Below are 112,040 nucleotides of genomic sequence, written 5' to 3' on the forward strand. Positions count from 1 at the left end.
AAACGCCGTCAACGCGCCCTCGGCCGGCTGACACCCATCGAGTTTGAGACAATAAAAAACGCGGCCTCAGCCGCGTAAGAAATTATCAACCCCAGCTGTCAACTAAACCTTCAGCAGTCCCTCTCTTGCGCCTTCGAGCGGAAGATTCTCGGGAAAAACACTATATCGTCGCTTCCTCCAAGTGTGACTGGAACGAAGAGACGAGAGAGTCCAATACGTCTGGCTCTACATCTTGGTGAACAGGAAAATTAATAATGTGCTGAGATAAGTCCATCATCGAGCCAAAATCACTTCGAACATGATCAATCAATGTGTGGTAAAGACTGACCATGCCGAACCCCTCTTCATTCATTTGTTTGTAGATTTGGTCGCGAGCATTGCTGAGTACGCGGACTGGAAGCGTCTGCGGAACGTCCGAAGCGTTCAGTTCGGGCCAGAGGAGCTTAAACTGTCGGCCCAATCCTGAGAGGGCCGCGAGTCGCTTAGTTATCTCCTCGAAGTTGGCTCGCCTAGTCGCACTAATCGCATCCCAGTTGTAAGACATTACATCTACGGCGAGTTCACTCTTGGTCGATTTTTGACCGCCAAGGAGTGCCGGGCTCGAATATGTTACGAGTCCACCCTCTGTAAATGGAAACATCTTGTGCAGGGAATACAGCCGGACTTGGCCGTAGGACCCCGCCTGGCTCCCCCGAGCGGAGCTAAAGAATCCGTGCGCTAGGTCCTCGACGAGTAGTACACCGAAGCGCTGTGCAAGTTCGCTGATGCTCGAGAGCGCAGGGTCGGTCCGCCCAAAATAGTGGATAACGACGAGCGCCCGATATCCGCCTGAAGCCAGCCTTCGCTCCAGGTCGTCCAAATCGACAGAAAGGTCCGGGTTGAGGTCATAAAACCCAAATTGTTTTCCCATCTGGGCGACCGGGTCAAAGACGCCGCTTCCCTCATTGGGCGACCATCCAATGAAGGCCGGCAGTAAGACTGCGTCCTGGGGATCCGGAAGGACGTTCGCCAGGAAGTCATGCATGCCCTCCCTTGCAGACCGGTAGAACAACGCCGGCTCGAAAAAATTAGAGGGGTCAACTGCAGTCTTCGCTATACGACGTGACATCTGATTCCTTTATCGTGGAGGGCGGCCCGGAAGGCTGAGTTTCATACGGTCTGATCTCTGGATGATCTCATGGTCCGAAAGCACGTTCCCCACGCCGGTGGCCGGCAGTATTGCCAAGACAGTGTCGGCGTCAGGAAAGAGCCCTCTCAGCCCACCTAGCAGCTCATCGTTATCAAAGGTCTCGACGGAAAAGCACCGCACAACCTTCTGGCCTATCAGCCCAACCTTGGTAGACGCTGTCCCATTTATTACTTCCAGTTCACAAAACCCGTAGGCCGTAAGACTAGCTACAGCTGCGTGTAGCGATACGATTCGAGCGGTCCCGACAGCACGAGGCATGGGCCGCGTAACCCATTTAACCCTATTGATAGGGCGGAAGCCGAGTTTTTGATAAAAAGACAGAGCGGGAGCATTGTCCTGAAATACATCCAGTTGCAACTCCAGCAATTGTGGACGTTCATGAATGAACGAACGAACGAGGGCGGAGGCAACCCCTCGCCCACGCGCAGACTCAGCAACACAGATATAGGACAAAAATCCGACATCATCTTTGCCGACTCGGAACTCCGCGTAGCCCACAACGCCATAAGGATTGAATTGGTCAGTGGCTACCAGCAGACGCCGCTCTGGGTCCGCCTCTGGATATTTTGTATGCACAGATAGGAACGCTCCTACGCCGTGCTGCGTGTACGTCATGTACGGTCGTAGCGCTGTATCGAATGAGAGGAGGATCAGTCGGGAAACCAATGGGACATCAGCTTCGATCATGTCTCGGACAATTACGGACATCAGAGGGCCCCCCTTGCATGTCGCTCGTCGTCCAGGTTCTGCATTAGGGATTCAGGGTCAACGACGACGCCGTTACGGCGGAAAACCTTTGCGGCTGTCAGTAAGAGAATCTTGGCATCGAGACGCAACGAGCATGACTTGACATAGTAGACATCGCGCGCAAGTCGGTCATCCCAAGATGCAGTATTTCGGCCATTGATTTGAGCCCACCCAGTGATACCCGGTCGGACTACCGACCGTAGGCCTTCTTCCTCTGTGAAATATTTCGAGTACCGGGGCAGAAGGGGGCGCGGGCCCACAAGTGACATGTCCCCCTTAAGCACGTTCCATAGTTCAGGCAGTTCATCAATGCTCGTCGATCTAAGTAACGATCCAAACCTCGTCAGCCGCTGAGCATCCGGTAAGAGCTCCCCATCAAGGTCTCTCTCGTCGGTCATCGTCCTGAACTTGTACATCTCGAACAATTCTCCGTCTCGGCCGGGACGCATCTGTCGAAAGACCACAGGTGACCCCAGTTTCTTGCGGATCAAGATACCCACGACGCTCATAGGAGCAGCCAGGGCGGCCAACGCTAGCGCAGAGATGACTACGTCGGCTGCCCGTTTCGGGCCGAATACCCTCGGCTTGGAGAGACTGGCGATAAACAATGCCCTACCGAACCGTCTAGCACCCACGTTGAGCGCCAGCTTTTCCGAGTAGTATTTCGCCGCCGCTGCTCCCATCGCCTGGCGCTGAGTAGGGCTATAGGACTGGAGTTTGATAACTGCATTAGCCAGTTGGGCCGGATTCTCGGGTTCAAATGCCAGTCCAGCCCCTGCCTCCGCGACTAACGTCGCAGCGTCACCTTTAACGCCCATCAGGATGGGCCGCCCAGCCATCAAATACGCCTGTGTCTTTGAGGGAATTGTAATCTCAAAAAGAGGATCATCCCGAAGATGCACGAGTAGTGCATCTGAGCGCGCTAAAAACTCACCTATTTCACTTATGGGCTGACGAGGGACAAAGAAGACGTTCCCTAACCCCCGTGCCTTGGCTTCTTTAGCCAGACCTGATGCCTCCACCCCCTCGCCCACGAGCAGAAACCGAATATTCTCTCTGTCCTTCAGCAGCTCAGCGGCATTCAACACAGTTTCGAGAGCTTGGGCCTTGCCGAGATTTCCCGCGAATGTGACGACGAATTTGCCTTTAAGCCCCAGAGGCCACTGCGAACTGGGCGAGTTAACGTTCGACGTCACTCGGATCTGGGCTTCATCGGCCCAGTTAGCGATAACGTCCATGCGGCCAGCGGGTATCCCTCTGCGCTCGAGCGCGGTTCGAAAACCAGGGGAAAGAACTGCTATCCGCGAAGCCATGCGGTAGACGCCCGACATGCCCTTGCCAACCAGCGCAAGGGCGGCTGAACTTTTGACCATGCCCGTGGCCGCAAGCGTGTCGGGCCACAGGTCCTGCACGTCATAGAGATAGGGGACGCCGCGTAGCAGTTTGAGTACCAACGCGGGCAACGCAACTGTAGCTGGCGGATGATAGACGTACGCCACGTCCGGCCGCTCTACTAGCAGGGCGCCAATGCTCGCTGATAGTGCGAACGAGAGGTAGTTCAGGACACGCTTGGCAGCGGATCCATCATGGCTGGGATAAAGGGCGACCCTCAGTATTGAGATGTCATCCATAGTTTCGCGCTGAAAAGCCCTGACACGGTAGCCAGGATAGACCTTTCCTCCGGGATAATTCGGGAAACCGGTTAGCACGCTCACGCGATGACCTTGGCGCTGCAGCTCCTTTGCGAAAAGCATCCCTTTGAAGGTGGGTTCTGGATCAAACCACTGACTTACGATCAATATGTGCACGACTGAATCCTATCGAGGTCGGGCAACCCTTTGCCGGGTTCAGTGCAATCCTCGCCACGCAGGTTCTCGGGTTCAACGAAAAGCTTCACGCTCTGTAGGCAGGAAAGTAGCCCTTGAGAACGTCGCTCGAGTTTTCTGAGGACTTCTCCCGAACCAACGCATCGTACACGGGTTGATTCAGGACTCTGCGCCCTATGCGGAACGGCACACAGCCATCCGGGGCAAAAGCTCGTTTATATTTGAATATTCCATCCCCAGGGGCGTATCCCCCGCCCAGCACAAAATTCTTCTTGCCCTGCTTCGCGGCCCACAGCATGGCCTCATATTTGAGTAGATCGTTCGGCCTTTTGTCGAAGGCGTCCTCTGAGGTTCCACCCAGAAAAGAATACACGCTTTGCTCTGAGACAAGTATCAATTCCGTCGAGATAATCTTTCCCTCGTGTCGAGCGTGGAAGTAAATGAACTGACCGACTAGTGACCGGTGGATCTCGTGAAAGAACCTTTCCTCAAAATAGTACCTGGAGGACGCGGAACGGCGATCCATGGTTTCTAGGTAAATTCGGTAAAAGCCCTCAAAGTCGCTGCCGTCATAATCAATATCAACGGTCACACCTGAACGTTGCGCTTTCTTTACGTTTTTACGGACTTTATGGTCAAAATCCATCCACATCTCTTCGGCGCACATGTCGAGTGCGCGCACAACATTCTGCTGCCCCTCTTCAACCTCGCCAGGAAACCTCAGAAGCGATTCCGGAAAAAGAGTGAAGCGTACGAACTCTGAAACTACATTTGACTGTGCACACCATTCGTCAAAGTTAGTCCAAAACTCCTCTTCCAGGGCGGGCTTATCTGTACCCTCGATGACGACAGCGCCGCCATAGCCATAGGGGCTCGAGAGATCACGTATGTTGGGGCATATGTCCGTATCGACCATCCGCAGGAAGAAGGGGTAAATCACCGTGCCACTGGCGGACGTGAGAAGCGCGCAGGCGGCCTTCTCACGTTCCGACTCAAACAAGCGAAGGTAATTAGGATGCGCAAAAACCTCTCTGGCCGGCCATCTCCCCCATATTTCACTCCATTGCTCGACGTCTTGAGGGCTGTCTGTCATTAGAACGGAAAACTGAGTCACGACACCCTTACTTTCAATAGAGGCTAGTACACCCGCTTCTGTTGCGCCTTATTCCCTTCTCACTAATCTGGCGGATACTCGTTTTTAGATCACATAGGAATTGTTCCGTACGTCGCTAATGACGGAAGTTGTCAGAACGTCGCGAACAATCGGCGCTTCCAATCACGCTATCACGCGGAGCGACTCCCACTATTTGGTGTGCACCCAGACGCCCAGCCCAAGTCATGCCAGGCTAGAGCTGTGAGGATTATTGCCGGCAACACCCCGGTCGCGGTCGCCGCCGGGTAAGGGCAGTCAACCGGAGTATGTGCCGGGTAGAATCAGCGTCGTGACTATGGGGACCAAGAGCATATTCGTGAGCAGTGACAAGCCATCTGTGAATGAGTTCCTTCTTGAACCGCGGCCAGCTGCGTTGAGGTTAGGGCTGCCGACGTTCATAATGGCGACGGTCGCCGCGCTGTCGGTTTATGACCCGGGGATCGCTGTGACCTATGGGCCGTACGTTTCCCTCGTAGCCGTCGCTCTGAGCCGGCCGGGGCGTTTCCGTTTCGACGCTCCATTCATGCTGGGCACACTGCTGGTGGCGTTCGCTGCGGCGTCTTCTATGTGGTCAAAGTTCCCCGACGCTTCACTAGGCGCTGCAAGGAACTATGCTGTTGTGCTGGTCATGTTCGTCGCCGCCCGCCACGTGATCCAAACCCTCCAGCAACTCCGAACCGTGGCCGTTGGCTACCTTGCCGGGTGCGCTGTGCTCGTGTATAGGGTGTGGCACGAGAACGCGAAGCAGGTAACGGCACTTGAGGGCGGACGCCTGGACTTGGCTGGCCTGAATGTCAACTATGCCGGGTACGCGTTCGTTGCCGGCTTCGCCATGATCGCTTTGTTGTGGGGCAGCAAGCGCCGGACTCAGGGGACGCGACTCTGGCTCGCTACTGCCGGGGCTTCGATTGTGCTGGGTATTATCCTATCCGATACTCGCGGCGCACTTATCGGGCTTGGCTTGATGATGGCGTGGCTACTCATGTGCTTGGCTGCCAAGACACCCCCCATGCGTCTACTTGTTGGAGCAGTCATTGTTGCCGCCGCGGCCATCACGACGGGTGCGGTGGATCAGGCGTCATTAGCGTTTGAGAACGTGTTTGGGCGAGCTACGGGCGACTGGTCCGGCCGCCTTATCATTTGGCCCATCGCCCGCGACTTTTGGGCCTCGGAAGATAACTTTTGGTTCGGATCTGGCGCGGGGGCGTTCCAGCTCAGTAACTACTACCAGATCGGCGCGCACAACTTCATCCTGGAGCTCGGGACCGGGATGGGGATCGTCGGTGTTCTGGTTTACGTTGCGGTCTTGTGGACTTCTCTCGGCAAGCGGGCTACAGGGGCGGACCCCCGCGGAAAAATACTTGTTGGATGCTTCATTGCCGCTTCGGCCCTAAGCTACCTGACTGGGTTTTGGGACCACTCCCCTGCTGCGTGGATCGGGGTTGCGGTCTTCTCCCGGATTGGGCTTCTCGACAAAGATCCCGCAGCGCATTGGAGCGCGGTGAAGCCGGGTTCAGAGAAGCCCAAGCTGTCTAATTCGGAACGTAAGTGGCTAACCGGTGTTCAAGGTAACCCTAGGCTGTTGGGGCGTTGAACGCGACGTAAGTCAGGATCAGCTGCACTTTGCCGCCGGTAAAGTTTGCGGTTCGTGGGGTGACGATGATATTCGTACTGGTCAGGTAGCAGGTCGGGTCTCTTGCCACGGCTCGAGTTCTTGGCCCGAACGTCGTGCCGACAGCCGTTCCGTCACCGTTGCATAACCCGGTTAAGGTGGCCCGTCACGCCTACTTGGACGCCAGATGCCCCCTGATCGCCGTCTACACCCTGCCTTATGCACCCACAAGCAGGGACCAGCCATGGGATCGCTGCCGCCCAGGTAACTGGGAAATCGTGGTCCAAGGACGCTATTGACAAGCGCTCGCCTGGTAGTATCCCTGAGACGTGGCACCCGCTTTCGCACTCGCGCTTAGGTTGGCGCTCCCGACCCACCGAAGGGCTGCCCGCGGGTGGTTCCGATCGTACGATCACACTGTTTCAATCACTATGGACGACTTTGCCTAAGGGGCAGATAAATCCCGGAATTGTTAATCGCCTCCGCTGTGCTCATAGATTTCATTGCCGCTAGATGGCCCCGCGTCGTTTCCCGGCGAGAAGGCAGTCCACGCACAAATTCAAATCCAGCCCTAAGACGACCAAGATCAGCGTATGGGTTCGCAAAATATTCAGAAATCACTGCCGCCGCGGAAACGGGATCTCTAGGATCGAAGTAATACGGGGCATTTCCCGAGATTTCGGTTATGAAGTTGAGATCGGAGGCGAACACGGGAAGTCCTAGAGCCATTCCCTCAAGAGGAGTAACAGAGGAGGTTTCGTTCAGACTGGGGAAGAACACTCCGTCGCTCTTGCAATATTGGTCGTAACACTCTGCGCGCGAGAGCGCGCCAACCGGAACGATACCGGGCGCATCGTGAAGCCCAAGTGATGTCAATTCATCGGATCGAAGAGTACAGACAACCTCAAGCTCCACATTGTAGGCCGAGCGGAGTACCTCCACAACGCGAGGAATTATTTGGTGATTCTTGTGTGGATAGCCTCGTGCCGGATAGAACAATCGGATAATTCTGCGACCGCTCTCGAGGGCAGGAGTACGCTCAATCCTAGGCATGACATCTTGAGCACGAAAAATATCGGCAGGAGAATTCGGGAAGACCCACACAGGCTTACCTGGGACACGAGCGGACAATTCTTCCGCCATATTCGAGGTCTGGGTCAGAAAAGCGTCGTATCGTGGCAGCAACGCACGCTTCAGGGCATTCCTAGCAGAAGCCTTGATGCGCCGGGCTGCAGGTTGATGCTGGGGCACAGGCGTCAGAATCGAGCGATCTGCAAACCCTAATATCTCCCGTTTCGCCATCCGCCCGACGTAGTCGGGTCCCCGGAGAACCAGCCGAACGTCCGCCCAAGCATTCCTTCTTCGCTGCAGGGTGCGCAAATCTGCCGCGTCAGTACGCTGAACGATGCTTACTCCGAGATCGCGCAGGTCATCCAGTCGGCTCATTTCACTGGCGATCTCATCGGAAATATAGACGTACCATTCGCGTGCCCAACACATGTGCGTTGTCTCGTAGAAGTCAGGAAGAGTATCTAGGAGGTTAGCGGCGCCGCCTATAGCACCACCGGTTCTTATATTCGACGCGTAGATGATGGCTTTCATAGCTCCCCCATTACAAACTCGGATACCGTTGCACTCCAAGCCCGTGGTGTGTAACGGACCAAAGCTTGTTTACGGACTGCTTCTCTGTCAATTTCGACAGGCAGGCGAAGGAGCGCGCTAACCAAAGCTTGCTTTGTAGGTTCACTGACAACAACCGCGTTGATGCCATCCTCGAGATGTTCGGATAGATCGCTGAATAAATTGCCAAGGATGGGAGTGCCGAGGAGAAGGCTTTCCGGCACTTTAGACGGGAATCCCAAGTTCGATCTTCTGTCTGCCGGGTTACGTAGAACAACACTGAAGTCCGCACTATGAACCGCAGACAATGTCTTCTCCCAGCTCAGTCGACCATGAAGCGTGAAGGCGCCAGCTTTCAGCCGTGCGCAGAGGTACGCTTCAGTTTGACCGCTATGCGCCCCTACCACGTCCAAGTGGAACCTGTTTCCCTCCGGGTCCACTTCGGCTAGTGCAGCGACGATCAATGAAAGACCGCCGACATCCTTGCCGTGATCTCGAAGGTCAGTGCCAGTGGCAACCAGATGAGTTCGGCGGTCTCTTCGCCTAACGAGGTCGCTAGGACTGATGTCGAAGATCGGAGGAACTACTAAAGGGGGGAGCCCCCGCTTCCCTAACTTACCCGCCATAGTGTTCGATATGGCCAAGTAACGACCCCGTCGCCAAGCCAAGGTACGCATTGTGAGCTCATGTAAAATTGCCAGCGGGCCGAACCTCCCACCAGGAAGATCTGCCAAGTTTAACCACTCGGTGATGTCGAGACTAAAGGGCAGCTTATGGCGACGTGCAAAATGATCTAGACGGAGTAGTGGAATGGGGGCAGCATTATAAAGTATTAGGGAATCAGGGGAGATAGATGAAAGTCTGCTCCTGAGATCCGAGCTTGGACCATTCAGGAGCCGAACCAAGCGAGCGAAGACATGGGAACCTTCTCCTCGCGGGGAGCCACCTTGGACCACGCTGATCTTTGAGCCGTCGAGAATTGCGTCCCATTCGTTCGACATTTCATCCCGGACATGGTCACTGCAAATGATCGTGATCTCGTGGCCGGCCAGGACAAGCGCCCTAGCCAAACCAACGTTCCTAAGCGCCCCCGCATTAACTGTCCGAAATGAGCTAGGGGTGAAGTAGGCAACTTTCATAGCCCCGTCCCGGAAGCCGAACTCGCAGAACATTTACTAACAGCACAGTCGAGGGCCTCAATAAACCGGTTACGCACGAAATTTACGTCGTATTGTTCGGGCAGGGTAGGCGCCTCGAACGAATAAACCTCGGGTCGGGCCCAGTCACTCAATCCCTGAACAGATTGCCGCAGCGAACTTCCCTCCGAGGAATGAGCCACGCGAACGCGAACGCCATGAGTCCGGAACTCTTCGACGCTTGCTTGTCCGGTGGGACCAACAATCAATAGTGGTCGGTTGGCGGCGAGATACTGCGGCACCTTCGTAGACACCGACAACCGCGTGAAATCAGAGATATTAGAATCTTCTGACTCGACGAACAATAAAGCGTCAGCCTCGGTAAGTCTTCTCGGAACGTCGTCGACGTCGATCTCCCCGCCCCACTTCAAGTTTCTCGGCAGGTCTCTATCCAGATAACGTGCCGCGTCAGTCGCCGATGTATGTGCGACCAAGGTCCAATCGCTCAGAGAAGATTCGCGCATCACCTTTGCTATCTGAATCAGGACATCCGCCCTACCAAGATGTAAGCCGCCCACGTAGACCAGTTTCTTAGACTCCGACGTTCCTACCTCACGAGGCCACCCCACCTGTGAGTAGTCAGCGGGGTCGACGCTGTTTCCTATGGCCACACATTCAATCCCCATTCGACTACTAAAATCGGAGGCCATAGCGGAGCCGATAGTCAAGCACAGGGGACTTCTATCAAGCACTCGACGTAAAAGCTGCAATGACCTCGTGTGCGCCAAGCCACAGAGCTCGCGATTGGGATAAAGCGACAGCATCCAGTTGTCCATGAAGTGCGGGACTATTGGAACGTCAAATCGTTTGGAGAGCTCGAGCGCCAAACGCATCATTCTGCAACTTCCTAACAGGGAATGAATCACGGTTGGACGGAACTCCGAGACGGCCCGAATGGTATCGATCGGCAATCTCACCGGGCTGAGGTCCGAAGCTGCTTTGGCTTCGCGCCGCAAGCGCCCGCCGACTGGGATCTGGTCACGGCGAACGGCCGCATTCAGTCCATCAGCAGCTACTCCGGGGGCCGGAAGACTGGAGGCACGCAATCGTGCCAAGGTCCAATGGATAGCGCCCGTTACCGGCGCGACCGTTTTAGGTAAGGCAACAATATTCGATTGGTCGTGCTGGCCAGGGTTGTCTACCAGTTGCAGTATCGACTCCGGAGGCAGGCCCGTGTATATGCTGCCTAGAGTCTGCCCAGTTGCATCCCTCGATCCAATCGGCTTGGCACCCAGATAAAGTACACGAACACAACTCATTGGGTCTCCACGATTTGCCGAAGGTGATCTTTTGAAGCACGCAATAGCGTCTGTCTGTAACCAATGAAGGCCGCTGGCCAGACCAGGACGCAGTAGAATATTGCCCCCGCGAAAGGGATCCACATAGTACCGATATGAGTCGCGATGAACCACTTAACGGGGACAACTATTAGGAAGAGAATATAACCAACGGTCTGGGCCATCAGCACGCCTCCCCCATTTTGAACCATGAAGAGTGGCGCCACAACGGCTTGGACGAAAACCATGAGTCCTAGGCCGCAAAGAAGTGTACTGCTCGGTATGACAGCAGAGCCCAGCCACCAACCTATCGCTTGCTTCCCTAGAAGAATCCCTATTACCGCTAGCCCTCCCACCGAAAGGGAGGTGATGATAACCATTCTTTTCGTTATAGCACGCACCCAGGCGGTATCACCATTCTGGAGAGCCGCGGCATTCAGCGGCCAAAGTGGAGTGGTAAGTATTGCCGTAATCACGCCAAACATTGCAAAGATTCTTGCGGGAATCGCAAAATTGGTAACCTCAGATAGAGAGACAGTCTGAGCGATGATCCAATTGTCAGACGAAAGTGTCATTGCCATTAGAACCGTTATGAGCAGAAACCGGCCACCAATCCCAGCCAAGTCTTTCAAATCATTTAAATTGAACTGATTTAGCCGTGGTGAAATGGATCTACCGTCGCGCCCCGCGAAAAAGAGGAGGGTGTTGACGAGGGCAACGCAAACGGGAGAGAAAGAAGCTAGTGCGATAAAGAATCCGCTGCCCGCGTCGATACGTGCCGCTACTAGAACTGCCACTATACCTACAACGCTCGCCGCTCCTTGCCAGATATTCGACCGGCCTACCTGCTGCATTGCATACTGAACCCGGATTATGAGTGAACCGACAATGTTCAGAATAAAGGCACTCAATGTCAGTAGCGTTAGTGATTCCACCTCAGGGTCACCAGCACTGGATGAGCGTCCGACTACCACAGCCCAGTCAACAGACAGCGACGATGCCCAGAGCGAGATCAAGCAAATTACTACCGCAAGCGAAAGCGCTAGATATGCGGTGGATACCAGACGCCGTGCCCTCGAAGTGTCATCCTCTGCCATGGCTTTGGCAAGTCTTGTCATAAGTCCCGCGCCAATCCCGAGATCCGCGAACACCGCGACTGCTGTCAGGGACAATGCTGCGGCCCACGCCCCATACAGGCTTGCCCCCAAATACTGCAGCGAAACGGGCACGGTCACAAAAGGAGAAAGCATTGCAACTCCTCGGCTGACTGCCGAAGTTGCAACGCCTAACCGAAGCTGACTTGTCCGAAAGTGGGCCATGATCGTCCCTCCTCTACATCGCAAAGAGGCACATGGGTTGACGGACCTAGCCAACAGGGCCCCTTCGAAGGGGCCACGCGCAAGAGCTCACATGTACCAGGGACTAAGAGGCCCGGCGAGGTTGCCCTATGTCTAACCAGACGCTCAGGAATCACTCTGATTTGTCCCTAGCTCTTGCTCACAAGGGCTTCTATAAACGTTCATTGCTTCGTCTACTCACGACCCCATGTACCAGTCATACACTTCCTTGAGCGCGTGGACGAAGTCCGGCTGCACAACGTCGGGCAACAATGAACTAAGTAGTTCGGACGAGGCTTGCGAATGCTTCACATCGCCCTGGCGGGGTTCCACGTACTCCACTTTGATTGGCCTATTGTGCAACTCCTGCAGAAGTGCGATCACTCCGTTGAGTGAGGTACGCGTGCCGAATGCGAGGTTCACTGGCGTCCCGCAGGTCACTGTCCGCAGCGCAGCCTTGGTGATGGCGTCAGTAACGGCATGGATTGAGGTAAAGTCCCGCGACTGCTCGCCATCGCCAAAGACGGTCAATGGTTCGTTGTTCTTGAGTGCTAACAGGAACTTTGGAATTACAGCAGCGTACACATGGTCCGCTCGTTGCAGCGGTCCGAAGACGTTGAAAAACCGGAAGGCAATGGTGTTGAGTCCATAACTGGTGGAGTAGGCGTTTGTGTACGCCTCAGTAGCCAATTTCGTTACGGCGTAGGGACTAAGCGGCAGGGTCGCAAGCGATTCGGTCTTGGGTAGTGCAGGGTTGGCTCCATATACCGACGATGAGGAAGCAACACTCACATGCTGGACTCCCGTGACTCGCGCCGCCTCAAGCACATGCAGTGTCCCATCGACGTTCACTGCGTTAGTAGAAAAGGGATCCTTAATTGACCGTGGAACTGACGGAAGGGCGCCAAGATGGACGACGGCGTCGACTCCTTCGGTGGCCCGCAACACGTCGTCGTAGTTTCGAAGGTCTCCCTCTATTTCCTCGACGCGCGCATGCGGAACCTCACGACGACGGCCAGTGACGTAGTCATCCAACGTTCGCACGCGCTCCACTTCGGGCTGCGTCAATAGATGATTCACCAGATTGGTGCCGATGAACCCGCACCCGCCCGTTATCAAGATGTCCATGTTTAGTCTCCTAGATCGAATACGTGACCTGGTACCTGACCGCTTCGAGGGCGCGCTTACAGCGCGTGCACCTTGCTGCCAGCCAACCTGTTCTTGGTGTCCAGTACGAGCGCACCCTCCCTATCTATGACGTCATAAGAGATGTCATCGTGATCGGTAAGGAGGACGATGATGTCTGCTTGGTCAACGGCCCCTGCTGACCACACGGTTTGAGTAATCCCGGCCGGCCACCGGTGGGGCTCAACATGACTGTCTACGGCGGATATCTCAGCACCCATCCCACGCAGGAGCTCCGCCACACGCACGGAAGGCGCCTCGCGAATGTCGCCGGTATTTTTCTTGTAGGCCAGCCCCAGCAGGAGCACAGCCGAACCCTTCACAGCCTTGCCCTTATTGTTGAGCAATTCCACCACTCGCTGCACCACATAGCTGGGCATGTTGTCATTTATGTCATTGGCAAGCTCGACGAACCGAAAGTTCTGACCCAGCTTGCGGCGAACCTGCCAGGACAAGTAGCTCGGGTCCACAGGCAGGCAATGCCCTCCAACACCAGGCCCGGGGGTAAATTTCATGAACCCAAAAGGTTTCGTGCTTGCCGCCTCAATGGACTCCCAGACGTTAACACCAAGCTGATTGGCAAAAATGGCGAGTTCATTAACTAATGCGATGTTCACGTGCCGGAACGTGTTTTCAAGGAGCTTCGTGAGTTCGGCTTCTTTCGGGGAACTAACCGGGACGGTCCGGTTCACCAAGTCATCATAAAAGCGCTGTACATGTTCCAGGGATGCCGCATTGACCCCCGAAACGACTTTGGGCGTCTCCACGAAACCCCAAGATTTGTTTCCAGGATCGATACGCTCCGGGCTGTACCCCACGTAAAAGTCTGTACCTGCCTTGAGTCCAGACCCCTCCTCCAAAATGGGCACCAACAGCTCTTCTGTGGTTCCCGGGTAGGTCGTGGATTCGAGAACGACCACAGCTCCTGGCGTAAGATGGGCGACCAGTGAGCGGGCTGACTCCTCGATGAAGGAAAGGTCAGGAAGGCTCTCTCGGAGCGGCGTGGGTACCGTGATGACGGCAACACGGAAGCCCTGGGTCTCGGCGTAGTCCGTCGTCGCGCTATACCGATGGGAGTCAAGGGCAGAGCCTAGTTGCGCGTTTGAGACGTCATCGACGTATGACTCACGCGCGTTGAGTGAGTCGATGCGGTTTTTGTCCAAATCCACACCGACAACGGTGTAGCCGACTTCGACGGCTCTCATCGCAACTGGAAGGCCTACATAGCCTTGTCCAACGATGACCACTTTCTGATCACTGATCATTTCATTTCTTCCAGTTGTATGAACGAAGTTCTGAGTTCAATTAGCTACTGGCCTTCTGATGCCGGTTCGCTGGCCATGACTATGCACCGTGGAGCGTATGAAACTCACGACGCGTCGAGAAGTATCCGATACCTGGTATTCCGCAGGTAAGGCTGCCGAACCAGCAGATCCGAACTCCTCCAAAGCTATGCGGACGCCATCCGTAATTGAGTCGGCCGAGATGCCCACGGTGATGATGCCACCCGTATCCATCGATTCAGGACGCTCGATGAAATCCCGAAGAGTCACGGCCGGGAAGCCCAGAATGGACGACTCCTCGCTGATAGTTCCACTGTCGGACAATACGAGCTTTGCCCCTTGCTGGAGCGCAATGTAGTCGTGGAATCCGAAGGGGGGGTGAAATGTGAGAGAACCTCTCGATTCTCCCGGCAATTCATCCAGTCGCTTACGAGTGCGCGGATGGGTCGATACCAGCACTGGCAGATCGTATGCCTTGGCTAGTTGATTCAGGGCGTCCAGAACTGATGTGAGTCGCGGGACGCTGTCGACATTCTCTTCACGATGGAGGCTTACGAGGAAATACCCTCCACTGGAGAGGTTCTGACGTTCCAGCACATCACTGACGGCGATTTGCGCCGCGTTCGCATCAAGTACTTCTCGCATCGGCGAACCAGTGAGCATGATCCGCGAAGGATGAATTCCTTCAGCCAGAAGGTTGCGTCGGGCATGCTCAGTGTAGACAAGGTTGTAGTCAGCCACATGATCCACGAGGCGGCGGTTGACTTCCTCGGGAACATTTTCATCGAAACAGCGGTTGCCAGCTTCCATGTGATAAACGGGGATCTTCATTCTGCGAGCCATCAGGGCAGAAATGCAGCTGTTGGTATCACCCAGAACCAGCATGGCGTCGGGTTTTTCATCAGCAAGCACTGATTCCATTTTTGTGAGGATGGTTCCCAAAACCGAACCAAGCGAACTCGTATCTGCTTCCAGAAAGTGATCGGGGCGGCGAAGGCCGAGGTTTTCGAAAAACACCTCATTTAGTTCGTAATCATAATTCTGGCCGGTATGTACCAGCACATGGTCCATGTACTTATCTAGGCGCTTTATGGTTGCTGCCAAACGAATAATCTCTGGTCGGGTGCCAACGACTGTCAGTACCTTCAATTTTTTGGTCATTGCTTACACGGGCTCCGGAATCGTGTCAGGTGCTGTTGGATCGAAAATTTCGTTAGTCCAAAAGGACGTGTAGAGTGTGTCGCTTCCGGTGTTGGTAATTTTGTGGGTCCACATCGTAGGCATGTCTACAGCGACCGGAGACTCTCCAGTTACACGAAACTCGTGGACCTCATCCGTAAACATTTTGCGAAGGGAAATAGTTGCTGTGCCCGCGAGCACGGTGAACCGCTCGATCTTCCGCCGGTGGAAATGATCCCCGCGGCTAATGCCAGGTTCCGTTGTGGAGAACGACGACTGCCCTGTCCCACCATAAGTCCTCAGAATTTCAAAAAAAGACCCACGGGCATCGGCATGGCGTTGCAGGGAAAGCGGGGCTTGCTGCGGAAACGTATAGGAACGGTAAGTATTGAAGAGGTCACGATCGAATTTGCTCTGAATATCGGGGATGTCGCCTCGGCCATATGCTTTGGCAATCGCGGTCAGGCGCTTCAACAAGCCCGATACCGTCTCACGGACGTGAAGAGACTCGGATTCACCAGGACCGACCGCTCCAACGAGAATGTCAGCGGCATCCTGCACATGGAGCAGGCAAAGCTCCTTGTCGTGTTCTACCGTCGGTTCTTCCCCCCGTGACAGGAGATGGCTGAATGTAGCGGTGACGGCGTTGTAAAACGGGCGGCCGTGTTCGCCAAACAAGTTGGGCAGAAGGACGTCCTCAAACTGCACCCCCACCTTCTCGGTTGCTCCCCGCAGGACGTCCGAGGCTTCGCGTTTGGCTTCGCCGTAGACGCTCCCATTACCGGACTGCGTTGAGTTGGCAAACACAACCGTTTGCGGCGGGTTCTCGCTCCTGGTCAATGCCTCTGCAATCTGCTTCGCAAAGAGGAGATTTCCGTCGCGGACTTCTTCATCGGTTCCGCGATTCACACCGGCAATGTGTACCAGCCGCTGAGCGCCGTCTATTGCCGAAGACGCGGTATCAACATGGAAATCAGCTCCCACTGAGAAGGACCGACTTGACCGCAGGCCATAGAGAGCAGCCCTCGTGTGCCAACCTACAAACCCGTTAGCGCCTGTCAGCGCAACTGCACTCATTCGCGAACGAAGTCTTTGTCCGCTGCAAGCCCGGCGGATGTAAGCTCTTGCCGCACTTCTGGGAGCGTAAGCAGGAGGTCTTCAACCTCAGCGACTGTCATCCGTTCGACCGTATGTGAGTCGTAATCGGAGTATCTGGCCTGGATAGGGTCCCCTTGTTCAAAGTAAATGCTGTAGTTCAAGTCCCGTTTATCCGCTTGAATACGAAAGTACTCGCCCATATCCTGAGCGCGTGAAAGTTCCTCACGGGTAGCAAGGGCCTCAGACAATTTCTCGGCGTGCCTGGTGCCGATGACATTGATGTTGGAGCGCGACCGGAAGAGGTTAACAGTTGCCTGTGCCAGGTCTCCGACTGTGCATGCTCGCGCTTTTCGAATGAAGAGGTCTCCTTGATGAGCATTGTGGAAGGCGAATTCCACCAAGTCCACCGAATCGGCGAGGGACATCATGAACCGGGTCATGTCGGGGTTTGTAACTGTGAGGTCCTTGCCTGCCTTGATTTGATTGATGAAGAGCGGTATGACGGATCCTCGTGAGTACATGACGTTGCCGTAACGCACACAGGAGACGGTGGTTTCAGCATTTGGGTTGTTCAGGCCATGTGACTGAGCAACCTTCTCCATCATCGCTTTGCTCATGCCCATAGCATTCACGGGGTAAACCGCTTTGTCAGTACTAAGGCAAACGACCGACTTCACGCCCGCCTGGTCCGAGGCGCGAACGACGTTCTCACTGCCAACGATGTTCGTCTTCATCGCTTCTACCGGAAAAAACTCGCAGGAGGGCACTTGTTTAAGGGCTGCCGCATGGAAAACGAAGTCAACGTCCCGAACTGCTCGCTCGACGCTCTGATAGTCACGGATGTCACCTACGTAGAAGCGCAGGCGGGCGTCACCCATCTCATGACGCATTAGATCCTGCTTGGCTTCGTCGCGGCTAAGAATGCGGATCTCCTCGACGCCCCTCGACAGCAGCTTTTTGGTCACGATGTGACCGAAGGACCCTGTACCGCCTGTTACGAGGATGCGCTTCCCCTCGTAACCGCTCGCCGTATCTATCATCAGATGTTCCCTTTCCCAATAAATACCGCACAGCTAGATGGAGTAACGCTCATACTGTGCTCCCCAGAAATTCCAATACGGTCGATTCCACTACTTGAAGCGAGGACAACGACATGGCAGATCCGCTGGGCAACGTTAGCCCCGTGGCAAAAAGCCGCTCTGATGTCCCATTCACAAGACGCCGAGCGTGTCGGAACACTGGCTGCAGATGCATGGGCTTCCACAGCGGCCGGTTCTCAATGTTTTCAACAGTCAATGCGGAGCCAAGTTCGGTGCGGCTAAAGCCGGCAACTTCTTCGTCGACAAGTATTGACGTTAGCCAACAGTTGTCGTCGTCGTCCGTTTCACCGCCGAAGACCGATACCCCAGGGACACCAGCGAACAGCCCCTTGTAGTACTGCCGATGGGCCCGTCGGCTCGAGATCATTTCGTCAAGCCGGAGTAGTTGAGCTCGCCCTAGGGCAGCCAACAAATTACTCAGCCTGTAGTTGTAGCCAATGTCTGCATGCTCGTAATGAACAACGGGCTGTCGGGCCTGGGTGGCCAGGTACCGGACTCGGGAAGCGAGCTGTCCGTCATCAGTCAGCAACATGCCGCCGCCTGAAGTGGTCATGATCTTGTTGCCGTTGAAGGAGAAAACCGCGGCGTCCCCCCAAGCGCCGGCAGGCTTGCCGGCGTGCACGGCGCCAAGCGACTCCGCCGCGTCGGCTATCAGCGGGACTCCGTACTGCAGAGCAATTTCACTGATAGCTGTGTAATCAACGGCTTTTCCCAGAAGGTCCACAGGGACAATCGCTCCGACCCGTTCACCGGCGGCCGTCAATGTCCGCAAGGCGCCTTCCAGTAGGCTCGGGTCCATATTGCCCGACTCCGGGAGGCAATCGATGAAGAACGGCTCTGCCCCTGTATATATGACTGCGTTGGCGGTTGCTGCAAACGTCATGGTGGACGTCAGGACGACATCCCCTGGCCCTACGCCCGAGGCTAGAAGAGCGAGGTGGAGGGCCGCGGTTCCGGAGCTCAGTGCAACGGCGTCATTTCGACCTATACGCTGAGACATTTCCTGCTCAAAGCGATCGACGTCCGGGCCCAGGGGGGCTATCCATCCCGAGTGGAGCGCGTCCAGGATGTATTTTTCCTCGAGCTCGCCCACGTCGGGAGCTGACATATAGATGCGGTCAGTCATTGCTGCTGCCTATTGAAGTAGCAAGGTAAGGCTTCGGTGGGGCTGGGACCCTATTGCAGGATTCTTCCCAACGGTGGTGGTCCAGATCCGCGGGGTCCAACGGTGGAACAGCGGTGTGCGTCACCTTGTCGTGATAGGGGCGCTCGCCGCGTTCCTCCTGGCCGAATAGCTCTTCATGCAGCTTTTCGCCAGGCCGGAGACCTGTGAATACGATGTCGATCGCCCTGCCGGACATGGAAATCATTCGTTTTGCAACATCGAGTATTTTCACGGGCTGCCCCATGTCCAGGATCAGTGCTTCCCCGGGTCGACCGATCGCACCTGCTTGGATCACCAACTGACAGGCTTCTGGGATCGTCATGAAGTATCTCGTGACCTCAGGATCCGTCACCGTTACCGGCCCGCCGGCCTCAATTTGTGCAATAAACGCGGGGAGCATAGAGCCGCGGCTTCCGATCACATTACCAAAACGGACCGACACGTAAGATCGCCCGGTTCCGTCGGCCGCCCAAGCGGTAAGTCTTTCTGCAAGCCGCTTCGAATGCCCCAGGACGCTGGTAGGATTTGCCGCCTTATCCGTCGAGATATTGATAAACGTCTCAACTCCCACCTGCTCGGAAGCCTTCAGGACGTTGAGCGTTCCGAGAACGTTGCTCTTCCAAGCTTCTCGCGGATACTGTTCCAACATTGGCAGGTGCTTAAGTGCTGCGGCGTGGAATACCACTTGGGGCTTCCTGTTGTCGAAGATCGCGCGAATTGCTTCGTTGTCTCGTATGTCCGCCAAGACCACGTCACTGCTGTTCAGCAGTCCATGCCCGGAGAGCATCATCTGAACGCCGTGGAGGCCGGTTTCATCACGATCCAACATGATGAGCTCCCGAGGGGCATACTTTGAGAGTTGGCGGCACAGCTCAGAACCAATGGAACCGCCGGCACCTGTGACGAGGACGCGCCTGCCAGCAACATATTCAGCTATGGATGCGATCTCAGTATCCACTGGCCTTCGCCCAATAATGTCCTCGATCGCCACATCCCTCAGGTCTCCAAGCCGCATGCCCTCCTCTAAGATGTCTGAGAGAAGAGGCATTACCATCAGCCGGATTCCTGCTTTGTCCGCTGCATCCGACGTCTTGCGGATGAAATCTGCGTCCGCCCGTGCCACACATAGGACGACCGCTGTTGCTGCGGTTCTTTTCGCCACTGCTTCTAGCTCTGCCCCCGTCCCCATGACCGCCACATTTGAAAGCCGCCGGTTCCGCTTTCCAGGATCATCGTCGACAAGTCCCACGGGCCTGTACGGAGAAGCCGGATCACCCAGCATTCTCCGTAAAAGATACGCCCCGGTCTGGCCTGCTCCGTATATCAGTACACGTTCCGCTGATTCCAGCGGACGGACTCTACGCTCGGTAAAAAGCCTCCGCAGATACCGGCTCCCGCCCATCAAAACGAACGCAAGGGGTAACGCCACCAGGGCCGTGCTGCGAGGCAAACCGTTAGCACTGAGGAAGAAGAAATTGACTCCAAATAACGCTGAAGCAACGATGACCACCGTGAACAGAAGCGTTTGCGCTTCATCGAATGCCCCGTGCTGATGCCGTCCCCGGTAAAGGGCAAGAGACCAACCTACTGCAGCCTGGAGAGCGACGGCTAGCAAAACCAGGATGCCCACGGAGAACCAATTTACGCGCTCCGCTTCAAAATCGAATCGGAAGAGGACAGCGAATGCAACGGCGAGGATCCAGGCCTCTGCGTCGATCGAGTACTGAACGACCCGATATGCCCACTGGGCAGACCGGTCATCGCCGGCGTGATGTCGCACCTCTGTTGATCCCACTTGACTTGTTCCCCCACAAATTTGACTGCGCGCGGGATGATAGTCACCTCATCCCTTGAGCAGACCCGACATTTGAATACCGACCGGGTCCATCGATCCTTGATATTAAAGCACCTCCGCGTGGTAGTCACTGACAAAAGCACCTAGTCAAACGACTTTGAGCGTTCCGTGACGTGTACTGACAAGATTTGGAAGATAGTGCTATGCCTTGGTGGTCCACTTGCCCGGATAACCGCCGCGGTCGGGTTTCGAGTTGTGGAACCGGGTACGATGAGGGAAATTTTCCCCGCGAACTTCACCCTGGAAGGGGCTCGGTTTTGGAGCTTAAGGATTACTTGCGCATCGTCCGGCGAAGCTGGATTTTAGTCGTTGCGTGCGCGCTCATCGGCATCTTGGGAGCGGGTGTGGTGTCCTTGCTTATGAAGCCGAGCTACAGGTCCGAGACAAAACTCTTCGTTGCGCTACAGAATTCGGGCTCGGTTTCCGAACTTCAGCAGGGCAACGTCTTCAGCCAGGCGAGGGTTCAGTCATATGTAAAGACAGTGACGACCCCGACAGTACTCCAACCAGTGATTGACAGCCTGGACCTGAAGACAACGCCGCAGGCTCTGGCGCAACAAATTGTAGCGACGTCGGATACCAACACTGTTCTCATCAGCATCTCGGTTCAAAACGAATCACCCGTTCAAGCGGCAGCGATAGCCCAATCCGTCAGCCGCAGCTTGATTGCCGCCGTTAACGATTTGGAGAAGCCCTCGAATGGGGGCAATTCACCAGTCAAGCTTTCGATAGTCGCCCCCGCCACGGCTCCGTCCTCGCCCTACTCACCAAACGTTCAAATGAACTTGGTCGTGGGGCTCCTCGCAGGGTTGGCTACCGGCATCGGCCTTGCCGTGCTGCGGGCACTACTTGATACTCGAATCCGTGGCGAGGCGGATCTCCGTCGGGTAACCAGTTCTGCCGTGCTGGGTGGCATCAGCTTCGATATGGACGCCATAAAGAAACCGCTGCTTACACAGGCGGCTCACCAAAGCCCCCGCGCCGAGTCATTCCGTCAACTGAGGACGAACCTCCAGTTCGCCCACGTAAGTCATGAATCAAAAACTCTCCTCGTTACCTCCTCTGTTCCCGGCGAAGGAAAAAGCACTACTGCTACGAACCTCGCAATTGCCATGGCTCAAGCAGGACAATCTGTTGCTTTATTGGATGCAGACCTGCGACGGCCCATGATCGCCGATTACCTCGGGCTGGAGCGCAATGCAGGGCTAACGACAGCGCTCATTGGTAAAGCGGATGTCAACGACCTGCTGCAATCCTGGGGGGATGGCCAACTTTATGTTCTGGCGTCCGGACAGATACCGCCAAACCCCAGCGAATTGCTCGGCTCCGAGAAGATGAGGCAACTTATCATCAGGCTAGAAAGTGCCTTTGACGCTGTGATTATCGATGCACCCCCGCTGCTCCCTGTCACTGACGCCGCGGTTCTGGCACAACAGGTTGGCGGAGTGGTGGTAGTTGTCGGCACTCAAAAGGTTCGAACCAGTGATCTGGAGAAATCCTTGGCAGCGCTTGAGATGGTACAGGCCGACGTCCTAGGTGTTGTGCTGAACCGGTTGCCCATCAAGGGCCCCGATGCCTATGCCTATAACTCCTATAGCTACAGCACCTCGGGCAAGGTCCCGGTAGAGCCGCCGGTGGATCTGCATCACAGGCGTGCGGAGGACTCCCATGACCTCTTCACGGATGAAATTCTCCATGGAAGCCCACGAGAAGAAACTCGCTTCATGGGCGGACGCGGACAGGGACATAGTGCCAGCTGACAGGCGACGAAACCCGCAGGGACAAGTGCGCGAGCTTCCTGTATCAACATCCTCAAGGGCTCGGCGTACTGCGCGGAGCGCCAAGGGAGGTGCGCGTCTTTTTCTGCTTCGGATCACAGCAACATTCGCCGGACTTTTAGTTCTTGCGGCGGCTGTCGGAGGCTGGCTTTTCTATCGCGCTATGGATATACGAGGGGAGCTAGCCTCTGTCAATAATGTTCTCCCTGAATTCGAAAAGAAGCTCCTCGCTCATGATGAGGCGGCAGCTCGCTCGGCATTGACCGACATTCAAGCTCATATCCAGAGAGCTCGTAGTTCTGCGACGGACCCGATATGGAAGGCAGCAGGCGCGGTTCCCGGAATCGGAAAGAACTTTTCTACGGTCTCAGAGCTGGTGCTGTCCGCCGACGACGTCGTCGTCGGCGCCGCCCAACCGCTGCTGTCCGTTTATGGTGCCCTCGATTGGAGAGCCTTGAAACCCGTGCGGGGGAAGTTTGACCTGGAGCCGCTTAGGGCGTCCTCTCCGAGTATCGTTGCGGCGGCTAATACTGTCGATCTGACGTATCAACGTCTGTCCAGTATCGAAAGTGCTGGCCTCTTACCTGAGGTGGCACAGCCCCTCGCTACTGCGAAGAGCTCTTTGAGTAGTGTCAGGCAGTCACTCAACCTTGCTGCGGATGCATCAGCGCTCCTTCCAAAGATGATGGGGACGGATGGCGCGCGACATTATCTGGTGCTGATTCAAAACAATGCGGAAGTCCGGGCGACCGGCGGCCTTCCCGGGGCTCTGGCTGTGCTGCGGATCGAAAACGGAACCATGAGCTTGGATGCGCAGTCGAGTGGGGCGGCCCTTGGAAAATTTTCCCCAGCAGTAGAGGTGGACCCTGCTCAGACCGCAATCTACAGTAAACGCCTGGGCAGCTACATCAGCGACGTCAACTTAACCCCCGACTTTCCGACAGCCGCAAAGGCGGCAAAGGCTATGTGGGAGACCCGGCATGGGACACAGATAGATGGCGTAATTGCACTCGACCCTATAGTGCTGTCACACATACTGAAGGCATCCGGTCCGATTGCAATACCCGATCTCAGTCCGGAATTGGGCAAACGACTCCCCGGCATCTTGACTGAGGGCAACGTTGTGAAGGCTCTTTTGTCGGATATCTACTCCGCCACGCAATCTAACGAGTTGCAAGATGCGTATTTCGCTTCCGTTTCGAAAGAAGTTTTCAGTCTTCTTGGGTCGGGGAAGATCTCACCGGACCAACTACTCGGTGCTCTAACAACAAGTGTTGAGGAACACAGGCTCCTCGTTTGGAGTACCAAGAAAGAAGAACAGGATGTGTTGGAAGGAACCTTAGTGGGAGGAGCCGTTTCCGGTCCCACAGTTGGCGGCGCTTCCTTCGGTGTCTACTTCAACGACGGGACCGGCGCAAAGATGGATTACTACTTGAGGAAAACTGTGCGCCTTGAGTCCGTCTGCACAGGTAGTGACTACGCGGAATACAGGGTCAAAGTCACTATGACGAATACGGCGGGCGAAGACGCAGCAAGCGCACTGCCCGTGGCCGTAACCGGAGACGGCCGCTTCGGGACACCGCGTGGCACTATTCAAACCAACGTCACAGTCTACGGCCCAGCCTTATCGCATTTGGATGCCGCTCTTCAGGACAATACGAAGGTTAGCTTTGGGTCCTATGTCCATTACGATCGTCCAGTTGGGATAGTGGCCACACGCTTGGAACCCGGTCAGACTTCGGAAATCGAGATGACATTCGTGAAAGTGGTCCAGCACGCAGAGCCGGAAGTTGTTGTCACCCCAACGCTCCAAGATGTCAAAGAAGTTCTTCTTCCCACGGTAAGAGCTTCCTGCAGCGATTAGGATCGTCAGTAAGAACTTGACAGATGTTTGCCCCAGGCTTCACTGGGTGGTAGCGTGCTTTTTGGGATATGTCCGTAAGTCTGTAAAGGTCTCTTACAGTGAGGAAGCATCCTCAAAACGGATTACATGAATATAACGTCTCCGGGGGGACTTCGATGAAAAAAACATTTGCAGCACTCGCTCTTGCTGGATCCATTGCACTGATCGGGTCAGCGCCGGCCTTGGCGGCTACCTACCCGCCCCTTCCACCTCAGGCCGCTGTCTCTGACAGCTATGTAGGCCCTGGCGAAACCTTCGTCTTCCGCGGCCAGGGCTTCTTGGCGGGCGAAACGCTCACCATCCGCGTTACGCCGGGACAGGCCCCGGCATCAAACGGTGCCAACATTGCGGGTAGCCGCGCAGTCGCTGCGCGTATCGGAGTCGTCGCGGAAGCTCAGACTCTGACCACGACAGCCGACGCGCAGGGTGCCTTCGCCCTTCCGATCGCAATCAACGAGGCAGGCACTTACACCCTCACGGCAACGGGCAACACCTCAGGCATTACTGTTGGCCCGGTCACCGTCACCGTCGCAGCTTCTCTGGCCGACACTGGAGGTAACACCGCTGGCGCCCCGCTTGCAAACACAGGCAGTGGACTGGCCAACACAGGTGCCGATGCCAGTCTGCTTCTGTGGGGAGCTGCAGGTGTAGGTGCCTTGGGTCTGGGCGCAGCCGGCGTCATTTTGGTACGTCGCAACAAGCCTGAGGCTTCTGCCTAGCAGCAGCCGGTCGAGCAAATGAGAAAGGTGGATCGTTCTCCGCAAGGAGAACGATCCACCTTCTGCTTTGACGCCTAAAGTTTTGGGGTTTCGACCAAACTAACCGGCATCAAACGCTGAATTGGCGGTGGCCATGTGGTATCTATTGCATCTATGGGGAGACATTGGCGTAGGTCACGACGAGAGTATTACTTCTCCATTCCGCTCCCCCGGCCCCAAGTGACGCGCTACGCGCTTCTCTTACTCCTCGCCGCCTCCGCCATCGCTACAGCTGCTATCGCCCTGCTACGGACCTCCTGAGGCTGGCTTGAGGAGACTCGACAACGCCCGGCTGTGGCAGCTGGTTCTCGTGGCCATGGCTGTGCCTCTGGCTTTGATCGCTTTCTGGCCTACGCCAGTGGACCAGCCTATTTCAGGGCAGCTTTCCGCTGTCCTGACTTTTTTGCGCCGCCATGGGTTTCCCGGCTGGTTTAACTACAAATTCGTGGAACGCTCCTCGAACGTTGTCATTTTCGTGCCGCTCGGTTTCGTGGCGGCACTCGCTTTTCCGTCCAAACGCTGGTGGCAAATTGGCGCCTTCGGTTTGCTGGTTTCCGGCTGTATTGAATTGGGCCAACTCCTGTTTCTTCATGGCCGCTTTGCCAGCACGTCAGACATCGTCACCAACACGTTAGGTGCTGTCACCGGTGCTTTGCTGGCTACCTGGGCCACGAAAAAAGGGAGGCCCGCCGCTTTTGGGCAAGCCTCCCACGAGCGCTAAAAGCTGATTAGCCCACGAAGCTCTTCATCCAGGTCTTCAGATCCTCACCAAACTCCACTCGCTCGGACGCGAGGGTGATGACTGCCTTGAGGTAGCTCAGTTTATCGCCGGTGTCATAGCGGCGGCCCTTGAAGACCACGCCGTATACGCCGGAGCCTTCGCCCTCCCCGGCGGCAAGGGTCTGCAGGGCGTCTGTCAGCTGGATCTCGTTGCCGCGGCCCGGCTCCGTGTTTTCCAAGACGCTGAACACGTTGTGGTGCAGCACGTAGCGGCCAATGATCGCCAGGTTGGAGGGTGCGTCCGCAGCAGAGGGCTTCTCAACCAAGCTGTTGACGCGGACGTAATCCTCGCCATCCACGGCAGTAACGTCGGCGCAGCCGTAGGCGCTGATCTGCGCCGGATCGACCTCGATCAGTGCAACCACGGAACCACCGGTCTTCTGCTGCACTTCCATCATCGTACTCAGCAGATTCTCAGCCTCGTCGATGAGGTCGTCACCCAAAAGCACGGCAAAGGGCTCATCGCCCACATGCTGCTGGGCGCAGAGCACTGCGTGCCCCAGGCCCTTGGCCTCGCCCTGGCGCACGTAGTGGATGGGGCCCAGGTTGGAGGCGTACTCCACCATCCCCAGTTTAGTCTTGTCCCCCTTGGCCTCAAGCGCAGCCTCGAGGCCCGGCTCGCGGTCGAAGTGATCCTCCAGCGCGCGCTTGTTGCGGCCAGTGATCATCAGCAGGTCCGAGAGGCCGGCATCGACTGCTTCCTCCACCACGTATTGGATGGCCGGGCGGTCAACCACTGGCAACATTTCCTTCGGCATTGCCTTGGTGGCGGGCAGGAAGCGAGTTCCCAGCCCGGCAGCAGGAATGACGGCTTTGGTGATAGCTTTCCCGGTATTCATAGCTGAACCTTAACAAACTTGGGCGACCAAGCAGCAATTGAACGCATACCATAAGCCTGCGTGGCCCACCCCTGGGTTGAAGATCGGGGAATGTAGGTCTCGAAAGTGCTAATCTCCCCGATAGGCTCGGAGCCAGGCGATGTCCCTTAAGACACGCGGGAGCGCACATAGAAATCGGCGCCATCTGACCCAGTGCTGTTGCACGCTTCGGAAGCAGCTCATGTCAGTTTGGATGTCTCCACTGAGGAAGACCTCCTCAGGTGGGAAGACAGCCGTCCACAGCAACTGCAGCTTTTCGTGCGGTGCAGCCTGAAAAATAGCTATAAGACGACCGCTTCCCGGTGCCTTGGCGATCATACGGTTTTGCCACTCTCGGGAGGGACTTGGCCAGCTCACTATCGTCTCCTGTGGAAGAAGGTCCTCCAAAAACGGGCGGATGGCTGCGAGACTTCCGGTGGCCTCAGCAGCTTCCCTGATGTTAAGGGCGTACGACCCGCGGTGCGCGAGATCGCTGAGGAACTCCAGCTCCTGCCGACAGCTAGGCAACTGAGGTGATCGCAGAGCGTGCAGTGCAAGAATCAGGATTCCCAACCCCATCGACGGGACCCGCAGCTCCTGTCCGGCCATAGACAGAGAGTCTGTATTTGACCACATGGCCTCAAAGCAGTCTTCAGCTGGGCCTTCCATCCCGGGATAGCGGAAGTGAACGTCAATGCAACAAGGCCATTCAGTGTGGTGAACAGTTACGGAGTGCCTGGGGTGTCAGCGCTGGACGAAAAGTGAGCCATTTTGCGGGCTGAAAAGTGAGCCACTTTGACGCTGGTTATTCTGCCGTATTTTCCGGTCTTGTCGAGGGCAGCGAGTCGACCTGGGTGTGTTTGAGCCGGTAGCTGGAGCCCTTGAGGGTGATGACTTCGGCGTGGTGGACGATGCGGTCGATCATGGCCGACGCGACGACCTGATCGCCGAAGACGTCGCCCCAGCGGGCGAAGGGCAGGTTTGAGGTCAGGATCAGCGATGCGTGTTCGTAGCGCGATGAGACCAGTTGGAAGAACAGGTTCGCAGCATCCTGCTCGAACGGGATGTAGCCGACTTCGTCGACGATGATCAGTCCATAGCGGCGTAGCCTGACCAGTTCTTGGGGCAGGCGGCCGTTCTGGTGGGCTGCCTGGAGCCGGGCGACCCAGTCGATGGCGGTGGCGAACAGGACGCGGTGTCCGAGCTGGGTGGCCCGCAGGCCCAGTCCGGTGGCGAGGTGTGTTTTGCCGGTGCCGGGTGGTCCGAGCAGGACGATGTTGGACGCTTCGGTGAGGAACGCGCCGGTGGCCAGGTGCGCGATGGTGTCGCGTTTGAGGCCGGGTTGGTGATCGAAGTTGAAGTCCTCGAGTGATTTCCGGGCCGGGAAACCAGCTGCCCGGGCCCTTAGTTCGGCGCCGGAGGCTTCTCTGGCTGCGACTTCGCGGGACAGGACAGCGGCGAGGTATTCCTCGTGGGTCCAGCCTCCTTCACGGGCCTGGTCCGCGAGCCGGGTTGCTGCTTCACGGATCCGGGGTGCTTTCATCGCTCGGGAGTAGTACTCGATCTGGCCAGTGGTTTCTTTGGCTTCGGGCATCAGGCGACCTGCCCGTCATCCAGGACGACCCCGAACGCCTTGTCGTAGTCGGCCAAGTCCCGCAGCCCGGTTGTTTCGCCCACGGGCGGTGGGGTTTGGAAGGCCTTCCGCAGTGCCCTTGCCGCCTCGACGTGGGCGGGGTCGGTGATGGTCAAGCCGGAGCCCCAGGACCGAGGGTGGGTGCCGACGGTTCTGCCGTCCAGGCTGATCTTGACGGTCGTCAGGTCGGCGGTGATGTCGACGAAGCGGCCGATGGCCTGCGGGTGGACGGAGTAGTCGTTGGATCCCATCCTGACGTAGTAGTCCCTCGGCAGCCGAACCCTTGCGGTGAAGCCGGTGACCGGTGGGACCGGTGGCAGCGCCAGCATGGCCGCTTTGTCCGCTGCGAGAAGCTCCGTGGGCCGGGCGCCGGTCCGCCGGACGAGCCGGGTGTTGGCCTTCGGCAGCCACTGGTCGAGCTGGGTGTTGAAGTCTTCCGGCGAGGTGAAGATCCGGCCCGGCAGGAAGGACGTCTCGAGGAACTGGTTGGCCCGTTCGACCACGCCCTTGGTTTCCGGGTCGTAGGGTTTGACCTGCACGATCCTGGTGGCCAGGACACCGGCGAATGCCGCGACTCCGGCGGCGTAGCTGTTCCGCCGGCCGATGCCGGTTTCGTTGTCCCAGATCAGCCGCCGTGGAACAGCCCCCAAACCACCGAGCAGTTCCCACATTCCGGCCAGCAGGTCCCCGGTCATCCGGGACGGGATCATCCGGGCCATGATGAACCGAGAATGCGAGGAGACCATCACCAGCACCGGCAACACCCTGGCTTTGCCAGCGCCGACGGGTATCCGCACCTCCGGGAACCACAGATCGCACTGCGCCTGATCCCCGGGATCGTAAGAGATCCGGTCCGCAGGATCAGCCGGGGCATACTCTGGCCGGATCCTGGCCACGTTCTCGCGGAACCAGGCCGGAGACCCAGACCAGCCCACCCGCTCAGCCAACACTGTCGCCGGCATCCGGGGGTTCTCAGCCAGCAGTGCACGAATTGCCGGTTCCACAGCTTTGATCCCGGAGTCCTGCGGTGCCCGAACGTATGTAGGTGGACCCTCAGCGCTGACGGCCTTCGCCACCGTGTTCCTGGAGATCCCCAACCGCGCCGCTATCGACCTCATCGATTCACCCTCGGCAAGATGCAACCGCCGAATAAGCGCCCAATCCTCCACTGTGATCACCCACCCAATCGTTTGGAACGGGTGGCTCAGTTTTCAACCGTCACAATGGCTCACTTTTCGACCGTCACCGACATGGGGAACGCCCTGTTGTCCGAAGCCACCAGACGCTCCCGCCAGCCACGGTCACGCAGGCTCTGCAGCATGAGTTCTAGGCCTAAGGGTGCCACGAGAACGTCCACATCGGTTGACGTCTTCGACTCACGGAGCCCCTGCAGTACGCTCGCTGGTCCCTTGATGAAGAGAACCCGGATCCCTAGCTTGTCCGCGATCCTCTGCACCATGGCATGGCCAAGGCAAACAGCCTCGGAAATGCCGAGTACCGTCTCGTTGGAGCTCTTCGACATAGCCGCACCTAAACCTTGGCCCGGCGCCGACCCGGGGATGCCTCCAGGAGATTTCCAGCGGTCTCTGGAGCGTCTAGCGGTTCGGTTTCTGCCGTAGTGGCCGCTCCAGACGCAGACGTGTACGTGCCGTAATAGGAGTATGCATCTGTGCCACGTGCGGGTACGTAGTTGAGGACCGCGCCCAAAACACGTCCTCGGACTTTTTCAAGGTTGCCCAGTGACTGTGACAACTGATCCTGCGTCGTCTTGCCAGTGCGCACGACCACAATGGCCCCATCGGCCGCCCGAGACAACACCGCGGCGTCAGTGACCGGCAGCAGCGGGGGTGCATCGATCAGGACGATGGCATCTTTAGCCAAAGCATGCAGCATATTGGTCATGGCTCGGGAGCCCAACAATTCGCTTGGGTTTGGCGGTATTCGCCCCGACCCCAAGACTGAGAGATTGGGCAAGGCACCCCAGGGCTGAAGGACATCAGCCAGATCCGCCACGCCGGTGAGCACATCCGTCACGCCCGCCCCCGGAACAAGGTTGAAGACATCCACCAGCGTGGGACGGCGGAGGTCGCCGTCGACCACTACGACGGGTTCACCAGCGGCCGCCATCGTGACTGCCAGGTTGGCAGTGACCGTGGATTTTCCTTCTGCCTGTACCGAACTGGTCACCACCATAATTCGCGGCGGCTGATCCACATCTAGGAAACTCAGGTTGGTGCGCAGCTCACGCAGGGCCTCAGCCATCGCCCCACCTGCGTTATGGACTTCGGCTGCCGTGCCTGCATCCAGAACTGTGCTTCTCCCATCCAGACGGTGATCCACTGGAAGCGTGCCAATCGCCGGTATTCCAAAAATCCGCTCCATTTCGCCGGCCTTGCGGATGCGTCGGTCGAGGTACCGGCGTACCACGGCGAAGGCGACACCGAGGGCCAGTCCTACAAGTACGCCCAAACCCAAGTTGAGCTTCAGATTGGGTGACGTGGGGCTGGTGGGAAGGACCGCCTTGCCTAACGGGAGTACGCGAACGGCTGTGGGGGTGGTGTTTGCTGGTTGTGCATCACGAGATCCTGCAGCCGTTGCTGACGCGGCAGCCGTTTCAGCCGGAGGTACAGTCTCAATTGCCTCCACCTGTGCTGCGAGGCCGTTGACCCAAGCGTCAGCCACACGTTGGGCTGTGGCCGGATCCGTCGACTGGGCCGTCACTCGTATCTCCGCGGTGTTCAGAGGAACCTTAACGCTGATGCTGCCAAGCAGGGCGTCGCTACTCGTGTTCAGCCCGAGGGAGTCAATGACGCGGTCTGCCACCAGTCTGGACTTTGCCACCGACTCGTAGTTCTTGACCTTGGCCTTAGCCAGGCTGTCCCCGGCGAGGGCCAAGCTCACGTTGTCCGAACCCGGCGTGACCACAATGCCGCTGGAATCGGAGGAGTAGATCTTTGGCTGGAGAACGGTCCAGCCGGCGGCGGCCATTGTGGCCAGCAGAGTGAAGGCGACGATTGCCTTCCAGTATGTCCGGAGGACGTTCAGGTAGTCTGCCAGGTCCAAGCCGGGGGGTGTCTCCGCCGGGGCTGCTGTTGTGCTCACGATGGTTCCTTAACTCAAGTTCTTGGTGCCCGCATGCGGGTAAATTCAGTTGCTGGCGCGTTCCAGAATCGACTTGGCGACGAGCTGGTCTACGGCCGCGGCGACGGCCTCCCGATAACCTTCGGGTTTGCCATGCACGCTGCCGACGTAATTTGTTATCCCGTCCAGGCTGACGGGCTTGGCGCAGGCTCCCCAGACGGCGGGGCCGATGCCGCTAAGGCGCACTATCTGGTTGTCCAACATGATCAGAAGGTCCCCGGCGATGGTGACCGCATCGCGTGGAGCCCGCCTCTGAATGTGGCCGGCCGGGATCTGCGGCTGTCGGACAGTTTTTGCGGCTGCGGGCGCCCATCCTGTCTGTGTGGTCTGCTGCAGACGAAACAGGGGTTCCAGCGCGGCTGGGAGGTCGGCTGACTCGGAATAGGTCACCTGCCACACTCCCCCGACGCTCTCGATGAGGCGGCAGAGTGACTGCAGCGGATCCACAACTTCTGCCAGAGAGGAAGACTCGGGGACCAGCGCCAACACGGCATCTGCCAGGGGTACCCTCTCCAGCACCGGAGCCGTGTGCCGAACCCCCTCGATCCGGTTCAGGAGCACGATCGACTGGATGTGGGGCAACGCCGGTGCCGGCTGCAACCCGAACTCGTCCGGGGACGCTTGGCGCTTCGGGGTGCCGGACTCCTGCTTGATAGAGAGCGGCTTGGGATACGGAACCACCGACCCGTCCCACGCAACGGCTACCGTCTCGTCCGTGACGTAGCCATAAGTCCTGGCCAGCACGGAGGCTGCAGTGGTCTTTCCGGTTCCGGATTTAGCCACGAGTGCTACGACTGCCCCGGTAGCCGGGTGGGCCACGCCGCAGGCATGAAGCATGGTCAGCTCACCGGCGTTGGCCAGGATGGCGGCAACCGTGAGCCGGGACGTGAGGTTCTCAGCCAGTTCCTCGAAGGAGGCTGCGGCGAACTGGAACGTGCCGTCGCCGTTTCTTGTGGACGTGCAGGTGACCGAGGCCGTATACGGCTGGTCGGGCAGCGGTTCCACCGGAACGGGCGGCAGCAGAGGCTCTTGGCTGCTGGCGCACCGAGCCCAGGCCGAGCTCATGCTGACCCTCTGCTGTCGCGTGACCGCACTACCCCAACGGACCACAAACTGCTGCCCTAAGATATCCAAGCACAGCAGATCGCTGCCCCTTGCCAGCTCCTCGAGGAGGCGCTGCTTCCAGGCCAGCCCTGCGCTTTCCGTGGTTTCCGCTGCCGTCATGCCGTTAGTGGGAGACGCCGCGGGCAGACTCGATCAGGCGCTGCGCTTCGAGGCTTGCCAGGAAGCCTTCCACCTGGGCCTGCATCTGTCCTGACTGATCCTCGAAGGTGGCCCTCAGCTCGGCGAAGATATCCTGCTCGCTCCGCTGGCCATCGATCAGGTCCCAGATCACGGCAGCAGTTCCCTCAAGAACCACAGGCTGGGTTGCATCGAGGTGCAGAAGTGCGACGCGAGCCCGGGGTTTGGTGCAGACTTCGGCGACCAGGCCGCCACGTTTCCAGACCATCAGAAGGTGATCGACAGTGTAGACGTCTGCGGTTGCGCTACTCCGTTGAGCGTTACGGAGGCGGTATACGAAAAAGCCCCAGTTTTGTTAGGGCTCGTATACGTGAAGCCGGTCAGCTCAACGGTCAGCGTATTGTTCCCCGGGATTGCATTCAGTTGCCCCGAGAACGTTGTAGCCTTGTCGCTCGGCTGAACGGGCGTGGCACTTCCTTGAGGCACAGAGGTAGATATCCCAAGTTTGGCGTTCTGATTTGTCTGGTTGCCTTGAATCGTAATGATGTACGAAACCTGCGTACCGGTGAACGCGGATCCGGTTTGAATTGTGAACTTCATAGGGCCTTGCACCGTACGCGTGCCAAGCGTTCCTGTCGCGGAGGCCTGGGAGGATGGAGCCCACGAAAAAGATGCAGGTACCGTCTGCCCCGGCGATGCCGCTGCCGCCGGAGCGGCGATGGCCGTGGCAATAACCGGCACGGACCAAGCGACGCCTGCGACTACACGCCGGCGGCTGAAGCCGTTCTCTTCTTTACCGTCGACTTCATCGTTAAAAACCTCAGACAATTGTGCCCCCAGAGTAGGTTTCCGGATGCGGCGGCTGCCAACTTGAGACCGGCAGGGCGCATCGGCCGGTTTGCCCGGCTTCGCCTACTCTTATGAACACAAATAAAGATTCTTGAAAAGGGCTTGCAAGGTTAACTCAAGAATTCTGCAAGGCTTGCCAAAGGGTAATTACACGAGCGGAATCCCCGTGAATTTTGGCTCGCGCTTCTCCTGGAATGCCCGGAACCCTTCCGCGTAGTCCTCGGTTTTACAGAGCCGTGCCTGCTCCTCGTTTTCCTCCTGCATGGCCTGCCACAGGCCCAGGCGCTGGTCACGGATGTGCGCCACCAGCTCCTTCGAGGCAACAAACGCACCGGTGGCGCCGGCAGCAACTCGCCCAACAATCGCGAGTGTGGAGTCCAGCAGATCAGAGGCCGGCATGGCGCGGCTGAACATCCCCTGCGCCACCGCCTCGGCGCCCGAGATCAGGTCCGCCGTGTAGATCAGGTCCAGCGTCCGGTGCATTCCCAGCCGCTCGGTGAAGTACCAGTGCCCGCCCGAATCCAGCGTGGCCCCCAGCTTGGCGAACGGCGAGCCGAACTTCGCGTTCTCCGCCACGTACACCACGTCCGTGGCCAGCAGCAGCCCCAGCCCCACGCCCAGGCAGGCGCCCTGCGCCGCCGCGAACGTCGGCGCGGGGAAAGCCGCCATCTTCTTCAGCAAAGGCTCCACCAGCCCGCCCAGGTACGCCGCGGCGTCGTCGTTCTCCGGCGTGACCCCCGCGATGTCCCGGCCCGCGCAGAAGGCCCGGCCCTCTCCCCTCAGCAGCAGCGCCCGCACCTCACCGCGTGAGGCGGCGGCAGCAGCGTCGTCGTACGCCTGCGCTAAATCCCGCAGCGCCTGCTCATCCAGCGAGTTCAGCTTCTGCGGCGCGTCCAGCACTACCTCGGCGATGCCATTGCTGATGGAAAGGGAAATCATGGAACTCCTCTGTTCAAAACGAAAAAGACTTAGACGTCGAAGTCGACCGTGACTTCCTTGCTGGTCGGGTGGCTCTGGCAGGTCAGGACGTAGCCCTTGTCCAGCTCATCCTGCTCCAGCGCGTAGTTCTCGTCCATGGTCACGCTGCCGGTGACCACCTTGGCCCGGCACGTACCGCACACTCCCCCGGCGCACGCAAACGGCACGTCCGGGCGCACCCGCAGGGCCGCGTTGAGGATCGACTCGCGGGCGTGCGTGGGGCTGGCCACCTCGCCCTGCAGGCCGTCCAGCTTGAACGTGATCTTGTACGTTTCCTGGCTCTCGTCCACGATCACGGGACGGCCGGCCTGCCCCTCCGGACGGTCCGGCTTGCCGCTCGTGAACAGCTCGAACCGGACGTTCTCCGGCTTCACCCCGCGCTCGGCCAGGGTGTCCCGGCACAGCTGCACCAGCTCGAACGGCCCGCACAGGAACCACTCGTCCACATCGTCCGCGTGCAGGGCGGTGCCCAGCAGCTGCTGCAGCTTCTCGGCATCGATTCGGCCGGACAGCAGCGGCGCAATCCGCTGCTCACGGCTCAGCACGTGGTGGATGGCCAGCCGCTGGGGGTACTTGTCCTTCAGGTCCGCCAGCTCCTCCAGGAACATCACGTCCATGGCGGCCTTGTTGGCGTAGATCAGGTCGAACCGGGTGTCCGGGTTGGCGGCCAGCAGCGTCCGGGCGATGGCAATCACCGGCGTGATGCCGGAGCCCGCCGCGATGGCCACGAAGTTCCCCGGCTCCCCCGCCAGTTCTTCGGGGTGGTTCATGGAGTTCATGACGTTCTGCTCCACGGCCTGGCCGTCCCGGCCGTGCTTGGACACGAACGCGCCCATGGGGCTCATCACGTCCAGGGTGTCCCCCGCCTTCAGCTCCGCGTTGGCCCACGTGGAGAACAGTCCGCCCAGGTCCTTCTTGATGGCCACGCGGATCTCGCTGGTGCCGTCCGCGAAGCTGCGCGGCTCGGCGCAGATGGAGTAGCTGCGACGGATTTCCTTCGGCTCGCCGGACTCATCCGGCAGCGTGGTGCGCAGGGCCACGTACTGGCCGGGCAGGTAGTCGAACTTGCCGGCGAGCTCGGCCGGCACATGGAAGCTGACCTCGATGGCATCTTCGGTGAGCCGGCGCACCTCCTTCACCTCGAGGGTGTGGAAGGACGGACGACGGCGGCCGGTCGCCTCAGCCTCTTCGGCGGCGGTCTGGCGGACAACAGTCATGGTGGTTCCTTACAGGACTTTGAAGTAGTCGAACGGTTCCTTGCAGTCCTGGCAGACGTACAGCGCCTTGCAGGACGTGGAACCAAAGCGGGTGAGTTCCCTGGTGTTGAGGCTGCTGCACTGCGGGCACTTCACGGCCAGGCTCAGCCGGATGGGGCCGGAGTGGCCGCCGGCCCGGGAGTTGCCGCTGGGCGGGGCGATGCCGTACTCCTGCAGTTTGGCCTTGCCGGCCTCGGTCATCCAGTCCGTGGTCCACGCCGGGGCCAGGACCAGGTCCACCTGGACGTCCTCGAAGCCTTCCTTTTCGAAGGCCTTGTAGAGGTCGTCGCGGATAGCGTCCATGGCCGGGCAGCCCGAGTAGGTGGGGGTGATGGTGACCTTTACTTGTCCGGTCTCCGTCACCTGCACGTCCCGCAGGATCCCCAGGTCCGCGATGGTGAGGACAGGGATCTCGGGGTCCACGACGGTGGCCGCGATGTCCCAGGCGCGCTTCTCCCCCGACTGGTGTGCCGGCGTCGTACGCTTCGCCTCAAAGTCGCTGACGTAGATGTCCACCACCGTCACCAGCTCGCCCCGGGATGCTCGCGGGCCAGCACCTGCATCTCCGCAAGGATGTAGCCCAGGTACTCCGAGTGCCGGCCCTGCCGGCCGCCGCCGGGGGCTGCGGGCACGTCCGGGACCTCCAGCTCGGCTTCCCTGAGGACGTCCGCGACCAGGCGGTCAAAGTCCTCCCTCAGGCTTGAAGGGGCGACGGCGGCACCCACCTGGGCGAGGCGCTGCGTCAGGTCATCCTCCTGGAACAGTTCGTTGACGTACGGCCACATGGTGCGCAGGCCGTGGATCATCCTGGTGCGCGACTCCTCCGTGCCGCCGGCCAGGCGCAGGACCCACTGGGTGCTGTGGTCGCGGTGGTAGTCCACTTCCTTCACGGCCTTGGCTGCGATGGCGGCCAGGGTGGCGTCCGTGGATTCGGTGAGGTGGCGGTAGAGCTCGTACTGGTAGTAGCTCACCACGAACTGGCGGGCAATGGTGGCCGCGAAGTCGCCGTTGGGCTGCTCGAACAGCTGGACGCTGCGGAACTCGTGCTCGCGGCGGAAGTACGCCAGGTCATCCTCGGACTTGGCCGTGCCGTCCTCATTGGGCATGCCGGCGCCGGCGTAGGTGAGGAAGCTGCGGGCGTGGCCCAGCTGGTCCAGGGCGATGTTGCCCAGGGCGATGTCCTCCTCCAGCTCCGGTGCGCGGGAGATCCAGTGACCCAAGCGCTGCGCGAGGATGAGGGCGTCGTCGCCGAGCCTCAGGGCGTACTCTGCGACGTCCTCGCTTGGCTTGGCCAGGCCGGTCTTGACCTCCAGGGCGATGTCCTCCGGGCGGAGGGCGTTGCCAGGGGTGATACGGGTGGCGGAGGCGTTGGAGTCGCCGCCGGCGACGCCGGTGGAGATGTCGCCGTGGCCTGTGGTTTCTGTTGCTTCGGGGGCCTGGGGGCTCACAGGTGCTTCACCCCTTCGCTCTTGGTGTAGTAGGTCGCGTGCCGGTAGTCCTTGCCCTGTGGCGACTCGAAGAAGGAGCCCTTGGAGTCGGGGTCGCTGGCGGCGATGGCGTCGGCCGGGACAACCCAGATGGAGACGCCCTCGTTGCGGCGGGTGTAGAGGTCGCGGGCGTTGCGGAGGGCCATGGCGGCGTCCGGGGCGTGCAGGGATCCGGCGTGGACGTGGCTCAGGCCGCGGCTGGAGCGGACGAAGACCTCCCAGAGGCCCCAAGTGGAGCGGTCGTGGTGGTTGACTGCCGGAGCTGCCTGAACGGTAGGGGCCTTGGCTTCGGAGGGCTCAACCACCGGGCTGGCCTTGGGGGCTTCGCGGTTGATCTCGGTGGCCGAGCTGGCCGGGGTTTCGGGGTTGCCGTGCGGGCTCATGCTGCGTGTTCCTTCTGCATCTTTGCTGACTGTTTTGCTGCGTAAGCCGCGGCTGCTTCCCTGACCCAGGCGCCGTCGTCGTGCGCTGCCCTCCGGCGCTCAAGGCGCTGGGCGTTGCAGGGGCCGCGGCCGGCCAGGACTTCCTGGAACTCGTGCCAGTCCAGGGGGCCGTGCTCCCACTTCCTGGTGTCCTCGTTGAAGCGGACCTGGTCATCGGGGAGGGTGAGGCCCAGGACCCGGACCTGCTCCACCATCATGCCGACGAAGCGGCTGCGGAGCTCGTCATTGCTGAACCGCTTGATGTTCCAGGCCATGGACTGCTTGGAGTTGGGTGAATCGTCATCCGGCGGGCCGAACATCATCAGGGCCGGGGCGTACCAGCGGTTCACGGCGTCCTGGGCCATCTGCTTCTGCTCCGGGGTGCCGTTGGAGAGTTCCAGCAGGATCTCGAAGCCCTGGCGCTGGTGGAACGACTCTTCCTTGCAGATGCGGACCATCGCGCGGCCGTAGGGACCGTACGACGCGCGGCACAGCGGGACCTGGTTGCAGATGGCTGCGCCGTCCACCAGCCAGCCGATGGCGCCCATGTCCGCCCAGGTGAGGGCCGGGTAGTTGAAGATGCTGGAGTAGCGGGCCTTGCCGGCGATGAGGTCGTCCATCATCTTGTCCCGGCTCTGGCCCAGGGTTTCGGCGGCAGAGTAGAGGTAGAGCCCGTGGCCGGCCTCATCCTGGACCTTGGCCATGAGGATGGCCTTGCGCTTCAGGCTCGGCGCGCGGGAGATCCAGTTTGCCTCCGGCTGCATGCCGATGATTTCCGAGTGTGCGTGCTGGCTCACCTGGCGCAGCAGGGTCTTGCGGTAGGCGGCGGGCATCCAGTCGCGGGGCTCGATGCGCGAGTCCTCGGCGATGATTCGGTCGAAGTGGGCCTGGCCTGCCGCATCCTCTTCCGGGGTTAGCTCAGCCGGCACTGACTGCAAGTTCTGCGCTGCCATGGTTGCTCCTATGCAAAGACCTGATGGGCGGCTCGGAATTATTTACCGACCGTTCGTTCAGGATATGCGTGCGCGCCGGAACTCGTCAAGCGTGCCGCCCCTCTTTCGACGCCCGCTCACCTTTGGCACCCTTTCCCCCAACGCCCGCTCACGTCTGACAGCCTTTCCTCCCACGCCCGCTCACTCCCGGCGCGGCTCGGCTGAATGCGGGCTCACTGCTGAGGCCGCCGGGAACAGTTCTGCGAGCGCTCACAAGGGGACTTTCAGCCCTATAGCCGGCCCCGGAACGCTTGTCATCCTTGTAGAGGTGCTGTCCGGGTCCCCAGTTTTCGGGGCCGGATCGGCGGACTTGAGGAGGAGCCGGGAGAGCTTCCAGCCTGCAGGACCGGATGCAGAGCTTGGGCGGGCAATGTATGGGTGAGGAGTTGACGCGTGGTAACCGTGGAGGAATACAGGGCAGTGCACGGCAGTGGGCCGGCCAGCCGGAAAGACCTGGCAGCCGAGCTTGGCGATGGAGGATGCAACGTCATCAGGAACAGCGGCGGAGTGGTCGGCCGGTGGGGCTCCTGGGAGGTAGCGAGCCGGGCCCTGAATGAACTGCAGAAGCTTGGGTTCGGGTTCGAGTACCGGTTGGAGGAGTCCCATCAGTGGGTGGTCGAAACCGAGTTGAGAACCAGTTGCTCGGTCTGCGGTATGTCACGGGGGATCCCTGCGTTGGCCGGCGGGATCATGGGCATTGAATGGTCATGATTCATCGGCTGGCCTTTCTCCTGTAGGCCTGCAGTTTGCCGTTCCTTGCGGAGCGGACCTTTGGCCCTGCCCGCGTGCAGGGTGTTGCGGGATGATGTGGTGAGGATTCTTCCGAAACGGGGCGGCCATTTGAAATGGGATGGCCGGGGAGGGCATGAGCCGATAAGAGCATCGTCATGGATACATCAGCAACACCACAGGATGGGGTTCGGTCTGGGGCACTGCCCGTCCGGGTGTTCATCGTCAGCGACCATGAGTTGGTCCGGCAAGGGCTGCGGGACTTGCTGGAGCATGGAGGATTCCAGGTGGTGGGTGAAGGCGCCTCGGCTGCGGAAACCTACCGCTTGATCCCGGACCTGGATCCGGACATCGCTGTCCTGGACGAGCGCCTGCCGGACTCTACGGGCATTGAGGTCTGCCGTCACCTGCGCTCTACCGCACCGTCGGTGAGATGCCTGATACTGACCGGTTGGGACGAACAGCACGGGGTCAGGGCAGCCGTGCTGGCGGGCGCGTCAGGGTACGCCATGAAGCGGGTCGGGGGCATCGGGGACTTTCTCAACGATGTCCGCGCGATAGCAGCCGGCCGTCCGCTGTTGGAGCCAGAGATCCGGGAAAGGGTTGCCGAGAGCCTCTCCGCAACTGCTGGGGTCCACTGGCTGGAGGCCATGACTTTTGAGGAGCGCAACGTCTTTGCGCTCATGACCCGCGGCATGACCAACAGGCAAATCGAACTGCATATGACGGTTTCCCAGGAGACGGTCGTCCGCTGCGTGTCTTCGGTGTTGCAGAAACTGGGCTTCAGCCGGCGGGACAAACTCGCTCCCCCGGCTGCTACGGGTCAAAGCGTCTGAGAAGTCTTGGTTGAGCCGCCCGACCTCAGCCCGGTGCAGATCCTGGCAGCACCTACTATGGGGCTGTGGGTACCGTCCAGGTGATACTGGTCCCCTCGCCGGGGGCGCTGTCGATGGTGCAGGTCCCTCCCAGGCGGGCGGCACGGTTTTGCATGTTGTCCAGCCCGCTCGTCCGATCGGGATTCTGGAAGCCGCAGCCGTGGTCCCGGACTGTGAGGACCACCTCGCCGTCCCGGGCTGCCACCAGGACCTGGATGTCCTCAGACCCTGAGTGCCGCACGGCGTTGCTGACGCTTTCGTGCAGCACCGGCAGCAGTTGTTCGGCTACCTCGTAGTCCACGGCGTCATCGACAGGCCCGGAAAGCTGAATCCTGGGGAGGAACCCGCCAGCATTGGCCGCTTCCTGAACAGCTCGCAGGACCCGGCCCCTGAGCAGCTCTTGATCGGCTTCTCCGGTTTGGAGGGCGTAGATCGTGTCGCGGAGCTGGTGGATGCAGTCGTCCAGTTCCGTGGTGATGCCGGCGACTCGCCGTTCATGCGCTGCCGGATCCGAGGTGTAGCGGCGCAGGCCCTGGATGCTCAGTCCTGCGGCGAAGAGCCGCTGGATGACCAAGTCGTGCAGGTCCCGGGCAATCCGTTCCCGGTCGATGAACAAGGCGTGTTCTTCCCGCAGCCGGTTAGCCTTCAAAAGGTCAAGGGTGAGCCCGATCCGGGAAGCGAACACACAGCTCTGCTCAAGGTCCACGTCTGTGTACCGGGCGGTGCCGGCGGATCTTGCCAGAATCAGCACACTGTCGCGCTGGCCGTCGCTGTCACTGGCCAAGGCAGCCACCAGGACAGGGCCGAGCTTTTCCGCTGACACGTCGTCGAAAACCTGCCGCGGGTCCCGCAGGACCTGGGATTGCCCCGTGGCAAGAACCTCCGAAAACACCGGGCCTGCGGGAAGTTCCTGCCCGGCCGGCATGGACTGTACGCCCAGGGCCGTCCGGCACCGCAGGCTGCCGTCACCCGCCAGCGAAGCGATGACCGCCAACGCCGAAGAGGACGCGTGCAATGCCCGTTCAGCAATCATCTCCAGATTTTCTGTTTCCGAGCGCGGCTGGCTCTTCAGCCGGTCGCTGACCTCCATACCTGCTTCCAGCCAGCGTTGGCGGCTGTTGCTGTCCTCATACAACCGCGCGTTCTGGATCGCCACGCCCGCAGCGGAGGCCAGGGCCACCGCCAGATCCTCGTCCTCGGCGGTGAATTCGTGGCCCTCGATCTTTTCCGTCAGGGCCAGGATCCCGAACACTTCATCCCGTACCCGCACCGGAACGCCCAGGAAGGTCCGCATGGGCGGGAGTCCCGGCAGGCAGTCCGCCGCGGCAGCATGCTCGCCAAGATTATTGAGGCGGAGCGGTCTGGGCTCACGGATCAGCTGCCCCAGCAACCCATGGCCGGTGGGAAGATCACCGATGAGACGGGCACCGTCTTCATCAATGCCGACGGTGATAGTGCTCAGCTGCTGGTCATCGCCGATGACGCCCAGCGCCCCGTACTGCGCCCCGACAAGCTCACACGCTGACTGCACCACCCGGTCCAGCACGGCCTCAAGGCTGAGGTTTTCGCTGAGGGACACGACCGCGCCGAGGAGCCCTTCAACATGTTCCTGGGCCCGGACAAGCTCATCAGCCCGCTCAACAAACTCCCGCAGGAGGTTCCGGGTCCGCTGCTTAATAGGTTCACGCCACATGAAAGCACCTCGGTCCAAGACCAACGTCGTTCCATGGCGGGCTGCATCGCCTCGGAAAAGAATATCTGCAGCAGCCCCAGCGTCTACCCAACAACTCTACCAACCCCAGCCACCATTGGACCCCGGAACTCGTGGGGCCTTTTGTCCCTGTTGGTACCGCAGCAGCGGAACGTCTACTGGAAGTCCACCAAACTGAAAGGCCAAGAATATGGCGCGTGGATTCGAAGTCAGCACGGATCATTTGGACTCCCCCCGTTTCCGGCTTCTAACCCCGGACGGTCACGCACTGGAAGTCTCCGGCCATTACCAGGACACATCCGCCGCGCCGGCCTCCGAGGCTGACGCTGACGGTATGGGCTTGGGCGACATGTCTGCTGCTGGTGTCCGCGACCAGGACGGGGCAGACCAGGTCCGCGTCCGGCGGCTCACTGTCGCTGATCCACCGCCCAGCGTTCAGTCAGCCATGGGGGCCGGTCAAACACGTCATGCACCGTCCGCCGCCCACCCGGCCAAAGCCTTGGAGGAAAGCCTCATGGCAAGCGAGAACATCAACGATGCACTTTCGGCCGTGGTGACACTGGTGGATTTCACTGCCTCAACCGGTGACGGCACCTCGTGCAGCATCACGCTCCTCACCCCGAAGAAAACGCCCGTCCACGCCTGCAACGGAGGATTGGCCGCCCAGGTTATCGACTTGCAGGAGCGGCTCGAGGAAGGACCTGCACTCACAGCCATCACCGGCCGCCGGACCATCATCATGCGCAGCACGTCCTTTGACAACCGCTGGCCCAAGTTCACACCGTCCGCAGCGGCATGCGGTATCGGCTCCGTACTGGCCGTACCCATTGCCGTCGACGAGGGGTCGGCAGCGGTATTGACGTTCTCCACCCAGGCGCCCGGCGGCCTCCAGTACGGTGACATCGTCGCCGCTGAAGACTTCGCCGACCGGATCAGCGGCCCCCTGCGTTCGGCCCTGCTCATCGCAGAACTGAAGGAAACCGTCGAGCAACTGTATGCAGCCCTGTCCCACCGCACCGTCATCGACATTGCCTTAGGGATCCTGATCGGCCAAAACCACTGCGACCACGAAACCGCCTTCGGGATTCTTCGCCGCGCCTCCAGCAACCGGAACATCAAAGTACGGGACCTCGCGGCAGCAATAGTGGCCTCCGCCTCAGGCGGCAGCGAACCACCGGTGCACTTCCAAACCTGACGCCGACCAGAACCCACCGCTCGTCCTCCCCGTTGATCCGCGGCCCACCCCGTCGGTCAGGCCGACCTGGCTCCCTTGGCGGCCCTTTGAGCGGGGGCATCGGGGCGCGCTGCGTAGACAGCAGCCTGGGTGCGTCGTTCGAAGCCAAGCTTGGCAAGCACGGAGGAGACGTAGTTCTTCACTGTTTTCTCAGCCAGTCGCATCTCCTGACCGATCTCCCGGTTGGTCATTCCCTGACCGATAAACTCCAGGACCTTCCGTTCCTGCACGCTCAGACCGGAAAACCTCGGATTCACCCGGGCCTCCTCACCCAACCCATGGAGGACCCGCTCCTCAACACCAGGCCCGAAAGTCTTCTCCCCGGCAGCCACCCTCCGGATGCCGTTTATCAGATCGTGGTTGCCAATCTCCTTCAGAACATAGCCTGCTGCCCCCGCCAGGACCGCGCCCCGCAGGGCCTGCTCGTCGTCAAAACTCGTCAAGATCAGGCAACGAATTTCCGGATCGATCCCCCGAACGTCCCGGCAAACCTCGATGCCCGTCCCGTCGGCGAGCCTGCCATCAAGGACAGCCACATCCGGCCGCAAAGCAGGGATGCGGCGCGAGGCCTCCACCGCCGACCCCGACTCCCCCACTACTTCCATCCCCTCGCCCTCGACCAGGTCCCTCAAACCCCGCCTGACGAGTTCATGGTCATCCAGGATAAAAACCCGAAGCGGACGCCCGTCTTTGTAATCCTTTACCTCTGGCATAGTGTCCTCATCCCCCAACTTCCCCGATGTCAACATTGGCCACCTGCGGCACAAATGCACCACCACCACAGTCGCCGCAACAAACGAAAACGAATAGGGCCGAAAGTCCGTCTACCCCCGAATGGAAATCCACTGATCACGCCCCGCTGCACTTTCGACGCGGATGTTCATTCCAGGGGCGGACATTCCCATGCGCGGCCCAAATACGGGGTGCGAAAAGGAATCTGCGCAGCGGAAATGAGTTTGCGCGTCGCCGCCACGCCGCGCGCGAAAGGCCCGGGCCGCCGTCGTACCCCTGCCCACAGCCAGGAACCAGCACTTCTTAAGCCTTTCTTAAAGCCCGCGGAGGAGAGTGGAATGACAGGCCGAACAGCGGCCCCCACGCCACGCCCCCAAGGAAGACATGCACGGATCAACCCACAACGACCGACCGCACCAGCACACCTCGCCCACGGCACCCCCGGCCGTCGGCACCCAGTTCAGGGCACTCCCCCAGCCCCGGCACTGGCTGCCGGTGGGCATCGTGCTGTGCGCCGCCGTCGTGGTGCTGGGCCTGACCGTGCAACTGGTCCCCGGCGACACAACCGCGGAACTGGGTGTCGACCAAAACCTCAGCCTGCACCACGTCGCCGTACTGACCGCCGTGGCGATGGGGATCAACCTGCTGTTCGGCCCGGTGGTCGGCCTGGCCCTCATCGCGGTTGCCGCCCTGGGCATCTGGCTGTTCCGGCGCGACCTGGTGACCGCCGTCGCCTTCGGGCTCACCGCATGCTCGGGCTGGGTGGCGAGCGAGGCCTTCAAGCTCCTGTTCGCCCGGCAGCGGCCCAACCCTGCGATGCTGTTCGACCCCCTGGCCCCGGAGACCGGATCCAACAGTTTCCCCAGCGGGCACGTCAGCTTCGCCGTGGCCCTGGCCTTCGCGCTGTACTTCCTGGCCCGCGGAACCCGCTGGGCCCGGCCGGTTGCGGTGGCAGGCGCGGCCATGGCGCTCATCGTCGCCTGGTCCCGGCTGTACGTGGGGGTCCACTACCCCACCGACGTCGCAGCCTCCTTCTTTGCCGCGAGCGCCGCAGTGGTCCTGCTCGCCGGGCTCTGGAACCGCTTCGCCCCAGCCCTGATGGAACGCCTGCCGGCCACCGTCCTCCGCCCCTTCGGCCGGGCGTAGGGAGCATTCATGCACAGCCTCCTGATACCCCTGGCAGCAACCGCCGGTTCGCCGTCGCTGCTTGATCCCGCCGGCCTGCTGGAGGGCTTCGGCCCGGCCGCACTGGGCGTCATCGCCGCGATGGTGTTCATCGAATCCGGCGTCCTGTTCCCCTTCCTGCCCGGCGACTCCCTCCTCTTTACCGCGGGCCTCCTGCACCAGCAGCTGAACCTGGCGCTGCCCCTGCTGATCGGCGTGATCACCGCGGCCGCGATCGGCGGCGACCAGGTGGGGTACCTGCTGGGGCGCAAGTTCGGCCGCCGCTGGTTCAAGGACGATGCCCGCATCCTCAAAACCGCCCACCTGACCGTCACGGAAGAGTTCTTCCGCCGCCATGGAGGCGCCGCCGTCGTACTGGCCCGTTTTGTGCCCATGGTGCGCACCTTCGCGCCGGTCACCGCAGGAATTGCCCGGTACGAATACAAGGCGTTCACGCTCTGGAACATGGCGGGGGCCCTGGCGTGGGCGACGTCGGTGACCCTCCTGGGCACGTGGCTGGGACACTACGAGATCATCGCCAACAACATCGACATCATTGCCGTGGTGATGGTCCTGGCCTCCGTGGTGCCGTGGATTGTGGAATATATGAAGCGCCGCCGGAAGAACAGGCTCGCCGCATCCGAAGAACCTGTTGATGAAGGTGTCGAGGCGGCTGCGGAAGAATAGGCGGCATGACAACAGGTGAGGGGCCGGCCCTGCTGCTGGTGGAGGACGATCCAGTCCTGGGTCCGCTGATTGCCGAACTGCTGGAGCCGGACTTCACGGTGCGGCTCGCGGCGAACGGGCAGGAGGGCCTGCATCTGGGGCTGACGCAGCCGTGGGACGTGATGGTGATCGACCGCGGCCTGCCCGTCATGGACGGCATCAGCGTCATCACCGCCCTGCGGGCCAAGGGCATCGGCACCCCCATCCTGATCCTCACCGCGCTGGGCGACACCGACGAGAAGGTCCGCGGCCTGGACGCCGGCGCCAACGACTACCTGGCAAAACCGTTCGACGGCGGCGAGCTGGCTGCGCGCCTGCGTGCACTGACGCGCACCTACGGTCCGCCCGCGAGGCAGGGTCCGCACGGTGGCCCGGTGGGCATCGGCAGCTGGGAATTCCATCCGGCGTCGCGCTCTGTCCGTTCCCTGTACGGCGGTCTGGTGACGCTGACCGCGAAGGAGGCCGAGGTGCTGGCCGCGCTGGCGGCAGAACCTGACCGGGTGTTCACCAGGGATGAACTGCTCGCCGCGCACTTCCAGGAGACGGACCAGCCCGGCGTGATCGACACCTACGTCCACCACCTGCGCCGCAAGATCGACAGGGCCGTGATCCGCACCGTCCACGGCGTGGGCTACCAGATCGGCGAACCCTCATGACTGCACCCGTTCCTTCCGGGCCGCGCACCTCTGCTGCTGCCTCCGGCGACCCGGACCGGGAGATCCTGCGCCGCGCGTCGCTGAAGGTGGCACTGCGGATCAGCGCCGGGGTTGCCGCCCTGGTGCTCATCCTCCTGGCCGCCGCCACCGCCTTCCTCATGTACAAGCTCGCCCACCCGGTCCAGCCCGCCTCTGCCTCGGGAAAGCCGTACACCTACCTGGATTCCAGGGACCTGATTGAGGGGATGATCCTGGCCGGCCTTGCGGGCGTGGTGCTGGCCGGGGTGGTGGGCTGGCTCAGTGCGCGCAGCGCCATCCGGCCGCTGGGTGAGGCGCTGGCCCGGCAGCGGCGGTTCGTCCAGGACGCCAGCCACGAACTGCGCACCCCGCTGGCCATCCTGGACACCCGCATCCAGCTGGCCCAGAGGAAGACCGAACCGGGCTCGGAACCTTCGCTGGCCCTGGCGAAGATCCGGGAGGACGCGTCCACGCTGACCGGGATCGTGAACGAGCTGCTCCTGGCCGCCACTGCGTCGGCGCCCGTGCCGGAACTTGAGCCGGTGGACGTGGCTTTGGCTGCCGAGTCCGCCGCCGGGAGCCTTCAGGACCTTGCCCGGCAACAGGGCGTCCGTTTAACGTTCGACGGCGGCGGGCCGGCTTTGGTGCGGATCGATCCCAGTTCGTTCCGGCGGGCGGTGCTGGCCCTGGCGGACAACGCGCTGGGGCATACCCCGGCTGGCGGGAGCATCAGCATTACGGTTTCGGCCGAGGGTTCGCGGGCGCTGGTGCGGGTAACCGACACGGGATCCGGCATCAGCGGGGTGGACCCGGATCGGATTTTCGACCGCTTTGTCCGCGCCGCCGGACCCCCTGGATCCGAGGGGCGGCGGAGCTTCGGGATCGGGCTGGCCCTGGTCCGCGAGATTGCCTCCGCGGCCGGGGGCACCGTGAAGGTGGCCCGCACCGGCCCGGACGGGACCACCATGGAACTGTCGTTGCCCCTGGCGCCGGCCTGACTGCGGGCTTCTTCGTTTTCGACCCGCAAATGCACTATCGACGCGGACGTTCCCTTTCGCGGCCCACATTCGGGCCGCGAAAGGGAACATGCGCGTCGGAGCCGGGGTGGTGGCCAGGCGGCATCGTCGGCGGGACTGCGGGCTTTCCTGCGGGAATCCCTATTGCTCCCCGGGTGAGGGCTCAATAGATTGGTCTCACCCCGGCATGGGCAGCCGGGCGGGCGCATCAAGCAGTGGGGCGCCGTTGGAGGGAGGACCTTATGCCGGCACGAAAGCGGGCCGCATCGATTTTTCTGGCCCTGCTGGTGTGTGCCGGGCTTGCGGGGTGCGAGTCGAAACCGCCGGCCCCCGACAATCCAAAGGAAACAGACGCACGGTCAGTGCACTTTACTGCTGCCGGCGACACCGGCATCGAGGACGGCGCCAGGGCCGTGCTCGACAAAATCAAGGAACTCTCGCCCGACTTCAACCTCCACCTCGGTGACATGTCCTACTCCGACGTTCCAGAGCAGCAGTTCTGCGACATGGTGACCGGAAAGCTGGGAACCGACTTTCCGTACCAGCTGGTTGCCGGCAACCATGAAAGCGACGGCCTGCAGGGCAATATCGAGAAGTTCGCGCAGTGCCTGCCGAACAAGCTGCCGGGCCTCCAGGGTGAATACGCCAAACAGTGGTACGTGGACCTGCCCCAGGAAAACCCCTTGATGCGGCTGATCCTGGTGTCCCCCGGAATTCCCTTTGACGGCGGGGACGAGCTGGACTATTCGGAGGGCAGCGAACGCCGGCAGTGGACAGAAAGCGCCATCGACGGTGCCCGTGACGCGAAGATCCCCTGGACGGTTGTTGGGATGCATACCCCCTGTTTCACCATCGGACGCTACAGCTGTGACGCCGGCCGGGAGCTGACCGAGATGCTGATCAAGAAAAAGGTGGACCTGGTCCTGAACGGCCACGAACACGTCTATCAGCGGACCAACCAGCTGGCCAACAGCGTCAGCTGCCGCCAGATGTCGACCAAGCGGGACTGCATGGCTGATACGGATGACTCCCTCGCCAAAGGCAAGGGCACGGTATTTGTCACGTCAGGCCTGGGCGGCAGGAACATCAGGCCCATCAACACCAAGGATGAAGAGAAACCGTACTTCACGGCATGGTCCGGCAGCAACGTGGATCCGGCGCTGGGAACCCTGGACATCCGGCTGACCGAATCCCGCATGGACGTGAAGTTCGTGCCGGCCGAGGGATACAGCTTCACGGATTCGTTCAGCATCACCAAGTGACCTGGTTCGCCCAGTACCCCGGGCAGGCCTGACGGCGGACCCCCACGGGAGCTCCGCCGTCGTGCCTTCCATGTTGGCGCTGGTGCGCCCCTACGCCGCTCTCCGCTTCGGGGTGGTCCGGGTCTCCGGAACGGAGGTCTCGGCCTCGGTGGCGGGAGGCGTTTCGCCGCCGGCGCGGCCCGGAGGCGTGGACTCTGCCAGGCGGGCCTTGGCGTCCAGGACGTCACCGATGAACCAGTCGTAGAGCAGCACGCCGATCACGCCGCCGACGATCGGGCCGACGATGGGCACCCAGAAGTACCAGCTGAACGCCCCGTCCACTGTGCCAGGCAGCGCCGTTTGGCCCCATCCGGCCATCCACGCGAAAAGCCGCGGGCCGAAATCACGGGCCGGGTTGATGGCATAGCCGGCGTTGGCGCCAAGGGAGATGCCGATGGCGGCGACCGCGAGCCCGATCATGAACGGGCCCAGGTTCGCCTGGACGGCGGTGTTGCGCATGTCGATGATGGCCACGACGAACATCACCAGGAACGCCGTGCCCACGATCTGGTCAACCAGCGGGCCGACGGCGTTTCCGTTGAAGTAGGGCGCCGGGAACGTGGCGAAAATTGAGTAGGTGGCCAGGCCCTTCGCGTCGCCGCGGCCGGTGCCCACGGCGGTGTTGTAGGCGTCAATCGCGTTGTAGTACAGCAGGTACACCAACGCCGCCCCTGCAAAAGCACCCACCACCTGGGCCACGATGTACGGGCCCACTTTGCGCCACGGGAATTTGCGGCGGACTGCAAAGGCAATCGTCACGGCCGGGTTGATGTGGGCGCCGCTGACGCCGCCGGCCACGTAGACGGCCAACGCCACGGCAAGGGCCCATCCCCAGGCTATGAGCAGCCAGTCGCCCGCCGCCATGAAGATGGTTGTTGATGTCTGGGCACGGCCCGATCCCGGCAACGCCGCGACCGCCATGGCCACGACGCCGTCGCCGAACGCGATCAGCACGAACGTGCCCAGGAACTCCGCAAGCAGCTCGCCCCAGGTCCCACCCAACCGCTTGAGTCCGCTGCCATTGCGGACCGCATTTCTCAGTGGACTTACATCACTCATCGCAGTACCTTCTTTGCGATTTTCTAGGTTTATGGCCTCACTTCAGGACCAATTGACAATGCGAGCACTTCTATGCTACGCCGAAAGTATCCCTAGGCAACAGACCGACGGTCACCCCTACCGGGCGGCACTTCTGACGCCAGCACCGCCGCCTTGTTTGAGCGGGCGCGGAGCCGGATTCCGCCAGGGAAGAGACACCCCGGACAGGTCCAGGTTGCCGTTGCAGGGACGTGGAGTTCGTTCGGAAAGGCAAGACCATGAACGACAGCAGCATCGAAAACACCCCAACTGCGGATGAGACACCGGAGGAACGGGAGCTGCGCGGACGGTACGTCAAAGGCGACTTTGGCAAAGCCGGTGCACAGCGCGGCCGCCATGCCGAAGACGAAGAGGGCCAGTACGTCGAAGGGGACTACGGCGGGGCGGGCGCCGAAGCCGGACTGCCCGAACCCCTGGGCGACAGGACCGTGGGAGCCGGCCGCTACGTGAAGGCCGACTACGGCGAGGCCGGGCCCGTCCCCGGCAGGACCGCAGCGTCCGAGACCGGCCGGTACCCGGAAGGAGACTACGGGAAGGGCGGCACTGTGGATCCCACGCGCAAGCCGGGCGGAGCCCAGGACCCGCGTGCGGAGCGGTAGCCGCCCGACCCGGCCACAGCGGCCTGCCCACCTGCACACGGCGGGCAGGCCGCTCTGGTGCGGGCCGGCGTCGTGCGTTCCTGCTGAAGCCTTGGCCCGCTCCAGTGCTCGACGTGCGGGTGCATTTTCGACGCACGTGCTCACTTGCGCGGCGCACATATGGGCCGCGGAAAGGAACGTGCGCAGCGGAAACGCGGATGCGCGTCGCCGGTGACGGAGGCTAACTGGCTGCCCCGCCCGCGCCGGCGCTTTTCCACATAGCCTCAGAAGCCCCTTCTTGGCAGCGGCCCCTGGGGGCAGCGTGGGGATATGACCAACCTCCCGCCGTTCCTGCTGTCACGGGACCGCATTTTGCACGGGCTCAACGCCCACGCTCTGGCCAAGCGCGTGCGGTCCGGCGCCCTGGTGCGGATCAGGCACGGCGTGTATGTGGACGGGCCCACGTGGCGGGCCATGAGGCCCTGGGAACAGTACCGCGTCCGGGTCCAGGCCGCCGGGGAGACCTTTGAAAAGCCCACCATTTTCGCCCGGCATTCCTCGGCCAGCGTGTGGGACATCCCGTTCATCGGGCAGAACCACCCCGTGCAGGCCCTCACGTTGAAGAACGACGGCGGGAGGTCACGTGCCGGAGTCACCCGCCACTTCGCTGCGCGTGAGGGTTTGGAAGTGGTGAAGCTGGAGGGGCTCCTGGTCACCGGACGCGTCCGGACTGTTCTGGATCTGGCCGCTTTCAGCCCCTTCACCGAAGCCATAGCGCCGCTGGACCACGTGCTGCGGCAGGACCTGGGCCGTCAATTGCATGCCCTGGCCAAGGCCGAACTGGAGGCAGGCATTGGTGGGCTTTACTCCGCGGCGGCGGCGCGCAGGATCCGGACCGCCATCGCCTTTGCCGATCCCGCATCCGCTTCAGCAGGCGAGTCCTGGAGCCGCGCGCTGATCCACGTGGCCGGCTTCGAACCCCCGATCCTCCAGCAGCGCTTCACGGACGCCGGCGGACTGGTGGGGTACTCGGACTTCTACTGGAAGGACTCAAGGGTCATTGGGGAGTTCGACGGCGAAGAGAAGTACGTCAAACCCGAGTTCCTCAAGGGCCGGACCACATCCGAGGCCGTTCTCGCTGAGAAGAACCGCGAAAACCGGCTTCGTTCGTTGGGATTCCGCGTGGAGCGGTGGGACTGGGCGGACCTCGCTGCGGCTGGAACGCTGGAACGGAAACTTGCGGCGGCAGGCGTGGCCCGGCGTCGTACGCGTTCCGCTGTTTTCGACGCGCAAAACTTCCCATGACACGATCCCTCCAAGGCGCGGCGCTTATTTGGAGTGCGCTCAGGAATTTGCGCGTCGGGCCGGAACTTGAGCAGCGGAAATGAGGATGCGCGTCGCTCGGGGGTGGATGGAACCCTCGCCCTGCCGCAAAATAGGCAGTAGGCTTACTATCTTGCAGCTGGGCGCATGCAGTGCCTGATGACCAGAACCCTATTTGGCGGTTTGAGCGCGTAAAAGGAGTCCCATCATGAAAGCTCTTGTATGGCACGGCGAAGGCGACATCCGCCTGGACAACGTGGACGATCCCACCATCCTCGATCCGAACGACGCCATTGTCCGCATCACCCGCAGCGCCATCTGCGGCACCGACTTGCACTTCATCCGCGGCACCATGTCCGGCATGAAGGAAGGCACCATCCTGGGCCATGAAGCCGTGGGAGAGGTGACGGCCGTGGGCAAGGCCGTGCGGCGGTTCGCGCCCGGGGACCGCGTGATTGTCTCCTCGACCATGTCCTGCGGCGTGTGCTGGCAGTGCCGGGCCGGACATACTGCGCAGTGCGATGTTGCCAACCCGAACGGCCCGCAGGCGGGGACGTGCTTCTTCGGCGGACCGGAGACCACCGGCCCCATCAACGGGCTGCAGGCGGAGTACGCGCGGATTCCGTGGGCCTCGAACACCCTGACCCGGCTGCCGGACAATGTCAGCGACGAACAGGCCATCCTGCTTTCGGACATCTTCCCCACGGCCTGGTTCGGCGCGCAGCTGGCCGGCATCCAGCGCGGCGACACGGTGGCCGTGTATGGCGCGGGCATTGTGGGGCAGCTGGCAATCGCGTCCGCGTTCCGGCAGGGTGCGTCGCGGGTGTTCGCCGTGGACGGGATCGAGACCCGGCTGGTCCAGGCGCTCGACCAGAACGCAGATGTCATCAATTTCAACAGCGAGGACCCCGCGGAGGCCCTGCAGGAGGCGACGCAGGGAATCGGCGTGGACGCGGTGATCGATGCCGTTGGCGTGGATGCGCAGCGGCCCTGGGCCGGGCCCGCGGCGGCCAAAGGCGAGGAGCAGGCGGAGCAGTTCGCGCAGGAAGTGGCCGAGGTTGCCCCGTCCACCAATGTGCAGGGCGACAACTGGGTGCCGGGGAACGCGCCGTCGCAGGTTTCGCAGTGGAGCATCGAGACCGTGCGGAAGTACGGCCGCATCGGGATCATTGGCGTGTACAGCCCGGCGATGATGACCTATCCCATTGGCCAGGCCATGAACAAGAATCTGACCATCCGGATGGGCAACTGCGACCACCGATCGGTCACGCCGCCGCTGGTGGACCTGGTGGCCTCCGGTGTCTTCGACCCCACCACATTCATCACCCAGCACGAACCGATCAGCGACGTGGTGGACGCCTACCTGAACTTCGACCGGCGCGAGGAAGGCTGGCTGAAGACGGTGCTGACCACCGCATAGCCTCCCCCTGCACCACCGGCGGTCCGCTCCTTTTGGCGCTGGCCGCCGCCGTGTTTCCCCTGCCGGGCATTTCTGCGGGAAATCGTTGCGCTGACGTCCGGTTGCGGGGGACGATCTTAGGCGTCAACACATTGGCGTGTCTCCCTGGCGGGGCCCGGACAAGGCAAGGGTGGGAAACCGTGACGAAACAAGTCCCTGATGCAGACGGGGCACGGCCGTCGATGCTGGCTCTCGCGGAGGTTTTCAAGGCCGCGGCCCATCCGGTGAGGGCGCAGGTCCTGGACACGCTGTCCCATGGCGGGTCTTCCATCCCGGAACTCTGCGCGGCTACCGGCGAGAAGGCCTCGCACCTGTCGCGCCACCTGGCCCAACTGCGGAGCCAGCGGCTGATCGAGTGCCAGCGCTCCGAGGGGCGGCTGATGTACCGGCTCGCTAGCCCTGAGGTGGCGAACCTGCTTGCCGCCGCACGCTCCGTGCTGCAGGCGCAGGTGGCGGCTGCCGTGGTCCGCGCGAACTACACACCGAGGCGGACGCATAACGTTGCCACACCTATGCCGGCGCCGCCTGGCGTCCCTGGTACCACCCCGGCAACCTTTTCCGACGAGCAGTTTGCGGAGCTGGAACATACCCTGGCATCGCGGGCGGTGATTGCTGACGCGTGCGAAGCAATAGCTGCGCGATGCGGCTTTACCTTGGACGAGGCGGCGAAGCACCTCATCATGACGGCGCGCAACGCCAACCTCACTCTTCGGGCAGCGGCCGCCCAGGAGCTGCAGAACGCGCAGCACGGGACCGGATCCTGATCCCCGATCTCCATGTCCTCCCCATCCATCCGATACTAAGGTCCCTTGACCTTGCAGCGGAGCGAGGGCCACACTTCTAGCAGAATTGACGAAAACGTCTATCCGTCAATTCTCTGGCCGGCCACCCGGTCCAAGGAAGCCAGCAGGAAGCCCGGGGGCACCGCTCTCCCCGTTATTGGGGGGTTCCTGGTGTGGATTGGATGGGGAGGGGACAGGCTGCCCTTTCCCCATCCACTTCCGGCCGTCAATACTGGCGATTTTGGCGGCAGGCGTCCCTATTCGCCGACGGTCTCCTGAAGGACCTCCCGTGCCACATCATGCAGTGGCGTACTCTCGCCCCGGGAGCGGGCCAGCAGGACCGCCAACGCTTCCTGCGAGGTGAGATTCAGCCGCTCAATCAGGATGCCCTGGGCCTGGGCGATCATGTCCCTGTTAGTCAAGGCCTCGGCTAGCTCGTCAGTCATCCGCTGCGCAGCCGCCCGGTCCCGCACATGGCCCAGCAGGACCGCGGCCGGGGCAGCGAGCCGCTCGATCAGGAACACCGAGTTGTCGTCGAACGCCAGCGGGACGGGTGAATAGACTTTCAGGGCACCGATCGGCCTTCCCTCAGGCGTCAGCGGCGCGCTGAGGACCGACCGCAGCGGAAAGCCGGCAACTGCCGCCGTCCACTCCGGCCAGCGGGTTTCCCTCCATGTGTCCTGGATGATGACGGCGCGCTGCCCGGCCCAGGCGCTCAGGCATGGCCCCTGGCCCAGTTCATACTGCAACTTGTCCGCCTGGAGCACCAGACTGTCTGTGGCACCTATGGTTTCGCCGCGGCCGTCGGCGCTGATCAGGGAGACCCCCGCGCCCGCAGCGTGCGGAATCACGTCCCGCAGCGCAGACGCCAGGGACTGCACGGCCCTTGAAGCATCCTCCGCGGAGAGGAGGCCGGTGACCATCCGTCCGGTGAGTCCGGCAGGCTCATAGGCCGGTGGAAGCAAATAATTCATGGCTTGGCACCTTGTCATGGCTGGGCAGCAGGGGCTGCCGAAGGTTTCGACAATATTTTGCTACCGCCTGCCCTGCCGGCGAAAGAGCGCCCACAGATACGTCCATTTGAGTTAGGTTAGCCTCACCTTATACGGTTCTTCGGTGATGACAGAGACAAAGCTCACCGGCGTTCCGTTTGCCGCCGACCTTGCCCGCTTCGGAGACCGTCCCGCCGTGAGCACGGGAAGCCTGTCCCTAAGCTACGCGGAACTGGCCCTCCGCGTGGAGGAATTTGCCAGGACGTTGGGGCACGGCCGGCGGCTCATTGCGCTGGAGGCCGGGAACACCCTGCCGTCTGTGGTGGCCTACCTGGCGGCCTTGTCCTCGGGCAATCCCCTGCTGGTCCTTCCAAGCGGCGAGTCCGCCGCAAATGCGCTGATAACTGCCTACGATCCGGACATCGTAGTCCGGACATCCCACCCCGGTGACGTGGCCATGGACGTGCGCCGGGAGCAGACCTCCCACGACCTGCACCCCGATCTGGCCCTGCTCCTCAGCACGTCCGGATCCACCGGCTCCCCCAAGTTGGTCCGCCTTTCCGCGGACAACATCCAGGCCAACGCCGCGGCAATCGCTGAATACCTGCAGCTGCAACCGGCCGACAAAGCTGCCACCACCCTTCCGCTCTCCTACTGCTACGGGATGAGTGTGGTGAACAGCCACCTTCTGGCGGGCGCGTCCCTGGCGCTGACGGACCTCTCGGTTGTGGACCCCTGTTTCTGGGACCTGGTCCGCACCGGTAACGTGACCTCATTCGCCGCCGTACCGTACACCTTCGACCTCCTGGACCGCGTGGGATTCCGGGACATGGACCTGCCGAACCTGCGCTACATCACCCAGGCCGGCGGACGGCTGGCACCGGAGCGGGTGCGCTGGTACGCCGACCTGGGCCGGCGGAAGGGGTGGGACCTGTTCGTGATGTACGGCCAGACCGAGGCCACGGCGCGGATGGCATACCTGCCGCCGGAGCAGGCCGTGGTGCATCCCGAGTCCATCGGCGTACCCATCCCGGGCGGCTCCTTCCGGCTGGAGCCGGTCGCCGGGCTGGACGCCGATGAACTGGTGTATTCCGGCCCCAACGTGATGCTGGGGTACGCCGAACGGCCGGAGGACCTCGGCCTGGGCCGGGTCCTGACCGAACTGCGCACGGGCGACCTGGCCAGGCGAGCGCCCGAGGGGCTGTACCAGATTGTTGGCAGGCGCAGCCGCTTCCTGAAAATTGCCGGGCTCCGCGTGGACCTGGGACACGTGGAGCGGATTCTGACGGACCTCGGTGTCACGGCGGCCGCCGCCGGTTCCGACGCCGCGGTGACTGCCGCCGTCGAAGGCGACCACGACCTCCCCCTGCTCGCCAAAACCCTGGCGCAGGACCTGGGCCTGCCGCGCGCCGCCGTCGGACTTCACCGCGTCGAAGCCATACCGCGCCTTGGCAACGGAAAGCCCGACTATCCGGCCGTCCTCGCCCTCGGCCGTGGTGAAGAAGCGCACGACGGCGGCACTGCAGTTCCCGGCGCGGGCTCCACTGATGTGCCGCGCATCTTCGCGGAGGTGCTTGAAGTGGACCGCGTCGCCGACACCGATACGTTCGTATCCCTGGGCGGCGACTCCCTGTCCTATGTGGCGGCGTCTGTCCGGCTGGAGCATGCACTCGGGTACCTTCCCGAAGGCTGGCACCTGATGCCTGTCTGCGAACTGACGCCTGCGCCGCACGTGGCACCGGCTGCCGCGCCCGCCGGCAAACCTGCGGGGACCCGGGTTCACCGGGTGCAGCGCCCGTTGCTTGCACCAATGGAGACGGGAATCGTGCTCCGTGCGGTGGCGATCATTGCCATCGTCTCCACGCACATCGGGTTCTTCCACTGGCAGGGCACCGCGCATGTGCTCATGGCCGTGGCGGGGTACAACTTCGCGCGGTTCCAGCTGGCCGGGGAGCGTGGTGCGCGGTTCCGGCGGCACCTGCGCAGCATCGCCCGGATCGCCGTGCCCAGCATCGCCGTCATCGGGTTCGCCTTCGCCGTCACGGACAAATACGCCTGGCACAACGTAGTCCTGCTCAATCCGCTGCTGGGCCCTGAAGGATGGAGTGACTACTCGCGGTTCTGGTTCGTGGAGATTCTGGTCCACATCCTCCTTGGCCTTTCCCTGCTGCTGGCGATACCGGCCGCTGACCGGGTGGTGCGGCGCTGGCCGTGGGCGTTCGGCGTGGTTCTGGTTGCCGTTGACCTGCCCCTGCTTTATGGCCTGGTGGACAGCCGCTACCCGGGCCAGGGTCCGGTGCTGTGGCTGTTCGGACTGGGCTGGGCGGCCGCCGCCTCCCGCACCCAGTGGGAGCGGATCGCGGTGACGGGTCTTGCCTTCCTCACGGTTCCCGCGTCCTTCGACAACCCCTACCGCAGCGCCACCATCCTCGCCGGCTGCCTGGTCCTGCTCTGGCTTCCCACGCTGCGGGTTCCCCGCGGACTGCGCCGGGTCACGGCGCTGCTGGCCAGCGCATCGCTGTACATTTACGTCACGCACTGGCTGGTGTACCCCCTGTTCGACTCCGCTGATGTCTTCGAACCCCTGGCCAAAGGCCTCGCGGTACTGGCCTCCCTGGCCTGCGGGGTCCTGTACTGGGCGGCGGCAACACGCGCCATGGGCCTGGGGGAACGGTGGCTGAAGGGGCGCCCGGGGAGTCTGCGTGGACGCCCAGCGGCGGTGCGTTCCGGCGGCAGGTGAGCCGCCGTCGTCGTACCTTTTTCGAGCCGTATTGCTGTACGCGGTGAAGGAGCAGCAAAGTAGTAGGCATGGAAGACGTCACCGGGACCATCGAGCTCTCCGGGGAGCTGCTGCACCTCAAGTGGGGGCACGGGGATGTGGTCACGGAACGCGATGCTGTGGCGCTGATGGAGCGCACCAAAGAGCTTAGCGGCGGCCGCGCCCTGCCGCTGCTGGTGGAAATAACCGGCGTGGAGTGGATTGACCAGGGGGCGCTAAAGGCCTTTGCCGGTACCTGGCCCCTGACGCGTGCCGCCGTGGTGGGCACCTCCCCCGTGGACCAGACCCTTGCCAGCTTCTACACCGGCAGGCACAAGCCGGTGCACCCCACCCGGTACTTCACGTCCATGGATGAGGCGATGGCGTGGCTGGAGGAGGGCGGATGATTTCGCCTGGCGCCGGGCATTCAGGAGCGGCAAGGAACCTGCGCATCGAAACCAATTGCTTGGCTTCGGGAGGCCTGTTCCTTGTTGACAGGAATGCGCAGGACTATGTTGGAGCTACTCCGGGCCTTACTGGGAAGGCCACAGCTGGCAGGTCTCCGCAGAGGTATCTCATGAGTTACGTGCCGGTCAGCCGACGCACCATCAGGAGGCATCGGGAATCCGAACGGTCCACCCGGCGCCTGGTTGTAGCCCTTGCCGCAGCGGCTGTGGTGGCCTGGCTGCTGTCCGTCAGCTTGTCACCCATGGTCTATGTCGATGGATACGTCCATGCCGTCGACCTCGTGGTGCACGACCTATGCCTTGTTGTGGCTTGTGGCGCCATCATCCTGGTCGACTGGCATGGTTTTCTGTGGTTGACCGGCCGGCGCGGACTTGGCGAGATCATTCGACTGGACGGGGCTGCGACGCCGCTCATCTGGGGCGGTCTTGCCGGGCTGCTCGCCACCGGTGCGTTCCTGAGCCCACATCTGGAAAACCCCATGACCGACGTCAAGCTCGCTGCGGTTCTTGTCCTCAGCCTGAACGGGATCATGCTTGTCCCCCTTATGCGGCGGCTCGCCCGGCTGCCGGCCGACACCACCTTCACGGACTTGTCCCCTGGCCAGCGGGTGCACTTGCTGGCCTGCCTGGCCGTGTCACAGCTGTGATGGTGGACAGCAATCATTATTGGGTTCATCAACGCTGAGTCCTGAAGCCGCAAGCCTGGCCCGCATAGTGACGCGCAGAAGCACCCGCGACGCGCATATTCCTTTTCGCGGCCCGCATATGGGCTGCGCAAAGGAATATGCGCCTCGAAACGGAATATGGGCCTCGCAAACGAATACGCGCAGAAGCGCGGGTCAGGTGGCCTCCCGGGCCGGTACCACAGCCGCTGTCTGCGTGGCGGCCCAGCTGGCCAGCACCTTCAGCGCATCTTCCGAGGGCGTGCCCGGCTCGGCCGTATAGATGTTGATCCGCAGCCCCGGGTCCGCGGGGAGTTCCATCGCTTCGTAGGTGAGGTCCAGGTCCCCCACGATGGAGTGGTGCAGGCGTTTGCGGCCCGTGCGGTGGTACTTCACGTCGTGCCGGGCCCAGCGGATGCGGAACTCCCCGCTGCGGGTTGAGAGCTCGCCGATCAGGTCCGAGAGGTCCTTGTCGTACGGGTTCTTCCCGGCGGTGGAGCGCAGGACCGCCACGATGTCATCCGCGCTCCGCTCCCAGTCGCGGAAGAACTCCCGCGCCTTCGGATTCAGGAAGGTGAACCGCGCGCTGTTCGGCGGAGTGACCGGCTCCGCCATCATTTCCAGGTACAGGGCCCGGCCCAGCTCATTGGAGGCCAGCACATCCCCGCGGTCGTTGCGGACCCAGGCAGGCGCCGTCGTTATGGCATCAATAACCCGCTGCACGCTGGGACGCACCGTCAAGGGACTCCGCTTGCGCCGCACCCGCGGGACGGCGGTGGCCGCGCGGGCCAGGTCGAAAAGGTGGGCCGTCTCGGCGTCGTCCAACTGCAGGGCGCGCGCCAGGGCCTCAAGGACGCTGTCCGACGCGCCGGACAGGTTTCCCCGTTCCAGCCGGATGTAATAGTCAACGCTCAGCCCGGCCAGCATCGCCACTTCTTCCCGGCGCAGCCCCGCCACGCGCCGGTTGCCGCCGTACGCGGGCAGCGCGGCCTCCTCCGGCGTGATCCGGGCACGGCGGGAGGTCAGGAATTTCCGCACGTCATCGGTGTTGGTCATGGCTCCACGGTACGCGTGCCCAAACCGGCGAAGGAGGGACTGGCAAGCCCTCCCACAATCGCGGACACCCACATAGCGTGAAGGCATGGAACTCAAACTCAACAACGGTGTCACCATGCCCGCACTCGGCCTGGGCGTTTTCCAAAGTCCCCCGGAAGAGACGACGGCGGCCGTCCAGACCGCGCTGGAGGTGGGCTACCGGCACATCGACACCGCCGCCGCGTACGGCAATGAGCGGGAGGTGGGCGAAGGGATCAGGCGTTCGGCCCTGGCGCGCGAAGACGTCTTTATCGAGACCAAGGTGTGGGTCAGCGACTACGGCTACGATCAGGCGCTGCACGCGTGGGACAAGGCCGTGGGCAAGCTGGGCGTAGAGCAGCTGGACCTGTTCATCCTGCACCAGCCCGCCCCGGACCGGTTCGACAAAACCGTCGCCGCGTACAAGGCCTTGGAAACCCTGCTCAAGGATGGACGGGTGCGGGCCATCGGCGTCAGCAACTTCATGCCCCACCACCTGCAGCAGCTGCTGGCGGAAACCGACGTGGTCCCGGCCGTCAACCAGATCGAGCTCCACCCGTATTTCCAGCAGCCGGCTGTCCAGACCATCGATGAGGACCACCGGATCCTTACCCAGGCCTGGTCACCCATCGGCGGCATCACCTTCTACCCCGGCTGGGGCGAGAACCGGAAGAACGTCATGCGCGACCCGGTGATTGCCGGCATCGCGCAGGCCCATGGCAAAACGCCCGCCCAGGTGATGCTGCGCTGGCACCTGCAGCAGGGCCGCTCCGCCATCCCCAAGTCCACCAATCCGGCACGCATTGCGGAGAACTTCGACGTGTTCGATTTCGAGCTCGCCGCCCAGGAACTCACTGCCATCGACGCCCTGGACTCCGGCGTCCGCAGCGGCCCGGACCCCGATGTGGCCCGCCCGGAGCGGTTCGCCATGGTCATCCCCGAAGCCTAGACCGCCGCAGATAGTAGGAGCACAGCATGGATTACCGCCCGCTTGGCCGCACCGGTGTGCAGGTCAGCCCCCTCTGCCTCGGCGCGATGATGTTCGGCCCGTGGGGCAACAACGACCGCGCCGACGCCACCCGCATCATCCACCGCGCCCTGGACGCCGGCATCAACTTCATCGACACCGCGGACGTGTACTCCGGCGGTGCCTCCGAAGAGATCGTGGGGGAAGCACTGGCAGGAAGGCGCGACGACGCCTTCCTCGCCACCAAGTTCTTCATGCCCATGGACGAGAAGGACCCCAACCAGCGCGGCGGCTCCCGCCGGTGGATCATGCGCGAGGTGGAGAACTCCCTGCGCCGCCTGAACACCGACTACATCGACCTCTACCAGGTGCACCGGCCCAGCCCGGACACCGACGTGGAGGAGACCCTGGGCGCCCTCACCGACCTGGTCCGCCAGGGCAAGGTGCGTTACATCGGTTCCTCGTCCTACTCCGGTTCGCAAATCGTGGAGGCGCAGTGGGCCTCCCGCGAGCGCAACCTGGAGCGGTTCGTCACCGAGCAGCCGCCCTACTCCATCCTGGTCCGCGGCATCGAGGAGGATGTCCTTCCCACGGTGCAGCGGCACGGGATGGGCACCCTCACCTACAGCCCGCTGGCCGGCGGCTGGCTTTCGGGCCGGTGGCGGAAGGACTCGGCGTCCCGGCCCACGTCGTCAGCACGGCCGAGTGCCCGGTTCGACATGACGCAGCCGGCCAACCAGCGCAAGCTCGACATCGTGGAGGAGCTGGCCCAGGTGGCCGAATGGGCAGGCGTCACGCTCATCGAGATGGCCATCGCGTTCGTCATCAACCACCCCGGCGTCACCTCCGCGATCGTGGGCCCGCGCACCATGGAGCAGCTGGAGTCCTACCTCCCGGCCGCGGACACCGTCCTGGCCCCCGAGGTGCTGGACCGCATCGACCAGCTGGTCGCCCCCGGCGTCACCGTCAACCCGGACGACAACAGTTACGGCGCCCACGAACTGACGCCCAACGCACGACGGCGGCACCGGCGCTAAGTGCCTGCCCCCGCCTAACCCCCACGAAAGGAAACACCAATGGCAACATGGCTCATCACAGGCTGCTCCACCGGACTTGGCCGGGCACTCGCGGAGGCCGTGCTCGCGTCCGGGCACAACGCCGTCGTCACCGCCCGGAACGTGGACGCGGTGCAGGACATCACTGCCGGCTTCCCGGACACCGCGCTTCCCCTGGCCCTCGACGTCACCGACAAGGCGCAGATTGCCGCAGCGGTGAAGCAGGCGGAGGAGAAGTTCGGCAGCATCGACGTGCTGGTGAACAACGCCGGCTACGGCTACCGGGCGGCGGTGGAGGAAGCGGACGACGCCGACATCCGCCGCCTGTTCGACACGAACTTTTTCGGCGCGGTGGACATGATCAAGGCAGTGTTGCCGGGCATGCGCGCCAACAAGGCCGGCTCCATCCTGAACATTTCGTCCATCGGCGCACGGATCACACCGCCCGGCTCCGGCTACTACGCGGCCACCAAGGCTGCACTGGAGGGCATGTCGGGGTCCCTCCGCAGCGAGCTGAAGCCGCTGGGCATCAATGTCACCGCGATCGAACCGGGCGGCTTCCGCACCGACTTCGCCGGCCGCTCGCTCACGCAGTCCGCTTCGGCGATCGGTGACTACGCGGACACCGCCGGCAAGCGCCGCAAGGAACACGACACCGCGCACGGCAACCAGCCCGGCGACCCGGACAAGGCAGCACGGGCGATCATCGCCGTCGTGGAATCCCCCAACCCGCCGGGCCTGCTGGTCTTGGGCACGGACGCGTTCGGCGCCTTCGGCAAGGTGGCGGAAGCCCAGCGCGCCGAGCTGGAGCAGTGGCAGGAGCTGAGCACCAGCACCGACATCACGGACTGACCCTGCTGCTGGCTTGGCCCGCCACCGTGCATTCCCGCCCAGTTGCTCTTCCGCTTTTCCCGGACCGCGCCGTGGCTGACGGCGTGTCCAGGCCCGGGTACCGGAGGGGCCGGGAGTAACTGGGCTGGAGTGCGGGGAACCGAATATGGGCAGGCGCGTCGCCGGGGATCGACGGGTCCTCGGGCCCTACCTACCGGGCCGGAACGCGCCAAGAATCGCAAGTACCAACGCGAAGAAGGGCTCCGGCGATGATGTGGGGTTACGGGCAGGGCGCAGGCTGGTGGCTCTGGGGCATCCTGATGCTCTTGGGCATAGCGCTGCTCGTCTTCGTGGCCGTGCGGGTTTTCGGCGGTGGTATCCGGAGCGGCGGGCAGGGGCGGGAAGGGCCGCCGGCATCGACGGCGCGGCAGATCCTCGATGAGCGCTTCGCGAGGGGTGAACTGACCGCGGAGCAGTACCGCGAACAGCTCAGGGTGCTCGGCGAGGGCCGGTAGTGCGCCCCATAAGCCGCCGGCAGGCGCTCCTCCTCGGCGGGCTGGGGGCTGCGGGCACTGTGGCAGGCGGAGCCGGCCTGATCTGGTCCCTGTCCTCCCCCGCCGCCCGGCCTTTTGGCGGCAGCCTGATCCAGCCGGAAGAACTCCGGAGCGGGAACGGGCAACTGCAGGTTCGGCTCGCAGCCGGCCCTGCGCAGGTCCAGCTTGGCGGGCGGCAGGCCACGGCGCTCGCGTACAACGGCAGCGTGCCCGGGCCCACCCTTCGTCTCAAGGCTGGGGACACCCTCAAGATAAGTCTCACCAACAGCCTGTCCCAGCCCACCAACCTGCACGTGCACGGCCTCCACGTGTCGCCCGAGAACAACGGGGACAACGTGTTCGTCGCGGTCGCGCCAGGCACTTCGTTCGACTACGAATACCGGCTGCCCGCGGATCACCCGCCCGGCCTGTACTGGTACCACCCCCATCATCACGGGATGGTGGCCGACCAGGTCTTCGCCGGGCTCTATGGAGCCATCATCGTGGAGGACCCTGAGCCAATCGAGTCCAGCGCCGAGCGTGTGCTGGTGGTATCGGACACCTCGGTGGACGGTTTGGGGAACATCAGCGCCACGTCAGTGATGGGGCGGATGGCGGGCCGGGAGGGCGAACTGCTCCTGGTGAACGGCCAAATCAACCCCCAGTTCACTTCCCGTCCCGGGCAGCGGGAACGGTGGCGCGTCGTCAACGCCTGTGTAGCGCGCTACCTGCAGCTGCGGCTGGACGGGCAGCAACTGCAGCTGCTGGGCATGGACTCCGGCCGGCTCGGCGAACCGCGGCAGGTGGAAGATCTGGTGATGACCCCCGGTAACCGGGCTGACCTGCTGGTCACCGCCAAGGCCGGCAACTCCTCTTTGCGCGCGTTCCGGTACAACCGCGGCAGCACCGCGGGGATGATGGGCCAGGGGCCTGGGCCGCTTGGACCCGCTGAGCCGGCCGACGGCGTGGCGCTGGCTTCTTTCCAGGTGGCCGGCGAAGCCGCCCCTCCCCAGGCAGCAGTCCCTGCACTAAGAGCGCCTTTGGACCTGAGGGGTGCAGCGCTGGCCGTCCACCGGCAAATCGTCCTGTCCGCCGGCATGGGAATGGGCGGGGCCGGCATGATGCGTTTCACCATTAACGGCAGGGAGTTCGATCCGGCCAGGACCGATATCACCGCCGGGGCCGGAACCGTCGAGGAATGGACCCTTATCAACACCAGCACGATGGACCACCCGTTCCACCTGCACGTCTGGCCCATGCAGGTCGTCGAGCAAAACGGTCAGCAAGCTTCCTCCCCCGACTGGCGCGACGTGGTGAACCTACCGGCAAACGGACGGGTCACCGTCCGGGTGGCATTCGCGGACTTCCGCGGACGCTCCGCCTACCACTGCCACATCCGGGACCATGAGGATCTTGGCATGATGGGCGCTATTGAGGTCCGGTGAGCAATCGGCACCGTGCAGGGCAACCAGCCAGGCCCCTAATGAGGCGTCAAAATTGAGTAGTTAGTACTCATGACACGGCGCGTAGCCGGTGCGAAAGTGGATTCTATAGCTCCATCACGTCACAAGAGGAACCACCATGGCAGCAAAACGGCGTCGCTCGCGCAGCAAGGGCGGCGGCACTATCGGGTGCGCCCCCTTCCTGGTCCTGATCGTCATAGCCATCATCATCAAATTCTGGTGGGTCATCCTCATCAGCCTGGGCGTGGTGGCAGTGACGGTGGCGCTGGTCCGCACTACGAAGGCTCCGCCCCGTCCGGCCCCGATACCCCCACCTAAGCCGCAACCCGTCATTGCCGCACCCCGCATCCCCGTTGGTGGCGACGACCTCACAGCCCACATGCGCAACCAGAAACGGGCCGGCCGCGAACGGGACCTGCAGGAATGGGACTACGAGTGGATCCGCCTGGCCCATCCGGGCATGAGCCTCCGCGAAGTCAATGAAATCGCGAACGCCCACTTCGCGCGCGGCCGCTCCATCGGCATCAACTGGGGTGAGCCTTCCGGCCCATGAGTCCCGGCCAACCATGCATTCCCGCCCAGTTACTCTTCCGCTCCTCCCGCGGCGCGCCGTGAGGGACGGCGTGCCCTTGGCTGTGCACCCGGGCGGCCGGGAGTAACTGGGCTGGAACGCACGCCTACCCCGAAATGGTTCCGCTGCTGCGGCCGTGCTGAAGGCCCGTGGCGAACCCGATCGTCACGGGTACCGGTGCCGGCGCCGCGCAGCAGGATCCGCCGACGGAATCACCGGCATCATGCGAGTCACTGAGGATGCTGGTGGAGCACACTCCGGTTTCCGGGAGTTCGAGTTCCACGGCGTCCGCGGCCTCGGTGTCTCCGGCCAGGGCTGCGGCGATGGAGCGGACCTGCTCGTAGCCGGTGGCCATCAGGAAGGTGGGCGCCCGGCCGTAGGACTTCATGCCGGCCAGGTAGAAGTCCTTCTCCGGCTGGGCCAGGATGCGGGCGCCGTGGGCAGGGACGGTTCCGCAGCTGTGGAAATCGGGATCGATCAGCGGGCCGAGGTCTTTGGGTGCCTCCACCGCCGGGTCCAGGTCCAGGCGCAGCTCGGAGAGCATGGCCAGGTCCGGGCGGAAACCGGTAGTGGGAATCACGCGGTCCACCTCAACAGCGCGGCCGTCCGTTGAGTGCACTGTCACCGCGCCGTCATGCACGCCGATGGAAGCGGTGTGGAAGTCCGTCAGGAGCTGGACGGCACCCGTGTCGACGGCGGTGCGGAGCCTCGCGCCGAGCTGGCCGCGGGCGGGCAGTTGGTCGGCATCCCCGCCCCCGTAGGCGCGGGCGGGTGTGGCCGCGCGGATGGCCCAGAGCACCTCGGTGCCGGGATTGGCGCGGGCCAGCCGGGCCAGGTCAAGGACCATGTTGGCCGCCGAATGGCCGGAACCTATCACCAGGGTGCGGCGGCCGGCGAAACCACCAGCTGAAACATCGGGCAGTGGCCCCGTGACCAGGCCCGCCGCCCGGGCCTCTGCCTCGCCGGGGGCGGGCAACCCTGACGATCCCAGCGGCGCCGGGGTGCTCCAGGTGCCGGAAGTATCCACCACGGCGCGGGCAAGCACCTGGGTGACCTTGCCGCCGTCGTGCTCTATCCGCAGCAGGAACGGGGCAGTGTCCCGGCCCTGGCTCCTGCCCTTGTCCATGCCCTGTCGGCTGACGGCCACCACCCGCGCCCCGGTCCTGATTCGGTCCTTCAGTTCCGGCGTTGCGGCCAGCGGTTCCAGGTACTCGGACACGATCTGGGCGCCGTACGGCAGGGCGGTGGGCCGGGGCGCTTCCCACCCGGAGCGTTCCAGCAACCGGACCGAGGCAGCGTCCAGGTTGTACTTCCACGTGGAAAAGACGCGGACGTGGCCCCACTGGCGGATGGCAGCGCCAACAGTTGGGCCTGCCTCGAGGACCAATGGCTCCAGCCCGCGTTCCAGCAGGTGCGCGGCCGCGGCCAGGCCGACGGGTCCGGCGCCGATCACGGCAACAGGCAGGGACTGCAGGGACTCAAGCGATGTAGGTTCCGGCGATGTCATGGCATGCTCCAATTCAGCTCTGGGCAGGAATGAGGGAGGCGATCAGGGCTTCCACCCGGGTCCTGATCTGGTCGCGGATGGGCCGGACGGACTCCACGCCTTTGCCGGCGGGATCCTCCAGCACCCAGTCTTCGTAGCGTTTGCCCGGGAAGTAGGGGCATTCGTCGCCGCAGCCCATGGTGATCACCACGTCAGAGTCCTGCACGGCTTCGGTGGTGAGGATCTTGGGGATCTCGGCGGACATGTCGATGCCCACCTCCGCCATGGCCTGGACCGCAGACGGGTTGACCTTCTCCGCCGGCTGCGATCCGGCGGAACGGACCTCGATGGCGCCCTGCGAGAGCGAGGTAAGGAACGCGGCGGCCATCTGGGAACGGCCGGCGTTGTGGACGCAGACGAACAGGACGGAGGGTTTGTGGCTCATGAGAGCACCTTTCGGTCAGCCGCGACGGCAGCGGCAGCGGTGAAGGAGGGGTAGAGGAAGCGGACCAGGAAGTATCCCAGGGCACCGCCCAGCAGCTGGGCCAGGATGAAGGCAGGGGCCGACGGCGGTGCGATGCCGGCAAAGGTGTCCGTGAGGGTCCGGGCGATGGTCACCGCCGGGTTGGCGAAGCTGGTGGAGCTGGTGAACCAGTAGGCGGCGGTGATATACCCGCCGACGGCGAAGGCCACCCTGTCCGCCCGGCCGGACCGGACCGTGCCGAAGATGACCAGCAGCAGCCCCACCGTGGCGATGACCTCGGCCAGCCAGAGGTCAGGCCCGGTGCGCTGGTGCGTGGACCAGGCGACCGCGTCCAGCCCGAACATCAGGTTCGCCGTGATGGTTCCGGCCAGCCCGCCCAAAACCTGGCCGGCAATCAACCCTGCCGCGGTCCTGGTGTCGATCATCCCCAGTGCACGTTCCACCAGGGTCACCACCGGATTGAACGACGCCGACACCGGCTGCAGTGCCACGATCAGCGCCACCAGCGCGGCACCCGTGGCGAGGCTGTTCTGCAAAAGCTGCAGGCCGGCGTCGTCCGGGGACAGCCTGGACGCCATGACGCCCGAGCCCACCACGGCCATCACCAGGAAGGCGGTGCCGACAAACTCGGCGGCGGCACGGCGGGAAAGTGTGCTCACGTGGCCTGCCCGCCAATCAGGGCGGCCAAATTCTGCAGCGCCTCGGTCCGGGCGCGGTAGTAGACCCACACCCCCCGCTTTTCCCGGTCCAGCAAACCCACCTCGTGGAGGATCTTCAGGTGGTGGCTGATGGTGGGCTGGGACAGCTCAAAGGCGTCATTGAGGTCGCAGACGCAGGCTTCGCTGCCGTCATGCGAGGCGACCAGGGACATCAGCCGCAGCCGGACCGGATCGGCCAGCGCCTTCAACAGCGGCGCGATTCCTTCCGCTTCCGGTTCTGACAACGGCTCCCTCGCCAGGGGCGCACAGCAGGCGACGGCCTGGACGGGGGTCAGCTCCAAAGACATAGACACGTGTAAATATTTACACTCATCTATATCTTTGGCAATCCGCGGAAATCCCCCCTGCTTCCTCCGCCCCTTGCAACGCCCACAGCCACGGCAAATAGGATGGCCCCGAGAGCTTTTGGCCGCAGACGAAGGGCGCCGCAATGATCGAGATCCTGAACCCCGCTGAAGTGGCCCGCGCACGGGAGACCGGAGCCTTGGTGGCGGACATCCTGCAGGCCATGAAGAGCCGCGCCGCCGTGGGCACCAACCTGCTGGACATCGACCAGTGGACCAAGGAGCTGATCACCGAGGCCGGGGCCGAGTCATGCTACGTGGACTATGCGCCATCGTTCGGCCGCGGCCCCTTCGGCCACTACATCTGCACGGGCGTCAACGATGCCGTGCTGCACGGACTGCCGCACAACTACGAACTGGCCGACGGCGACCTGCTCACCCTGGACCTCGCCGTCGTGAAAAACGGGGTGGCCGCCGACGCTGCCATCAGCTTCCTGGTGGGCGATTCGCGGCCGGCGGAGAGCGTGGCGATGATTGAGGCCACCGAGCGGGCCCTGGCCGCCGGGATCGCTGCGGCAGGGCCAACGGCAAAGATCGGCGACATCTCCTACGCCATCGGCCGCGTTCTCACCGACGCGGGGTACCCCATCAACACGCAGTTCGGCGGGCACGGCATCGGCTCCACCATGCACCAGGACCCGCACGTGCCCAACATGGGCCGGCCCGGCCGCGGCTTCAAGCTCCGGCCCGGGCTGCTGCTGGCGCTGGAACCGTGGATCATGGCGGACACGGCTGAACTGGTGACGGACGACGACGGGTGGACGCTCCGGAGCGCCACAGGCTGCCGGACGGCCCACACGGAACACACCATCGCCATTACCGACGACGGCGCCGAGATCCTGACGCTGCCCTCGCGGTAGGTGCCGGGCCGCTTCGCCCGCTGCCGCGGCTGAGCCGGCGCCCGGAGTACGAGCGCGCGGAGTACCGGCGCCACTTCAGTAGAGGTAGACGTCCACCAGCAGAGCGGCCAGCGCGGTGAGGGCGGCGGTCGCTGCCACGCCGCGGGCTGCGTCCCGCCTGCAGGGCCCGGACATGAGGGCGATGGCGGTGCCGGCAAGGGTGAACACTCCCGTTCCCGTATCCTGCCAGCTGATGGGGAACGGCGGGAACGGCAGGTCGTGGGAGAACAGGCCGATCGCTGCAGTCCAGTTAAGGATCGAATTCCAGGCCATGGGCATCAGGAGAGCCGCGGCTGCTGCCGTTGCCACGACCCCCACGCGCCGTTCCCTCCGCACCAGCAGGAGCAGGACCAGTGCCACGACGGCGGACAACAGGGCGCCCACGAACATCGCTTGCAGGCTCATCAAAAGCCCCCGGGGTTCATTACCCGCATACGTCCAGTCTAGGCACCGGAGGCAGGTACGGACCCGGCGCCGGGAGGTCCTTCTATTCGGTCCCGGCCACGGAACTGCGGCGTTCCAGGAGCAGCGTGTCCTGCCAGTGGCCCGCCTTGGGGCCGTGGTTGATCCGGGCAATCCGTTCCCGGGTTCCCACCACCCGGAAGCCCAGCTTCCGGTGCAGGGCAAGGCTCGCCATGTTCTCAGGGAAAATGCTGGACTGGATGGTCCAGATTCCGGCCGCTTCCGTCGACTCAATCAGGGCGTCCAGGAGCAGCCGGCCCACGCCGCGGCCCTGTGCCTGCGGGGCAACATAGATGGAGTGCTCCACGAGGCCCCGGTACACCTCCCGTGAAGAAACCCGGGAGACCGCGGCCCATCCCAGGACCCTGCCCGCATCTTCGGCGACGATCCGGTGGCCAGGCAGCCGGACGCCGTCGAACGCTTCCCAGGTGGGCGGCTCGCTCTCAAAGGTCGCCTCCCCCGTGGCAATGCCGGCGGCGTAGATCGCGTGGACCGCTGTCCAGTCGTCAGGGCACATGGGGCGGATGGTGACGGGACTGTCCATGCGTCCCATTATGGTGGCGCGCTGGCACTCCTCCGTCCCGCGAGATGGCACTTCACGGCGATGCTCCGCGGAAACATTGCCGTCAAGTGCCATCTCGCGGGGAAGGGTGTGGGCGTTACGGTGCGACGGCGGTCAGCCGACGTGGACCCACGGGCGCTGGGTGACATCCGGGACGGCCTCGCGCAGCACCTCCCGGGTCACCGGCGCGATCTCTCCCTCGCCCAGGAACAGGAACCGTACCAGGTTGTTGATCGGGTTGCCCTCGGTCCAGCGGAAGTAGATGTGCGGCATGAGCCCGGTGATGTCCCTGATGTGCAGCAGGACGGAGGCGATGGTGTTGGGGACCACGGGGCCGTGGACTTCGAGGATGTGATACCCATGCCGGTTCACTCCCTTGACGTGCAGCTCGGTTTCGAAGTCCGAGGAATCATCCACCACAACCTCGAGGAACAGGGCGTCGCCGGCCAGCGGCAGGTGGCTGACCTCGATGGCGGACTCCAGCTTGTCCCGGTACGCTTCCGCGGTCATCCGCAGCGGCTCGTGCGCGATGATCGCGATGGGCCCGTCCAGGGTGCTGGACATGAACTCCAGGGCCTGCTGGTCCAGGTGCACCCGGGTGGCATGCAGCTCGAAGGAGCGGCGGACCCGGGACAGCAGCGAGATGACGATGATCCCAAGGATGAAGATGGCGGCGATCCGGATGCCCTCGGGCCGTTCGAAGATGTTGGCCACCGTGGTGTAGGCGAACACCACGGTGATGGCGCCGAAACCCACCGTGAGGTTCCGCTGCCCGTGACGGCGCGCCGATAGCGTGACGGCCACGGCGGCGGAGGTCATCAGCACCAGGACGCCGGTGGCGTAGGCACCGCCCTGGGCATCGACGTCGGCCTTGAAGATGAAGGTGATCAGGAAGCCGACCAGGGTGAAGACGAGCACCAGCGGCCGGACGGCCTTGGCCCAGGCCGGAGCCATGCCGTACCGCGGCAGGTAGCGGGGCACTAGGTTCAGCAGGCCGGCCATCGCCGACGCACCGGCGAACCAGAGGATGGCGATGGTGCTGATGTCATAAACGCTGCCGAACCCCACACCGAGGTATTCGTGCGCCAGGAAGGCCAGGGCACGGCCGTTCGCCTGGCCACCGGGCTGGAATTCCTGTTCCGGGATCAGGACAACCGTAATGAAGCTGGTGGTCAGCAGGAAGGCGCTCATGATCACGGCGGCGGTGGTGAGCATGCGGCGGGTACCCCGGATGCGGCCGGCCGGATTTTCTTCGGTGTCGTCCGCTTTCCCCAGGACCTGCGGCATCACGGCCACGCCGGTTTCGAAGCCGGACAGTCCCAGGGCCAGTTTGGGGAACACGAGGAGCGCGATGGCCACGGCCATCACCGGATTTCCGTGCGACACCCACAGGTTGGTCCACCAATCCCCCATGGCGGCGGGGTGCGAGAGTACCTGAGCGAAAGTAACGGCAACCACGATGGCGTTCAGGCCCAGGTAGAACACCACCAGGACAACGGCGATGCCGATGGCTTCCTTGAAGCCGCGCAGGAACACAGCGGCCAGCAACGCAAGCAGGAAGAGCGTTACGGGGACGTTCTGGCCCTGCAGCCACCCCGGAGCCACCGGGTTCCCGAGCAGGTGCGCGGTGGCGTCTGCTGCCGAAAGGGTCATGGTGATCATGAAGTCGGTGGCTGCGAATCCCAGGAGGACCAGCACCAGGAGCTTGCCGCCCCAGCGCGGCAGCAGCCGCTCGAGCATGGCGATGGAGCCTTCACCGCGGGGGCTTTCGCCGGCAACCCTGCGGTAAACCGGGAGGGCGCCGAGCAGGGTCACCGCCACCAGCACCAGGGTGGCCAGCGGAGAGATGACCCCTGCAGCGAGCGCGGCGATGGCCGGTTGGTAGCCAAGGGTGGAGAAGTAGTCCACGCCCGTCAGGCACATCACCTGCCACCACGAGTGCTTCTTTTCGTGCTGCGTGGGCACGCCGCCCGGCCCGGGGTGGGCGCCTTTGCTGTCCTGGAGCCCAAACAGCAGCCAGCCCTGGAACGCTTTCCTTCCGCGCGGGTGTGGCGCGGAAGGATCCGCCGGGGGCCTGCTTAACGTGGTCATGTCTGCCTTTCCGCGCTGCCCTTTGCACCGCGACCATCTGCGAAGCTAGCACCGGCCAAAACGCCTCAAGCGGCAAAACAGGATTTCTTAATGAATCCTTGACGCCGGGTTTGGGACGCCAGGCTGTGGGACTAGGATGGGCCCACCGCGGCACCTGAACGTGGTAGGCCACGGAAAGCACAGAGGAACACCGAAAGGAACCCGGCACCATGGCAGACACTCCCAATCCCATCCAGATCCAGAAGTTCCTGGGCGGCATCGACTACCCGGCGAAGCGTGAAGACCTGCTGTCCCGCGCCAAGGAAGCCGGCGCCGACGACAACGTCATGAAGGCCCTCGAAGCACTCCCCGACCGGGAATACGACAGCCCCACCGCTGTCAGCTCCGCGATTTCGGACAGCAACTCCTAGGCGGGTTCGCAGGAGGCGGTTTCCGCCCCCAGTAAGCTGGCGGCATGCCCGCCCTTGCCGCCCTGCTGCCCACCCTGGTGGCCATTGCCATCCTGGCGGCACTCACGGTGGGCATCCTGTGGGGCGCGCGGACGCCGTCGTACCTCTCCCCTGCCCTGGCCATCCTCCGCGGCGCGGCCCAGCTGGCGGTGATCAGCCTGGTGCTGGGCGGCGTCATCACCAACCCGCTGTGGGTGGGGGCGGCCCTGTTGGTCATGTTCACCGTGGCATCCGTGACGGCGACGCGGCGGCTCACCTGGTCCTGGCGGCGCTTTGCCGTGGTGGCCGCAACGATGGCTGCGGGCATCCTGGTGACGGTGGCCATCGTGTTTGGCACAGGTGCCATCGAATTCTCCCCGCGATACGCGCTGGCGGTGGGCGGGATCGTGATCGGCAACTCCATGACCATCGCCACGCTTGCCGGCCGCCGCTTCTTCGAGGCCGTCCTGGAGCAGTGGGACCAGGTAGAGGGCTGGCTGGCGCTGGGGGCAACCCCCCGGCAGGCCACCCTGATCCAGGCCCGGCAGGCAGTGCACTCGGCGTTGATCCCGTCCACGGACCAGACCAAGACCACCGGGCTTGTCACACTGCCCGGCGCGTTCGTGGGTGCCATCTTCGGCGGCGCCTCTCCCCTGGAGGCGGGCCGGTTCCAGGTGGTGGTGCTGGCCTCGATCATGGCGGCCGGATCCATCACCGCCGTGGCGCTGATCCGTTCGCTGGGCAACGTGAAGGTGCGTCCCGAGCCGCTGTGACCGGGACGGTTTCTGCCCGGACGGTTTGGCGCTGCGGAAGTTCATTCCCGCGCCGCAAAAACGATGGCGCTACCGATATTTCGGTCGCGCCATCGTTTTTGCGCGTCGAAAGTACCGTCGCGCGTCGAATATATGTATTTGAGATCTAGCCCTGCTTTACCAGCGCTGCTTCCAGGTTGATCTTCACCTTGTCGCTGACCAGCACGCCGCCGGCTTCCAGGGCTGCGTTCCAGGTCAGCCCGAACTCCTTGCGGCTGATCTCGGTTTCAGCGGAGAACCCGGCACGGGTGGCGCCGAAGGGATCCACAGCAACACCGGTGAACTCGACCTCAAGTTCCACGGGCCGGGTGACACCCTTGATGGTGAGGTCCCCGGTCAGCGTGTACTCCTCGCCGTCGCCCTCGACATGGGTGCCGCGGAACGTCATCTCGGGGTACTGCTCCACGTCGAAGAAATCAGCCCCGCGGACATGGGCGTCCCGGTTGGCATCCCCGGAAGTGAAGCTGGCGGTGTACACCGTGGCATGCACGGACGAGTCCGCCAGGGATTCGCCCACGCGCGCTTCCGCCGACGCTTCTGTGAAGCGGCCCCGGACCTTGCTGATCCCGGCATGGCGGACGCTGAAGCCGATCTCGCTGTGGGCCATGTCCAGGGTCCATGTTCCCGGCGTGAGTTCCTTGGGAAGGGTCATCGCTGTTCTCCTTACTCGTAGGGCCGCAGGCGCTTCTGCCCGCTAAAGGCGCAATATTCCAGACACCCCTAAATATTCCCCACAAAACCCGCAGACGTAATAGGGCGACTTGAACCCGGAGCGAATTCCGGGCGTATACATAAACGTGGCTCTACGACTCCTGACCGCACTGGCGCTGTTCATCGACTCCGGCGTCCACTTCTTCCTGGCCCCGGGCTACCAGAACGCGCAGCCGGGCACCATCAGCCAAGGCACCCTGTTCCTGCTCGAGGCGGCCGCGGCGCTGGTGGCCGGCGTCTACGTCCTGGTCCGCGGCAGCAGGGCTGCCTACGCCCTGGCCCTGGTGGTGGCACTCAGCGCGTTCGCCGCCGTCGTGCTTTACCGGTACGTGGACATCCCGGCCATCGGGCCCATCCCGGCCATGTACGACCCCGTCTGGTTCTTCTCCAAAACCCTCAGTGCCGTCGCCGAGGGCGCCGGGACCATGCTGGCGATCGCCGGCCTGGTCCGGACCGGCCACAGGGCACGGTACGACGACGGCAGCAGGCTTCCGGCCGGGCGTCGCCGGCGGTGAGGATCACCGCAGCCATTGCTAGCATGCGAGGGGAGGTCCGGATGAGCGCAGCTGAACGGGCACTGCCGGACGCGCTGGCCGCCCTTGTGGCCTACGGGCTGGCGGCACTGTGGCTGCTCACGCTGACCCCGTCCGCTCCAATGACCCAGCTGGCCGGGCTGGCCGCCGGCGCCGTGGTGGCCGGTGGCGCCGTCGGCTCCATCCTGCGGCGCGTCCCGCGCTTCTCCACGCCCGCCGACCGTGTCACCCTCCTGCGCGCCGTCCTCGTGGCCCTTTGCGCCGTGTTGGCCGTGCAGCAACTGTTCACCGGGCCCCGCACGGACCTGCTCCTGCCAGTCCTGGGCGGCGCCACGTTCCTCCTGGACGGGCTCGATGGCGCGGTGGCCCGGCGCACCGGCACCTCGTCGGCGGAGGGAGCCCGCTTCGATGGAGCCACGGACGCCGCCCTGGTCCTGGTCCTGTCCGTCGCGGCCGCCGCCGTCGTTGGTCCCTGGACCCTGGCCACCGGGGCCATGTACTACGCATTCTCTGCCGCCGGCTTCCTCCGGCCGCACCTCCGTGCAACGCTGCCGCCGAGCACGTCCCGCAAGGCAATCGGGGCGTTCCAGCCGTTCGCGCTGCTGGTGGCACTGCTGCCGGTGACTCCGCCCAGTGCGGCGGTTGCGGCGCCGGCCCTGGCCCTTGGCCTGCTCACGTTTTCCTTCACGCGGGACGTGGTCCAGCTGGAGAGCCGCCACCGGGCGGTGGTTTTGGACGCGGAGGCCGGGCTTACGGCGCTTTAGCCGAGTGCTGTGCAGCCAGGTGCTCCAGCATCGCCGTAGCCACGGCGTCCGGTGAATCCTCCGTGGGGATGTGCTTACCGTCCACCTCCACCAGGTCCGCGTTGGGGACCTCCTCCACGTACCGGCGGGCAAACCCGATTTTCTGGAAGTCGTCGTCACGGCCCCATACCAGGCGGGTGGGGATTGCGGCTTCCTTGAGGGCCGGGACCAAGTCCAGGGTGTAGCGGGGATCGGCGGCCGCTGCCATGGCCATCCACGAGCGTGACCGGGCCGGAGAATGCCACGGCGACAGGTAGTCCTCCAGTTCCTCCTCGGTGAGCGTCCGGGTGGCGCTGCCCTGCGTGGACTTGCGGCGTGCAGCGAGGAGGTCCTCCTCGCTGGTGTTTGCCCGCACGTCAGGCTCCCGGAAACGCTCGACGGCGGGCACCGGCCAGGAGTCGAACATGACGGCGTTCATCAGAACCATCTTCCGGACCCTCCCGCTGTAGGCGGCGAGCTGCTGGGCCACGCCGCCGCCGATGTCGTGGGCAGCGACGTCAAACTCCCCGATGCCGAGGGCATCCGCGGCATCGAGCACGGTCTGCACCAGGGCCGGTACGCTGGCCTGCTCAACATCCAGCTCTCCCCCGCTCCGGCCGAAGCCCGGAAAGTCCAGCGCGTAGCAGCGGCTGTGTTCGCCAAGGGCCGGCAGGACGGGCTGCCACACCCGGCTCCAGAAGGTGCCGTGCAGCAGGATCAGCGGCGGGGCGCCCTCATCCCCCGCCGCGAGGTAGGACAGCGGGATGCCGTTCACGTCAACGGTATGGCGTTCGACGGGCTGGGCCATGGGTGGTCTCCGTTCGAGTTTGGGGCGGGGCGGGGGTGGCTACGCGGCGAGCACCGCGGGCAGCCCGGTGAGGGCCGGGATGGTGATGTCCGGTGACTGGAAATAGGAGGGGTAGCGGGCGCCGGTGCGGTTGATCCACACGGTCCGCAGCCCGGCTTTGGCTGCCCCATGGATGTCCCAGGGGTGCACGGCAACCAGCAGCATCTTGGCCGGGTCTGCTCCGGCCGCAGTTGCCGCGTACTCATATGCGGCCTTGGCCGGTTTCCAGGCAGGCGCGTCCTCCACGGATAGGAGCAGCTCGAATTTGTCCCTAACGCCACCGGCAACCAGCAGTTTGTCCGTGTTGGCGGTGGCGCCATTGGTTAGCGTGACCAGCCGGTGCCCGGCCGCCGCGACGGCGCGGATGCCGTCCGGGACGTCCGGGTGAAGGGACAGGTTCTGCATGGCAGCCATGACGCGTTCGACGGCGGTCTCCAGGTTTCCGGAGATCCCTTCGGCTCCCAGCAGGGTGCGGAGGGCATCGGCGCCAATGGTGGCGAAGGACGCCTTGCCCCCGCTGGCGGTGAGGGCGAACCCGTCACGCAGGAGCGTGGCGAACCAGAGTTTGGCCAGCCCGCGAGGCGCCCCGACCTGCGCGAATGCCTCGGCGAGCGGGCCCATGTCGGACAGGGTCTCATTGACGTCAAAAACGATGACCAATGGTTGGGACATGATGTTCCTTTCCTGTTCCGGCGGGCAGCCCCACCGCGGAGCCGCCCGCTACTTGGCCGGGTATTTGTTGGAGCGCAGGAGCCGGGCCAGGTGCACGGCGTTGCGGGCAAGCCCGGCATTGGTGGAAGCTACCGGGTCCGGGACCTGCTCAAGGTCCATGAAGTCCACGGTCTGCATGGCCTCGCCCACCCAGTAGGTGCCGCCCTGGGCTGGAAGGCTGAAGCCGACGTCGTTCAGTCCCTGCATCATGTCGGCGATGGTCTTGTGGGCCCCGTCCTCGTTTCCCACCACGGCAACCGTGGCAACCTTTCCGTACATGACCGGCCGGCCGTCGTCGTCCGTTTCCGACAGGTCGGCGTCCAGGCGCTCCATGACCTGCTGGGCGACGCTGCAGGGGTGGCCCATCCAGATGGGGGTGGAGAGGACCAGGATGTCCGCGGCCAGGATCTTTTCGTGGATTGCGGGCCACGCATCACCGTTGCCCATGTCCACCTGCACGCCGCGCTTCACGTCATGGTCCACGATGCGCAGTGACTCGGTGGCCACCCCGTGGCCTTCCAGTTCGTCAAGGATGTGCTGGGCCATCAGCTCGCTGCTGGACGGTTCCGGGGACGGGGTGAGGGTACAGATGAGGGCAAGAGCGGACAACGTGGACATCAGCGAAAGCTCCCTTGATTTTCTCGACCAAAATAGTCAGTCTACTTAGTAGTAGATCACACGGCAGCCGCCCGCACTATGGCCGGCTGCCGCCACCTATACCGACCTGCCTGCCACCCAAGGAGGCCTCCACGGAGTTGGAAGTAATGCCCGAAGGAACGATCCGCGTGCCTGCAGCACTGCGGATCCTTTTCGGCTGGCTTCTCCTGGCTGCGCTGCTCGTGGCCGCAGCCTCCTACTCGCAGGGCACCCGGTACGCGCTGGTGGCTGAGCCTGGCCCGGCGCCGTCCGTGGTCCAGCACGCAGCCGCCCTCCACTCCCCTGCGCCCCAGCACCATGCGTGCTGCGACCGCTACCCCGCGCCACGCAGCGAGCCGGCGCCAACGAAGGCGGCCGCGCCGGACCCGCCAAGAGCTGCCGCGCCAGCCGCCCTGCAGCATGTACTGCAGGTGGCGCAGGAGCCCGAGCCCCGGCGGCAGGCGCTGACGCTAGACCAACTCTCCATCAGCCGGACGTAAACGGGCACTTCCGCCCACCCAATCCACTGACCACAACCGGAAACGAGAGACCAAAAATGACGCACGTACAGTCCATGCTGGACACCTACCCCAAAGACCTCGGCAACCTGGACAAGGACAAGCTCGCCGCATGTATCCAGGCCTGCTTCGAATGCGCCCAAACCTGCACGGCCTGCGCCGACGCCTGCCTGAGCGAAGACATGGTCGCGGAGCTGACCAAGTGCATCCGCACCAACCTCGACTGCGCGGACATCTGCGCCGCCACCGGCAACGTCCTCTCCCGCCACACCGGGTACGACGCGAACATCACCCGGGCAGTCCTGGAAGCCTGCCGTGCGGCCTGCAAGGCGTGCGGCGACGAATGCGGTGAGCATGCCTCCATGCACGAACACTGCCGCGTCTGCGCCGAATCCTGCCGCCGTTGCGAACAAGCCTGCGCCGACCTCCTGGCTTCCTTGGGTTGAGACGCCCGGGAAGAACGGCTCCCGTGCTTTAAGCAAAACAACGCGGGGCTCCGCCGTAACGGCGGAGCCCCGCGTTGTGGTCTACAGGCTGACTGTTTACTCGGCTGCACCGTTCAGGCTGGCCAGTGCCTTGCGGAGGCGGGTGCCGGCGTCGTCCGCCACTTCCTTAACTGAAGGTGCGCTGCTCAGCTGCACCATGGTCTGCGGATCGATCGCCTCCACAGTGGTTGCATCGGCTGCACTGTTCCGGCGCACCACCACGTTGCACGGCAGCAGGGCACCCATTTCCGGCTCGGCGGCCAAGGCGCGGCTGGCAAGGGCCGGGTTGCAGGCGCCAAGGATGACGTAATCCCCGACGGCGTCCGCGGCTTCAGCGCCAAGCTTGGCTTCGAAGGTGGAGCGGACATTGATTTCGGTCAGGATTCCGAACCCTTGCGCGGCGAGGGCTTCGCGGGTGCGTTCCACGGCTTCGGCCCAGGGAAGGGAGACGGTGGTGGCCAGGGTGTAGGTCATGGTGCTCCTTTGAGGTTGCTGCCGGTCCGCTGATGGGGCGTTGGTTTATGCCAGGGAGAGGAAGAGCTTCTCCAGGTCCTTGCGGTCCATGGTTGCGTCCTTCTGGACGATGCACTGCTCCAGCCCGGTGGCGATGATGGCGAAGCCGGCCCGGTCAAGAGCCTTGGACACGGCCGCCAGCTGGGTGACAACGTCCTTGCAGTCCCGGCCTTCTTCAAGCATCCGCGTGACGGCGGCAAGCTGGCCCTGGGCCCGCTTGAGGCGGTTGATCACGGGCGTGAGTTCAGTGGGGTTCAGTTCCATAAGAGGTGTCTCCATCGATGGGGTGCTGCGCTCAACTATATACCCCCATGGGTGTTTTGACTACCCCCGGGGGTATCTGTAATACTCGGTCGGGTATCCCCCAGACCCCTTCCGAGAGGCCACACATGACATCCCCTTCCAAAGCAACCGCCGTTACGGCGCTTGCTCCCGAAACGCTGCAGTCCTGGATCACAGAGCACCAGGACCTGGTGGTGATCGACGTTCGCTCTGCAGCCGAGTTCGAGTCCATGCACATCCGCGGTTCCTACAACGTGCCGCTGCCCTTGCTCTCCGAGCACACCGATGAACTCGCCGCCCGGCTGGGCTCACGCGTGGTCCTGGTCTGCCAGTCCGGCGTCCGCGCCGAGCAGGCACGCCAGCGGATGGCCACCGTCGGCCTCGATACCGCCTACGTCCTCACCGGCGGGGTTCCGGGCTTCGCCGCTGCCGGCGGCGACGTCGTCAAGGGCAAAGACCGCTGGGACCTGGAGCGCCAGGTCCGCCTGGCCGCCGGCTCCCTGGTGATGCTGGGTCTGGTGGGCGGCAAGTTCGTCTCCCCCAAGGTCCGCATGCTCGCCGGCGCCATCGGCACCGGGCTGACCTTCTCGGCCGCGACCAACACCTGCGCCATGGGAAAGGCCCTGTCTGCCATGCCATGGAACAAGGCCGCCAACGAACCCACCCGCGAAAGCGCCATCCTGCAGCTTCCCGTGCAGACAGCTGAAGCGGGCGCGGCAGCATGATCCCGGCCCTGGGACTGGGGCTCGTCGTCGGCGTCGTACTGGGCGTAGTGGGTGGCGGCGGGTCCATCATCGCCGTTCCTGCCCTGGTGTACGGCGTGGGCATGAGCCCCGCCCAGGCCATCCCCACCTCACTTCTGGTGGTGGGCATCTCCTCACTGGCGGCCCTGCTCCCCCGCCTCCGCGAGGGCCTGAACTGGCCCGTCATCGCACTGGTAGGCGCCGCCGGCATCCCGGCGGCCTGGGCGGGAGCCGCCGTGGGGAAACTGCTGGACCCGAACATCCTGATGCTCGCATTCGCCGTGATCATGGTGGTCGCGGGCATCCGGATGCTCAAGAAGCCGCGCGAAACCGAGGGCTCCTGCAGCACCGGGCCGCGCCGGGCCTTCCGGTCCTGCGCCCCGAAAGCCGTGGCTGTGGGCGTGCTGGTCGGGTTCCTCACCGGGCTGCTGGGCGTGGGCGGCGGCTTCCTCATCACCCCCGCACTGACCATCTTCCTGGGCCTGCGGATGAAGCAGGCCGTAGGGACTTCGCTGGCGATCATCGTGGTCAACTCCGCCGCCGGGTTCAGCGCACACGCAGCCGGCTACACCATCGACTGGGCCACCACCCTGGCGTTCGCAGTCCCGGCCATCCTGGGTTCCGTCTTCGCCGCCCGGCTGGCCCGGCGCCTGCACGACAAGCACATCCGCATCTCATTCGCGGTACTCATCTTCGCCGTCGCGGCGTGGGTCACCGCCGGCACGGTCACCGCCTGACCCCGTTACAGAGGAGAACATCGTGGGATTGATCGATTCCCTCAAGAAGGCCTTCAGCAAGCCCTACAAGACGATTTCCGTGGCGCAGGCCAAGGAACTCCTGGGCTCCGGCGCCACGCTGATCGACGTCCGGTCCGCCCAGGAATGGCGCACCGGCCGCGCACCCCAAGCCAAACACGTTCCCCTGGACCGGCTGCAGACCAGCACTGCCGGAATCCAGAAGGCCCGGCCGGTGATTGCCGTCTGCGCCTCCGGCGTCCGCTCTGCCTCGGCGGCCAGGCTCCTCGCCGCCAAGGGATATGACGCGTACTCGGTGCGCGGCGGCATGGCCGCCTGGCGCCAGGCCGGCGAAACGATCCGCTGACCCAACTCCACCCCACCAGCCGCAACCCATTTCAAAGGAGAACTCCCATGGCTGAAATCACCATCACCGAAACCGACCAGCGCCGCTCTACCGCCCACATCCTGGATGTCCGCGAGGACTTTGAAGTTGCCGAGGGCATGATCCCCGGCGCGCTGCACATCCCGATGGGCCAGCTGCAGGCCCGCCTGGGCGAGCTCGATCCGGCCGTGCCCGTGATCGCCGTCTGCCGCAGCGGCAACCGCAGCGCCGCCGTCGCCGATGCCCTCAACGGCGTTGGCTACAAAGCGGACACCATGGCCGGCGGCATGACCGCCTGGACACGCGCCGGACTCCCCACCACCTAAGCCTGCCCGGACCCGCCCTTCCCTGATCGACGGCTCCCGCCGCACCGCAACTCAATTGGCGGCAGTCCCCTTGCGTTATACCCCCGGGGGTATCTAAAATAGTTGCCAGAGACAAATACTCCCCCTACCTGAAGGAGAGCACCCCATGCTTATCGAGCGCATTTACGACGAAGACCTCGCCCAGGCCAGCTACCTGATCGGCTGCCAGGCCAAGGGCGAAGCGATCGTGGTGGACGGCCGCCGCGACATCGCCGTCTACCAGGAACTGGCTGCCAAGAACGGCATGAAGATCGTTGCGGTCACCGAGACCCACATCCACGCCGACTACCTCTCCGGCACCCGCGAACTGGCCGCCGCCACCGGCGCCAAGATCTACGTCTCCGGTGAGGGCGGGCCCGACTGGCAGTATGAGTTCGAGGGCGAGCGGCTCTACGACGGCGACATCATCACCTTGGGCAACATCAGCATCAAGGCCGTCCACACCCCCGGCCACACCCCGGAGCACCTGTCCTTCCTGGTGACCGATGGCGCGTTCAGCGACAAGCCCGGCTACCTGCTCTCCGGAGACTTCGTCTTCTCCGGCGATCTGGGCCGGCCGGACCTGCTGGACGAAGCAGCCGGCGGCGTGGACACCAGGTTCGAGGGCGCGAAGCAGCTGTTCGCCAGCCTGCGCGACAAGTTCCTCACCCTGCCGGATTACGTCCAGGTCCACCCCGCCCACGGCGCCGGCAGTGCCTGCGGCAAGGCCCTGGGTGCCATCCCCTCCTCCACCGTCGGCTACGAGCGCCTCTACGCCTGGTGGGGTCCCTACCTCGCCGCCAACGACGAGCAGGGCTTCATCAACGAACTCCTCGACGGCCAGCCCGACGCCCACGCCTACTTCGGCCGCATGAAGCGCGAAAACCGCGTAGGCCCGGACGTCATGGGTGAACGCACCCCGCTGCCCGAGCTCTCCACCGGAATCGTGGCCGCAGGACTGGCGGAAGACACCCTGACCTTCATTGACACCCGCTCCAACAGCGAGGTCCACGAAGGCACCGTGGTCCGGTCCCTGAACGTTCCGGCCGGCAAGTCCGTGGCCAGCTACGGCGCCTGGGTGGTGAACCCGGAGACGGACAAGAACCCGCTGGTGCTGCTGGCCAAGGACCAGGAGCAGGCGCAGGACATGTGGGATCACCTGGTCCGCGTGGGCATCGACAACGTGGCTGGCTACTTGACCAGCATCGAGGGACTGCCCACCTTCACCCCCAAGCTGATCCAGCCGGAGGAACTCGAAGGCTTCGACGCAGCCATGGTCCTGGACGTCCGCAACAAGACCGAGCACAAGGCCGGGCACGTCCCGGGCTCGTACCAGCTCAGCGGCGGCCGCGTCATGTGGCACCTGGATGAGCTGCCGGTTGGCGGGACCATCGTGACCTACTGCCAGTCCGGCGTGCGGAACTCCGTAGCCGCCAGCGCCCTGCGCCGTGCCGGGTACGACGTCGTCGAGCTCGACGGCAGCTACGCCGCCTGGAACGCGTGGCGGAACAGCGTCCCCGCCGCCTAACCCAGGCGACCACAGACCGCCCGGGCAGGCCCCCCCTCCTGCCCGGGCTTCCGGCCCGGGCGTGCCCCCACACGCCCGGGCCACCCTTTGCCCAAACGGAACGGAACCACTCGATGAACGGCACAGCACTCCCGCGCCGCAGCACGGGACCAGCGCCTGCGGTGCTGGGCCTGCGGCAGAACCTGGCGCAGTTCATGCTGCTGGTGGCCGTCAACGCGCTGGTGGGCGGCACGCTGGGCCAGGAACGCACCGTCCTGCCCCTGCTGGCCGCGCAGGAATTCCACCTCGACCAGTACACCAGCGCACTGACCTACATCCTGGCCTTCGGCCTGTCCAAGGCCGCGATGAACTACTTCGCCGGGACGCTCTCTGACCGCTACGGCCGCAAACCCGTGCTGGTCGCCGGCTGGCTGGCAGCGGTACCCGTGCCACTCATGCTCATCTTCGGCCCCTCTTGGGGCTGGATCGTGGCAGCCAATGTGCTGCTGGGCATCAGCCAAGGCCTCACCTGGTCCACGGCAGTCATCATGAAGATGGACCTGGTGGGCCCCAAGCAGCGCGGCCTGGCCATGGGCTTCAACGAGGCCGCGGGCTACCTGGGCGTAGCCGTGACTGCGCTTGCCACCGGCTACCTCGCCACGGCCTACGGCCTGCGGCCCGCCCCCTTCCTCCTGGGCGCCGCATACATTGCCCTCGGCCTGGGACTGACGGTCCTGGCAGTGAAGGAAACCCACCACCACGCCAGGACCGAGGCCTTCCAGCACGTCGGCAGCCAGGACAGCGCGCACGCCGGGCTCAGCACCGGGCAGGTCTTCACCCTCACCAGCTTCAAGGACCGGTCACTCTCGGCGGCCAGCCAGGCCGGCCTGGTGAACAACCTCAATGACGGCCTGGCCTGGGGTCTCTTTCCCGTCCTGTTCGCCGGTGCCGGCCTGAGCCTGGGCCAGATCGGCATCCTGGCCGCCGCCTACCCCGCCGCCTGGGGTGCCGCCCAGCTGGTCACCGGTGCCGCGTCAGACCGGTGGGGCCGCAAGTGGTTCATCGCGGCGGGGATGCTGGTGCAGGCCGCCGCCCTGGGGATCATCGCCTCAGCGCACGGCTTTGGGCCATGGCTCGCCGCCGCCGTCGTCCTTGGCCTTGGTACCGCCCTGGTCTATCCAACCCTGCTGGCCGCCATCGGCGACGTGGCCCACCCGGCCTGGCGCGCCCGCTCAGTGGGCGTCTACCGGCTGTGGCGCGACGGCGGATTCGCCGTCGGCGCCCTCCTGTCCGGTGTCCTCGCCGACCTTTACGGCATCCCCGCCGCCATCGCCGCCGTCGCGGTTCTCACCGCAGCGTCCGGTGTGGTGGTTGCCGTCCGGATGCGTGGCAACGACCACGCTCTGCGACAGGGGCAGAGTCAGGACTCGAAGTAGGTGCTTGTGGCCGAGCCGTCGATGCCGGAGACGACGGAGCGGGCGCCACTCCTGCCTTTGGAATCAGCCCGCCGATTCAACGAACCGCCGGATCTCCTCCGCCATCCGTTGAGCCTGCGTCCAGTGCAGGTAGTGCCCGCCTTCGAGGGGCAGGACCTGGTGCCGGGTGACGTTCTTCAGCAGGTTCTCCGCGGCGGCGGTTTTGGTGGCAGTCCTGTCATTTTTTTCATCGGCGATGAAAGCGAGGACCGGGAGGTCATGGGGGTAGGTGACGCCCCGGAGGGCAGCCGCGTTGTTGGCGATGCGCGCGGTTTCATCAGCCACGGCAGGATTGCCCACGTTCCACACCGTCATGGTGCGCATCCGCTGCAGCTCCTCGTCGGTGTAGGCCTTGCTGTCCGGGTCCATGAGGCCGGGCGCCAGCGCGGCTACCACGCGGACCACGCCGAGGGTGGCCAACAGTTTGGCCCAGTTGATCCCCGGCTGCGGCTCCGCCACCGGCTGGTCCCCCGGTTTGGGAATGCTGACGTCGATTCCCACCACGGCGGAAACCTCGGAGCGGTACCGGTTGGCGTAATCCAGCAGGTAGAACCCGGCAATGGAGTGGCCCGCCAGGACGTAGGGCTGCCGGACCTGGAGCTTGGCCAGCACCTCGTGCAGTTCGTTGCTGATGTGTTCGTTGGTCCGGGCACTGGCCTCCATGTCGCTGTAGCCGTACCCGAACCCTTCCACCACGATGACGTCGAAGCCCTTGAGCTCGCGCATCAGGGGCGCGAAGTCCAAGCCGGGGGCCGCAGTTCCCAGCCCACTGAGTAGGATGATGGGCTGGCCTTGGCCCCCGGTGGAAGCGACGCCGTCGCTCCCGCCCTGGGCGGTGCCGTTCGGGGATGCCCCGCTCCGGACCACGTTCAGCGATCCGCCGTTCACCGCTACCCTCTCGCCATAGGGCACCAACGTTGCCCTTTCCTGCTGCTCCAGGAGCAGGTTGGCCACGGTGGAAACGAGGACCAGCCCAAGGACAACCAGCGCCGTGATCCCCAGGCGGCGCGGCCAGCGCCGTCGCCGCCGTGGCTTTACCGGGTCCTGCACCGGCGTTCCCACAGCAGCTTCACCCGTGCGCAGCGACGTAGGTGACCATCCCGTCCACGGTGGCCACGGCAGGGTAGTCGGCCTCGGGGATGTCCACGCCGGTGGTCTCCGCGATGACCTCCACCAGGCGGAGGAAGTCCAGCGAGTCCAGCTCCAGGTCCTGGCGGAGCCTGGCGGCACCGTCCAAGTCTTCGGGCTCGACGTCGGGAGCTACTTTCCCGATCGCCGCCGCCACCGCCTGGCGCGCGTCCTGTTCATTCACGGTTCCTCCTCGCTTGCAGGTTTCACAGCTTGTCCGGCTCCTGCAGCAGTTCGTCGATGCGTGCCAGGAACCGGCCGCCCCGCAGCCCGTCGCTCACCCGGTGGTCCGCGGACAGGGTGGCGATGGCGGCGTGCCGGATGCCGAGCATCCCGTTGTCCGCAAACGGCTGCTCCAGGACCTTGCCGAACCCCACCATGGCTACCTGCGGCGGGTAGATCACCCCGTACACGCTTTCGACGCCCAGATCCCCCAGGTTGGTCACCGTGATGGTGGGGTCGGCCATCTCCGCGCGCTGCAGCCTGCCCTCCCTTGCCCGGCTGACCAGGTCGCGCAGCTCATCCAGGCTGAGGGTGTCGGCGTCGTGCAGGGCCGGGGCCACCAGTCCGCCATGCCGCAGTGCGACGGCGACGCCCAGGTGCACTTCGCTGCTGGGGTGGAACGCGCCCTTGGTGAAGAAGCCGTTCAGGTCCGGCACTTCCTTGGCTGCCAGCGCGGTGGCCTTCAGCAGCAGGGCGGAAGGCACCAGCCTCGACGACACCGGCCGCTGCTGGTTCGCCGCCTGCATCCAGGCCATCGCCGCCGCCAGGTCCAGCGTGGTGGACAGGTAATAGTGCGGGATCTCCTTCTTGGACCGGGACATCAGCGCACCCACCGCCTGCCGCAGGGTCTCAGCCTTGCCGCCGGCCGCCGTCGGGCGTTTTTGCCGTGGTGCCTCTTCCGCGGCTTCGGGCGCAGGCTCCCGGGCCGGAGCTTCCGACGGCGGTGCTTCCGCAACCTGTTCGCGGGGTGGCCGCCCCCTGGGCGGGACTGCGGAGAGCACATCGTCCTCGGTCACCGCGCCGCCGGGGCCAGTTCCGCTGACGTCCTGCAGCTCAAGCCCAGTTCGGCCGCCAGCCGCCGCGCCAGCGGCGATGACCGGACCCGCCTGGCTTCCGCGGGTGCCGGCGCTGCCGGCTCTTCAGGCGCTGCTGCTTCCTCCGGCGCCGCTGCGGTGACGGACGCTGCTGCGGCGCGTTCGACGTCGGCCCGCAGCACCTCGCCGCCGGGCCCGCTCCCGGTGATGCGTCCGACGTCGACCCCCAGGGTGTGCGCAAGGTGCCGGACCGGCGGGGCGGCTTTGACTGCAGGCTCCGGGTGCCCGGCCTCGTCACCCTGGTGAGCGGGCGTTGGCTCCTGGGCTGCCAAAGGTGAGCGGGCGTCGGGGGAAGGAGCGCCGGAAGTGAGCGGGGGTTGGGCGGGAGGGAGTTCGGCGGGGGTGGCGGTGATCCGGGCGATGGGGGTGCCCACGTCCACGGTGTCGCCGATGTCCACCAGGAATTCGGCCAGCACGCCGTCCTGGAACGACTCGATGTCCATCACGGTCTTGTCCGTATCCACGGCCGCCACGAGGTCGCCCTTGTGGACGTAGTCCCCGGGTTTGACCAGCCATTCCACCACCTTGCCGTGCTCCATGTCCGCGCCCAGGGACGGCATCCGGAACTCATCCACCGGCACCCACGGCCCTTCGCGCGGCCGCCATGACCCGCTCCACGGACGGCAGGGCCGCCTGCTCCAGGTGCTTGGCGTACGGAACCGGCACCTCCTCGCTGCACACCCGCTCCACCGGTGCGTCCAGGTCGAAGAACGCCTGCTCGCTGATCCTGGCCGCGATCTCTGCGGAGATGCTGCCGCTGCGCCAGCCTTCATCCACCACCACGGCCCGGTGCGTCCTGGCCACGCTGTCCAGGAGGGTGTGCGTGTCCAGCGGGCGGAGGGTGCGCAGGTCGATCACGTCAGTCCCGATGCCCTCCCCGGCAAGCTGGTCCGCGGCCTCCTGCACCAGGGGCAGTGTGCCGCCGTATATGATGAGCGTGACCGTGTCCCCGCTTCCGTCAGCCTGCCTCAGGACCGCCGCCTTGTCGATGCCCACGGCGCCGGCCTCCTCGTCCAGCTCGCCCGCCACGTTGTACAGCGAACCGTGCTCGAAAATCAGCAACGGATCCGGGTCCTGCAGCGCGGTCCACAGCATGCCGCGGGCATCGGCCAGGGTGGCCGGGGCCAGGATCCGGAGCCCGGGGATGTGCGCGTACCAGCCTTCCAGGCTGTGCGAGTGCTGGGCGCCCAGCTGCCGGCCGGCGCCGGTGGTCATCCGGATGACGATGGGCACGTTGAACTGGCCGCCGGACATGTGCAGCAGGGTGGCGGCGTTGTTGATGATCTGGTCCAGCGCCAGCAGGCTGAAGTTGACCGTCATGATTTCGACGACGGGCCGCATGCCGCCCAGCGCCGCACCTATGCCGGCACCCACGAACCCGGATTCGGAGAGCGGGGTATCGCGGATCCGCTCCGGCCCGAATTCCTCCAGCAGGCCCAGGCTGACGGCGAAGCTTCCGCCGTACCGGCCCACGTCCTCGCCCATGAGGAACACGCGTTCGTCGCGCTGCATCGCGTCGCGGAGGGCCGCGCGCATGGCTTCCCGGTATGTGGTTTTCATCCTGCCGCCCCGCCTTTCCCTGGCTCCTTGCCGATGTCCATCCCACTGTTGATTTCTTCCAACCGGTCGCTGTACACGAACCGGGCGAGTTCGGACACCGGTTCCGGTGTCCCGTTCTCGGCGAATCCGACGGCGGTGCTGATCTCCGCGTCCACGTCCGCCTGCAGCTCGTCCCATTCCTCCTCCGGCAGCTGTCCGGCGGCCTCCATGGCACCCTGCAGCAGGCGGATGGGGTCCCGTTCCATCCACTGCGCCACCTCGGACTTCTCCCGGTAGAGCTCGGGATCGAACATGGAGTGGGCACGGAAGCGGTAGGTTCGCAGTTCCAGGAAGTGCGGGCCGCCGCCGGACCGCACTGCGTCCACGGCGCGCCGCGCGGCTTCCTCCACCGCGAGCACATCCATGCCGTCCACGGCCCATGACGGGATCTCGTACGCCGCGGCCTTGAGCGCGATGTCGGTCTGGGATTCGGACCGGACCAGCGCGGTTCCCATGGCGTAGAGGTTGTTTTCGCAGCAGAACAGCACCGGCAGCTGCCACAGGGCGGCCAGGTTCATGCTCTCGTGGAACTCGCCTTCGGCCACGGCGCCCTCGCCGAAGAAGCAGACGGTCACCTGCTGGCGCCCGGCCATCCGGTCCGCGAGCGCCAGGCCGACGGCGAGCGGCAGCCCGCCTGCCACGATCGCGTTTCCGCCGTAGAAACGGGTGGCGGCGTCGAACAGGTGCATCGACCCGCCGCGGCCCCGGCAGCAGCCCTCGGCATGGCCGTACATTTCGGCGAGGATGGCGCCGGCGGAGACCCCGCGCAGGAGGGCGTGCCCATGCTCCCGGTACGTGGCCACCACCGCGTCCTCAGGCGCCAGGGCTTCCATCACCCCGGCCGCCACGGCTTCCTCGCCGATATACACATGCAGGAAGCCGCGGATCTTGGCCGCGCTGTACAGCTCGATGCATTTTTCCTCGAGCCGGCGTACCCGCAGCATCTGCCGCAGGAGGTGCAGTGCGTGCCCCGCGTCCGGGACGCCCTGGTTCTTGAGGGCGGTCATGGCTGGTCCTTGCGGGTGCTCATTGCTGTTCCTTCAGTGTCACTGCCGGGCCCGCCGGGGATTCCAGCGTCGAGGTGTCACCTTCCGGCAGCCCCAGTTCGCGGGCTTTGAGGAGCCGGCGGAGGATCTTTCCGCTGCGGGTCTTGGGCAAGGTGGCGGTGAAGTCCAGCAGCCTGGGCGCCACGGCGGCACCCAGCCGTTTCCGCGCGAATCCGATGATGTCCAGCTGCAGCTCCTCGCTGGGCTGGTGGCCCGGCTTGAGTTCCACGAAGGCTTTCACCACTTCCCCGGCCACCGGGTCCGGCACTCCGATCACACCCGCTTCGGCCACGGCCGGGTGTTCCATGAGGCAGCTCTCCACTTCGAAGGGGCCGATCAGGTGGCCGGAGGATTTGATCACGTCGTCGCCGCGGCCAACGAACCAGTAGTAGCCGTCGCCGTCGCGCTTTGCCAGGTCTCCCGTGAGGTACCAGCCGCCGGCGAAGCAGCGCCGGTACCGCTCCTCCTCATTGAGGTAGCCGCGGAACATCGAGGGCCAGCCGGGCCGCAGCGCCAGCTCCCCCATGGTGTCCGGTCCGGTGACCAGGACAGCCTGGCCGTCCCGGATGATGGGTTTGCCGTCGGCGTCCCTGGCCACCAGGGCGGCCTCGATGCCGGGCAGTGGCCGGCCCATGGAGCCGGGCCGGATGTCCATGGCGGGGTAGTTGGCGATCATGATCCCGCCGGTCTCGGTCTGCCACCAGTTGTCGTGCACCGGCAGGCCCAGCACGTCCTGGCCCCACACCACCGCCTCCGGGTTCAGCGGCTCCCCCACGCTGGCGATGAAGCGCAGCGCGGAGAGGTCATGTCCGGCAGCCCTTTCACCGCCCGCTTTCATGAGCATCCGCAGGGCCGTAGGCGCGGTGTACCAGACCGTGACGTGCTGCTCCGCGAGGATCCGGTACCAGCGGTCCGCGTCCAGTTCCTCCTCGTCCACAACGGCGGTGACTCCATGCACCAGCGGCGCAATGATGCCGTAGGACATGCCGGTCACCCAGCCCGGATCCGCGGTACACCAGTAGATGTCGTCCGGGTGCAGGTCCAGGGCGAAGCGGCCGGTGGCGTAGTGGGCTGCGACGGCGTCGTGGACGTGGATGGCGCCCTTCGGTGTGCCCGTGGTGCCGCTGGTGAAGTGCAGCAGTGCCATGTCCCCCGGCTGGGTGTCAGCGATCTCCTCGACAGGGTCGACCTGGGCCAGGAGTGCGGCCAGGTCCAGGGTTCCCGGTTCAGACCGACTGTCCGTGTCTACCAGCAGGACGTGGCGGAGTTCGGGCAGGGCGTCCCGCACCGGAGCTATCTTCTTGCGGTACAGCGCCCTGGTTGTCACCAGCACCCTGCCGGTGCCCAGGTGCAGCCGCTGCCGCACAGGCTCGGGGCCAAAGGCGGAAAAGAGCGGGCAGAAGACGCTGCCGTTCTTGAAGGTGCCAAGGACCGCGACATACAGGTCCGGGCTGCGCCCCAGCAGCGAAAAGACCCGCTCGCCGCGTCCCACGCCCAGGCCCTGCAGTACTGCCGCGAACCTCCCGGACCGCTCCGAAAGGTGGCCATAGCTCAGGGACCGGGTGCCGCCGTCGGCCTTGACGAAACGCAGGGCCTCCCTGCCGCCGCGGCCCTCCGCGACGTGGCGGTCCACGGCCTCGTAGGCGATGTTCAGCCCCCGGCCGCCGGGCAGCCCGGCCAGCGCCCGCCGCGCCTGGTCCCAGGTGAAATCCCGCCGGGCCGCGTCGTAATCCAGCATGTTGGGCTGCACCGGGAGCGCGGCCACGTCCTTGGTGATGGCTGGCCAGCGCGTGGACCCTTCAACTCCGATGGTCATAGTGGTCCTCCCTCGTGCCTAGAACCCGGAGGGCTCGGTCTCGAACTCGGGTTCGCCGGGCTGGTACTCGTGGTGCAGCGGCCGCAGCGCCTCGGTCCGGGGATGCCAGAACAGGGCGTCGTAGTGTTCCCCCATCCGCGTGGGGACGTAGTTGCCCCGCTCCCGGTGCGGGTTGTACACCACGCCGATGGCCCGGTGGCCGCGCCAGGAGGTGAGCCAGGGCCCGGTCCTGTCGGCACCGAACACCAGGACGGACGGCTCGCCCAGTGCCTCGTTGAGGAGGTCCTCGTGGCTCCCGTGTACGGCGGCAGGCACATCCATTACCCACTCCGGCGATCCCCATGACTCCGCTGCGGTGACCGAGCCGGCGTAGGACGCGAACCCCGCCAGCACCACCTCTCCGGGGTGCCGCTGCCGGACCAGCTGCCCGATGTTGACCTTGCCGTCATGCGCCATGTCCGTTGCCCGGGCATCGCCCACGTGCGTGTTGTGCGCCCACACCAGCCCCTTGGAGTCCGGTCCGTGGTGGCGCGCGATCCGGTCGATGGTGTCGCTCATGTGGTGGTCCCGGATGTTCCAGGACTGCTGGTCGCCGCGCACCATGGTGCGGTAGTAGCGCTCAGCGTTGGTGGCCACGATGGCATTCTGGACGGCGTCGAAGGCCGCCGGATTATCCTGCATCCGGCCCAGCGTTCGCCGCCGGACCTCCGCCAGCAGTGCCACCACGTCCGCCTCGCAGGACTGTGGCACCAGCCGGCTGCTCAAGGCATACCGCTGGGGGTCCTCGCGGTACGGAACGAAGCAGTGCCAGGCCTGCATGGCGGCCGGGAGGGCGTCCTCGGCGTTGGCCTCGAGCCAGGAGAAGATCTCCCGCAGCGAATCCCACAGGGAGTAGACATCGAGGCCGTAGAAGCCGGTGCGCTGGTGCGCGGGGAGGTCCAGGTTCCGGTCGCGCAGCCAGGTGAGGAACTCCGCCACCTCCTGGTTGGCCCACATCCAGGTGGGCCAGCGTTCAAAGCCCGCCAGCAGCCGGCGGGCATCCATGTCCTGGCCGGCCTCGCCCCGGACCCAGCGGTTGATCCGCCAGCAGTCCGGCCAGTCCCCTTCCACCCCGATCCATGTGAAGCCGTACTCTTCGATGAGCCGCCGGCTGAGCAGCGCCCGCCAGTGGTAATACTCCCGGGTGCCGTGCGATGCCTCGCCAAGGCAGACGAACCGGGCGGGGGCAGCGAGGCGGACCAGGGATTCGAGGTGGTCCGCCGTGGCCAGGGGGTGGGCGAGGCGGCGGATCTGGCCCGTTTCAGCCGCCCGTTCCTCACCCCGCTCAGCCCAGCGGCCGTCAGCGTTCATCCCTGGCCTCCGGCCTGGACCGCCCCACCGGCTCGGGCAGAAGGTACTGCCGGAACCAGTCCGCGGCAAGGCTGGCTGCCATGGCCAGGGTGCCGGGCTCTTCGAAGAGATGGGTGGCGCCCGGGACAACCTCCAGCCGGGTGGGGGCCTGCATCTGGGCCATAGCCTGCCGGTTGAGGGCCAGCACCTGCGTGTCCGCGCCACCGACGATCAGGAGGGTGGGCGCTTTCACGGCCGCCAGCCGCGGGCCTGCCAGGTCCGGACGTCCGCCACGGGACACCACGGCTTCAACCTGGGCGCCGGGCTCTGCGGCGGCCCACAGGGCGGCGCCCGCGCCGGTGCTGGCCCCGAAGTAGCCGATCCGGCCGGCCGAGCCGTCGTGCCGTGCCTCCAGCCAATGGGTTGCCGAGGAAAGGCGGTGTGCCAGCAGGGCGATGTCGAACACGTTCGCCCGGTTGACCTCCTCCTCCGGGGTAAGCAGGTCAAGCAGCAGGGTGCCCAGGCCTGCCCCGTGCAGCACGGAGGCGACGAAGCGGTTGCGGGGACTGTGCCGGCTGCTGCCGCTGCCGTGGGCAAAGAGGACGGTGCCGTCGCACCTGGCGGGCAGGTAGAGGCTGCCCCTCAACACCACCCGGCCGTTGGGAATCTCCACGTCCTGCTCCAGGCTCCCGTCCCCGCCTTCCTCGGCGCGGCGGCGTGCCGGGGATGCGGCGGCGTCCAGCAACTGCACCACCTCGCCATCTTCGGTGGGCGAGAAGTCGTGGTAGTAGTAGCCCACGGCCTGGAAGTCCTGGGGCGAGAGCAGGCAGACGACGTCGTCCGGTTCCTTCAGCTCCACGATGGCACGGGCAGGGGCAACAGGAACGGCAAGGATCACTTTCGCCGCGCCGAGGTGCCGGGCCACCTGGCAAGCGGCCCTGGCGGTGGAACCGGTGGCGATGCCGTCATCCACGATGATCACCGTGCGGCCGTCGAGGTTGATGCGGGGACGCCCTTGGCGGAACCGCGCCACCCTGCTTTCCAGCAGTGCCCGTTCCTGCCGTTCCACTTGCTGCAGGTCCTCCTGCGAAACCCGGGCCAGGGACATGGTGCGCGCATCCAGGACGCGGACTCCGCCCTCCCCGATGGCCCCCATGGCCACCTCGGGCTGGAACGGAACCCCCAGTTTCCGCACCACGATCACGTCCAGCGGCGCTTCGAGGGCCTTTGCTACTTCGAACGCCACCGGGACACCGCCGCGGGGCAGGCCCAGCACCACCACGTCCCGTCCTCGCAGGCCCGCAAGCCGTTTGCCCAGCCGCCGCCCGGCGTCGGACCTGTCATGAAACGCAACCATAGCTGTCACCCGCCATGCATGATTTCTTCCCCGGGCACCGCTGCCGCGGCAGGGGCCCAGGACATGCGGAGGACAAAGTGGGCATCGGAACTGCTCTTGGCAATCACGGCCCCTGCGTCCCCCGCAAGCTTGACGCCGAATTCGATTTCGATCTTTTCCGGAGTTAGTTCCGCCATGGCCTCCAGTGCTGCGCGGGCGGCGGGGCGGACGCTGGCGAGTGCATCTTCCAGTCGCCTGCCCGTGTCCAGGATTCCCTGCTCGTTCCGTGCGGGATGGTCCACGCCGTAGCTGTCATCAGCAGCCTCGACAAGCACGGTCCCGGATCCCACTTCGTACCGCAGCACCTCGGTCATGGCGGATTCCTTTTACTAATGCGAGACGCGGTAGGTCCGGCGGACGTCGGTGCTGGGCTTGATGGCCACCGCTGTTACCACCAGTGCCACTGCCCCTGCGATCCATGACGTCCAGGCAGCCCCCGTCGCGCCCGTGTATGTTCCGAGCCATGGCGAGAGGACCAGTCCTGCTGCGAGGATGGCCTGCACGTATTCCATGGCCGGAGTTCCCGGCATGGCCAGGTTGATGATGCCGCTGACCACCAGGAGCCCGCCGAAGACGAGCATGAGGGTGGTGGACATGTTTTGCTGCCGCGTGAACAGGACCGCCACCGCGGTAAAGAGTCCGGCGGCAGCAGCTACGTAGTCCTGCCACCGATACCACTTCTTCACTGAACTTTCCTTTCTGTTTTGGGACGGCTGCGCCCTGTGCGTTTCCCGTCCCGCGGGCCTTTGTTTCCCGCGATTTAAGTCAACGCCTGGCGCTGTTCGGGGTGTAGGGCAGAAAGACCTAGGGCAGGACAGCGCCTGCATTGCGTCGCGATTCACTGCCAACTCACAGCAATCGCCCCTGCAAATAGCGGTTCCGATGTGCGAGAGTGACCGCAGCGCTGGGGCGCAGGTGAATACCCGACCGTGGAGGTTGCCCGTGAACCGAAGACCACTCCGTCCCTTCGCTGCGGTGAGGCGCCCCTTTCCCATGCTGCTGCCCGTTCTGGCACTGTTCCTGTCCGGAGTGGTGGCCTGCCAGGCGCCCGCGCCCGCGCCCGCGCCCGCGCCGGCTCCGCAAACAGCCACGCCGTCCGGTGCTGCCACGCCTTCGCCCAGCGCTTCACCGGCAACGGCAACACCCACGGCAAACCCAAGCTCCGCTGCAGACGCTGTCGACGCCGTAAAGGCCGCCGGCACACCCCAGCACATCTTCGTGATCAACCTGGAAAACAAGGGATACGCCAGCGTCTGGGGCGACAACTCCCCCGCCCCGTACCTGTCCGGAACACTGCGGAAGAAGGGCGTGCTGCTGCAGAACTACTACGGCATAGCGCACAACTCACTGCCCAACTACCTGGCCCAGATTTCCGGGCAACCCCCCAACGACAGCACCGAGAAGGACTGCCACACCTACACCGCGTTCACCGCCACTGGAACCAATTCAGACGGCACGCTGCAGGGCGACGGGTGCGTCTATCCGGAGAACGTCCAGACCTTGGCAGGGCAACTGGCGGCGCAGGGCAAAACCTGGAAGGGCTACATGGAGGACATGCAGCAGCCGTGCGAGCACCCGGTCCTGGAAGAGGCCGACAACCACATCAAGGCCACCCCGGAGGAGCAGTACTCCACCCACCACAACCCCTTTGTGTACTTCCGCTCCATCACCTCATCCCCGGAGTGCGCAAGGAACGTGGTGAACTCCTCGGCCCTCAAGGACGACCTGCGGTCGGTGGACACCACCCCGAACCTTGCCTACATCACGCCCAACCTCTGCCATGACGGGCATGACGGCACCTGCGCCGACGGCTCGGACGGCGGACTGGGTGCGGCGGACAGCTGGCTCAAGGAGCAGGTGCCGGCCATCCTGTCCTCCCCGGCGTACAAGCAGGACGGGATGCTGGTGATCACCTTCGATGAGGCCGAGGGCGACGCCGCCGGGCCGTCCGAACCGGCCAGTGCCGTACCGGCCGGCGGCACGGCGGGCGGCAAGGTGGGCGCGCTGGTCCTGTCCCCGTTCAGCGAGGCGGGGACCTCATCGGACCGGGCCTACAACCACTACAGCCTGCTGGCCAGCATCGAGGACTTCTTCCGCCTCCCCCGCCTGGGACTGGCGGCAGATCCCGGTGCGAGGGTCTTCAGCGACGACGTTTACCGGAAGGAATCCTGAGGATGTGGCCTGAGCATAACGGACGACGCCGGCTCGTACTGGGGGCTGCCGCAGTGGTCGCTTTGGTGATCCTCGCCGTCGTTCTTTTCACCGTGTTCCGTGCCGGCCCGCAACAGACGGGCTCCCCTGCAGCGGCGCCGGCGAACCCGTCACCGAACGCCGCTCCTGCGGCCGGTCCCGCTGGCATCGCCGCTGCCGGAATCTCCAAGATCAAGCACGTGGTGATCATCACCCAGGAGAACCGGTCCTTTGACAGCTACTTCGGCACCTATCCCGGGGCCGACGGGATCCCCATGAAGGACGGCCAGCCCAGCGTCTGCGTCCCCGACCCTGCGGAGGGCGGCTGCGCCAGGCCCTTCTACAACTCGGCGGACAGCAATGCAGGGGGCCCGCACAGTCATGCCGACGCCACGGCGGACATCAACGGCGGGGCGATGGACGGGTTTGTGGCGCAGGCGGAGAAAGGGCTGTCGGGCTGCAGCGCCGGCAGCACCAACTGCGTGTACAACACCAGTGCGCCCACGGACGTGATGGGTTTCCACGACGGCCGGGACCTGCCCAACTACTGGGCCTATGCGCAGAACTTCACGCTCCAGGACCACCTGTTCGCCTCCGCCGCCTCCTGGAGCCTGCCGGCCCACCTGTACCTGGTCTCGGAATGGTCGGCCAAGTGCACCGTCAGTGGAGATCCGTCATCGTGCGTCAACGCCCTGCAGAATCCGGATCCCGAACCGGAGCCCCAGATCATCAAGGACACCCTGATCGGAAAGTGCCAGGCCGGGATGGACCTGGACCCGTGCAAGGAGGCGCTGGAGGCAGCGGGCATCAACCCGGACCTGGCCGCCCAGATCGACCAGATCATCGGCACCAGCTGCAAGCCCACCGATTCCTACGCTGTCTGCCAGGCTGCGGTGGACGCCGCGCCGGTGGCCGACGACCTGAAGAAGAAGCTCACCGAGGCCGCCAAAAAACTGGAACTGCCGGACTACGCCTGGACTGACCTGACCTTCCTGCTCCACAAGCACCAGGTGGACTGGGCCTACTACGTCTTCAACGGCACTGAACCCGACTGTCGGAACGACGCCGCCACCTGCGATCCCGTCAAGCAGGACGCCAAAACCCCGGGCCTGTGGAACCCGCTGCTGTACTTCGACACGGTGAAGGAGGACGGCCAGCAGGGCAACATCAAGCCGCTGAGTGGTTTCTACGACGCCGCGAAGCAAGGCACCCTGCCCGCCGTCACCTGGGTGGCGCCCACGGACAAAGTCAGCGAGCACGCCCCGGCCAAGATCAGCACCGGGCAGGCGTACGTGGCAGGACTGATCAACGCTGTCATGAGCGGGCCGGACTGGGACAGCACGGCAATCTTCCTCAACTGGGACGACTGGGGAGGGTTCTACGACCACCTGCAGCCGCCGGTAGTGGACGACAACGGCTACGGCCTGCGCGTCCCGGGCCTGGTGATCAGCCCTTATGCGAAGAAGGGCTACATTGACCACCAGGTGCTCAGCCAGGATGCCTACTTCAAGTTCATCGAGGACGATTTCCTTGGCGGCGAGCGCATCGATCCCGCCACCGACGGACGGCCGGACCCGAGGCCCGACGTGCGCGAGAACAACCCGCAACTGGGCGACCTGGCCAAGGCCTTCGACTTCGACCAGGCACCGCTGCCGCCACTGATCCTGCCCAACGCGACGACTTACTGACCACCTTTCCGCCCCTGGCTAGGACGCTGAAACGGTGCAGTTGGCCGCGTCCTCCACCACCCGTTCCATGTCCCCGGTGCGGTGCAGCACCTCTATCTGCCGCACCGCACCGGTGCCGCGGGCGAGCAGCCGGTCCACCAGGTCCTCCACCCGCTGCAGGTCCCCCATGTCCTCCAGCGCCCCGCGGACATGGTTCAGCAGCGAATTCACGACGGCGAGGGCGGGCGCCGGGCGGTGCGTCTGCGGATCCAGCAGCTCACCGCGGAGGCCCCAGCGGCTCGCCTTCCAGGCAGCCAGGCGGAGCAACGCCGACGGGACAGCCACCGGTTCGATTCCTTCCCGCCACTCCCTTGCCGCGGTTTCCACCAGGGCCCTGGCAATCCCAGCCAGCAGGACCGTGTCCTCCGGCCGGAGGCACACATCGGCCAGGCGGATCTCCACGGTGGGATAGTGCCGGGAGAGGCGGGCGTCAAAGTAGATCATGCCCTCATCGAGGGCCACCCCGGTGCTCACCATGTCGTGCACTAGTTGGTGGTAGGCATCGGGTGTTCGCAGGATTTCCAGCGGTCCGGCAGAGGGCCAGCGGTTCCACACCTGCGAGCGGTAACTGGCGTAGCCACTGTCCTGGCCATGCCAGAACGGGGAGTTGGCGCTGAGCGCGATGAGCACCGGCAGCCAGTTGCGCATCCGGTCCAGCACGGCCACGGCTTCCTCGGGCGACTCCACCGAGACGTGGATATGACATCCGCATGTGAGCTGTTCCCTGGCGGTCAGCCCGTACTCTTCCGTCATGGCGCGGAACCTCCGCAGCTGCACGGGATGGGGGTCGGCCGGCAGCGGCGAAGTGCCCAGTGCCGCCACCCTGACGCCCACATCCTCGGCTGCCTGGTGGGCAATCGCGCGGCCGGCAATGATGTCACGCTCCAGGCTCGCCAGCGTGGCGTGCGGCGGGGTGACCAGCTCGATCATTTCCTGCTGGAATTCGGCGGTCAGGACGGGGCCGGCACCGGCCTCCAGCGGCCGGACGTACAGGTCCAGGAGGGCGCCTGCCAGCGGCACTGCTTCACCGGTGGCAGGGTCCACCAGGAGCAGCTCCTCTTCAATCCCGAACGTGCGCCTGCCTGCACCGGCGCCGCCGGTGCCGTCATTGCCGTAGGTGTCCATCGTCGTCGTCCCCTATCCCTTGCTTCCTTGCAAGTTCCTCCCAGAAGCAGGCCAGCGTGACTGCCCCGTCCATCAGGACGTCAAAGCTGGCGCAGCACCTCCGCCATGGGGAAGCCCACGTCGCGGAATTCGCCGGCCACCCAGTTGGCCGAGCGGAGCAGGTCCGCGGCGCCGCTATGCCTCTCAGTGCCTCCGGCGCCCAGGTTGTCCTGCATGCTCGTGCCCGTTCCGCAGGTCATTTGCGGGGCTGTGCCGGGTTGGTGGGATCGCCGTGGGACGGCGGGTTCACCGGGGGCCCGGGGACGGAGGACGACTGCGGGGTCCCTGCGTTGCCTTGGACCTCCGGAGTGGTCGGATTCCGGGTGCCACTCGGCTCTGCACCGCTTTGCAGGTCCTGCAACCGCTTCTCCAGGATCTGCAGGATCGGGAGCCGGTTTCCGTGTGCCTTCTCGTAGGTGACCAGCTGGGCAACGTCCGCTTCGTCCAGCCCGTTAATGCGCGTGGGAAGGGTGCCGACGGGCAGGTGGTCATAGTCGGGCAGCGGCAATTCCTTGTGCAGGGGTGAATCGTTCATCTCGTTGTTCTCCATATCTCTTGGTTACCCTTCCGGAGCACGCATGAGTCGAATCTTCCCCGGCAACCTCTGCACCATTTCATCCCCGGTGCCGTGGCCGCCGTCGGAAGGGAACAATATGATAAGCAGCCTTATCAATCCGTGGGAAGGGGTGCGGTTGCGCAGCCGCAATTGCTCCGGCTGTACTTCCGCCCTACCCCCGCGTAGATTAGTACCTGTGACTGGGATCATGCCCCGTCCTCCCCGGATCTTCTGCAAAGGCCGGCCAGAGCAGCTGCTGTAGTCCAACGGCGGCAATTAAGCAGCAGCGGAAGAGACACGCAATGGCGTCCTCGCAGTTCCAGCTATTCCTCGACGAAGCAACTATCTCCGACCCTTCCAGGGACCACCCCCTTGGTCCCGACTGCCTCTACGGCCTTTACGTCAGCTGGGCAGCGCTGCACGGCCTGACGCCGAAGCCGGACCAGGCCTTCCGCGCGGGAATGCTGCGCTGCGGCGTGGATGTCCGGAACTGCCGGCTGCGCATGACGGGCCCCGCCGCGGCGGACTACATCCTCAGCAGCTACCCCGCCGTCGCCTGATGGCCACCGAAAGCCGGCGTACTCCGGACGTCCTGGTCCGGGGCGGCCACTACGTCCACTGCGGACAGGTCATGGCCGCCAGCGGAGCCGAAATGCGCAGCATCCACGGCACCTATGGCCAGTTGCCGGAAGCCCTTGGCGTGTACCTGGCCACCAGGGTGCTGCGCTGCGCCTGCGGATTCCAGATCGAGATACCGGACCAGGACGCTGCTGAACCGGCCTGAGCGGATTCAAGCGCTGCCGCACCCCACGTCTGCCCGCGCCTGCCATGGATTGCGGGTCAGCGTGAACTGCGCAGCGCCCGGACAAAGGGAGCTTTACCCAAGGCGGTGCGCTCGATCCGGTCAACCGGCTGCACGACCACCGGGAGTGCCGGCACGCCCGCGGCATCAAGCGCCCCCGCCACGGCCGCACGGATTCCCTCCGGATTTTGTCCTGGCGCGATTCCGGCCACAAGGACGCGCAGCCGCGCGGGTTCCTGGATCACTTGCCAGCCCATTGCCACCTCATCCAGCACATGATGGAACACGATCGGATGGAGCCTGACGGGACCTTCCCTTCCCGAAAGCTCCAGGACATCTTCGAGGCGCCCCTCCACTTCCTCAAGGAGGCTGAAGGATCGCCCGCAGGGGCAGCCACGCCCGCCGACCCTGACGCTGTCGGACATCTCGTAGCGGATCAGGGGCAGGGTGCGGGAAAACAGGACGGTAACCAACACTCTGGCCCCTGTCGTTCCCGCCGGGACCGGTGCTCCGGCCTGGTCAACAGGCTCGAGGATCACCAGGTCCTCGTAGAGGTGGCTGTTCCGGTAGGGGCAGCCCGAAGCGATACCTGCTGTTTCGGTAGCTGCATAGACGTCAATCGGGGCAGTCCCCCAGGCTGCCTCCATCTCCAAGGCAGCCTGTCTGGTCAGGACCTCGGAGGCAGACATGACGCCGGCGGGTGCAATATGCAGCCGCCCGGCGGACTGTTCGGCAGCCAGCGGCTTGAGGGCGGAGGCATAACCCACCAGCACCTTCGGCTGGAACCCGTTCAGGGCGGCCGTGATTCCGTCCAGTGGCGCAGTGACATCGAGCCGGAGCGTTGGTACAAACCGGGAGGCCAGGGACGCTGCGACGGCTGCGGACTGGTGGGTGGGGACGCGGGAGCTGACCAGCGCTGTCTTCACCGGCTTTCCCCGGCTCCCGGCTGAGATGCCGGCCCAGTCATACGCTCGGGCATAGGACGCCAGGACAGCTGCCCATTCAAACCGGTTCCAGGCGAAGATCCCCGGGCCGCCCGCCGTTCCGGCGGTCGCGGCAACCCACCACCGGCCCCTCCATGGTCGGCCGGGGTCCCCTCCGCCTTCTGCGAGCTCCTGCAAATGGTCCTGCACATCGGCGAGGTTCAGGTCCGGGGTGGTGATGGCTTCATCGAAGTGCTCCATCAGATCCGCTTTCCTCACGGGCGGCAGTTCCTGCAAGGGAGCCTCGTGCAGCCCCGCGTGATGGCGCCGGTAGAATTCCGAGCCCGCATAGGTGGCTTCGCGCAGCCGTTGCAGGGCCCGTTCCTGGTGGACAGCGATGCGCGCGGCATCCCACCGGTCCCTTCGCCGCCACGCTGCACGCAGCGAGAGCACTTGGGAGAGGAGGCGGACGTCCATGGCAGATCCTTCATACGGGACGCCCTCCAGCCTCCTCCCGCCGGAGAGGCACCGCTAGGGCCGAAAGCCGGTTGCTGGGGGCAAAAAATGTCCTGCCGCTACAGGAGCCCAGAATCGGGTACCTCACCCTAGGACGAGCACCCGAGCAAGGCAGGTACCCATGCATTCCCTTCCGCGCGCCGGCATCGGCGAAACGGCAGCGTTCCTGATGGACGTCTTCATTCCGACGGCGGCCAAAGGTCCCCTGATCCGGCGGCCGCGGGTCGAGGCCCTGGCCGAGCGCTTGGGCCTGGACCGGCGCGCCGTGACGCGGATGCAGAAGCTGGACGCCAAGTATCCTGCCGGTCCGCTCCTGCTCCGGCTGCCCTTCAGGAAGCAGGCGGTGGTCCTTCGCCCGGACCAGCTCCACCGGGTCCTGGCGGAGTCGCCGGAGCCCTTCTCGCCGGCGAGCAGCGAAAAACGCGGTGCGCTGGCGCACTTCGAGCCACGGAATGTGCTGGTTTCCACCGGCACCGACAGGACTGTGCGGCGGGCGCTGCAGGAACAGGCGCTGGATACCGCCAGCCCGGTCCACCGGTTCGCCGATTCCTTCCTGCCGGTCGTTGAAGAGGAAGCGGACGCCCTGCTGCTTGCGGCCATGGGCGACGTCGGGTCGGCCGACGGAGCGCTGGACTGGCCGCTGTTCACCGCCGCCTGGCACCGGGCCGTCCGGCGGGTGGTCTTCGGCGATGCGGCGAGGGACGACGTCGAACTCACGGATATGCTGGCCCGGCTGCGGAAGGACGCCAACTGGTCCGGCCTGAAGCCGCGCCGCCACAGCGTGCGGACCGAATTCCTGGGGCGTGTGCGCGCCGGCATCGGTGCCGCTCCGCCCGGCACCTTGGCCTCCGCCCTGCGCGGGCGGCCCGACTCGGACCCCACGGCGCCCGGCGACCAGGTCCCCCAGTGGCTGTTCGCGTTCGAACCGGCGGGGATGGCGGCAATCCGCACCCTGGCGCTCCTGGCCAGCCATCCCAGCCAGGCAGCGCAGGCCCGGGTGGAAGTTGCTGCTGATCAAACCGGCGGCCGGAACCTGCCGTTCCTGCGCGCCTGCGTGCTGGAGTCCCTGCGGCTGTGGCCCACCACGCCCATGATCCTGCGCCAGACCACCCGTGAGGTCGCCTGGGAGAACGGAACCATGCCGGCGCGTTGCGGCGTGCTGGTCTTTGCCCCTTACTTCCACCGCGACGGCCGTCGCCTCACGCAGGCCGATACCTTCGACCCCGGCCTCTGGCTGCAGCACGACGATGCCCGCCCCGGTGATCCCGAAGACTGGGGCGTGGTTCCCTTCAGCGACGGGCCGGTGCGGTGCCCCGGCCGCCAGTTGGTGCTGCTGCTGACCAGTGCCCTGCTGGCCCGCCTGCTGCAGGACAGCACCTTCACCCTGGAGTCCCACCGGCTGTCCCCGGACCGGCCACTGCCGGGCACGCTGAATCACTTCGGGCTCCGGTTCCGGGTGTCCCCCGCCTGACCCTTTCCCTGCCAACACGGTTAGGGGATGCAAACCTTCGTGGCACGGGGGTCCATGCGGTGCTTTACTGCCAGCATGTCTGAAACTCTCAAGCTGAGCCGCGAACCCCACGACAGCAGCGTGGCAGCACGCCTCAACTGGCTGCGCGCCGGTGTCCTCGGTGCCAACGACGGCATCGTCTCCGTCGCGGCAACAGTGGTGGGCGTCGCGGGCGTCACCAACGACCTTGCGCCCATCCTGGTGGCCGGCACGGCCGCAGTAGTGGGCGGTGCGGTGTCCATGGCCTTGGGCGAATACGTCTCCGTGAGCAGCCAGAGCGACAGCCAGCGGGCGCTGATCGAAAAGGAGCGCCAGGAACTTCGGGACGATCCCGAAGGCGAGCTGGAAGAACTTGCCGGGATTTACCAGGCCAAGGGACTCAGTGAGGCCACGGCCCGCACGGTTGCCGAAGAGCTGACGGCAAAGGACCCGCTGAAAGCCCACCTGGCCGCCGAATTGAACATTGACGAAGAAGAAGTGGTGAGCCCCTGGCACGCCGCCTTCGCCTCCGCCATCGCCTTTACCGTCGGCGCCGTGCTGCCGATGCTGGCCATCATCTTCCCGCCTGAACAGGCGCGCATCCCCGTCACCTTCGTCGCCGTCATCCTGGCGCTGGCCCTGACCGGCACCGTCAGCGCCAAGATCGGCGGAAGCTCCAAGCGCAAGGCGACCATCCGGCTGGTGGTGGGCGGCGCGCTTGCCATGGCCTTCACGTTTGCCGTGGGCAGCCTGCTGGGCACCACCGGGATCGCCTGATGGAGATCGCCGGCCTTCCCGCCCATATCCTGCTGATCCACGGCGTGGTGGTCCTGGCGCCGCTGGCCGGGCTGTCTGCGGTGGTTTTCGCGCTGCTCCGGCGCTCAAGGCGCTACCTGGCCTGGCCGCTGGGGATCCTTGCCCTGATTCTGGTCCCGCTGTCCGTCCTTACGGCGGAAGCCGGGGAGCAGTTGGAGAAGGCGAGGCCGGTCTCAAAACTGATCGAGGAACACGCCGAACAGGGAAGCTTCCTGCGCTTCGTCACCGCCTTCTTCCTGGTGGTGGTGGCTGCACAGATCGCCGCTGCCTTCCCTTCCATCCTGACCAGGCGTCCCGCCTTCCGCGGCCTGCGCGGCATCCTCGAAGCGCGCTGGCTGCTCCCCGCCACCTCGGTATTGGGCGTGCTGGCCGGAGTTTTCCTGGTCTACCAAAGCATCGCAACCGGCCACTCGGGTGCAGCATCGGTCTGGGCGGGCAGCCGGTAATTCTCGCCTGCAGCCGCCCGTCCCGGCCCGTTCAGCGCCTTGCGTCGGGGAGGGGCACGACGGCGTAGCGGCGGTTTTCCAGCACCGGCACCTGCTCGCGCACCCGGGCCAGCCGGTCCCGGCTGAGGCGGGCGACGATCAGGCCGGGCTCCTCGCCGGCATTCGCCACCACCACCCCGGCCGGGTCCACCGCCATGGAGTATCCGGTGGCCAGCGGCCCTGCCTGGTTGGCTGCCAGGAGGTAGGCCGTGTTCTCGATGGCCCTCGCCCTGGCCAGCGTGGACCAGTGTTCCTCCTTCCCTGGGCCTCGGATCCACATGGACGGCACCAGCAGGACATCGGCTCCTGCATCGACCGCGGCGCGGGCACTCTCGGGGAAGCGGAGGTCGTAGCAGGTGAAGGCGCCGAAGCTGAAGCCGCCCAGGGTGAAGACCAGCGGCCTCCCGGCGCTGCCCGGCGTGATCCCGTCGCTTTCCCGGTACCCGAAGGCATCGTAGAGATGCACTTTCCGGTAGCAGCCGAGGATCTTGCCGCGCCTGTCCAGAGCCACCAGGGTGTTGAACGGAGGCCCAGCCTCCGTCTTCTCATAGGTTCCCACCACCACCGCGATGCCATGCTCCCGGGCGAAACCCGCCATGCTCCGGATGAACGGGCCGTCCAGGTCCTGCGCGATGGCTGACAGGGCCCCGGCCGGCTCGCTGGTGCCGTACAGGCTGGACTCGGGCAGGACCACCAGTTGCGCCCCTGCTTCCGCAGCCTGCGCAATCAACCGGCCGGCCGCCGTCGTATTTTCCCCGGGATCGGTGCCCGCGCTGAACTGGCCCGCCGCGATGAGCATTTCTGCTGGGTCCATGACTGCCCTTTCCGTCCCTGGACTGGCGTTCCGGTCTTGTCCCGGCCGCAGCCCGTCCCCTTCCATCAGCATCCTCCCCGCGTAGGGTTGGCCACACAACCCACCGGGCTTTTTGCTGGTGCGGTGGGCTCATGCAGTTGGGCTTCTGGAGCGTGCCGGAGGGACCACAAGTGGGTAGAAGACCGTTCAGGAATCACAGGACGCGGCGCTTCGCGGCACTGGCAGTTGGCCTCCTGGCCATGCCGGCCCTGGCCTCCTGCTCCGCGGAAGTCACCCGCGGTTTCCTTCCGGGCCCCCGGGACACCACCGACAAGACTCCGCTCATCACTGACCTGTGGGTCAACTCCTGGATCGCCGCGCTGATCGTGGGGATCATTACCTGGGGCCTGATGATCTGGGTGATCGTGGCCTACCGTCGCAGGAAAAACACGGTGGGGTTCCCGGCGCAGCTGAGCTACAACCTTCCGCTTGAGGTGTTCTACCTCGCGGTCCCGCTGATCGTCATCGGCGTCCTGTTCGTCTTCACGGACCGGGACCAGCGCGCCATCGATGAGCGCTACGCCAATCCGGACGTGGTGATCGATGTCTTCGGCAAACAGTGGTCGTGGGATTTCAACTACGTCAAGGAACAGGTCCATGAGGACGCCGGGCAGCAGGCCCACCTGACAGGCGGCTACGGCGCCCCGGACCGGCTGCCCACGCTCTACCTGCCCGTTGGCAAGAAGGTGGAGCTGCACCTTCAGTCCCGCGACGTGCAGCATTCCTTCTGGGTCATCGATTTCCTGCAGAAACGCGACCTCTACCCGGGCCACGAACAGTACAACCCATACATCAGCATCACCCCGCAGCGCACCGGCGAATACATGGGCAAATGCGCGGAGCTGTGCGGTGAGTACCACTCAGAGATGCTCTTCAAGGTCCGGGTGGTGAGCCAGCAGGAGTATGACAGCCACATGGCCGACCTGAAGGCCAAGGGCAACACCGGAAGCCTGGGCAACGATTTCAACCGGCAGCCGCAGTCGGCACCGGCACCGCAGGCTTTGGAACCAACAGAGTAAAGGACGGCACCGTAATGACCACCACAGGCCAGAGAATGGGTGGAACGGCAGCCACGGCGGCACCGGCAGTGGTCCGGCGCCCCAAAGGCACCATCGTGGTCAACTGGATCACCTCCACTGACCACAAGACCATCGGGTACATGTACCTGATCTCGTCCTTCGTGTTCTTCTGCCTGGCCGGAGTGATGGCGCTGCTGATCCGCGCCGAGCTGTTCGAGCCCGGCATGCAGATCCTGCAGACCAAAGAGCAGTACAACCAGCTGTTCACCATGCACGGCACCATGATGCTGCTGATGTTCGCCACCCCGCTGTTCGCCGGGTTCGCCAACGTCATCATGCCGCTGCAGATCGGTGCGCCGGACGTTGCCTTCCCGCGCCTGAACGCGCTGGCATTCTGGTTCTTCCTGTTCGGCTCCACCATCGCGGTGTCCGGCTTCATCACTCCGCAGGGCGCCGCGTCCTTCGGTTGGTTCGCTTACGCGCCACTGTCCAACACCACCTTCACCCCCGGCATCGGCGGCGACCTGTGGGTGTTCGGCCTGGCGTTGTCGGGCTTCGGCACCATCCTGGGTGCGGTCAACTTCATCACCACCATCATCTGCATGCGCGCCCCGGGCCTGACCATGTGGCGGATGCCCATCTTCACATGGAACACCCTGGTCACGGCCATCCTGGTGCTGATGGCGTTTCCGCCGCTGGCCGCCGCACTGTTCGCGCTCGGCGCGGACCGCAAGTTCGGCGCGCACATTTTCGACCCCGCCAACGGCGGCGCCATCCTGTGGCAGCACCTGTTCTGGTTCTTCGGCCACCCGGAGGTGTACATCATCGCGCTGCCGTTCTTCGGCATCGTCTCGGAAATCTTCCCGGTATTCAGCCGCAAGCCGCTGTTCGGCTACAAGGGCATCGTGTACGCCACCATCGCCATCGCAGCCCTCTCCGTGACGGTGTGGGCACACCACATGTACGTCACGGGCGCCATCTTCCTGCCATTCTTCGCGTTCATGACGATGCTCATCGCAGTGCCCACCGGCGTGAAGTTCTTCAACTGGATCGGCACCATGTGGGGCGGATCGCTGACCTTCGAGACGCCCATGCTGTGGAGCATGGGATTCCTTGCCACGTTCCTGTTCGGCGGCCTGACCGGCATCATCCTGGCCTCCCCGCCGCTGGACTTCCACGTCTCGGACACCTATTTCGTGGTGGCGCACTTCCACTACGTGGTGTTCGGCACCGTCGTCTTCGCCATGTTCGCCGGATTCTACTTCTGGTGGCCCAAGTTCACCGGCACCATGCTCAACGAGCGCCTGGGCAAGATCCACTTCTGGATGCTCTTCCTGGGCTTCCACGCCACGTTCCTCATCCAGCACTGGCTGGGCGTCCTGGGCATGCCGCGGCGGTACGCCGACTACATGCCGGAGGACAACTTCACCTTCATGAACCAGTTCTCCACCATCGGTTCCTACCTGCTGGGTGCGTCACTGATCCCGTTCTTCTGGAATGTGTTCATCACCTGGCGCGCCGGGAAGAAGGTCACGGTGGACGACCCCTGGGGCTTCGGCGCTTCACTGGAGTGGGCCACGTCCTGCCCGCCGCCGCGCCACAACTTCACCTCGCTCCCCCGGATCCGTTCCGAGCGCCCCGCCCTGGACCTGCACCATCCCGAGCTGAGTATCCGCGTACATCCGCATGAAAATGCCCCTGGAGAGGGCCTCCTGGGCGCCGCCGATATCGGTGAACACGACCTCCACGATCCCAACCCGAACAAGTAGCCAGGCTCCCCCGCTTTTCGAGGCGCATCCTGGCCTTCGAGGCGCAAAGACGCTGGCGCTACCCGAATACGGGCAGCGCCAGCACTTGTGAGTAGCGCCAGTGTCTATGGGCAGCGCTGTTGAAGGCCCTGCGAGCAAGTCGCCGATACATCGGCAATTACGTCACGCCCAAGTTTCGTAATTGATGTGAACCTCGTCACTTAAGGGGCTCTTCGGCTTGGAGCTTAGGTTTGCCTACCCTACAGTTTTCTGACATAGGAAACATTCGTGTTGCCTAATAGGACCTAGGTTCAAGCAGACTTTTTCCCCACCGAAAGCAGCCTCAATGAAGATCCGCAACAGCGCGCTGGCCGGCATCGCACTCGCCGCCAGCGCAGCTCTCGGCCTGACCGCCTGCGGCGGCGCCACCCCCGCCGGCGACAGCTCGTCCGCCGCTTCCGGCGGCGCCTCCTCGGGTGAAATCACGGTGTACAACGCCCAGCACGAGAGCCTCACCAAGGAATGGGTGGATGCCTTCACAGCGGAAACCGGCATCAAGGTGACCATGCGCCAGGGCTCGGACACCGAACTGTCCAACCAGATCATCCAGGAAGGCCAGGCCTCCCCCGCGGATGTGTTCCTGACCGAGAACTCCCCCGCCATGACGCAGGTGGAGAACGCCGGCCTGTTCGCCGACGTCAACAAGGACACCCTGGCCCAGGTCCCGGCCGAATTCTCGCCGTCCACCGGCAAGTGGACCGGCATCGCCGCCCGCTCCACCGTGCTGGTCTACAACAAGACCAAGCTCACCGAGGACAAGCTGCCCAAGTCCATGCTTGACCTGGCCAACCCCGAATGGAAGGGCAGGTGGGCTGCCTCCCCCAGCGGTGCCGACTTCCAGGCCATCGTCTCCGCGCTCCTGGAACTGAAGGGCGAGTCCGCCACGGAAGAGTGGCTGAAGGGGATGAAGGAAAACTCCAAGGCCTACAAGGGAAACAGCACGGCCATGAAGGCCGTCAACGCCGGTGAAGTGGATGCCGCCCTGATCTACCACTACTACTACTACGGCGACCAGGCCAAGACCGGCGAAAACTCCAGCAACGTCACCCCGTACTACTTCAAGAACCAGGACCCGGGCGCGTTCCTGTCCGTTTCCGGCGGCGGTGTGCTGAAGTCCTCCAAGAACGCTGCGGCTGCGCAGGAGTTTCTGAAGTTCATCACCGGCAAGAAGGGTCAGGAGGTACTCAAGAACGGTACGTCCTTCGAGTACGCCATCGGCTCCGACGTTCCCGCCAATGACAAGCTGGTTCCCATCAAGGACCTGCAGGCACCCAAGGTTGACGCCGCCAAGCTCAACTCCGAGAAGGTCACCGATCTGATGACCCAGGCAGGACTCCTCTAATTCCGTGACCACCGATCTATCGGCTCCTCCCAGGCGGAGCACGACGACGGCGGGCCGGGGCAACAGCCCCCGCCCGCCTTTCGGCGTTTCCGCAGTGTCCCTCCTGGCGGTGCTGATCGCCCTCTTCTCCCTCGTCCCGCTGGGGTACGTGGCCTACATGACGGTGGCAACCGGGTGGGACACTGCCGTCGGGCTTATCCTGCGTCCCCGCGTGGGCGAACTCCTGCTGAACACCCTGCTCCTGATGGCCGCCACCATCCCGCTGTGCCTGCTGCTTGGCGTGGCGGGAGCGTGGCTGGTGGAGCGGACCAAACTGCGCGGCCACCGGATCTGGGCCGTGCTGCTGGCCGCTCCGCTGGCCGTCCCCGCGTTCGTGAACAGCTATGCCTGGGTATCGGCCGTCCCGTCGCTCGGGGGGCTGGGATCCGGCATCCTGATCTCCACGCTGTCCTATTTCCCGCTGGTGTACATCCCGGCCGCGGCCACCCTGAGCCGGCTGGACCCGGCCATTGAACAGTCCGCCGCAGCCCTGGGGCTGGGGGCCTGGCGGTCCTTCTTCCGCGTGGTGCTCCCCCAACTCCGGATTGCATTGACCGGCGGCGCCCTGCTGGTGGGGCTGCACCTGCTTGCCGAATACGGCGCGTTCGCGATGATCCGGTTCGACACCTTCACCACCGCGATCATGACCCAGTACCAGTCCACCTTCAACGGCGCAGCCGGGAACATGCTGGCCAGCGTCCTGGTGTTCTTCTGCCTGCTCCTGCTGGTGGCCGAGGTCCGCAGCCGCGGCACCGCCCGCTACGCGAGGATCGGTTCCGGCGTGCAGGCAAGGGCGCTGCGGCTGCCGCTGCACGCGTACCAGGTGCCGGCCCAGCTGTTCCTGGTGGTGCTGACGGCACTGGCGTTCGGACTTCCGCTGTATTACGTCATGCGGTGGATCCTGGCCGGCGGGGCGGACATCTGGACCGCGTCCGAGTTCCTGCCTGCCCTCTTCACCACCTTCACCTACGGGCTGGCGGGCGCCGCAGCCACCACCGTGGTGGCCTTCCCCATGGCATACCTCGCCGTCCGCCACCCGGGCTGGTTCAGCAAGTCCCTGGAACTGTCCAACTACGTCACCAGCTCCATGCCCGGCATCGTCGTGGCCCTGGCATTCGTCACCGTGAGCATCCGCATGGTCCCGGGGATGTACCAGACGGCGGGGCTCCTGGTGGCAGCCTACGTGCTCCTGTTCCTCCCCCGCGCCCTGGTCAACCTCCGGGCCGGGCTGGCACAGGCCCCTAAGGAACTGGACGAGGCCGCGCAGGCGCTGGGCAAGCCGCCGCTGCTGGCTTTCATCCGCGTCACCTTGCGGCTTACCGCCCCGGCCGCCGCAGGCGGGGCGGCCCTGGTGTTCCTGGCCATCGCCAACGAACTCACCGCCACCTTGCTCCTGTCCCCCAACGGCACCAAGACCCTGGCCACCGAGTTCTGGAGCAAGAGCAGCGAAATCGACTATGCCGGCGCCGCTCCCTACGCGCTGCTGATGATCCTGCTTTCCGCGCCCATGACCTACCTCCTCTTCCAACAGTCCAAGAAAGTAGCCGGACAGTGACAGCACCATCAACCCGCAGGCTGCCCGAGCCCCGGGTGGCACCCTCGGTGGCGGCAACCACCAACAGCCACCTGCAGATCACGGACGTCACCAAGAACTTCGGATCGCAGGCGGTCCTGAGGGGCGTCAACCTCTCCGTGGCCAAGGGCGGCACCACCGCCATCGTGGGCCCGTCCGGC

General features: G+C 64.1%; 113 protein-coding genes (1 of these 113 running past the window's edge). 51 read left to right on the top strand and 62 right to left on the bottom strand.

What is annotated here, in order from left to right; translation table 11 throughout:
* Positions 1–160 precede the first annotated feature (160 nt).
* From ACETK3_RS02095 to ACETK3_RS02110, 4 genes are all read right to left on the bottom strand, one after another.
* Positions 161–1,024: a DegT/DnrJ/EryC1/StrS family aminotransferase gene (locus tag ACETK3_RS02095; protein ID WP_373992423.1), complete on the bottom strand. Its 864-nt coding sequence runs from the start codon at positions 1,022–1,024 to the stop codon at positions 161–163.
* A gap of 93 nt (positions 1,025–1,117) precedes the next feature.
* Positions 1,118–1,897, bottom strand: coding sequence for an N-acetyltransferase family protein (locus ACETK3_RS02100; protein WP_373992424.1), 780 nt, complete (start codon positions 1,895–1,897; stop codon positions 1,118–1,120).
* Positions 1,897–3,744, bottom strand: coding sequence for a sugar transferase (locus tag ACETK3_RS02105; protein WP_373992425.1), 1,848 nt, complete (start codon positions 3,742–3,744; stop codon positions 1,897–1,899). The genes ACETK3_RS02100 and ACETK3_RS02105 overlap by 1 nt, the downstream gene beginning before the upstream one ends.
* A gap of 85 nt (positions 3,745–3,829) precedes the next feature.
* A complete protein-coding gene (locus tag ACETK3_RS02110) occupies positions 3,830–4,876 on the bottom strand; it encodes a GNAT family N-acetyltransferase (RefSeq protein ID WP_373992426.1) in 1,047 nt (348 codons plus the stop codon).
* Positions 4,877–5,210: 334 nt separating this feature from the next.
* Here ACETK3_RS02110 and ACETK3_RS02115 point away from each other — a divergent pair, with 334 nt between their 5' ends.
* A complete protein-coding gene (locus ACETK3_RS02115; RefSeq protein WP_373992538.1) occupies positions 5,211–6,509 on the top strand; it encodes an O-antigen ligase family protein in 1,299 nt (432 codons plus the stop codon).
* Positions 6,510–6,956: 447 nt separating this feature from the next.
* On the opposite strand, the gene ACETK3_RS02120 is transcribed toward ACETK3_RS02115, so the two are convergent.
* The 10 genes from ACETK3_RS02120 to ACETK3_RS02165 all read right to left on the bottom strand — a co-directional run bounded on the left by ACETK3_RS02120 (position 6,957) and on the right by ACETK3_RS02165 (position 20,762).
* Entirely contained in the window at positions 6,957–8,129 is a 1,173-nt protein-coding gene (locus ACETK3_RS02120; protein ID WP_373992427.1) for a glycosyltransferase, read from the bottom strand.
* Positions 8,126–9,319: a glycosyltransferase gene (locus tag ACETK3_RS02125; protein WP_373992428.1), complete on the bottom strand. Its 1,194-nt coding sequence runs from the start codon at positions 9,317–9,319 to the stop codon at positions 8,126–8,128. Before ACETK3_RS02125 ends, ACETK3_RS02120 begins: the two co-directional genes overlap by 4 nt.
* Positions 9,320–10,598: 1,279 nt before the next feature.
* Positions 10,599–11,870, bottom strand: coding sequence for a hypothetical protein (locus ACETK3_RS02130; protein ID WP_373992429.1), 1,272 nt, complete (start codon positions 11,868–11,870; stop codon positions 10,599–10,601).
* 285 nt (positions 11,871–12,155) lie between these two features.
* Positions 12,156–13,085, bottom strand: coding sequence for an NAD-dependent epimerase/dehydratase family protein (locus tag ACETK3_RS02135; protein ID WP_373992430.1), 930 nt, complete (start codon positions 13,083–13,085; stop codon positions 12,156–12,158).
* Positions 13,086–13,141: 56 nt separating this feature from the next.
* Entirely contained in the window at positions 13,142–14,407 is a 1,266-nt protein-coding gene (locus ACETK3_RS02140) for a nucleotide sugar dehydrogenase (RefSeq protein WP_373992431.1), read from the bottom strand.
* A gap of 36 nt (positions 14,408–14,443) precedes the next feature.
* Positions 14,444–15,586 (bottom strand): non-hydrolyzing UDP-N-acetylglucosamine 2-epimerase, encoded by a 1,143-nt coding sequence (wecB, locus tag ACETK3_RS02145; protein ID WP_373992432.1) that lies wholly within the window; start codon positions 15,584–15,586, stop codon positions 14,444–14,446.
* Positions 15,587–15,589: 3 nt separating this feature from the next.
* On the bottom strand, positions 15,590–16,588 hold the full coding sequence (locus ACETK3_RS02150; RefSeq protein ID WP_373992433.1) for a capsular biosynthesis protein: 999 nt from the start codon (positions 16,586–16,588) through the stop codon (positions 15,590–15,592).
* A gap of 89 nt (positions 16,589–16,677) precedes the next feature.
* The gene (locus tag ACETK3_RS02155) at positions 16,678–17,742 is read right to left on the bottom strand and encodes a polysaccharide biosynthesis protein (protein ID WP_373992434.1); all 1,065 of its coding nucleotides are present in this window, start codon (positions 17,740–17,742) and stop codon (positions 16,678–16,680) included.
* A 49-nt stretch (positions 17,743–17,791) separates the two neighbouring features.
* Complete coding sequence (locus ACETK3_RS02160; RefSeq protein WP_373992435.1) at positions 17,792–18,928, bottom strand: DegT/DnrJ/EryC1/StrS family aminotransferase; 1,137 nt, start codon at positions 18,926–18,928, stop codon at positions 17,792–17,794.
* A complete protein-coding gene (locus ACETK3_RS02165; RefSeq protein ID WP_373992436.1) occupies positions 18,921–20,762 on the bottom strand; it encodes a polysaccharide biosynthesis protein in 1,842 nt (613 codons plus the stop codon). The genes ACETK3_RS02160 and ACETK3_RS02165 overlap by 8 nt, the downstream gene beginning before the upstream one ends.
* 317 nt (positions 20,763–21,079) lie before the next feature.
* On the opposite strand from ACETK3_RS02165, the gene ACETK3_RS02170 reads away from it, so the two are divergent.
* The 4 genes from ACETK3_RS02170 to ACETK3_RS02185 all read left to right on the top strand — a co-directional run bounded on the left by ACETK3_RS02170 (position 21,080) and on the right by ACETK3_RS02185 (position 25,982).
* Positions 21,080–22,582, top strand: a complete 1,503-nt coding sequence (locus ACETK3_RS02170) for a polysaccharide biosynthesis tyrosine autokinase (protein ID WP_373992437.1) — start codon at positions 21,080–21,082, stop codon at positions 22,580–22,582.
* Positions 22,491–24,464 (top strand): DUF4012 domain-containing protein, encoded by a 1,974-nt coding sequence (locus tag ACETK3_RS02175; protein WP_373992438.1) that lies wholly within the window; start codon positions 22,491–22,493, stop codon positions 24,462–24,464. Before ACETK3_RS02170 ends, ACETK3_RS02175 begins: the two co-directional genes overlap by 92 nt.
* A gap of 155 nt (positions 24,465–24,619) precedes the next feature.
* Positions 24,620–25,222: an LPXTG cell wall anchor domain-containing protein gene (locus ACETK3_RS02180; protein ID WP_373992439.1), complete on the top strand. Its 603-nt coding sequence runs from the start codon at positions 24,620–24,622 to the stop codon at positions 25,220–25,222.
* A 355-nt stretch (positions 25,223–25,577) separates the two neighbouring features.
* Positions 25,578–25,982, top strand: a complete 405-nt coding sequence (locus tag ACETK3_RS02185; protein ID WP_373992539.1) for a VanZ family protein — start codon at positions 25,578–25,580, stop codon at positions 25,980–25,982.
* Positions 25,983–25,989: 7 nt separating this feature from the next.
* On the opposite strand, the gene galU is transcribed toward ACETK3_RS02185, so the two are convergent.
* The 14 genes from galU to paaA all read right to left on the bottom strand — a co-directional run bounded on the left by galU (position 25,990) and on the right by paaA (position 38,859).
* Entirely contained in the window at positions 25,990–26,880 is an 891-nt protein-coding gene (gene galU, locus ACETK3_RS02190; RefSeq protein ID WP_373992440.1) for a UTP--glucose-1-phosphate uridylyltransferase GalU, read from the bottom strand.
* 823 nt (positions 26,881–27,703) lie between these two features.
* A complete protein-coding gene (gene istB / locus ACETK3_RS02195) occupies positions 27,704–28,492 on the bottom strand; it encodes an IS21-like element helper ATPase IstB (RefSeq protein ID WP_373992441.1) in 789 nt (262 codons plus the stop codon).
* A complete protein-coding gene (gene istA / locus ACETK3_RS02200) occupies positions 28,492–29,709 on the bottom strand; it encodes an IS21 family transposase (RefSeq protein ID WP_373992442.1) in 1,218 nt (405 codons plus the stop codon). Before istA ends, istB begins: the two co-directional genes overlap by 1 nt.
* A 50-nt stretch (positions 29,710–29,759) precedes the next feature.
* On the bottom strand, positions 29,760–30,053 hold the full coding sequence (locus tag ACETK3_RS02205) for a hypothetical protein (protein WP_373992443.1): 294 nt from the start codon (positions 30,051–30,053) through the stop codon (positions 29,760–29,762).
* Positions 30,054–30,061: 8 nt separating this feature from the next.
* On the bottom strand, positions 30,062–31,633 hold the full coding sequence (locus ACETK3_RS02210) for a polysaccharide biosynthesis tyrosine autokinase (protein ID WP_373992444.1): 1,572 nt from the start codon (positions 31,631–31,633) through the stop codon (positions 30,062–30,064).
* A 45-nt stretch (positions 31,634–31,678) separates the two neighbouring features.
* Positions 31,679–32,896, bottom strand: coding sequence for a hypothetical protein (locus ACETK3_RS02215; RefSeq protein WP_373992445.1), 1,218 nt, complete (start codon positions 32,894–32,896; stop codon positions 31,679–31,681).
* Positions 32,897–32,900: 4 nt separating this feature from the next.
* Positions 32,901–33,182: a PqqD family protein gene (locus tag ACETK3_RS02220; protein WP_373992446.1), complete on the bottom strand. Its 282-nt coding sequence runs from the start codon at positions 33,180–33,182 to the stop codon at positions 32,901–32,903.
* The gene (locus tag ACETK3_RS02225) at positions 33,182–33,742 is read right to left on the bottom strand and encodes a hypothetical protein (RefSeq protein ID WP_373992447.1); all 561 of its coding nucleotides are present in this window, start codon (positions 33,740–33,742) and stop codon (positions 33,182–33,184) included. The genes ACETK3_RS02220 and ACETK3_RS02225 overlap by 1 nt, the downstream gene beginning before the upstream one ends.
* Positions 33,743–33,910: 168 nt before the next feature.
* Positions 33,911–34,702 (bottom strand): enoyl-CoA hydratase/isomerase family protein, encoded by a 792-nt coding sequence (locus ACETK3_RS02230; protein ID WP_373992448.1) that lies wholly within the window; start codon positions 34,700–34,702, stop codon positions 33,911–33,913.
* Positions 34,703–34,731: 29 nt separating this feature from the next.
* The gene (paaE, locus tag ACETK3_RS02235) at positions 34,732–35,958 is read right to left on the bottom strand and encodes a 1,2-phenylacetyl-CoA epoxidase subunit PaaE (RefSeq protein WP_373992449.1); all 1,227 of its coding nucleotides are present in this window, start codon (positions 35,956–35,958) and stop codon (positions 34,732–34,734) included.
* Between the two features lie 9 nt (positions 35,959–35,967).
* Positions 35,968–36,516, bottom strand: a complete 549-nt coding sequence (paaD, locus tag ACETK3_RS02240) for a 1,2-phenylacetyl-CoA epoxidase subunit PaaD (RefSeq protein ID WP_373992540.1) — start codon at positions 36,514–36,516, stop codon at positions 35,968–35,970.
* A gap of 2 nt (positions 36,517–36,518) precedes the next feature.
* Positions 36,519–37,445, bottom strand: a complete 927-nt coding sequence (gene paaC, locus ACETK3_RS02245; protein ID WP_373992450.1) for a 1,2-phenylacetyl-CoA epoxidase subunit PaaC — start codon at positions 37,443–37,445, stop codon at positions 36,519–36,521.
* On the bottom strand, positions 37,442–37,867 hold the full coding sequence (gene paaB, locus ACETK3_RS02250; RefSeq protein WP_373992451.1) for a 1,2-phenylacetyl-CoA epoxidase subunit PaaB: 426 nt from the start codon (positions 37,865–37,867) through the stop codon (positions 37,442–37,444). Before paaB ends, paaC begins: the two co-directional genes overlap by 4 nt.
* Complete coding sequence (paaA, locus tag ACETK3_RS02255) at positions 37,864–38,859, bottom strand: 1,2-phenylacetyl-CoA epoxidase subunit PaaA (RefSeq protein WP_373992452.1); 996 nt, start codon at positions 38,857–38,859, stop codon at positions 37,864–37,866. Before paaA ends, paaB begins: the two co-directional genes overlap by 4 nt.
* Before the next feature lie 432 nt (positions 38,860–39,291).
* Here paaA and ACETK3_RS02260 point away from each other — a divergent pair, with 432 nt between their 5' ends.
* Together ACETK3_RS02260 and ACETK3_RS02265 are read left to right on the top strand one after the other, a co-directional pair.
* Positions 39,292–39,609 (top strand): hypothetical protein, encoded by a 318-nt coding sequence (locus ACETK3_RS02260; RefSeq protein WP_373992453.1) that lies wholly within the window; start codon positions 39,292–39,294, stop codon positions 39,607–39,609.
* Positions 39,610–39,785: 176 nt separating this feature from the next.
* Positions 39,786–40,463: a response regulator gene (locus ACETK3_RS02265; protein ID WP_373992454.1), complete on the top strand. Its 678-nt coding sequence runs from the start codon at positions 39,786–39,788 to the stop codon at positions 40,461–40,463.
* A 55-nt stretch (positions 40,464–40,518) separates the two neighbouring features.
* On the opposite strand, the gene ACETK3_RS02270 is transcribed toward ACETK3_RS02265, so the two are convergent.
* A complete protein-coding gene (locus tag ACETK3_RS02270) occupies positions 40,519–42,195 on the bottom strand; it encodes a GAF domain-containing sensor histidine kinase (RefSeq protein WP_373992455.1) in 1,677 nt (558 codons plus the stop codon).
* Between the two features lie 208 nt (positions 42,196–42,403).
* On the opposite strand from ACETK3_RS02270, the gene ACETK3_RS02275 reads away from it, so the two are divergent.
* Positions 42,404–43,408 carry an ANTAR domain-containing protein gene (locus tag ACETK3_RS02275; protein ID WP_373992456.1) on the top strand — a complete coding sequence of 335 codons (1,005 nt, stop codon included), beginning with the start codon at positions 42,404–42,406 and terminating at the stop codon, positions 43,406–43,408.
* 56 nt (positions 43,409–43,464) lie between these two features.
* Here ACETK3_RS02275 and ACETK3_RS02280 read toward each other — a convergent pair whose 3' ends face one another.
* Positions 43,465–44,160 (bottom strand): response regulator transcription factor, encoded by a 696-nt coding sequence (locus ACETK3_RS02280; RefSeq protein WP_237428792.1) that lies wholly within the window; start codon positions 44,158–44,160, stop codon positions 43,465–43,467.
* A gap of 403 nt (positions 44,161–44,563) precedes the next feature.
* Here ACETK3_RS02280 and ACETK3_RS02285 point away from each other — a divergent pair, with 403 nt between their 5' ends.
* From ACETK3_RS02285 to ACETK3_RS02305, 5 genes are all read left to right on the top strand, one after another.
* Complete coding sequence (locus ACETK3_RS02285) at positions 44,564–45,325, top strand: phosphatase PAP2 family protein (RefSeq protein WP_237428793.1); 762 nt, start codon at positions 44,564–44,566, stop codon at positions 45,323–45,325.
* A gap of 9 nt (positions 45,326–45,334) precedes the next feature.
* Positions 45,335–46,030 (top strand): DedA family protein, encoded by a 696-nt coding sequence (locus ACETK3_RS02290; RefSeq protein WP_373992457.1) that lies wholly within the window; start codon positions 45,335–45,337, stop codon positions 46,028–46,030.
* A 5-nt stretch (positions 46,031–46,035) separates the two neighbouring features.
* Positions 46,036–46,725: a response regulator transcription factor gene (locus ACETK3_RS02295; RefSeq protein ID WP_373992458.1), complete on the top strand. Its 690-nt coding sequence runs from the start codon at positions 46,036–46,038 to the stop codon at positions 46,723–46,725.
* Positions 46,722–47,741: a sensor histidine kinase gene (locus ACETK3_RS02300; protein ID WP_373992459.1), complete on the top strand. Its 1,020-nt coding sequence runs from the start codon at positions 46,722–46,724 to the stop codon at positions 47,739–47,741. The genes ACETK3_RS02295 and ACETK3_RS02300 overlap by 4 nt, the downstream gene beginning before the upstream one ends.
* Positions 47,742–48,121: 380 nt before the next feature.
* Positions 48,122–49,021 carry a metallophosphoesterase gene (locus ACETK3_RS02305; RefSeq protein ID WP_236799378.1) on the top strand — a complete coding sequence of 300 codons (900 nt, stop codon included), beginning with the start codon at positions 48,122–48,124 and terminating at the stop codon, positions 49,019–49,021.
* A 90-nt stretch (positions 49,022–49,111) separates the two neighbouring features.
* Here the strand turns inward: ACETK3_RS02305 and ACETK3_RS02310 are convergent, their stop codons facing one another.
* Positions 49,112–50,119 carry an MIP/aquaporin family protein gene (locus tag ACETK3_RS02310; RefSeq protein WP_237428797.1) on the bottom strand — a complete coding sequence of 336 codons (1,008 nt, stop codon included), beginning with the start codon at positions 50,117–50,119 and terminating at the stop codon, positions 49,112–49,114.
* Positions 50,120–50,376: 257 nt separating this feature from the next.
* On the opposite strand from ACETK3_RS02310, the gene ACETK3_RS02315 reads away from it, so the two are divergent.
* From ACETK3_RS02315 to ACETK3_RS02330, 4 genes are all read left to right on the top strand, one after another.
* Positions 50,377–50,757: a hypothetical protein gene (locus ACETK3_RS02315; RefSeq protein WP_236799380.1), complete on the top strand. Its 381-nt coding sequence runs from the start codon at positions 50,377–50,379 to the stop codon at positions 50,755–50,757.
* Between the two features lie 309 nt (positions 50,758–51,066).
* Complete coding sequence (locus ACETK3_RS02320; RefSeq protein ID WP_373992460.1) at positions 51,067–52,041, top strand: hypothetical protein; 975 nt, start codon at positions 51,067–51,069, stop codon at positions 52,039–52,041.
* A 226-nt stretch (positions 52,042–52,267) separates the two neighbouring features.
* The gene (locus tag ACETK3_RS02325; RefSeq protein WP_236799382.1) at positions 52,268–53,479 is read left to right on the top strand and encodes an alcohol dehydrogenase catalytic domain-containing protein; all 1,212 of its coding nucleotides are present in this window, start codon (positions 52,268–52,270) and stop codon (positions 53,477–53,479) included.
* 179 nt (positions 53,480–53,658) lie between these two features.
* The gene (locus ACETK3_RS02330) at positions 53,659–54,282 is read left to right on the top strand and encodes a metalloregulator ArsR/SmtB family transcription factor (protein ID WP_236820330.1); all 624 of its coding nucleotides are present in this window, start codon (positions 53,659–53,661) and stop codon (positions 54,280–54,282) included.
* A 275-nt stretch (positions 54,283–54,557) separates the two neighbouring features.
* Here the strand turns inward: ACETK3_RS02330 and ACETK3_RS02335 are convergent, their stop codons facing one another.
* On the bottom strand, positions 54,558–55,274 hold the full coding sequence (locus ACETK3_RS02335; protein WP_236799384.1) for a GAF and ANTAR domain-containing protein: 717 nt from the start codon (positions 55,272–55,274) through the stop codon (positions 54,558–54,560).
* A gap of 145 nt (positions 55,275–55,419) precedes the next feature.
* On the opposite strand from ACETK3_RS02335, the gene ACETK3_RS02340 reads away from it, so the two are divergent.
* The 3 genes from ACETK3_RS02340 to ACETK3_RS02350 all read left to right on the top strand — a co-directional run bounded on the left by ACETK3_RS02340 (position 55,420) and on the right by ACETK3_RS02350 (position 59,164).
* Positions 55,420–58,032: an AMP-binding protein gene (locus ACETK3_RS02340; protein WP_373992541.1), complete on the top strand. Its 2,613-nt coding sequence runs from the start codon at positions 55,420–55,422 to the stop codon at positions 58,030–58,032.
* Between the two features lie 68 nt (positions 58,033–58,100).
* A complete protein-coding gene (locus ACETK3_RS02345; RefSeq protein WP_373992461.1) occupies positions 58,101–58,457 on the top strand; it encodes an STAS/SEC14 domain-containing protein in 357 nt (118 codons plus the stop codon).
* A gap of 170 nt (positions 58,458–58,627) precedes the next feature.
* Entirely contained in the window at positions 58,628–59,164 is a 537-nt protein-coding gene (locus ACETK3_RS02350; RefSeq protein ID WP_373992462.1) for a hypothetical protein, read from the top strand.
* 192 nt (positions 59,165–59,356) lie between these two features.
* Here the strand turns inward: ACETK3_RS02350 and ACETK3_RS02355 are convergent, their stop codons facing one another.
* Positions 59,357–60,235, bottom strand: a complete 879-nt coding sequence (locus ACETK3_RS02355; RefSeq protein ID WP_373992463.1) for a helix-turn-helix transcriptional regulator — start codon at positions 60,233–60,235, stop codon at positions 59,357–59,359.
* Between the two features lie 85 nt (positions 60,236–60,320).
* Between ACETK3_RS02355 and ACETK3_RS02360 the strand changes: the two genes are divergently transcribed.
* The 6 genes from ACETK3_RS02360 to ACETK3_RS02385 all read left to right on the top strand — a co-directional run bounded on the left by ACETK3_RS02360 (position 60,321) and on the right by ACETK3_RS02385 (position 65,655).
* Complete coding sequence (locus ACETK3_RS02360) at positions 60,321–61,202, top strand: aldo/keto reductase (RefSeq protein ID WP_237428803.1); 882 nt, start codon at positions 60,321–60,323, stop codon at positions 61,200–61,202.
* 26 nt (positions 61,203–61,228) lie between these two features.
* Positions 61,229–62,257 carry an aldo/keto reductase gene (locus ACETK3_RS02365; protein WP_237428804.1) on the top strand — a complete coding sequence of 343 codons (1,029 nt, stop codon included), beginning with the start codon at positions 61,229–61,231 and terminating at the stop codon, positions 62,255–62,257.
* A 39-nt stretch (positions 62,258–62,296) separates the two neighbouring features.
* Positions 62,297–63,127, top strand: a complete 831-nt coding sequence (locus ACETK3_RS02370; protein ID WP_236799397.1) for an oxidoreductase — start codon at positions 62,297–62,299, stop codon at positions 63,125–63,127.
* A 248-nt stretch (positions 63,128–63,375) separates the two neighbouring features.
* A complete protein-coding gene (locus ACETK3_RS02375) occupies positions 63,376–63,621 on the top strand; it encodes an SHOCT domain-containing protein (RefSeq protein WP_237428805.1) in 246 nt (81 codons plus the stop codon).
* Positions 63,621–65,084: a multicopper oxidase family protein gene (locus tag ACETK3_RS02380; protein ID WP_237428806.1), complete on the top strand. Its 1,464-nt coding sequence runs from the start codon at positions 63,621–63,623 to the stop codon at positions 65,082–65,084. The genes ACETK3_RS02375 and ACETK3_RS02380 overlap by 1 nt, the downstream gene beginning before the upstream one ends.
* A 136-nt stretch (positions 65,085–65,220) precedes the next feature.
* A complete protein-coding gene (locus ACETK3_RS02385) occupies positions 65,221–65,655 on the top strand; it encodes a hypothetical protein (RefSeq protein WP_237428807.1) in 435 nt (144 codons plus the stop codon).
* Positions 65,656–65,779: 124 nt separating this feature from the next.
* Here ACETK3_RS02385 and ACETK3_RS02390 read toward each other — a convergent pair whose 3' ends face one another.
* The 4 genes from ACETK3_RS02390 to ACETK3_RS02405 are packed head-to-tail and all read right to left on the bottom strand — an operon-like array spanning position 65,780 to position 68,649.
* Positions 65,780–67,180, bottom strand: coding sequence for an FAD-dependent oxidoreductase (locus tag ACETK3_RS02390; protein WP_237428808.1), 1,401 nt, complete (start codon positions 67,178–67,180; stop codon positions 65,780–65,782).
* Positions 67,181–67,193: 13 nt separating this feature from the next.
* Positions 67,194–67,604, bottom strand: a complete 411-nt coding sequence (locus ACETK3_RS02395) for an arsenate reductase ArsC (RefSeq protein ID WP_236799405.1) — start codon at positions 67,602–67,604, stop codon at positions 67,194–67,196.
* Positions 67,601–68,302 (bottom strand): aquaporin, encoded by a 702-nt coding sequence (locus tag ACETK3_RS02400; RefSeq protein ID WP_373992464.1) that lies wholly within the window; start codon positions 68,300–68,302, stop codon positions 67,601–67,603. The genes ACETK3_RS02395 and ACETK3_RS02400 overlap by 4 nt, the downstream gene beginning before the upstream one ends.
* Entirely contained in the window at positions 68,299–68,649 is a 351-nt protein-coding gene (locus ACETK3_RS02405; RefSeq protein WP_373992542.1) for a metalloregulator ArsR/SmtB family transcription factor, read from the bottom strand. The genes ACETK3_RS02400 and ACETK3_RS02405 overlap by 4 nt, the downstream gene beginning before the upstream one ends.
* A gap of 143 nt (positions 68,650–68,792) precedes the next feature.
* Between ACETK3_RS02405 and map the strand changes: the two genes are divergently transcribed.
* Positions 68,793–69,566, top strand: a complete 774-nt coding sequence (gene map / locus ACETK3_RS02410; RefSeq protein WP_236820341.1) for a type I methionyl aminopeptidase — start codon at positions 68,793–68,795, stop codon at positions 69,564–69,566.
* 75 nt (positions 69,567–69,641) lie between these two features.
* Here the strand turns inward: map and ACETK3_RS02415 are convergent, their stop codons facing one another.
* From ACETK3_RS02415 to ACETK3_RS02425, 3 genes are all read right to left on the bottom strand, one after another.
* Entirely contained in the window at positions 69,642–70,010 is a 369-nt protein-coding gene (locus ACETK3_RS02415) for a hypothetical protein (RefSeq protein WP_236820342.1), read from the bottom strand.
* An 82-nt stretch (positions 70,011–70,092) separates the two neighbouring features.
* Positions 70,093–70,611, bottom strand: coding sequence for a GNAT family N-acetyltransferase (locus ACETK3_RS02420; protein WP_237428810.1), 519 nt, complete (start codon positions 70,609–70,611; stop codon positions 70,093–70,095).
* A gap of 132 nt (positions 70,612–70,743) precedes the next feature.
* On the bottom strand, positions 70,744–72,720 hold the full coding sequence (locus ACETK3_RS02425) for an amino acid transporter (RefSeq protein WP_306970720.1): 1,977 nt from the start codon (positions 72,718–72,720) through the stop codon (positions 70,744–70,746).
* 209 nt (positions 72,721–72,929) lie between these two features.
* On the opposite strand from ACETK3_RS02425, the gene ACETK3_RS02430 reads away from it, so the two are divergent.
* Positions 72,930–73,130 (top strand): DUF2795 domain-containing protein, encoded by a 201-nt coding sequence (locus ACETK3_RS02430; RefSeq protein WP_373992465.1) that lies wholly within the window; start codon positions 72,930–72,932, stop codon positions 73,128–73,130.
* A gap of 44 nt (positions 73,131–73,174) precedes the next feature.
* The gene (locus tag ACETK3_RS02435) at positions 73,175–73,921 is read left to right on the top strand and encodes an ABC transporter permease (RefSeq protein WP_236820345.1); all 747 of its coding nucleotides are present in this window, start codon (positions 73,175–73,177) and stop codon (positions 73,919–73,921) included.
* 145 nt (positions 73,922–74,066) lie between these two features.
* Here the strand turns inward: ACETK3_RS02435 and ACETK3_RS02440 are convergent, their stop codons facing one another.
* The gene (locus ACETK3_RS02440; RefSeq protein ID WP_236799414.1) at positions 74,067–74,612 is read right to left on the bottom strand and encodes a YceI family protein; all 546 of its coding nucleotides are present in this window, start codon (positions 74,610–74,612) and stop codon (positions 74,067–74,069) included.
* A gap of 145 nt (positions 74,613–74,757) precedes the next feature.
* Between ACETK3_RS02440 and ACETK3_RS02445 the strand changes: the two genes are divergently transcribed.
* Positions 74,758–75,186, top strand: a complete 429-nt coding sequence (locus tag ACETK3_RS02445) for a hypothetical protein (protein WP_237428812.1) — start codon at positions 74,758–74,760, stop codon at positions 75,184–75,186.
* Between the two features lie 41 nt (positions 75,187–75,227).
* Positions 75,228–75,968: a CDP-alcohol phosphatidyltransferase family protein gene (locus tag ACETK3_RS02450; RefSeq protein ID WP_237428813.1), complete on the top strand. Its 741-nt coding sequence runs from the start codon at positions 75,228–75,230 to the stop codon at positions 75,966–75,968.
* Here the strand turns inward: ACETK3_RS02450 and ACETK3_RS02455 are convergent.
* Genes ACETK3_RS02455 through ACETK3_RS02465 form a run of 3 tightly spaced genes read right to left on the bottom strand, consistent with a single transcriptional unit; the run spans position 75,955 to position 78,162 of the window.
* Positions 75,955–76,794 carry an alpha/beta fold hydrolase gene (locus tag ACETK3_RS02455; RefSeq protein WP_237428814.1) on the bottom strand — a complete coding sequence of 280 codons (840 nt, stop codon included), beginning with the start codon at positions 76,792–76,794 and terminating at the stop codon, positions 75,955–75,957. The two genes, ACETK3_RS02450 and ACETK3_RS02455, sit on opposite strands and share 14 nt — an antisense overlap.
* Before the next feature lie 39 nt (positions 76,795–76,833).
* Positions 76,834–77,505: a haloacid dehalogenase type II gene (locus ACETK3_RS02460; protein WP_236799418.1), complete on the bottom strand. Its 672-nt coding sequence runs from the start codon at positions 77,503–77,505 to the stop codon at positions 76,834–76,836.
* Between the two features lie 48 nt (positions 77,506–77,553).
* Positions 77,554–78,162: a flavodoxin family protein gene (locus ACETK3_RS02465; protein ID WP_236799419.1), complete on the bottom strand. Its 609-nt coding sequence runs from the start codon at positions 78,160–78,162 to the stop codon at positions 77,554–77,556.
* Positions 78,163–78,329: 167 nt separating this feature from the next.
* Here ACETK3_RS02465 and ACETK3_RS02470 point away from each other — a divergent pair, with 167 nt between their 5' ends.
* A complete protein-coding gene (locus ACETK3_RS02470; protein ID WP_237428815.1) occupies positions 78,330–78,680 on the top strand; it encodes a hypothetical protein in 351 nt (116 codons plus the stop codon).
* Positions 78,681–78,736: 56 nt separating this feature from the next.
* A complete protein-coding gene (locus tag ACETK3_RS02475) occupies positions 78,737–79,144 on the top strand; it encodes a four-helix bundle copper-binding protein (RefSeq protein ID WP_236820352.1) in 408 nt (135 codons plus the stop codon).
* Between the two features lie 96 nt (positions 79,145–79,240).
* Here the strand turns inward: ACETK3_RS02475 and ACETK3_RS02480 are convergent, their stop codons facing one another.
* Positions 79,241–79,657, bottom strand: a complete 417-nt coding sequence (locus ACETK3_RS02480; RefSeq protein ID WP_237428816.1) for a DUF302 domain-containing protein — start codon at positions 79,655–79,657, stop codon at positions 79,241–79,243.
* 45 nt (positions 79,658–79,702) lie between these two features.
* Positions 79,703–79,960 (bottom strand): metal-sensitive transcriptional regulator, encoded by a 258-nt coding sequence (locus ACETK3_RS02485; protein ID WP_142117514.1) that lies wholly within the window; start codon positions 79,958–79,960, stop codon positions 79,703–79,705.
* 125 nt (positions 79,961–80,085) lie between these two features.
* Between ACETK3_RS02485 and ACETK3_RS02490 the strand changes: the two genes are divergently transcribed.
* The 6 genes from ACETK3_RS02490 to ACETK3_RS02515 all read left to right on the top strand — a co-directional run bounded on the left by ACETK3_RS02490 (position 80,086) and on the right by ACETK3_RS02515 (position 85,127).
* On the top strand, positions 80,086–80,703 hold the full coding sequence (locus ACETK3_RS02490; RefSeq protein ID WP_236799422.1) for a rhodanese-like domain-containing protein: 618 nt from the start codon (positions 80,086–80,088) through the stop codon (positions 80,701–80,703).
* Positions 80,700–81,458 carry a sulfite exporter TauE/SafE family protein gene (locus ACETK3_RS02495; protein ID WP_236799423.1) on the top strand — a complete coding sequence of 253 codons (759 nt, stop codon included), beginning with the start codon at positions 80,700–80,702 and terminating at the stop codon, positions 81,456–81,458. The genes ACETK3_RS02490 and ACETK3_RS02495 overlap by 4 nt, the downstream gene beginning before the upstream one ends.
* A 22-nt stretch (positions 81,459–81,480) precedes the next feature.
* Positions 81,481–81,822 carry a rhodanese-like domain-containing protein gene (locus tag ACETK3_RS02500; RefSeq protein WP_236799424.1) on the top strand — a complete coding sequence of 114 codons (342 nt, stop codon included), beginning with the start codon at positions 81,481–81,483 and terminating at the stop codon, positions 81,820–81,822.
* A gap of 47 nt (positions 81,823–81,869) precedes the next feature.
* Positions 81,870–82,166 (top strand): rhodanese-like domain-containing protein, encoded by a 297-nt coding sequence (locus ACETK3_RS02505; RefSeq protein WP_236799425.1) that lies wholly within the window; start codon positions 81,870–81,872, stop codon positions 82,164–82,166.
* A gap of 145 nt (positions 82,167–82,311) precedes the next feature.
* The gene (locus ACETK3_RS02510) at positions 82,312–83,712 is read left to right on the top strand and encodes a rhodanese-like domain-containing protein (protein WP_236799426.1); all 1,401 of its coding nucleotides are present in this window, start codon (positions 82,312–82,314) and stop codon (positions 83,710–83,712) included.
* Between the two features lie 113 nt (positions 83,713–83,825).
* Positions 83,826–85,127, top strand: coding sequence for an MFS transporter (locus ACETK3_RS02515; protein WP_236799427.1), 1,302 nt, complete (start codon positions 83,826–83,828; stop codon positions 85,125–85,127).
* 63 nt (positions 85,128–85,190) lie between these two features.
* Here the strand turns inward: ACETK3_RS02515 and ACETK3_RS02520 are convergent, their stop codons facing one another.
* From ACETK3_RS02520 to ACETK3_RS02570, 11 genes are read right to left on the bottom strand one after another with little or no spacing between them, the layout of a single operon-like run.
* Positions 85,191–86,216 carry an alpha/beta fold hydrolase gene (locus ACETK3_RS02520; RefSeq protein WP_237428817.1) on the bottom strand — a complete coding sequence of 342 codons (1,026 nt, stop codon included), beginning with the start codon at positions 86,214–86,216 and terminating at the stop codon, positions 85,191–85,193.
* Between the two features lie 19 nt (positions 86,217–86,235).
* A complete protein-coding gene (locus ACETK3_RS02525; RefSeq protein WP_237428818.1) occupies positions 86,236–86,478 on the bottom strand; it encodes an acyl carrier protein in 243 nt (80 codons plus the stop codon).
* 22 nt (positions 86,479–86,500) lie between these two features.
* Complete coding sequence (locus ACETK3_RS02530) at positions 86,501–87,391, bottom strand: 2-oxo acid dehydrogenase subunit E2 (protein WP_336886862.1); 891 nt, start codon at positions 87,389–87,391, stop codon at positions 86,501–86,503.
* Positions 87,310–87,966: a biotin/lipoyl-containing protein gene (locus ACETK3_RS02535; RefSeq protein ID WP_373992466.1), complete on the bottom strand. Its 657-nt coding sequence runs from the start codon at positions 87,964–87,966 to the stop codon at positions 87,310–87,312. Before ACETK3_RS02535 ends, ACETK3_RS02530 begins: the two co-directional genes overlap by 82 nt.
* Complete coding sequence (locus ACETK3_RS02540; protein ID WP_237428820.1) at positions 87,959–88,951, bottom strand: alpha-ketoacid dehydrogenase subunit beta; 993 nt, start codon at positions 88,949–88,951, stop codon at positions 87,959–87,961. The genes ACETK3_RS02535 and ACETK3_RS02540 overlap by 8 nt, the downstream gene beginning before the upstream one ends.
* Complete coding sequence (pdhA, locus tag ACETK3_RS02545; protein WP_237428821.1) at positions 88,948–89,997, bottom strand: pyruvate dehydrogenase (acetyl-transferring) E1 component subunit alpha; 1,050 nt, start codon at positions 89,995–89,997, stop codon at positions 88,948–88,950. The genes ACETK3_RS02540 and pdhA overlap by 4 nt, the downstream gene beginning before the upstream one ends.
* 19 nt (positions 89,998–90,016) lie before the next feature.
* A complete protein-coding gene (gene acsA / locus ACETK3_RS02550; RefSeq protein ID WP_373992467.1) occupies positions 90,017–91,852 on the bottom strand; it encodes an acetate--CoA ligase in 1,836 nt (611 codons plus the stop codon).
* An 18-nt stretch (positions 91,853–91,870) separates the two neighbouring features.
* Positions 91,871–93,202, bottom strand: a complete 1,332-nt coding sequence (locus ACETK3_RS02555) for an erythromycin esterase family protein (protein WP_373992468.1) — start codon at positions 93,200–93,202, stop codon at positions 91,871–91,873.
* Positions 93,192–94,538, bottom strand: coding sequence for a phosphoribosyltransferase (locus ACETK3_RS02560; RefSeq protein ID WP_237428824.1), 1,347 nt, complete (start codon positions 94,536–94,538; stop codon positions 93,192–93,194). Before ACETK3_RS02560 ends, ACETK3_RS02555 begins: the two co-directional genes overlap by 11 nt.
* A gap of 5 nt (positions 94,539–94,543) precedes the next feature.
* Positions 94,544–94,891: a CU044_2847 family protein gene (locus ACETK3_RS02565; protein ID WP_236799433.1), complete on the bottom strand. Its 348-nt coding sequence runs from the start codon at positions 94,889–94,891 to the stop codon at positions 94,544–94,546.
* A 15-nt stretch (positions 94,892–94,906) separates the two neighbouring features.
* Positions 94,907–95,263 (bottom strand): SPW repeat protein, encoded by a 357-nt coding sequence (locus ACETK3_RS02570; RefSeq protein ID WP_236799434.1) that lies wholly within the window; start codon positions 95,261–95,263, stop codon positions 94,907–94,909.
* A gap of 307 nt (positions 95,264–95,570) precedes the next feature.
* Here ACETK3_RS02570 and ACETK3_RS02575 point away from each other — a divergent pair, with 307 nt between their 5' ends.
* Positions 95,571–96,749 (top strand): alkaline phosphatase family protein, encoded by a 1,179-nt coding sequence (locus tag ACETK3_RS02575; RefSeq protein ID WP_373992469.1) that lies wholly within the window; start codon positions 95,571–95,573, stop codon positions 96,747–96,749.
* Between the two features lie 2 nt (positions 96,750–96,751).
* Positions 96,752–98,455 carry an alkaline phosphatase family protein gene (locus tag ACETK3_RS02580; protein ID WP_237428826.1) on the top strand — a complete coding sequence of 568 codons (1,704 nt, stop codon included), beginning with the start codon at positions 96,752–96,754 and terminating at the stop codon, positions 98,453–98,455.
* A gap of 18 nt (positions 98,456–98,473) precedes the next feature.
* On the opposite strand, the gene ACETK3_RS02585 is transcribed toward ACETK3_RS02580, so the two are convergent.
* The 3 genes from ACETK3_RS02585 to ACETK3_RS02595 form a co-directional block, all read right to left on the bottom strand.
* Positions 98,474–99,619: a glutamate--cysteine ligase gene (locus ACETK3_RS02585; protein WP_237428827.1), complete on the bottom strand. Its 1,146-nt coding sequence runs from the start codon at positions 99,617–99,619 to the stop codon at positions 98,474–98,476.
* Between the two features lie 80 nt (positions 99,620–99,699).
* Positions 99,700–99,858 carry a hypothetical protein gene (locus ACETK3_RS02590; RefSeq protein ID WP_237428828.1) on the bottom strand — a complete coding sequence of 53 codons (159 nt, stop codon included), beginning with the start codon at positions 99,856–99,858 and terminating at the stop codon, positions 99,700–99,702.
* Complete coding sequence (locus tag ACETK3_RS02595) at positions 99,855–100,208, bottom strand: hypothetical protein (protein ID WP_373992470.1); 354 nt, start codon at positions 100,206–100,208, stop codon at positions 99,855–99,857. Before ACETK3_RS02595 ends, ACETK3_RS02590 begins: the two co-directional genes overlap by 4 nt.
* Positions 100,209–100,516: 308 nt before the next feature.
* Between ACETK3_RS02595 and ACETK3_RS02600 the strand changes: the two genes are divergently transcribed.
* Both ACETK3_RS02600 and ACETK3_RS02605 read left to right on the top strand, forming a co-directional pair.
* On the top strand, positions 100,517–100,774 hold the full coding sequence (locus tag ACETK3_RS02600) for a hypothetical protein (RefSeq protein ID WP_236820368.1): 258 nt from the start codon (positions 100,517–100,519) through the stop codon (positions 100,772–100,774).
* Entirely contained in the window at positions 100,774–100,998 is a 225-nt protein-coding gene (locus ACETK3_RS02605) for a hypothetical protein (RefSeq protein WP_236799441.1), read from the top strand. Before ACETK3_RS02600 ends, ACETK3_RS02605 begins: the two co-directional genes overlap by 1 nt.
* A gap of 56 nt (positions 100,999–101,054) precedes the next feature.
* Here the strand turns inward: ACETK3_RS02605 and ACETK3_RS02610 are convergent, their stop codons facing one another.
* Positions 101,055–102,416, bottom strand: a complete 1,362-nt coding sequence (locus ACETK3_RS02610) for a phenylacetate--CoA ligase family protein (RefSeq protein WP_237428830.1) — start codon at positions 102,414–102,416, stop codon at positions 101,055–101,057.
* 160 nt (positions 102,417–102,576) lie between these two features.
* Between ACETK3_RS02610 and ACETK3_RS02615 the strand changes: the two genes are divergently transcribed.
* From ACETK3_RS02615 to ACETK3_RS02625, 3 genes are all read left to right on the top strand, one after another.
* Positions 102,577–103,926, top strand: a complete 1,350-nt coding sequence (locus ACETK3_RS02615; RefSeq protein ID WP_237428831.1) for a cytochrome P450 — start codon at positions 102,577–102,579, stop codon at positions 103,924–103,926.
* A gap of 75 nt (positions 103,927–104,001) precedes the next feature.
* A complete protein-coding gene (locus ACETK3_RS02620) occupies positions 104,002–104,721 on the top strand; it encodes a VIT family protein (protein ID WP_236799444.1) in 720 nt (239 codons plus the stop codon).
* On the top strand, positions 104,721–105,206 hold the full coding sequence (locus tag ACETK3_RS02625; RefSeq protein ID WP_336886855.1) for a hypothetical protein: 486 nt from the start codon (positions 104,721–104,723) through the stop codon (positions 105,204–105,206). Before ACETK3_RS02620 ends, ACETK3_RS02625 begins: the two co-directional genes overlap by 1 nt.
* 31 nt (positions 105,207–105,237) lie before the next feature.
* Here ACETK3_RS02625 and ACETK3_RS02630 read toward each other — a convergent pair whose 3' ends face one another.
* A complete protein-coding gene (locus ACETK3_RS02630; protein WP_237428832.1) occupies positions 105,238–106,059 on the bottom strand; it encodes a carbon-nitrogen hydrolase family protein in 822 nt (273 codons plus the stop codon).
* A 239-nt stretch (positions 106,060–106,298) separates the two neighbouring features.
* Here ACETK3_RS02630 and ACETK3_RS02635 point away from each other — a divergent pair, with 239 nt between their 5' ends.
* The 5 genes from ACETK3_RS02635 to ACETK3_RS02655 form a co-directional block, all read left to right on the top strand.
* Positions 106,299–107,117, top strand: coding sequence for a cytochrome c oxidase subunit II (locus ACETK3_RS02635; RefSeq protein ID WP_237428833.1), 819 nt, complete (start codon positions 106,299–106,301; stop codon positions 107,115–107,117).
* A gap of 35 nt (positions 107,118–107,152) precedes the next feature.
* Positions 107,153–108,886 (top strand): cytochrome c oxidase subunit I, encoded by a 1,734-nt coding sequence (ctaD, locus tag ACETK3_RS02640; RefSeq protein WP_236802926.1) that lies wholly within the window; start codon positions 107,153–107,155, stop codon positions 108,884–108,886.
* 325 nt (positions 108,887–109,211) lie between these two features.
* The gene (locus ACETK3_RS02645; RefSeq protein WP_236820371.1) at positions 109,212–110,267 is read left to right on the top strand and encodes an iron ABC transporter substrate-binding protein; all 1,056 of its coding nucleotides are present in this window, start codon (positions 109,212–109,214) and stop codon (positions 110,265–110,267) included.
* A 4-nt stretch (positions 110,268–110,271) separates the two neighbouring features.
* Entirely contained in the window at positions 110,272–111,861 is a 1,590-nt protein-coding gene (locus tag ACETK3_RS02650) for an iron ABC transporter permease (protein WP_236820372.1), read from the top strand.
* Positions 111,858–112,040, top strand: partial view of an ABC transporter ATP-binding protein gene (locus tag ACETK3_RS02655; protein ID WP_236799448.1) — the beginning only. It continues 975 nt past the right edge of the window; the window shows 183 of its 1,158 coding nt (coding positions 1–183); its start codon is at positions 111,858–111,860; its stop codon lies off the right edge, out of view. Before ACETK3_RS02650 ends, ACETK3_RS02655 begins: the two co-directional genes overlap by 4 nt.

This window comes from Arthrobacter sp. E44, from assembly GCF_041877125.1.
Classification (GTDB): domain Bacteria; phylum Actinomycetota; class Actinomycetes; order Actinomycetales; family Micrococcaceae; genus Arthrobacter.

What these genes read in the sequence shown, in the direction of transcription:
- ACETK3_RS02095 (WP_373992423.1), bottom strand. Translation starts at nt 1,024, where the DNA reads ATGCATGACTTCCTGGCGAACGTCCTTCCGGATCCCCAGGACGCAGTC.
- ACETK3_RS02100 (WP_373992424.1), bottom strand. Translation starts at nt 1,897, where the DNA reads ATGTCCGTAATTGTCCGAGACATGATCGAAGCTGATGTCCCATTGGTT.
- ACETK3_RS02115 (WP_373992538.1), top strand. Translation starts at nt 5,211, where the DNA reads ATGGGGACCAAGAGCATATTCGTGAGCAGTGACAAGCCATCTGTGAAT.
- ACETK3_RS02120 (WP_373992427.1), bottom strand. Translation starts at nt 8,129, where the DNA reads ATGAAAGCCATCATCTACGCGTCGAATATAAGAACCGGTGGTGCTATA.
- ACETK3_RS02125 (WP_373992428.1), bottom strand. Translation starts at nt 9,319, where the DNA reads ATGTTCTGCGAGTTCGGCTTCCGGGACGGGGCTATGAAAGTTGCCTAC.
- ACETK3_RS02130 (WP_373992429.1), bottom strand. Translation starts at nt 11,870, where the DNA reads ATGCTTTCTCCTTTTGTGACCGTGCCCGTTTCGCTGCAGTATTTGGGG.
- ACETK3_RS02135 (WP_373992430.1), bottom strand. Translation starts at nt 13,085, where the DNA reads ATGGACATCTTGATAACGGGCGGGTGCGGGTTCATCGGCACCAATCTG.
- ACETK3_RS02140 (WP_373992431.1), bottom strand. Translation starts at nt 14,407, where the DNA reads ATGATCAGTGATCAGAAAGTGGTCATCGTTGGACAAGGCTATGTAGGC.
- wecB (WP_373992432.1), bottom strand. Translation starts at nt 15,586, where the DNA reads ATGACCAAAAAATTGAAGGTACTGACAGTCGTTGGCACCCGACCAGAG.
- ACETK3_RS02155 (WP_373992434.1), bottom strand. Translation starts at nt 17,742, where the DNA reads ATGATAGATACGGCGAGCGGTTACGAGGGGAAGCGCATCCTCGTAACA.
- ACETK3_RS02160 (WP_373992435.1), bottom strand. Translation starts at nt 18,928, where the DNA reads ATGACTGACCGCATCTATATGTCAGCTCCCGACGTGGGCGAGCTCGAG.
- ACETK3_RS02175 (WP_373992438.1), top strand. Translation starts at nt 22,491, where the DNA reads ATGACCTCTTCACGGATGAAATTCTCCATGGAAGCCCACGAGAAGAAA.
- ACETK3_RS02180 (WP_373992439.1), top strand. Translation starts at nt 24,620, where the DNA reads ATGAAAAAAACATTTGCAGCACTCGCTCTTGCTGGATCCATTGCACTG.
- ACETK3_RS02185 (WP_373992539.1), top strand. Translation starts at nt 25,578, where the DNA reads ATGGCTGTGCCTCTGGCTTTGATCGCTTTCTGGCCTACGCCAGTGGAC.
- galU (WP_373992440.1), bottom strand. Translation starts at nt 26,880, where the DNA reads ATGAATACCGGGAAAGCTATCACCAAAGCCGTCATTCCTGCTGCCGGG.
- istB (WP_373992441.1), bottom strand. Translation starts at nt 28,492, where the DNA reads ATGCCCGAAGCCAAAGAAACCACTGGCCAGATCGAGTACTACTCCCGA.
- ACETK3_RS02205 (WP_373992443.1), bottom strand. Translation starts at nt 30,053, where the DNA reads ATGTCGAAGAGCTCCAACGAGACGGTACTCGGCATTTCCGAGGCTGTT.
- ACETK3_RS02215 (WP_373992445.1), bottom strand. Translation starts at nt 32,896, where the DNA reads ATGACGGCAGCGGAAACCACGGAAAGCGCAGGGCTGGCCTGGAAGCAG.
- ACETK3_RS02220 (WP_373992446.1), bottom strand. Translation starts at nt 33,182, where the DNA reads ATGGTCTGGAAACGTGGCGGCCTGGTCGCCGAAGTCTGCACCAAACCC.
- ACETK3_RS02230 (WP_373992448.1), bottom strand. Translation starts at nt 34,702, where the DNA reads ATGATTTCCCTTTCCATCAGCAATGGCATCGCCGAGGTAGTGCTGGAC.
- paaE (WP_373992449.1), bottom strand. Translation starts at nt 35,958, where the DNA reads ATGACTGTTGTCCGCCAGACCGCCGCCGAAGAGGCTGAGGCGACCGGC.
- paaB (WP_373992451.1), bottom strand. Translation starts at nt 37,867, where the DNA reads ATGAGCCCGCACGGCAACCCCGAAACCCCGGCCAGCTCGGCCACCGAG.
- paaA (WP_373992452.1), bottom strand. Translation starts at nt 38,859, where the DNA reads ATGGCAGCGCAGAACTTGCAGTCAGTGCCGGCTGAGCTAACCCCGGAA.
- ACETK3_RS02265 (WP_373992454.1), top strand. Translation starts at nt 39,786, where the DNA reads ATGGATACATCAGCAACACCACAGGATGGGGTTCGGTCTGGGGCACTG.
- ACETK3_RS02270 (WP_373992455.1), bottom strand. Translation starts at nt 42,195, where the DNA reads ATGTGGCGTGAACCTATTAAGCAGCGGACCCGGAACCTCCTGCGGGAG.
- ACETK3_RS02275 (WP_373992456.1), top strand. Translation starts at nt 42,404, where the DNA reads ATGGCGCGTGGATTCGAAGTCAGCACGGATCATTTGGACTCCCCCCGT.
- ACETK3_RS02280 (WP_237428792.1), bottom strand. Translation starts at nt 44,160, where the DNA reads ATGCCAGAGGTAAAGGATTACAAAGACGGGCGTCCGCTTCGGGTTTTT.
- ACETK3_RS02285 (WP_237428793.1), top strand. Translation starts at nt 44,564, where the DNA reads ATGCACGGATCAACCCACAACGACCGACCGCACCAGCACACCTCGCCC.
- ACETK3_RS02290 (WP_373992457.1), top strand. Translation starts at nt 45,335, where the DNA reads ATGCACAGCCTCCTGATACCCCTGGCAGCAACCGCCGGTTCGCCGTCG.
- ACETK3_RS02295 (WP_373992458.1), top strand. Translation starts at nt 46,036, where the DNA reads ATGACAACAGGTGAGGGGCCGGCCCTGCTGCTGGTGGAGGACGATCCA.
- ACETK3_RS02300 (WP_373992459.1), top strand. Translation starts at nt 46,722, where the DNA reads ATGACTGCACCCGTTCCTTCCGGGCCGCGCACCTCTGCTGCTGCCTCC.
- ACETK3_RS02310 (WP_237428797.1), bottom strand. Translation starts at nt 50,119, where the DNA reads ATGAGTGATGTAAGTCCACTGAGAAATGCGGTCCGCAATGGCAGCGGA.
- ACETK3_RS02315 (WP_236799380.1), top strand. Translation starts at nt 50,377, where the DNA reads ATGAACGACAGCAGCATCGAAAACACCCCAACTGCGGATGAGACACCG.
- ACETK3_RS02320 (WP_373992460.1), top strand. Translation starts at nt 51,067, where the DNA reads ATGACCAACCTCCCGCCGTTCCTGCTGTCACGGGACCGCATTTTGCAC.
- ACETK3_RS02325 (WP_236799382.1), top strand. Translation starts at nt 52,268, where the DNA reads ATGAAAGCTCTTGTATGGCACGGCGAAGGCGACATCCGCCTGGACAAC.
- ACETK3_RS02335 (WP_236799384.1), bottom strand. Translation starts at nt 55,274, where the DNA reads ATGAATTATTTGCTTCCACCGGCCTATGAGCCTGCCGGACTCACCGGA.
- ACETK3_RS02340 (WP_373992541.1), top strand. Translation starts at nt 55,420, where the DNA reads ATGACAGAGACAAAGCTCACCGGCGTTCCGTTTGCCGCCGACCTTGCC.
- ACETK3_RS02345 (WP_373992461.1), top strand. Translation starts at nt 58,101, where the DNA reads ATGGAAGACGTCACCGGGACCATCGAGCTCTCCGGGGAGCTGCTGCAC.
- ACETK3_RS02350 (WP_373992462.1), top strand. Translation starts at nt 58,628, where the DNA reads ATGAGTTACGTGCCGGTCAGCCGACGCACCATCAGGAGGCATCGGGAA.
- ACETK3_RS02355 (WP_373992463.1), bottom strand. Translation starts at nt 60,235, where the DNA reads ATGACCAACACCGATGACGTGCGGAAATTCCTGACCTCCCGCCGTGCC.
- ACETK3_RS02360 (WP_237428803.1), top strand. Translation starts at nt 60,321, where the DNA reads ATGGAACTCAAACTCAACAACGGTGTCACCATGCCCGCACTCGGCCTG.
- ACETK3_RS02365 (WP_237428804.1), top strand. Translation starts at nt 61,229, where the DNA reads ATGGATTACCGCCCGCTTGGCCGCACCGGTGTGCAGGTCAGCCCCCTC.
- ACETK3_RS02370 (WP_236799397.1), top strand. Translation starts at nt 62,297, where the DNA reads ATGGCAACATGGCTCATCACAGGCTGCTCCACCGGACTTGGCCGGGCA.
- ACETK3_RS02375 (WP_237428805.1), top strand. Translation starts at nt 63,376, where the DNA reads ATGATGTGGGGTTACGGGCAGGGCGCAGGCTGGTGGCTCTGGGGCATC.
- ACETK3_RS02385 (WP_237428807.1), top strand. Translation starts at nt 65,221, where the DNA reads ATGGCAGCAAAACGGCGTCGCTCGCGCAGCAAGGGCGGCGGCACTATC.
- ACETK3_RS02390 (WP_237428808.1), bottom strand. Translation starts at nt 67,180, where the DNA reads ATGACATCGCCGGAACCTACATCGCTTGAGTCCCTGCAGTCCCTGCCT.
- ACETK3_RS02395 (WP_236799405.1), bottom strand. Translation starts at nt 67,604, where the DNA reads ATGAGCCACAAACCCTCCGTCCTGTTCGTCTGCGTCCACAACGCCGGC.
- ACETK3_RS02405 (WP_373992542.1), bottom strand. Translation starts at nt 68,649, where the DNA reads ATGTCTTTGGAGCTGACCCCCGTCCAGGCCGTCGCCTGCTGTGCGCCC.
- map (WP_236820341.1), top strand. Translation starts at nt 68,793, where the DNA reads ATGATCGAGATCCTGAACCCCGCTGAAGTGGCCCGCGCACGGGAGACC.
- ACETK3_RS02415 (WP_236820342.1), bottom strand. Translation starts at nt 70,010, where the DNA reads ATGAGCCTGCAAGCGATGTTCGTGGGCGCCCTGTTGTCCGCCGTCGTG.
- ACETK3_RS02420 (WP_237428810.1), bottom strand. Translation starts at nt 70,611, where the DNA reads ATGGACAGTCCCGTCACCATCCGCCCCATGTGCCCTGACGACTGGACA.
- ACETK3_RS02425 (WP_306970720.1), bottom strand. Translation starts at nt 72,720, where the DNA reads ATGACCACGTTAAGCAGGCCCCCGGCGGATCCTTCCGCGCCACACCCG.
- ACETK3_RS02430 (WP_373992465.1), top strand. Translation starts at nt 72,930, where the DNA reads ATGGCAGACACTCCCAATCCCATCCAGATCCAGAAGTTCCTGGGCGGC.
- ACETK3_RS02435 (WP_236820345.1), top strand. Translation starts at nt 73,175, where the DNA reads ATGCCCGCCCTTGCCGCCCTGCTGCCCACCCTGGTGGCCATTGCCATC.
- ACETK3_RS02440 (WP_236799414.1), bottom strand. Translation starts at nt 74,612, where the DNA reads ATGACCCTTCCCAAGGAACTCACGCCGGGAACATGGACCCTGGACATG.
- ACETK3_RS02450 (WP_237428813.1), top strand. Translation starts at nt 75,228, where the DNA reads ATGAGCGCAGCTGAACGGGCACTGCCGGACGCGCTGGCCGCCCTTGTG.
- ACETK3_RS02455 (WP_237428814.1), bottom strand. Translation starts at nt 76,794, where the DNA reads ATGGCCCAGCCCGTCGAACGCCATACCGTTGACGTGAACGGCATCCCG.
- ACETK3_RS02460 (WP_236799418.1), bottom strand. Translation starts at nt 77,505, where the DNA reads ATGTCCCAACCATTGGTCATCGTTTTTGACGTCAATGAGACCCTGTCC.
- ACETK3_RS02465 (WP_236799419.1), bottom strand. Translation starts at nt 78,162, where the DNA reads ATGTCCACGTTGTCCGCTCTTGCCCTCATCTGTACCCTCACCCCGTCC.
- ACETK3_RS02475 (WP_236820352.1), top strand. Translation starts at nt 78,737, where the DNA reads ATGACGCACGTACAGTCCATGCTGGACACCTACCCCAAAGACCTCGGC.
- ACETK3_RS02480 (WP_237428816.1), bottom strand. Translation starts at nt 79,657, where the DNA reads ATGACCTACACCCTGGCCACCACCGTCTCCCTTCCCTGGGCCGAAGCC.
- ACETK3_RS02485 (WP_142117514.1), bottom strand. Translation starts at nt 79,960, where the DNA reads ATGGAACTGAACCCCACTGAACTCACGCCCGTGATCAACCGCCTCAAG.
- ACETK3_RS02490 (WP_236799422.1), top strand. Translation starts at nt 80,086, where the DNA reads ATGACATCCCCTTCCAAAGCAACCGCCGTTACGGCGCTTGCTCCCGAA.
- ACETK3_RS02495 (WP_236799423.1), top strand. Translation starts at nt 80,700, where the DNA reads ATGATCCCGGCCCTGGGACTGGGGCTCGTCGTCGGCGTCGTACTGGGC.
- ACETK3_RS02505 (WP_236799425.1), top strand. Translation starts at nt 81,870, where the DNA reads ATGGCTGAAATCACCATCACCGAAACCGACCAGCGCCGCTCTACCGCC.
- ACETK3_RS02510 (WP_236799426.1), top strand. Translation starts at nt 82,312, where the DNA reads ATGCTTATCGAGCGCATTTACGACGAAGACCTCGCCCAGGCCAGCTAC.
- ACETK3_RS02515 (WP_236799427.1), top strand. Translation starts at nt 83,826, where the DNA reads ATGAACGGCACAGCACTCCCGCGCCGCAGCACGGGACCAGCGCCTGCG.
- ACETK3_RS02540 (WP_237428820.1), bottom strand. Translation starts at nt 88,951, where the DNA reads ATGAAAACCACATACCGGGAAGCCATGCGCGCGGCCCTCCGCGACGCG.
- pdhA (WP_237428821.1), bottom strand. Translation starts at nt 89,997, where the DNA reads ATGACCGCCCTCAAGAACCAGGGCGTCCCGGACGCGGGGCACGCACTG.
- acsA (WP_373992467.1), bottom strand. Translation starts at nt 91,852, where the DNA reads ATGACCATCGGAGTTGAAGGGTCCACGCGCTGGCCAGCCATCACCAAG.
- ACETK3_RS02555 (WP_373992468.1), bottom strand. Translation starts at nt 93,202, where the DNA reads ATGAACGCTGACGGCCGCTGGGCTGAGCGGGGTGAGGAACGGGCGGCT.
- ACETK3_RS02560 (WP_237428824.1), bottom strand. Translation starts at nt 94,538, where the DNA reads ATGGTTGCGTTTCATGACAGGTCCGACGCCGGGCGGCGGCTGGGCAAA.
- ACETK3_RS02565 (WP_236799433.1), bottom strand. Translation starts at nt 94,891, where the DNA reads ATGACCGAGGTGCTGCGGTACGAAGTGGGATCCGGGACCGTGCTTGTC.
- ACETK3_RS02575 (WP_373992469.1), top strand. Translation starts at nt 95,571, where the DNA reads ATGCTGCTGCCCGTTCTGGCACTGTTCCTGTCCGGAGTGGTGGCCTGC.
- ACETK3_RS02580 (WP_237428826.1), top strand. Translation starts at nt 96,752, where the DNA reads ATGTGGCCTGAGCATAACGGACGACGCCGGCTCGTACTGGGGGCTGCC.
- ACETK3_RS02585 (WP_237428827.1), bottom strand. Translation starts at nt 99,619, where the DNA reads ATGGACACCTACGGCAATGACGGCACCGGCGGCGCCGGTGCAGGCAGG.
- ACETK3_RS02590 (WP_237428828.1), bottom strand. Translation starts at nt 99,858, where the DNA reads ATGACCTGCGGAACGGGCACGAGCATGCAGGACAACCTGGGCGCCGGA.
- ACETK3_RS02595 (WP_373992470.1), bottom strand. Translation starts at nt 100,208, where the DNA reads ATGGAGAACAACGAGATGAACGATTCACCCCTGCACAAGGAATTGCCG.
- ACETK3_RS02600 (WP_236820368.1), top strand. Translation starts at nt 100,517, where the DNA reads ATGGCGTCCTCGCAGTTCCAGCTATTCCTCGACGAAGCAACTATCTCC.
- ACETK3_RS02605 (WP_236799441.1), top strand. Translation starts at nt 100,774, where the DNA reads ATGGCCACCGAAAGCCGGCGTACTCCGGACGTCCTGGTCCGGGGCGGC.
- ACETK3_RS02610 (WP_237428830.1), bottom strand. Translation starts at nt 102,416, where the DNA reads ATGGACGTCCGCCTCCTCTCCCAAGTGCTCTCGCTGCGTGCAGCGTGG.
- ACETK3_RS02615 (WP_237428831.1), top strand. Translation starts at nt 102,577, where the DNA reads ATGCATTCCCTTCCGCGCGCCGGCATCGGCGAAACGGCAGCGTTCCTG.
- ACETK3_RS02620 (WP_236799444.1), top strand. Translation starts at nt 104,002, where the DNA reads ATGTCTGAAACTCTCAAGCTGAGCCGCGAACCCCACGACAGCAGCGTG.
- ACETK3_RS02625 (WP_336886855.1), top strand. Translation starts at nt 104,721, where the DNA reads ATGGAGATCGCCGGCCTTCCCGCCCATATCCTGCTGATCCACGGCGTG.
- ACETK3_RS02630 (WP_237428832.1), bottom strand. Translation starts at nt 106,059, where the DNA reads ATGGACCCAGCAGAAATGCTCATCGCGGCGGGCCAGTTCAGCGCGGGC.
- ACETK3_RS02635 (WP_237428833.1), top strand. Translation starts at nt 106,299, where the DNA reads ATGCCGGCCCTGGCCTCCTGCTCCGCGGAAGTCACCCGCGGTTTCCTT.
- ctaD (WP_236802926.1), top strand. Translation starts at nt 107,153, where the DNA reads ATGGGTGGAACGGCAGCCACGGCGGCACCGGCAGTGGTCCGGCGCCCC.
- ACETK3_RS02645 (WP_236820371.1), top strand. Translation starts at nt 109,212, where the DNA reads ATGAAGATCCGCAACAGCGCGCTGGCCGGCATCGCACTCGCCGCCAGC.